Annotated in this window: 97 protein-coding genes, 1 tRNA gene and 1 other RNA gene (1 of these 99 running past the window's edge); 57 read left to right on the top strand and 42 right to left on the bottom strand. The window is 67.9% G+C overall.

What is annotated here, in order from left to right:
• From ubiG to ssrA, 3 genes are all read left to right on the top strand, one after another.
• Positions 1-516, top strand: partial view of a bifunctional 2-polyprenyl-6-hydroxyphenol methylase/3-demethylubiquinol 3-O-methyltransferase UbiG gene (ubiG, locus tag AB4Z27_RS12005; protein WP_092298389.1) — the 3' portion only. The gene continues 240 nt to the left of window position 1, outside the view; 516 of the gene's 756 nt are visible here — the last part of the coding sequence; the start codon falls outside the window, past its left edge; the stop codon is at positions 514-516.
• A gap of 3 nt (positions 517-519) precedes the next feature.
• Complete coding sequence (gene gph / locus AB4Z27_RS12000) at positions 520-1,179, top strand: phosphoglycolate phosphatase (protein ID WP_092298386.1); 660 nt, start codon at positions 520-522, stop codon at positions 1,177-1,179.
• Between the two features lie 54 nt (positions 1,180-1,233).
• Positions 1,234-1,594: a transfer-messenger RNA gene (ssrA, locus tag AB4Z27_RS11995) on the top strand.
• A gap of 121 nt (positions 1,595-1,715) precedes the next feature.
• Here the strand turns inward: ssrA and AB4Z27_RS11990 are convergent.
• Positions 1,716-2,084 (bottom strand): hypothetical protein, encoded by a 369-nt coding sequence (locus AB4Z27_RS11990; protein WP_092298383.1) that lies wholly within the window; start codon positions 2,082-2,084, stop codon positions 1,716-1,718.
• Between the two features lie 141 nt (positions 2,085-2,225).
• Between AB4Z27_RS11990 and AB4Z27_RS11985 the strand changes: the two genes are divergently transcribed.
• Entirely contained in the window at positions 2,226-2,630 is a 405-nt protein-coding gene (locus AB4Z27_RS11985) for a hypothetical protein (RefSeq protein WP_092298480.1), read from the top strand.
• A 71-nt stretch (positions 2,631-2,701) separates the two neighbouring features.
• Here the strand turns inward: AB4Z27_RS11985 and AB4Z27_RS11980 are convergent, their stop codons facing one another.
• Together AB4Z27_RS11980 and AB4Z27_RS11975 are read right to left on the bottom strand one after the other, a co-directional pair.
• Entirely contained in the window at positions 2,702-3,172 is a 471-nt protein-coding gene (locus AB4Z27_RS11980) for a cyanophycin metabolism-associated DUF1854 family protein (RefSeq protein ID WP_092298380.1), read from the bottom strand.
• Between the two features lie 34 nt (positions 3,173-3,206).
• A complete protein-coding gene (locus AB4Z27_RS11975) occupies positions 3,207-5,507 on the bottom strand; it encodes a cyanophycin metabolism-associated ABC transporter (RefSeq protein WP_092298377.1) in 2,301 nt (766 codons plus the stop codon).
• 254 nt (positions 5,508-5,761) lie between these two features.
• Between AB4Z27_RS11975 and cphA (AB4Z27_RS11970) the strand changes: the two genes are divergently transcribed.
• The 3 genes from cphA (AB4Z27_RS11970) to AB4Z27_RS11960 all read left to right on the top strand — a co-directional run bounded on the left by cphA (AB4Z27_RS11970) (position 5,762) and on the right by AB4Z27_RS11960 (position 11,646).
• The gene (cphA, locus tag AB4Z27_RS11970; RefSeq protein WP_092298374.1) at positions 5,762-8,407 is read left to right on the top strand and encodes a cyanophycin synthetase; all 2,646 of its coding nucleotides are present in this window, start codon (positions 5,762-5,764) and stop codon (positions 8,405-8,407) included.
• Positions 8,408-8,437: 30 nt separating this feature from the next.
• Positions 8,438-11,008 (top strand): cyanophycin synthetase, encoded by a 2,571-nt coding sequence (gene cphA, locus AB4Z27_RS11965; protein ID WP_092298371.1) that lies wholly within the window; start codon positions 8,438-8,440, stop codon positions 11,006-11,008.
• A gap of 158 nt (positions 11,009-11,166) precedes the next feature.
• The gene (locus tag AB4Z27_RS11960) at positions 11,167-11,646 is read left to right on the top strand and encodes an SRPBCC family protein (protein ID WP_092298368.1); all 480 of its coding nucleotides are present in this window, start codon (positions 11,167-11,169) and stop codon (positions 11,644-11,646) included.
• Between the two features lie 10 nt (positions 11,647-11,656).
• On the opposite strand, the gene AB4Z27_RS11955 is transcribed toward AB4Z27_RS11960, so the two are convergent.
• The 4 genes from AB4Z27_RS11955 to AB4Z27_RS11940 form a co-directional block, all read right to left on the bottom strand.
• Positions 11,657-12,316 (bottom strand): amino acid ABC transporter permease, encoded by a 660-nt coding sequence (locus AB4Z27_RS11955; protein WP_092298365.1) that lies wholly within the window; start codon positions 12,314-12,316, stop codon positions 11,657-11,659.
• Between the two features lie 140 nt (positions 12,317-12,456).
• Positions 12,457-13,269 carry a transporter substrate-binding domain-containing protein gene (locus tag AB4Z27_RS11950; RefSeq protein ID WP_092298362.1) on the bottom strand — a complete coding sequence of 271 codons (813 nt, stop codon included), beginning with the start codon at positions 13,267-13,269 and terminating at the stop codon, positions 12,457-12,459.
• A 203-nt stretch (positions 13,270-13,472) separates the two neighbouring features.
• Positions 13,473-14,393 carry a glutamate/aspartate ABC transporter substrate-binding protein gene (locus AB4Z27_RS11945; RefSeq protein ID WP_092298359.1) on the bottom strand — a complete coding sequence of 307 codons (921 nt, stop codon included), beginning with the start codon at positions 14,391-14,393 and terminating at the stop codon, positions 13,473-13,475.
• An 88-nt stretch (positions 14,394-14,481) separates the two neighbouring features.
• Positions 14,482-15,759: a D-amino acid dehydrogenase gene (locus AB4Z27_RS11940; protein WP_092298477.1), complete on the bottom strand. Its 1,278-nt coding sequence runs from the start codon at positions 15,757-15,759 to the stop codon at positions 14,482-14,484.
• 193 nt (positions 15,760-15,952) lie between these two features.
• Here AB4Z27_RS11940 and AB4Z27_RS11935 point away from each other — a divergent pair, with 193 nt between their 5' ends.
• Both AB4Z27_RS11935 and AB4Z27_RS11930 read left to right on the top strand, forming a co-directional pair.
• Positions 15,953-16,906, top strand: coding sequence for a LysR family transcriptional regulator (locus AB4Z27_RS11935; protein WP_441591883.1), 954 nt, complete (start codon positions 15,953-15,955; stop codon positions 16,904-16,906).
• Positions 16,907-16,993: 87 nt separating this feature from the next.
• The gene (locus AB4Z27_RS11930) at positions 16,994-18,316 is read left to right on the top strand and encodes a hemolysin family protein (protein WP_092298353.1); all 1,323 of its coding nucleotides are present in this window, start codon (positions 16,994-16,996) and stop codon (positions 18,314-18,316) included.
• Between the two features lie 12 nt (positions 18,317-18,328).
• On the opposite strand, the gene AB4Z27_RS11925 is transcribed toward AB4Z27_RS11930, so the two are convergent.
• Positions 18,329-19,093, bottom strand: coding sequence for an SDR family oxidoreductase (locus tag AB4Z27_RS11925; protein ID WP_441644529.1), 765 nt, complete (start codon positions 19,091-19,093; stop codon positions 18,329-18,331).
• Positions 19,094-19,248: 155 nt separating this feature from the next.
• Between AB4Z27_RS11925 and AB4Z27_RS11920 the strand changes: the two genes are divergently transcribed.
• Entirely contained in the window at positions 19,249-20,148 is a 900-nt protein-coding gene (locus AB4Z27_RS11920) for a LysR family transcriptional regulator (RefSeq protein ID WP_441644528.1), read from the top strand.
• Positions 20,149-20,264: 116 nt separating this feature from the next.
• Here AB4Z27_RS11920 and AB4Z27_RS11915 read toward each other — a convergent pair.
• The 3 genes from AB4Z27_RS11915 to AB4Z27_RS11905 form a co-directional block, all read right to left on the bottom strand.
• Positions 20,265-20,354: transfer RNA gene (locus AB4Z27_RS11915), tRNA-Ser, on the bottom strand.
• A gap of 81 nt (positions 20,355-20,435) precedes the next feature.
• Positions 20,436-21,743, bottom strand: coding sequence for a serine--tRNA ligase (gene serS / locus AB4Z27_RS11910; protein ID WP_441644537.1), 1,308 nt, complete (start codon positions 21,741-21,743; stop codon positions 20,436-20,438).
• A 130-nt stretch (positions 21,744-21,873) separates the two neighbouring features.
• Entirely contained in the window at positions 21,874-23,217 is a 1,344-nt protein-coding gene (locus AB4Z27_RS11905; RefSeq protein WP_092298343.1) for a replication-associated recombination protein A, read from the bottom strand.
• Positions 23,218-23,395: 178 nt separating this feature from the next.
• Between AB4Z27_RS11905 and AB4Z27_RS11900 the strand changes: the two genes are divergently transcribed.
• Both AB4Z27_RS11900 and AB4Z27_RS11895 read left to right on the top strand, forming a co-directional pair.
• Positions 23,396-24,079 (top strand): hypothetical protein, encoded by a 684-nt coding sequence (locus AB4Z27_RS11900; RefSeq protein WP_092298340.1) that lies wholly within the window; start codon positions 23,396-23,398, stop codon positions 24,077-24,079.
• A gap of 104 nt (positions 24,080-24,183) precedes the next feature.
• A complete protein-coding gene (locus tag AB4Z27_RS11895; RefSeq protein ID WP_176860900.1) occupies positions 24,184-24,351 on the top strand; it encodes a hypothetical protein in 168 nt (55 codons plus the stop codon).
• Positions 24,352-24,369: 18 nt separating this feature from the next.
• Here AB4Z27_RS11895 and AB4Z27_RS11890 read toward each other — a convergent pair whose 3' ends face one another.
• The 3 genes from AB4Z27_RS11890 to AB4Z27_RS11880 all read right to left on the bottom strand — a co-directional run bounded on the left by AB4Z27_RS11890 (position 24,370) and on the right by AB4Z27_RS11880 (position 27,902).
• Positions 24,370-24,777, bottom strand: a complete 408-nt coding sequence (locus AB4Z27_RS11890) for a hypothetical protein (protein ID WP_441644527.1) — start codon at positions 24,775-24,777, stop codon at positions 24,370-24,372.
• Between the two features lie 8 nt (positions 24,778-24,785).
• Positions 24,786-25,424, bottom strand: a complete 639-nt coding sequence (lolA, locus tag AB4Z27_RS11885; RefSeq protein WP_092298337.1) for an outer membrane lipoprotein chaperone LolA — start codon at positions 25,422-25,424, stop codon at positions 24,786-24,788.
• A 141-nt stretch (positions 25,425-25,565) separates the two neighbouring features.
• Entirely contained in the window at positions 25,566-27,902 is a 2,337-nt protein-coding gene (locus AB4Z27_RS11880) for a DNA translocase FtsK (RefSeq protein WP_092298468.1), read from the bottom strand.
• 187 nt (positions 27,903-28,089) lie between these two features.
• Here AB4Z27_RS11880 and trxB point away from each other — a divergent pair, with 187 nt between their 5' ends.
• From trxB to AB4Z27_RS11865, 3 genes are all read left to right on the top strand, one after another.
• On the top strand, positions 28,090-29,043 hold the full coding sequence (gene trxB / locus AB4Z27_RS11875; protein WP_441644526.1) for a thioredoxin-disulfide reductase: 954 nt from the start codon (positions 28,090-28,092) through the stop codon (positions 29,041-29,043).
• A 98-nt stretch (positions 29,044-29,141) separates the two neighbouring features.
• Positions 29,142-29,807, top strand: coding sequence for a Smr/MutS family protein (locus AB4Z27_RS11870; RefSeq protein WP_092298331.1), 666 nt, complete (start codon positions 29,142-29,144; stop codon positions 29,805-29,807).
• A gap of 5 nt (positions 29,808-29,812) precedes the next feature.
• Positions 29,813-30,454 (top strand): trimeric intracellular cation channel family protein, encoded by a 642-nt coding sequence (locus AB4Z27_RS11865; protein WP_177219978.1) that lies wholly within the window; start codon positions 29,813-29,815, stop codon positions 30,452-30,454.
• A 69-nt stretch (positions 30,455-30,523) separates the two neighbouring features.
• On the opposite strand, the gene glnK is transcribed toward AB4Z27_RS11865, so the two are convergent.
• On the bottom strand, positions 30,524-30,862 hold the full coding sequence (gene glnK / locus AB4Z27_RS11860) for a P-II family nitrogen regulator (protein WP_061957551.1): 339 nt from the start codon (positions 30,860-30,862) through the stop codon (positions 30,524-30,526).
• A gap of 103 nt (positions 30,863-30,965) precedes the next feature.
• Complete coding sequence (locus AB4Z27_RS11855; RefSeq protein WP_441644525.1) at positions 30,966-33,032, bottom strand: NAD(+) synthase; 2,067 nt, start codon at positions 33,030-33,032, stop codon at positions 30,966-30,968.
• A 208-nt stretch (positions 33,033-33,240) separates the two neighbouring features.
• On the opposite strand from AB4Z27_RS11855, the gene AB4Z27_RS11850 reads away from it, so the two are divergent.
• A complete protein-coding gene (locus AB4Z27_RS11850; protein WP_441591872.1) occupies positions 33,241-34,476 on the top strand; it encodes a GNAT family N-acetyltransferase in 1,236 nt (411 codons plus the stop codon).
• A gap of 55 nt (positions 34,477-34,531) precedes the next feature.
• On the opposite strand, the gene ppa is transcribed toward AB4Z27_RS11850, so the two are convergent.
• The gene (gene ppa, locus AB4Z27_RS11845; RefSeq protein WP_092298318.1) at positions 34,532-35,059 is read right to left on the bottom strand and encodes an inorganic diphosphatase; all 528 of its coding nucleotides are present in this window, start codon (positions 35,057-35,059) and stop codon (positions 34,532-34,534) included.
• A 188-nt stretch (positions 35,060-35,247) separates the two neighbouring features.
• Between ppa and AB4Z27_RS11840 the strand changes: the two genes are divergently transcribed.
• The 4 genes from AB4Z27_RS11840 (at position 35,248) to AB4Z27_RS11825 (ending at position 39,131) form a co-directional block, all read left to right on the top strand.
• Entirely contained in the window at positions 35,248-36,684 is a 1,437-nt protein-coding gene (locus AB4Z27_RS11840; RefSeq protein ID WP_092298315.1) for an aldehyde dehydrogenase family protein, read from the top strand.
• On the top strand, positions 36,677-36,919 hold the full coding sequence (locus AB4Z27_RS11835) for a hypothetical protein (RefSeq protein WP_092298312.1): 243 nt from the start codon (positions 36,677-36,679) through the stop codon (positions 36,917-36,919). The genes AB4Z27_RS11840 and AB4Z27_RS11835 overlap by 8 nt, the downstream gene beginning before the upstream one ends.
• Before the next feature lie 68 nt (positions 36,920-36,987).
• Positions 36,988-37,761, top strand: a complete 774-nt coding sequence (locus AB4Z27_RS11830) for an SDR family oxidoreductase (RefSeq protein ID WP_441644524.1) — start codon at positions 36,988-36,990, stop codon at positions 37,759-37,761.
• Between the two features lie 59 nt (positions 37,762-37,820).
• Positions 37,821-39,131 (top strand): MFS transporter, encoded by a 1,311-nt coding sequence (locus AB4Z27_RS11825; RefSeq protein ID WP_092298306.1) that lies wholly within the window; start codon positions 37,821-37,823, stop codon positions 39,129-39,131.
• A 152-nt stretch (positions 39,132-39,283) separates the two neighbouring features.
• On the opposite strand, the gene AB4Z27_RS11820 is transcribed toward AB4Z27_RS11825, so the two are convergent.
• The 6 genes from AB4Z27_RS11820 to AB4Z27_RS11795 form a co-directional block, all read right to left on the bottom strand.
• A complete protein-coding gene (locus tag AB4Z27_RS11820) occupies positions 39,284-45,295 on the bottom strand; it encodes an Hpt domain-containing protein (RefSeq protein ID WP_441644523.1) in 6,012 nt (2,003 codons plus the stop codon).
• Between the two features lie 51 nt (positions 45,296-45,346).
• On the bottom strand, positions 45,347-47,548 hold the full coding sequence (locus AB4Z27_RS11815; protein WP_092298300.1) for a methyl-accepting chemotaxis protein: 2,202 nt from the start codon (positions 47,546-47,548) through the stop codon (positions 45,347-45,349).
• A gap of 92 nt (positions 47,549-47,640) precedes the next feature.
• A complete protein-coding gene (locus AB4Z27_RS11810) occupies positions 47,641-48,204 on the bottom strand; it encodes a chemotaxis protein CheW (protein ID WP_092298465.1) in 564 nt (187 codons plus the stop codon).
• A 130-nt stretch (positions 48,205-48,334) separates the two neighbouring features.
• Positions 48,335-48,703: a response regulator gene (locus AB4Z27_RS11805; RefSeq protein ID WP_092298297.1), complete on the bottom strand. Its 369-nt coding sequence runs from the start codon at positions 48,701-48,703 to the stop codon at positions 48,335-48,337.
• A gap of 41 nt (positions 48,704-48,744) precedes the next feature.
• Entirely contained in the window at positions 48,745-49,230 is a 486-nt protein-coding gene (locus AB4Z27_RS11800) for a response regulator (RefSeq protein ID WP_092298294.1), read from the bottom strand.
• Positions 49,231-49,553: 323 nt separating this feature from the next.
• Positions 49,554-49,724 (bottom strand): rubredoxin, encoded by a 171-nt coding sequence (locus AB4Z27_RS11795; protein ID WP_092298462.1) that lies wholly within the window; start codon positions 49,722-49,724, stop codon positions 49,554-49,556.
• A gap of 249 nt (positions 49,725-49,973) precedes the next feature.
• Here AB4Z27_RS11795 and hemL point away from each other — a divergent pair, with 249 nt between their 5' ends.
• The 4 genes from hemL to AB4Z27_RS11775 all read left to right on the top strand — a co-directional run bounded on the left by hemL (position 49,974) and on the right by AB4Z27_RS11775 (position 53,433).
• Positions 49,974-51,266 (top strand): glutamate-1-semialdehyde 2,1-aminomutase, encoded by a 1,293-nt coding sequence (hemL, locus tag AB4Z27_RS11790; RefSeq protein WP_092298291.1) that lies wholly within the window; start codon positions 49,974-49,976, stop codon positions 51,264-51,266.
• Between the two features lie 137 nt (positions 51,267-51,403).
• Positions 51,404-52,030, top strand: a complete 627-nt coding sequence (locus AB4Z27_RS11785; protein ID WP_092298288.1) for a LemA family protein — start codon at positions 51,404-51,406, stop codon at positions 52,028-52,030.
• 17 nt (positions 52,031-52,047) lie between these two features.
• The gene (locus AB4Z27_RS11780; protein ID WP_092298285.1) at positions 52,048-52,899 is read left to right on the top strand and encodes a TPM domain-containing protein; all 852 of its coding nucleotides are present in this window, start codon (positions 52,048-52,050) and stop codon (positions 52,897-52,899) included.
• A gap of 15 nt (positions 52,900-52,914) precedes the next feature.
• Positions 52,915-53,433 carry a TPM domain-containing protein gene (locus AB4Z27_RS11775; RefSeq protein WP_441591864.1) on the top strand — a complete coding sequence of 173 codons (519 nt, stop codon included), beginning with the start codon at positions 52,915-52,917 and terminating at the stop codon, positions 53,431-53,433.
• A 44-nt stretch (positions 53,434-53,477) separates the two neighbouring features.
• Here the strand turns inward: AB4Z27_RS11775 and AB4Z27_RS11770 are convergent, their stop codons facing one another.
• Positions 53,478-54,746, bottom strand: a complete 1,269-nt coding sequence (locus AB4Z27_RS11770; RefSeq protein ID WP_092298460.1) for an MFS transporter — start codon at positions 54,744-54,746, stop codon at positions 53,478-53,480.
• 1,175 nt (positions 54,747-55,921) lie between these two features.
• On the opposite strand from AB4Z27_RS11770, the gene AB4Z27_RS11765 reads away from it, so the two are divergent.
• From AB4Z27_RS11765 to AB4Z27_RS11710, 12 genes are all read left to right on the top strand, one after another.
• A complete protein-coding gene (locus tag AB4Z27_RS11765) occupies positions 55,922-56,101 on the top strand; it encodes a Flp family type IVb pilin (RefSeq protein ID WP_369823509.1) in 180 nt (59 codons plus the stop codon).
• A 64-nt stretch (positions 56,102-56,165) separates the two neighbouring features.
• Positions 56,166-56,672, top strand: coding sequence for an A24 family peptidase (locus AB4Z27_RS11760; RefSeq protein WP_441591861.1), 507 nt, complete (start codon positions 56,166-56,168; stop codon positions 56,670-56,672).
• A gap of 332 nt (positions 56,673-57,004) precedes the next feature.
• Entirely contained in the window at positions 57,005-57,850 is an 846-nt protein-coding gene (gene cpaB, locus AB4Z27_RS11755) for a Flp pilus assembly protein CpaB (RefSeq protein ID WP_441591859.1), read from the top strand.
• Positions 57,851-57,931: 81 nt separating this feature from the next.
• Positions 57,932-59,665, top strand: coding sequence for a type II and III secretion system protein family protein (locus tag AB4Z27_RS11750; protein ID WP_092298276.1), 1,734 nt, complete (start codon positions 57,932-57,934; stop codon positions 59,663-59,665).
• Positions 59,666-59,691: 26 nt separating this feature from the next.
• Positions 59,692-60,003 carry a hypothetical protein gene (locus AB4Z27_RS11745; RefSeq protein WP_092298273.1) on the top strand — a complete coding sequence of 104 codons (312 nt, stop codon included), beginning with the start codon at positions 59,692-59,694 and terminating at the stop codon, positions 60,001-60,003.
• Positions 60,004-60,042: 39 nt separating this feature from the next.
• Positions 60,043-61,236: an AAA family ATPase gene (locus AB4Z27_RS11740; RefSeq protein WP_441591857.1), complete on the top strand. Its 1,194-nt coding sequence runs from the start codon at positions 60,043-60,045 to the stop codon at positions 61,234-61,236.
• Between the two features lie 33 nt (positions 61,237-61,269).
• Positions 61,270-62,685, top strand: a complete 1,416-nt coding sequence (locus tag AB4Z27_RS11735) for a CpaF family protein (RefSeq protein WP_441591855.1) — start codon at positions 61,270-61,272, stop codon at positions 62,683-62,685.
• 9 nt (positions 62,686-62,694) lie between these two features.
• On the top strand, positions 62,695-63,672 hold the full coding sequence (locus AB4Z27_RS11730) for a type II secretion system F family protein (RefSeq protein WP_441644522.1): 978 nt from the start codon (positions 62,695-62,697) through the stop codon (positions 63,670-63,672).
• 52 nt (positions 63,673-63,724) lie between these two features.
• The gene (locus AB4Z27_RS11725; protein ID WP_441644521.1) at positions 63,725-64,669 is read left to right on the top strand and encodes a type II secretion system F family protein; all 945 of its coding nucleotides are present in this window, start codon (positions 63,725-63,727) and stop codon (positions 64,667-64,669) included.
• Positions 64,670-64,686: 17 nt separating this feature from the next.
• The gene (locus AB4Z27_RS11720; RefSeq protein ID WP_092298258.1) at positions 64,687-65,154 is read left to right on the top strand and encodes a TadE/TadG family type IV pilus assembly protein; all 468 of its coding nucleotides are present in this window, start codon (positions 64,687-64,689) and stop codon (positions 65,152-65,154) included.
• A gap of 27 nt (positions 65,155-65,181) precedes the next feature.
• Positions 65,182-66,231 carry a TadG family pilus assembly protein gene (locus tag AB4Z27_RS11715; protein WP_441644520.1) on the top strand — a complete coding sequence of 350 codons (1,050 nt, stop codon included), beginning with the start codon at positions 65,182-65,184 and terminating at the stop codon, positions 66,229-66,231.
• A gap of 175 nt (positions 66,232-66,406) precedes the next feature.
• Positions 66,407-67,195, top strand: coding sequence for a metallophosphoesterase (locus AB4Z27_RS11710; RefSeq protein WP_441644519.1), 789 nt, complete (start codon positions 66,407-66,409; stop codon positions 67,193-67,195).
• A 107-nt stretch (positions 67,196-67,302) separates the two neighbouring features.
• On the opposite strand, the gene groL is transcribed toward AB4Z27_RS11710, so the two are convergent.
• Together groL and groES are read right to left on the bottom strand one after the other, a co-directional pair.
• On the bottom strand, positions 67,303-68,946 hold the full coding sequence (gene groL / locus AB4Z27_RS11705; protein WP_092298252.1) for a chaperonin GroEL: 1,644 nt from the start codon (positions 68,944-68,946) through the stop codon (positions 67,303-67,305).
• 37 nt (positions 68,947-68,983) lie between these two features.
• Complete coding sequence (groES, locus tag AB4Z27_RS11700) at positions 68,984-69,274, bottom strand: co-chaperone GroES (RefSeq protein WP_008644494.1); 291 nt, start codon at positions 69,272-69,274, stop codon at positions 68,984-68,986.
• A gap of 257 nt (positions 69,275-69,531) precedes the next feature.
• On the opposite strand from groES, the gene AB4Z27_RS11695 reads away from it, so the two are divergent.
• Positions 69,532-70,365 carry a DUF1653 domain-containing protein gene (locus tag AB4Z27_RS11695; protein WP_441644536.1) on the top strand — a complete coding sequence of 278 codons (834 nt, stop codon included), beginning with the start codon at positions 69,532-69,534 and terminating at the stop codon, positions 70,363-70,365.
• On the opposite strand, the gene AB4Z27_RS11690 is transcribed toward AB4Z27_RS11695, so the two are convergent.
• The 5 genes from AB4Z27_RS11690 to AB4Z27_RS11670 all read right to left on the bottom strand — a co-directional run bounded on the left by AB4Z27_RS11690 (position 70,362) and on the right by AB4Z27_RS11670 (position 78,225).
• Entirely contained in the window at positions 70,362-70,646 is a 285-nt protein-coding gene (locus AB4Z27_RS11690) for a winged helix-turn-helix domain-containing protein (protein ID WP_092298249.1), read from the bottom strand. The two genes, AB4Z27_RS11695 and AB4Z27_RS11690, sit on opposite strands and share 4 nt — an antisense overlap.
• 110 nt (positions 70,647-70,756) lie before the next feature.
• Positions 70,757-73,693, bottom strand: coding sequence for an autotransporter family protein (locus AB4Z27_RS11685; protein WP_441591846.1), 2,937 nt, complete (start codon positions 73,691-73,693; stop codon positions 70,757-70,759).
• A gap of 699 nt (positions 73,694-74,392) precedes the next feature.
• Positions 74,393-76,651, bottom strand: coding sequence for a molybdopterin cofactor-binding domain-containing protein (locus tag AB4Z27_RS11680; RefSeq protein WP_441644518.1), 2,259 nt, complete (start codon positions 76,649-76,651; stop codon positions 74,393-74,395).
• Between the two features lie 13 nt (positions 76,652-76,664).
• Entirely contained in the window at positions 76,665-77,123 is a 459-nt protein-coding gene (locus AB4Z27_RS11675) for a (2Fe-2S)-binding protein (protein WP_092298240.1), read from the bottom strand.
• Between the two features lie 220 nt (positions 77,124-77,343).
• Positions 77,344-78,225 (bottom strand): c-type cytochrome, encoded by an 882-nt coding sequence (locus AB4Z27_RS11670; RefSeq protein WP_092298237.1) that lies wholly within the window; start codon positions 78,223-78,225, stop codon positions 77,344-77,346.
• 324 nt (positions 78,226-78,549) lie between these two features.
• Between AB4Z27_RS11670 and AB4Z27_RS11665 the strand changes: the two genes are divergently transcribed.
• The 5 genes from AB4Z27_RS11665 to AB4Z27_RS11645 all read left to right on the top strand — a co-directional run bounded on the left by AB4Z27_RS11665 (position 78,550) and on the right by AB4Z27_RS11645 (position 87,575).
• Complete coding sequence (locus AB4Z27_RS11665) at positions 78,550-81,294, top strand: diguanylate cyclase (RefSeq protein ID WP_255370923.1); 2,745 nt, start codon at positions 78,550-78,552, stop codon at positions 81,292-81,294.
• Between the two features lie 423 nt (positions 81,295-81,717).
• Positions 81,718-83,028: a dicarboxylate/amino acid:cation symporter gene (locus AB4Z27_RS11660; RefSeq protein ID WP_441591841.1), complete on the top strand. Its 1,311-nt coding sequence runs from the start codon at positions 81,718-81,720 to the stop codon at positions 83,026-83,028.
• A 207-nt stretch (positions 83,029-83,235) separates the two neighbouring features.
• Positions 83,236-85,158 (top strand): sensor histidine kinase, encoded by a 1,923-nt coding sequence (locus tag AB4Z27_RS11655; RefSeq protein WP_441644517.1) that lies wholly within the window; start codon positions 83,236-83,238, stop codon positions 85,156-85,158.
• Positions 85,159-85,189: 31 nt separating this feature from the next.
• Positions 85,190-86,509: a sigma-54-dependent transcriptional regulator gene (locus AB4Z27_RS11650; RefSeq protein ID WP_441644535.1), complete on the top strand. Its 1,320-nt coding sequence runs from the start codon at positions 85,190-85,192 to the stop codon at positions 86,507-86,509.
• 466 nt (positions 86,510-86,975) lie between these two features.
• Positions 86,976-87,575 carry a helix-turn-helix domain-containing protein gene (locus AB4Z27_RS11645; RefSeq protein WP_092298228.1) on the top strand — a complete coding sequence of 200 codons (600 nt, stop codon included), beginning with the start codon at positions 86,976-86,978 and terminating at the stop codon, positions 87,573-87,575.
• Between the two features lie 96 nt (positions 87,576-87,671).
• Here the strand turns inward: AB4Z27_RS11645 and AB4Z27_RS11640 are convergent, their stop codons facing one another.
• Together AB4Z27_RS11640 and AB4Z27_RS11635 are read right to left on the bottom strand one after the other, a co-directional pair.
• Entirely contained in the window at positions 87,672-88,721 is a 1,050-nt protein-coding gene (locus tag AB4Z27_RS11640; protein WP_441644516.1) for an ornithine cyclodeaminase, read from the bottom strand.
• Positions 88,722-88,734: 13 nt separating this feature from the next.
• Entirely contained in the window at positions 88,735-89,613 is an 879-nt protein-coding gene (locus AB4Z27_RS11635; RefSeq protein WP_092298225.1) for a dimethylarginine dimethylaminohydrolase family protein, read from the bottom strand.
• A 143-nt stretch (positions 89,614-89,756) separates the two neighbouring features.
• Between AB4Z27_RS11635 and AB4Z27_RS11630 the strand changes: the two genes are divergently transcribed.
• Positions 89,757-90,185 carry an Lrp/AsnC family transcriptional regulator gene (locus tag AB4Z27_RS11630; protein ID WP_441644515.1) on the top strand — a complete coding sequence of 143 codons (429 nt, stop codon included), beginning with the start codon at positions 89,757-89,759 and terminating at the stop codon, positions 90,183-90,185.
• On the opposite strand, the gene AB4Z27_RS11625 is transcribed toward AB4Z27_RS11630, so the two are convergent.
• The gene (locus AB4Z27_RS11625; RefSeq protein ID WP_441644514.1) at positions 90,173-91,978 is read right to left on the bottom strand and encodes a chloride channel protein; all 1,806 of its coding nucleotides are present in this window, start codon (positions 91,976-91,978) and stop codon (positions 90,173-90,175) included. The two genes, AB4Z27_RS11630 and AB4Z27_RS11625, sit on opposite strands and share 13 nt — an antisense overlap.
• A gap of 108 nt (positions 91,979-92,086) precedes the next feature.
• On the opposite strand from AB4Z27_RS11625, the gene AB4Z27_RS11620 reads away from it, so the two are divergent.
• The 6 genes from AB4Z27_RS11620 (at position 92,087) to AB4Z27_RS11595 (ending at position 98,199) form a co-directional block, all read left to right on the top strand.
• Positions 92,087-93,217 carry an HPP family protein gene (locus AB4Z27_RS11620; protein ID WP_092298217.1) on the top strand — a complete coding sequence of 377 codons (1,131 nt, stop codon included), beginning with the start codon at positions 92,087-92,089 and terminating at the stop codon, positions 93,215-93,217.
• 271 nt (positions 93,218-93,488) lie between these two features.
• Positions 93,489-94,592, top strand: coding sequence for an AI-2E family transporter (locus AB4Z27_RS11615; RefSeq protein WP_441591833.1), 1,104 nt, complete (start codon positions 93,489-93,491; stop codon positions 94,590-94,592).
• The gene (locus AB4Z27_RS11610) at positions 94,589-95,281 is read left to right on the top strand and encodes a paraquat-inducible protein A (protein ID WP_092298211.1); all 693 of its coding nucleotides are present in this window, start codon (positions 94,589-94,591) and stop codon (positions 95,279-95,281) included. The genes AB4Z27_RS11615 and AB4Z27_RS11610 overlap by 4 nt, the downstream gene beginning before the upstream one ends.
• Entirely contained in the window at positions 95,278-95,958 is a 681-nt protein-coding gene (locus tag AB4Z27_RS11605; protein WP_441644513.1) for a paraquat-inducible protein A, read from the top strand. Before AB4Z27_RS11610 ends, AB4Z27_RS11605 begins: the two co-directional genes overlap by 4 nt.
• Positions 95,945-97,597, top strand: a complete 1,653-nt coding sequence (locus AB4Z27_RS11600) for a PqiB family protein (RefSeq protein ID WP_092298205.1) — start codon at positions 95,945-95,947, stop codon at positions 97,595-97,597. The genes AB4Z27_RS11605 and AB4Z27_RS11600 overlap by 14 nt, the downstream gene beginning before the upstream one ends.
• Positions 97,594-98,199 (top strand): PqiC family protein, encoded by a 606-nt coding sequence (locus AB4Z27_RS11595; protein ID WP_092298202.1) that lies wholly within the window; start codon positions 97,594-97,596, stop codon positions 98,197-98,199. Before AB4Z27_RS11600 ends, AB4Z27_RS11595 begins: the two co-directional genes overlap by 4 nt.
• 14 nt (positions 98,200-98,213) lie before the next feature.
• On the opposite strand, the gene AB4Z27_RS11590 is transcribed toward AB4Z27_RS11595, so the two are convergent.
• The 3 genes from AB4Z27_RS11590 to AB4Z27_RS11580 are packed head-to-tail and all read right to left on the bottom strand — an operon-like array spanning position 98,214 to position 101,728.
• Positions 98,214-98,765, bottom strand: a complete 552-nt coding sequence (locus AB4Z27_RS11590) for a nucleoside 2-deoxyribosyltransferase (protein WP_092298200.1) — start codon at positions 98,763-98,765, stop codon at positions 98,214-98,216.
• A 57-nt stretch (positions 98,766-98,822) separates the two neighbouring features.
• The gene (locus AB4Z27_RS11585; protein ID WP_441591830.1) at positions 98,823-99,650 is read right to left on the bottom strand and encodes a tetratricopeptide repeat protein; all 828 of its coding nucleotides are present in this window, start codon (positions 99,648-99,650) and stop codon (positions 98,823-98,825) included.
• Complete coding sequence (locus AB4Z27_RS11580) at positions 99,650-101,728, bottom strand: bifunctional 2',3'-cyclic-nucleotide 2'-phosphodiesterase/3'-nucleotidase (RefSeq protein ID WP_441644512.1); 2,079 nt, start codon at positions 101,726-101,728, stop codon at positions 99,650-99,652. The genes AB4Z27_RS11585 and AB4Z27_RS11580 overlap by 1 nt, the downstream gene beginning before the upstream one ends.
• A 251-nt stretch (positions 101,729-101,979) precedes the next feature.
• On the opposite strand from AB4Z27_RS11580, the gene modA reads away from it, so the two are divergent.
• Genes modA through AB4Z27_RS11565 form a run of 3 tightly spaced genes read left to right on the top strand, consistent with a single transcriptional unit; the run spans position 101,980 to position 104,221 of the window.
• Complete coding sequence (modA, locus tag AB4Z27_RS11575) at positions 101,980-102,738, top strand: molybdate ABC transporter substrate-binding protein (protein ID WP_441644511.1); 759 nt, start codon at positions 101,980-101,982, stop codon at positions 102,736-102,738.
• A 27-nt stretch (positions 102,739-102,765) separates the two neighbouring features.
• Entirely contained in the window at positions 102,766-103,482 is a 717-nt protein-coding gene (modB, locus tag AB4Z27_RS11570; protein WP_441591826.1) for a molybdate ABC transporter permease subunit, read from the top strand.
• A gap of 13 nt (positions 103,483-103,495) precedes the next feature.
• The gene (locus tag AB4Z27_RS11565; protein ID WP_441644510.1) at positions 103,496-104,221 is read left to right on the top strand and encodes an ATP-binding cassette domain-containing protein; all 726 of its coding nucleotides are present in this window, start codon (positions 103,496-103,498) and stop codon (positions 104,219-104,221) included.
• Here AB4Z27_RS11565 and AB4Z27_RS11560 read toward each other — a convergent pair whose 3' ends face one another.
• From AB4Z27_RS11560 to AB4Z27_RS11545, 4 genes are all read right to left on the bottom strand, one after another.
• A complete protein-coding gene (locus AB4Z27_RS11560) occupies positions 104,222-105,028 on the bottom strand; it encodes a TOBE domain-containing protein (RefSeq protein WP_441644509.1) in 807 nt (268 codons plus the stop codon).
• A gap of 85 nt (positions 105,029-105,113) precedes the next feature.
• Positions 105,114-105,356 carry an RNA-binding protein gene (locus tag AB4Z27_RS11555; protein WP_092298180.1) on the bottom strand — a complete coding sequence of 81 codons (243 nt, stop codon included), beginning with the start codon at positions 105,354-105,356 and terminating at the stop codon, positions 105,114-105,116.
• A 39-nt stretch (positions 105,357-105,395) separates the two neighbouring features.
• On the bottom strand, positions 105,396-106,175 hold the full coding sequence (fabI, locus tag AB4Z27_RS11550; RefSeq protein ID WP_441644508.1) for an enoyl-ACP reductase FabI: 780 nt from the start codon (positions 106,173-106,175) through the stop codon (positions 105,396-105,398).
• 13 nt (positions 106,176-106,188) lie between these two features.
• The gene (locus AB4Z27_RS11545; protein WP_441644507.1) at positions 106,189-108,477 is read right to left on the bottom strand and encodes a DUF3141 domain-containing protein; all 2,289 of its coding nucleotides are present in this window, start codon (positions 108,475-108,477) and stop codon (positions 106,189-106,191) included.
• Positions 108,478-108,752: 275 nt separating this feature from the next.
• Here AB4Z27_RS11545 and AB4Z27_RS11540 point away from each other — a divergent pair, with 275 nt between their 5' ends.
• Together AB4Z27_RS11540 and AB4Z27_RS11535 are read left to right on the top strand one after the other, a co-directional pair.
• Positions 108,753-109,721 (top strand): phosphate acetyltransferase, encoded by a 969-nt coding sequence (locus AB4Z27_RS11540; RefSeq protein WP_092298171.1) that lies wholly within the window; start codon positions 108,753-108,755, stop codon positions 109,719-109,721.
• A 40-nt stretch (positions 109,722-109,761) separates the two neighbouring features.
• On the top strand, positions 109,762-110,985 hold the full coding sequence (locus AB4Z27_RS11535; protein WP_441644506.1) for an acetate/propionate family kinase: 1,224 nt from the start codon (positions 109,762-109,764) through the stop codon (positions 110,983-110,985).
• An 18-nt stretch (positions 110,986-111,003) separates the two neighbouring features.
• Here the strand turns inward: AB4Z27_RS11535 and AB4Z27_RS11530 are convergent, their stop codons facing one another.
• Positions 111,004-111,765, bottom strand: coding sequence for a tyrosine-protein phosphatase (locus AB4Z27_RS11530; protein WP_441644505.1), 762 nt, complete (start codon positions 111,763-111,765; stop codon positions 111,004-111,006).
• Positions 111,766-112,055: 290 nt separating this feature from the next.
• On the opposite strand from AB4Z27_RS11530, the gene AB4Z27_RS11525 reads away from it, so the two are divergent.
• The 3 genes from AB4Z27_RS11525 (at position 112,056) to AB4Z27_RS11515 (ending at position 114,944) form a co-directional block, all read left to right on the top strand.
• Positions 112,056-113,567 (top strand): DASS family sodium-coupled anion symporter, encoded by a 1,512-nt coding sequence (locus AB4Z27_RS11525; protein ID WP_441644504.1) that lies wholly within the window; start codon positions 112,056-112,058, stop codon positions 113,565-113,567.
• A gap of 108 nt (positions 113,568-113,675) precedes the next feature.
• Positions 113,676-114,371, top strand: a complete 696-nt coding sequence (locus AB4Z27_RS11520) for a transglycosylase domain-containing protein (RefSeq protein ID WP_441591815.1) — start codon at positions 113,676-113,678, stop codon at positions 114,369-114,371.
• Between the two features lie 102 nt (positions 114,372-114,473).
• Positions 114,474-114,944 (top strand): MgtC/SapB family protein, encoded by a 471-nt coding sequence (locus tag AB4Z27_RS11515; protein ID WP_092298156.1) that lies wholly within the window; start codon positions 114,474-114,476, stop codon positions 114,942-114,944.
• The last annotated feature ends 399 nt before the right edge of the window (positions 114,945-115,343 follow it).

Below are 115,343 nucleotides of genomic sequence, written 5' to 3'. Positions count from 1 at the left end.
CGCCTTGGCGCCACCGTGCGCGGCATCGATCTGTCTACCAAGGCACTCAAGGTAGCGGACCTGCATAGCCTGGAGTCCGGCGTGCCGGTCACCTACGAGGAAATCGCCGTCGAGGACCTCGCCGCGCGCATCCCCGGCAGCGTGGACGTGGTCACTTGCATGGAAATGCTCGAGCACGTGCCCGACCCCGCCTCCATCGTGCGCGCCTGCACGACACTGGTCCGCCCGGGCGGCTACGTCTTCTTCTCGACGATCAACCGCAACCTCAAGGCCTACCTGCTGGCCATCGTCGGCGCCGAATACGTGCTGAACATGCTGCCGCGCGGCACCCACGACTACGAGAAGTTCATCACGCCATCGGAAATGGCCCGCTTCGCGCGCCAGGCCGGGCTGGACCTGATCGAGATGCGCGGCATGACCTACAACCCGTTGTCGCAGACGTACTCGCTCGGCCATGACACGGGCGTCAACTACATGATGGCCTTCCGCAAGACGGCGCCGAAGGCGGCGGACTGAATCATGCGCACCTTCGACGCGGTATTTTTCGATCTCGACGGCACGCTCGCCGACACAGCCCCTGACCTCGCCGCAGCCGCCAACCGGCTCGTGGTGGAGCGCGGCCTGCCGCCCGTGGCCTATGAGAAGTTGCGCCCGGTGGCTTCGCACGGCGCGCGCGGCCTGATCGGCGCGGCGTTCGGCAAGTCGCCCGAGGACCCCGACTTCCCCGCCCTGCGCGATACCTTCCTCGACTACTACGAGGCCGACATCGCGGTGCACACCCGCCTGTTCGACGGCATGGACGAGGTGCTGGCCCGGCTGGAAGCCGCCGGCATCCGCTGGGGCATCGTGACCAACAAGATCGCCCGCTTCACGGTGCCGCTGGTGGCCGCGATCGGCCTTGCGCCGCGCGCCTCGGCTGTGGTCAGCGGCGACACCACCGCGCATGCCAAACCCCACCCCGCCCCGCTGCTGCATGCAGCCGAGGTCAGCGGCGTGGCACCGGCACGCTGCCTGTATGTAGGTGACGACCTGCGCGACATCCAGGCCGGCAAAGCGGCCGGCATGGCCACGGTGACCGCCGCGTACGGCTACTGTGGCGACGGCGAGCCGCCCGAAGCCTGGGGCGCGGACTACCTGATCCGTCACCCGGCCGAGCTGCTGGCGCTGTTCGGGAACTGAAGCCCCCGGCAGGCAGCCAAAGCGAGTACAATCCGTCTCCTACATCTTCACACTGGGGCCGACCTGGTTTCGACGTGGGTTGCGAAGCAGTGGAGGGCATACCGAGGACCCGTCACCTCGTTAATCAATGGGAATGTAATAACTGCTAACGACGAACGTTACGCACTGGCTGCCTAAGGGCTAGCCGTCCTCGCACTGGCTCGCTGACGGGCTAGGGTTCGCAAGAACTGGCGAGGTCATTTACGTCAGATAAGCTTCGGGAGTGTCACGGGCCCGAGGACGAAAACCTAGTGACTCGCCGTCGTAGAGCGTGTTCGTCCGCGATGCGGCGGTTAAAACAAATGACAGAACTAAGTATGTAGAACTCTCTGTGGAGGGCTTGCGGACGCGGGTTCGATTCCCGCCGGCTCCACCAGTATTACCGCCCGACATTCCTTTTGCTTCAGGAAACGCCGGACAAGCAAAAACCCCGTCAATCGATGACGGGGTTTTTTCTTTTCTACCGGGCCAAAATCCATTGGCCGCTCGATGCACGCTCAGTGCACCGATTCCGCCGGCTGGCTCGCTGCCAGGCGCGCGGCATAGAAGCGGTCCAGCGCTACGTGCACGCCAAGCAGGCCGAACAGTTGGGAGGCCTCGTTCACTGATACCAACACGCCCGGCATCCACAGCCGCTGCAGGCGGCCCGGGGCCTGCCCGCTGAGGTCGGCAAACGCTTCCATGCCGTACTCCTGGATGGCCTTGAACAGCACCAGGCCTACCAGGTACATATCGCCGGAATCCAGCGCGATGGCCGCCTGCGCAGCCCAGCGCACTTGCCGGTCTTCGTGCTTCTCCGCCTCGGCAAAGCGCTCCGTCGCCGTCTGGGCGACCGCCTCACCGGGCGCTTGGAATGTGAGGCTCATTGCCAATCTCCAATGCCAGATCCCATGGATATCGGCAGATTTGCCATTTTCCTGAAGCCTTCCTCCAGGACACGAGATAACGCATGGGTCCCTTGGCCGCACGGGGCTACAATGGACGCCCGCCTCTTCCTGCCCAACTCCATGACCGACCACCCCCGCTTCACCCTCAACCGCTCCATGGTCATGCTGCTGCCCGAGCAGCCGTTCCTGGACTGGATCAAGGCCGTCGACCCGGAGCCCGTGCCGGGCCTGTCGCTCGAGGACGTCCGCGACGACGCCAGCGTCTTTCTGTTGCCGTCGGAAGTGGCGGATTCCCCGGAGACTGCTATGCGCTGGGTGGAAAAGCGCTGGCAGGCGTTCTTCGAATTCATGTTGGGCGAATGGTTTGATGATTCCATGTGGCCCGAGAATATGTCCCTGGCCATGTTCCGCGAATGGTTCACGCCGCGTTTCCATTCCATGGTGTGGGATATGGCGCCGGAGTCTCCCATCATGCATGAAGACTGGGATGACGAAGACGACGATATGCCGTCCATGCTGCACTAAATCCAACCTCGGAAATTGAAACGGCACGCCCGAGGGCGTGCCGTTTTTGCTTGCGCGAACAAGACTATAAATCAAAGAAAGCGATCGAGTATTTTGCGGCTGGGTTTGTCGAGCGCGGACAGGTCGCGAATCAGGTAATGAATGCCGTGGTTGTCGGAGATCAGCAGCGTGCTGCCGGTCAGTCGACGAATGTCCTCTTCGCCGCGCAGCACGAGGTCGGTCTGGCCACGATCCGTCCGCACCGTCCAGACGCTCGGCGTGGCATAGGTGGACACACCCACAATGCTACGAATTTCCGGCATGAACTCGCGCGCGGCCAGTTCGGACTCGATCAGGGCACGCATCGGCGCCGGCAGGGTATCGAGGCGCGGAATCCACGCCAATTCGCGGCCATCGGTACTGATCAAGCCGACACCGTCGTCGGGCGCGGCAATCGGGAAGGCGCGCACAGGCACCACGCCCTCGTGCGCCGTGCCGTCGGCCGTCGTCAGAACGAGCTTGCCGAACGGGTTGCGGGACAACGTGTAATCGGGCGTCTGCATAGCGGTTTGCCGAGAAATCGAATCACCTGAAGAATCACTGCGCATTGACGGCCTCCGTATCGAGGCGTTCGCCCGCGCTGGGCAGGTCTGCATCGGCATCGACATTGCGCGCCTGCGCCTGGTAGAGCTTGTAGTAGGCGCCTTCGCGCGCGAGCAGTTCGTCGTGATTGCCGACTTCGACAATCTGTCCGCGATCCATCACCACGAGGCGATCGGCCTTCCGCAGCGTGGACAACCGGTGCGCGATCGCAATGGTCGTACGTCCCTGCACGAGGTTATCCAGCGCCTTCTGGATCTCCTTCTCCGTGGTGGTGTCCACCGACGACGTGGCCTCGTCCATGATCAGGATGCGCGGATTGATCAGCAGCGCGCGTGCGATGGAGATGCGCTGGCGCTCCCCGCCGGACAGCGCTTGCCCGCGCTCCCCTACCAGCGAGTCATAGCCGTGCGGCAGGCGCAGGATGAACTCGTGCGCATGCGCGGCCCGCGCTGCGGCGACGATTTCTTCGCGCGTGGCGTCGGGCTTGCCGTAGGCGATGTTGTCGGCAATCGTGCCGAAGAACAGGAACGGCTCTTGTAGTACCAGTCCGATATGGCGGCGGAACTCCGACACCGGCAGCGAGCGGATGTCGATGCCATCCACGCGGATCGCGCCTTCGGACACATCGTAGAAGCGGCAGATCAGATTRACMAGCGTGCTCTTGCCCGAGCCGCTGTGGCCGACCAGCCCGATCATCTCGCCCGGCCGGATCGACAGGTTCAGGCCGCGGATCACCGCGCGGTTGCCGTAGCGGAAGCCGAGGTCGCGCAGTTCGATGGCGCCCTCCACCTTATCGAGATGCACCGGGCGCTGCGGCTCGGGCACGCTCGACACATGGTCCAGGATGTCGAAGATCCGCTTGGCGCCGGCGGCAGCCTTCTGCGTGACCGACACGATCCGGCTCATCGAATCCAGCCGCGTGTAGAAACGGCTGATATAGGTCAGGAAGGCGACCAGCACGCCGACCGTGATGGCGTCGTGGCTGACCTGCCAGATGCCGAAGATCCAGACCACCAGCAGGCCCACTTCGGTCAGCAGCGTCACCGTAGGCGTGAACAGCGACCAGACGGCATTGACGCGATCGTTGACGGCCAGATTGTGCTTGTTCGCCTCGCGAAAGCGGTCGACCTCGCGCTTTTCCTGGGCGAAGGCCTTGACCACGCGGATGCCGGGAATCGTRTCGGCCAGCACATTGGTGATCTCGGACCAGATGCGGTCGATCTTCTCRAAGCCGTGACGCAGSCGGTCCCGCACGAGGTGGATCATCCAGGCGATGAACGGCAGCGGCACCAGCGTCACCAGCGCCAGCCAGGGATTGATCGAGATGAGGATGATGGCCGTCATGACGATCATCAGCACATCGGTCGCGAAATCGAGCAGGTGGAGCGACAGGAAGACGCAGATGCGGTCGCTTTCGGAGCCGATACGGGCCATCAGGTCGCCCGTGCGCTTGCCACCGAAGTATTCGAGGGACAGTTTTAGCAGGTGTTCGTACGTTGTTGTGCGCAGATCGGCGCCGATGCGCTCGGATACACGCGCCAGCAGATACGTCCGCGCCCAGCCCAGGCTCCACGCCACCAGCGCGGCGCCGAGCAGCCCGGCCAGGTACATCTTGACGCGCTCATAGTCGATCGGCACGCCGTTTTGGTACGGAATCAGCACCTTGTCCATCAGCGGCATGGTCAGGTACGGCGGCACCAGCGTGGCGGCGGTGCCGAGCAGGGTCAGCAGGAAGCCGGCCAGCAGCTCCCACTGGTAGGGCCGTGCGAAGCGCCACAGGCGCAGCAGCGCCCAGGTGGATGGCGGGGTCTCGAGGTCGCGGCTGCACTGGGGGCAGACGTCCTCGCCGGGGGGCAGCGGGGCCTTGCAGGTGGGGCAGACATCGTCGTCGGCCGGCACGGCGGCCTGGCCGGTGGCGAGCAGCGCGCGGCGGGCTTCGAACTGATCGGCCAGCCGCAGGGCGTCGGGATTGTAACCAAGCGTGTAGCGCCAGCTCCCCAGCCGGGCGCGGCCGTCGGCCAGTTCCAGCGAGCCAACCCCGGCGTGGTCGCCATGGGTCAGCGTCAAGGCAGGCGTAATTTCCCAGTCGACGATGTTTTTTTCACCGCCCCCCCGGGCAATCAGCCGGCGGTCGGTCACAACCAGCCACCCTTGGGTAAAATGCAGCCTTGCGTCCAGGTCCAGGTCAAGGCCAGCCAGCACGGTTTCACCGGGCTGCAGGCTCGTGCCGATCTCGGCGCCCCAACGACCTTGCGGGCCGGAGGGGATTGGGACGGACGGGGAGGATTGGGTCATTATTGGCGCGAAATGCGTCCGCGGTGAGTCCACAACAGGGTAGACACGGACATAACTTGAAACAATTTAGGCGGGAAGCCGGCTGGCGGCCCGCGATTTTGCCCGCAAGTATACATAACGCAAACAAACGGGGCGCCTGGTGCGCTGCACAACGTCTTCCGGACTTCAGGGGTCAACCCTGATGCCGTTGAAACGTTACTGAAAGGTTAGGCTCCCATTTCTCGGGCATTCGCCCACTGCCTCAAGCTAAATCAATGAAAAAGAAGGACATTGAGATTTTCGATGTCATGTCGCTGCGCGGCCCGAATATGTGGACATATCGGCCAGTGCTGGAGGCATGGGTTGATATCGGCGAACTGGAGGATTTCCCCTCCAACAAGATCCCGGGGTTCTACGAGCGCCTGTCGGCCTGGCTCCCGTCGCTGATCGAGCATCGCTGCAGCATTGGCGAGCGCGGCGGCTTCCTGCAGCGGCTCAAGGAAGGGACGTGGCCCGGCCACATCCTCGAGCACGTGACGCTTGAACTGCAGAACCTGGCCGGCATGCCGGGCGGCTTCGGCAAGGCCCGCGAGACCCCCGTGCGGGGCGTCTACAAGGTGATCGTCCGGGCCTGGCACGAGGAGGTGACGCGCGCCGCGCTGTTCACCGCCCGTGATCTGGTCATGGCCGCCATCGAGGACCGCCCGTTCGACGTACCCGACGCCGTGGACAACCTGCGCCGCCTGGTCGACGAACATTGCCTCGGCCCGAGCACCGCCTGCATCGTCGATGCCGCCGATGACCGCGACATCCCCTCCATCCGACTCTCCGACGGCAATCTGGTTCAACTTGGCTACGGGGCGCGCCAGCGCCGCATCTGGACCGCCGAGACCGACCGGACCAGCGCCATCGGCGAATCGATCTCGCGCGACAAGGACCTGACCAAGACGCTGCTGGAATCCTGCGGCGTGCCGGTACCGGAAGGCCGCATGGTCGAGAGCCCCGAGGACGCCTGGGACGCCGCCGAGCGCATCGGCGTGCCGGTGGTGGTCAAGCCGTACGACGGCAACCATGGCCGCGGCGTGTTCACCAACCTGATGACGCGCGAGGAAGTGGAAACCGCCTACTCGGTGGCCATCGACGAAGGCAACGGCGTGATCGTCGAGCGCTTCGTGCCGGGCAACGAACACCGCCTGCTGGTGGTGGGCGGCCGGCTCGTGGCGGCGGCGATGGGCGAGACGGCCAGCGTCGTGGGCGACGGCACCTCRACCATMGACGAACTGATCGATTCGCAGATCAACTCCGATCCGCGCCGGGGCAGCACCGAGGACCATCCGCTGAACCGCGTGCGGCTCGATTCCGCCGCACGGCTGGAACTGAAGCGCCAGGGCCTGGTAGATGGCGATTCCGTGGCACCCGCCGGCAAGACCATCCTGATCCAGCGCAACGGCAACGTCGCCTTCGACGTGACCGACCGCGTGCACCCGAGCGTGGCCGCGCATGCCGCGCTGGCCGCGCGCGTGGTGGGGCTGGACATCGCCGGGGTGGACCTCGTGGCCGAGGACATCTCGCGTCCGCTGGCCGACCAGCGCGGCGCCATCGTCGAGGTGAACGCCGGCCCGGGCCTGCTGATGCACATCAAGCCGGCCGACGGCACGCCGCGCCCCGTGGGCCCCGCCATCATCGACCATCTGTTCCCCGCCGCGAAGGATGGCAGCGCCGATGACGGCCGCATCCCCGTGGTCGGCATCACCGGTAACAACGGCAAGACCGTGGTGGCCAAGCTCGTGGCGCGCCTGCTGCAACTTTCGGGCAAGCACACCGGGCTGGCCTGCAGCGACGGCCTGTTCCTGGACCGCCGCCAGGTGGAGACCGGCGACCGCGCCAACTGGGAAGCCGGCCATCGCATCCTGATGAACCGCGCCGTGGAAGCGGCCGTGTTCGAGAACGACAGCGGCATGATCCTGTCGCAGGGCCTGCCGTACGACCGTTGCCAGGTTGGCGTGGTGACCAACTTCGCCCAGCCGGACCACCTCGGCGACTACTACGTCGAGGACGAGGACCGCATGTACAACGTGTTGCGCACCCAGGTGGACGTGGTGCTCAACAACGGCGTGGCGGTGCTCAACGCCGGCGATGCGCGGCTGGTGGAGATGGCCGAGCTGTGCGATGGCGATGTGATCTTCTTCGGCCTCACCGCCGACCTGCCGGCGATTGCCGCGCACCGGGCGGCGGGCAAGCGAGCGGTGTTCGTACGCGAAGGCAAGGTCGTGATGGCCACCGGCCAGAGCGAGATGCCGCTGACCGATGTGTCGGCCATTCCGCTGACCTACGCGGGCCGCGTGGCGTTCCAGATCGAGAACGTGCTGGCGGCCGTGGCCACGGGCTGGGCGCTGGGCATTTCCAACGACCTGATCCGCGCCGGCGTGGTGACGTTCGACGTTGGCCAGGTGGACGTGCCGGGCCGCTTCACGCTGTTCGAACGCCAGGGCGCCACGGTGATCGTCGATGACGCGCACAACGCGCCCGCGCTGACGGCGCTGGCCGCCGCGCTCGACCGCTTCCCCGCCGAGCGCCGCATGCTGGTGTTCGGCGCCGGCGTGCAGCGCCGGGACGAGGACCTCGTCAGCCACGGCAAGATCATCGGTGCCGCGTTCGACCGCGTGTTCCTCTGCGAGGACCAGAGCGTGAAGCGCGACCTGCCCGATGCCGAGGCCCGCGCGCTGGTCAAGAAGGGGCTGTACGAAGGCCGCCGCGTGACCAAGATCATCGACGAAGGCGCYCGCCGCGCCGCCATCGAGACCGCGCTCTCGCAACTGGTGGCCGGCGACCTGCTGGTCATCCAGTGCGACGAGGGCTCGCCCGAGGGCACTGTCGAGCAGGTACACCAGTGGGTCGGCCGTAGCGGCCGCCGCGCCTGATGGCTCGGCCAGAAAAATAACGGAAATACTATGGAAGTCTCCCGTATCCGGGCCCTGCGCGGCCCGAATCTCTGGTGCCGCCACACTGGCATCGAGGCCATCGTGGCCTGCTCGGACACCTCGCACCTGCTGGCCGACCTGCCCGGCTTCGAAGACCGCCTGCGCGCGCGCTTCCCKGCCATCGGCCCGCTCCGTCCTGACGACGAGGCCGGTACGCCGTCGATGGCCCACGCGCTGGAAGCCGCCGCACTCGGCCTGCAGGCCTCCGCCGGCTGCCCGGTCACCTTCAGCAACACCGCGCCCACCGTGGAGCCCGGCACGTATCAGGTAGTGGTGCAGTACAGCGAGGAGGAAGTCGGCCGGCTCGCCTTCGAACTCGCTGAACAGCTATGCCTGGCGGCCCGCGACGACAAGCCCTTCGACCTCGACGACGCGCTGCACCGCCTGCGCGAATTGGACGAGGACGTGCGGCTGGGGCCGAGCACCGGCTCCATCGTCTACGCCGCCGTGGCGCGTGGCATTCCGTATCGCCGCCTCACGCAGGGSTCGATGGTCCAGTTCGGCTGGGGCAGCAAGCAGCGCCGCATCCAGGCCGCCGAGACCGACATGACCAGCGCCGTGGCGGAGTCCATCGCGCAGGACAAGGACCTGACCAAGAGTCTGCTGCACGCCGCCGGCGTGCCGGTGCCGCTGGGCCGCTCGGTGCGCAGCGCCGAGGAAGCCTGGGCCGCCGCGCAGGCCATCAACGGGCCGGTGGTGGTCAAGCCGCGCGACGGCAACCAGGGCAAGGGCGTGGCGGTGCGCATCCGCACGCGCGAAGAAGTGATGACGGCCTACGAAGTGGCGGCCGACATCTCCTCGGACGTGCTCGTGGAACGCTACATCCCCGGTCACGATTTCCGCCTGCTGGTGGTGGGCAAGCACCTGGTGGCCGCCGCGCGCCGCGATCCGCCGCAGGTGATTGGCGATGGCGTGCACACCGTGCGCCAGCTCGTGGAGGAAGTGAACCGCGACCCGCGCCGGGGCGAGGGCCATGCCACGTCACTGACCAAGATCCGCTTCGACGATATCGCGCTGGCAACGCTGGCCAAGCAGCACCTGACCGCCGACTCGGTGCCCGCCAACGGCACGCGCGTGGTGCTGCGCAATAACGCCAATCTGTCGACGGGCGGCAGCGCCACCGACGTGACCGACGACGTCCACCCGGACATCGCCGCGCGCGCCGTGGCCGCAGCCCAGATGGTGGGCCTCGACATCTGCGGCGTGGACGCCGTGTGCGAGACCATGCTCAAGCCGTTCGAGGAACAGGCCGGCGGCATCGTCGAAGTCAACGCCGCGCCGGGCCTGCGCATGCACCTGCAGCCGTCGTTCGGCAAGGGCCGCGCCGTGGGCGAGGCCATCGTCTCAACCATGTTCGCCGATGGMGACGATGGCCGTATTCCCGTGGTGGCGGTGTCCGGCACCAACGGCAAGACCACCACCGTGCGCCTGATCACCCACCTGCTGGCCACGAGCGGCCTGCGCATGGGCATGACCGGCACCGATGGCGTGTATATCCGGGGCGAGCGCATCGACACCGGCGACTGCAGCGGTCCGCGCAGCGCGCGCAACGTGCTGCTGCATCCGGACGTCGACGCCGCCGTGTTCGAGACCGCGCGCGGCGGCCTGCTGCGCGAGGGCCTGGCCTTCGACCGCTGCGACGTGGCCGTGGTGACCAATGTGGGCGAAGGCGACCACCTGGGGCTGTCCTATATCAGCACCGTGGAAGACCTGGCCGTGCTCAAGAGCGTGATCGTCCAGAACGTGGCGCCGCATGGCATGGCTGTGCTGAACGCCGCGGATCCGATGGTGACGCGCATGGCCGACGCCTGCCCCGGCACGGTGACGTTCTTCGCGCAGGATGCCGGGCTGCCGACGATGGCGCTGCATCGCGCACAGGGCAAGCGCGTGGTGTTCGTCGAGGGCGACGAGATCGTGGCGTGCGAGGGCGAGACCCAGGTGCGCATCGCGCTGGCGGACATCCCGCTGACGCGCAACGGCAGCATCGGCTTCCAGGTGGAAAACGCGATGTCATCGATCGCCGCCGCCTGGGCGCTGGGCGTGGACTGGGCCGTGATCCGTCGCGGGCTGGCTACCTTCGTCAACGACGCCGCCACGGCGCCGGGCCGCTTCAACGTGTTCGACTACCGGGGCGCCACCCTGATCGCCGACTACGGCCACAATCCGGATGCCATCCAGGCATTGTGCAATGCGGTGGAATCCATGAAGGGCGACCGCCGCGTGGTGGTGATCAGCGGCGCGGGCGATCGTCGCGACGTGGACATCCGCCGGCAAACCCAGATCCTGGGCGGCGTGTTCGACGAGGTGGTGCTGTATCAGGACCAGTGCCAGCGCGGCCGCGAGGACGGCGAGGTACTGGCGCTGCTGCGCGAAGGGCTGGAAGGCGCACAGCGCACSCAGCACGTGGAGGAGATCCGGGGCGAGTTCCTGGCGATCGACACCGCGCTGGGGCACCTGAAGCCGGGCGACCTGTGCCTGATCCTGGTGGATCAGGTGGAAGAGGCACTCGGGCACATCGCCCAGCGCATCGCGGAACAGTAACGCGCACCTTTGTGCGTCCGTGCGAAGGCCGGCTCCCAGGAGCCGGCCTTTTTTCTTGTGCGTCCACTTGCATCGAAACGGTTGCAGGTGCCACATTACTGTCACCATCGCTCCGATGACCGCCCTGCCCCGCCGGTCTCATCCAGAGGAGGCTTGCCATGCAATCGCCGCAGACCGTAGTGGTCACCTACATCGCCGCCACACCCGAGCAGGTCTGGTCCGCGCTGACGGAGCCCGCGCAGAGCGAACAGTATTTCTTCGGGCGGCGCGTGGAGTCTGACTGGCAGGTGGGCAGCCCGTTCGTGCTGCGCATGGACGACGGGCGGGTGGACTCGCAGGGCGTGGTGCTGCTGGCCGAGCCGCCCTACCGGCTCTCGGTGACGTGGCGCGTGGAGTGGCTCGAGGCCTTCCGCGAGTTACCCGAGGTGGTGGTCACTTGGCAGGTGGATGCGCTGGGGCAGGCGGTGCGGCTGACCGTGAGCGAGACCCATCGCGAGCCGGTGGACGAGCAGATCCTGCAAGGTGGCCGCAACGGCTGGCCGATGATCCTCGCCGGACTCAAGACGCTGCTGGAGACGGGGCAGCCCCTCCAGGTCGAGGTCCCCAAGCCGCCACCGGCGCCCTCCTCCGCCGCCTAGCCCCTCGCCTTCAGTGCCGACCCGGCAGCGAGAGCCGGCGCTCCAGCACGCGCTGCAACACCGATAGCCCGGTACTCAGGATCCAGTAGATGACCGCCACCGCCAGGTAGAGCGGCAGCGGCTGGTAGGTGGCGGCGATGATTTCCTGCGCGGTGCGCAGCAACTCGGTCACGGTGATCACCGACACCAGCGAGGTGTCCTTGATCAGGCTGATCAGGCTGTTGGACAGGCTCGGCACGGCCAGTCGCAGCGCCTGCGGCCCGACGATGTAGCGCAGCGTCTGGATGGGCGTCAGGCCCAGGCTGTAGGCCGCCATCCACTGCCCGCGCGCAATCCCGAGGATGGCGCCGCGCATGCTTTCCGACAGATAGGCGCCCACGTTGAGGCTCAGGGTCAGCACGCCGGCCGGGGTCGGCTCGAGCGCAATGCCCACGCTCGGCAGCCCGTAATAGACCACGAAGATCTGCACCAGCAGCGGCGTGCCGCGCATGATGCTGACGTACACGCGCGCCACCATTTTGAGAATCGGCGCATGGCTAATGCCCATCAGCGCGACCACAATGCCAATCACCAGGCCGAACGCCATCGACAGCACGGCGAACTTCAGCGTGAGCAGGGCGCCCTGCAACAGCACGGGCAGCGAATCCATCACGAGGGCGAGGGCGGACATGGCGGGAGCAGGTCAGGAATCCGGAATGCCGGGATCATACGTGATCCGGCCGCGGAAAAAAAAGGCCGACTCTCGGGAGCCGGCCTTGCTGGTACGGGCTGGGAGCGAGTTGGCCCGGCGGGGGGCGCAACCCTGTCCGCTTACTTCGGCGCCTTGGTCACATCCGAGCCGAACCACTTGGTCGACAGCTTCACCAGCGTGCCGTCCTTGCGCAGGTCTTCCAGCGCCTTGTCGATGGCCTGGGCGAACTTCGGATTGTCCTTGCGGAACGGGATGGCGACCTCGGTATTGGCGCCGGGCACCACGGCGCCCGGGCGCAGCGGCAGGTTGGCGTTCTTGATCAGGTAGTTGACCATCAGCCKGTCATTGAGCGCCGCGTCGATCCGCTGCGAGGCCAGGTCGCGCAGGTACTCAGGCGCGCCGGGATAGGTCTTCACGTCGATGCCGGCCACCGATTTGGCCAGTTCGTTGTAGTTGCTGCCCAGGCTGACGCCCAGCTTGTGGCTCTTCAGGTCGTCCAGCGACTTGAACTCGCGCTTGTCGTCCTTGCGCTGGATCAACTGGGCTGCCGAATAGACGTAGGGCGTGGAGAAATCGAGGGTCTGCTTGCGCTGCGGCGTGACCGCGACCTGGTTGACGATGATGTCGAACTTACCCGCCTGCAGGCCGGCGATGATCGCGCTCCATTCGGTGGTCACGAACTCCGGCTTCACGCCGAGCTTGCCGGCGATGGCGCGCGCCACGTCCACGTCGAAGCCCTCGAGTTCGTTCTTCGCGCCGCGATAACCGAACGGCGGGTACGTGCCTTCCACGCCAATCTTGAGCACGCCGGCTTGCTTGACCGTGTCGAGCAGATCGGCGGCGCTGGCGGCCGTGGCCGTGAAACCGGCAACGCCAGCCAGCAGCGCGGAAGCCAACAGGGATTTGAGCAAGCCAGTACGAATCGAGCGCATAAATTCTCCAGTGTGAGAGGCGGATCAGGCCGGCTGCCCCTTTTGGGGGCGAACCGGAGGCTCCTAAGAGCCTATAACGGGCTCCACACTACCGCAAATACTATCAAGCGCGAAATAACGATTCATTATGGCTATATAACCGATCCGCCACCCCACCCAGGGGCCGGGCGGGGCGGACCGCGGCGCCGCCAGTCCCTCCCTGCTTACTGGAACGCCTTGTCGTTCGGCGCCGCGAACAGCGCCTTCATGTCCGGCGACAGCGGGTAGTTCATATTGATGTTGCGCGGCGGAATCGGCGACTGGAACCACTTCGTGTACAGCTTGTCGGCRCGGCCGCTCAGCATCAGGTCCGACACCACGCCATCGGCCAGCTTCTTGAACGAGGCGTCGTCCTTGCGGAACATGCACGCGTAGTTCTCGGTCTGGAGCGGCTCGCCGGCCACGACCCATTCGCTCGCGTTCTTGGCCTTGGTGCGCTCGCCGTACAGCAGCGGCTCGTCCATCACGAAGGCTACCGCACGGCCCGTCTCCAGGATCAGGAACGCCTGGCCATGGTCCTTGGCGCTGGTCAGGTTCATGTTCATGCCCTGCTCGCCGTTCATCTTGACCAGCAGGCGCTCGCCCGTGGTGCCGGCCGTGGTGACCACGTTGCGGCCCTTGAGCTGGGCGAAGTCGGTCACGCCCGAGTCCTTCTTGGTCAGCATCTTGATACCGTAGACGAACAGGCTGTTCGAGAAGGCCACCTGCTTCTGGCGCTCGAGATTGTTGGTCGTGCTGCCGCATTCGATGTCGATCGTACCGTTCTGCATCAGTGGGATGCGGTTCTGCGAGGTGATCGGCGTCAGCTTGACCTGCAGGTTCGGCATGTTCAGCGTCGTCTTGATCTTGTCGACGATCTGCAACAGGATCTCGTGCGAGTAGCCCATGACCTCCTTGCCGTCCGTGTACGAGAACGGAATCGACGACTCGCGGTAGCCGAGCGAGATCACGCCGGTGTCCTTGATCTTCTTGAGCGTATCGCCATCGGCGGCGTGCGCGCCGGCGGCAGCGCAGGCCAGCACGGCGGCGGCCAGCAGGCGGGTGGACAGGCAGGTAGGGGTCAGACGGACACGCAGTGACTTCATGGTTTTCGCTCCTTGATGGGGCTTGGTTTAATCAGCTCGAGGCAATCCCACTTCCGTACTACAAACTTCAACACCCGTTGTGCGCCGGTCAGGCCCGCGCCGCACTGAAATCTTCTGCGCCGATGGCCGGCGCGCGGCCGGCCAACTGGTCCGCCAGCATCCCCGCGCTGCCCATCGCCAGCGTGAACCCGAGCGCGCCATGGCCCAGGTTCAGCCACAGGCCCGGCAGGCGCGACGGGCCGACCAGCGGCAGGCCGTCCGGCGTGGCCGGGCGCAGGCCCGCCCAGGGCTGCAGGGCATCGAGGCCGGCGCCATTGGCCACGCCGCCAAACACGGCGCGGGTCTGGGCGACCAGTGTCTGCGCGCGCTCGCGGTCGATGGTCGGCCCGCCGCGCACCAGATCCGCCATGCCGGCCACGCGCAGCGTATTGCCGATGCGCGCGTAGACGATCTTGTTGGCGAAGTCCGTCACGCTGATATGCGGCGCCCGGGCGCCATCGGCGATCGGCACCGTGATGCTGTAGCCCTTGAGCGGCCACAGCATCGGCCGTACGCCGAGCGGACGCAGCAGCGGCACGCTGCCGATGCCGCCCGCGACGATCACCGCGTCCGCGCGCACCTCGTCATCGGTCGTCCTCACGCCCACCACCTGGACGCCCGATGTCATCAATCCAGTGACACGTGTGCCAAACCGCATCGACACATTGCCCTTCCCTTGCAACAGATGGGCCAGCGAGAGGCAAAAGCGATGACAATCGCCCACTTCTTCACTCGGCGTGTAGATGGCGCCGGCGATGTCGCCCCGGATGCCGGCCAGCGCGGGCTCCAGCGCCACCGTGGCGTCGCGGTCCAGCGCCTGCTGCTCGCAGCCCAGGCTGGCCTGGTAGTCCAGCAGCCGGCAGGCCGATGCATAGGCGGCTTCGTTGCGATGCACCACCAGCTTGCCGCGCCGCGCGAAATCGAAGCCGCCGCCCTCGCCGCGTGCCTCCGGGCCGTCCACGAAGGCCTGCATCAGGTCCCGCGAATAAAAGGCCAGCCGCAGCAGCTTGCGCGTGGTCGCCTCGCTGGTGGCGGCGTTGCACGCCTGCACGAAGGCCAGCAGCCAGCGCCACTGGGCGGGATCGGCGGTCGGACGGAAGCGCATCGGCGAATCGCGGTCCAGCAGCCAGCCCGGCACCTTCGACAGCACGCCCGGCCCGGCCAGCGGCGCCACATAGCTRTAGCTCAGCTGCCCGCCGTTGGCGAAGCTCGTCTCCTCGCCCGGCCCCTCGTGGCGCTCCAGTACGGTGACCTCGTGGCCGTCCTGGGCCAGCCGCCATGCGGTGGTCATGCCGACCACCCCTGCTCCCACAATCGCTATGCGCATCGAACCTGCCTTGCCATCCATATCGAAACGATGGGCCAGAGCGTAGTCCACCGCGCGCGGCTTGCCCAATGCCAATACGTGCCAGAATATGTCCCCAGGCTATGGATGCCGGCCACCCGGGCTTACCCGTAGTGCACGGCCGTCCTGGCCGGTTTCCGCCGCACCTTTCCGGACAATATCCAGCACCACAACGATGCGCCTGCGCCAGATCGAAGTCTTCCGCGCCGTCATGCTGACCGGCACCGTCAGCGAGGCCGCGCGCCTGCTCCACGTCTCCCAGCCCGTGGTGACGCGGGTATTGCAGCACGCCGAGGCCTCGCTGGGCTTTCGTTTGTTCGAGCGCGTGCGCGGCCGGCTGCAGCCCACGCCCGAGGCGACCGCGCTCTATGGGGATGTCGAAAGGCTATATGGGGAGATCGAGCGCGTGCGGCGCGTGTCCGAGAGCCTGCGCCACAAGGGCGCCGGCCGGCTGCGCGTGGCCGCCACGCCGAGCCTGGCCAACCCGCTGCTGGTGCCGGCCGTGCGGCGCTTCTGCGCGCGGCATCCGGAAACGCAGGTCCAGGTGCTGACGCACCATACCAACGAGATCGTGGACGCGCTGCTGGCCAACCAGATCGACGTGGGTTTCGCCTTTTCGCCGCCCCGGCACGAGGCCATCTCCTCGGAGCCGGTGGCCGCCGGCCGGATGCTGCTTGCCGTGCCGCGCACGCTGCCGCTGCCGGCCGGGGGGCGGCGCGGGGCGGTGTCGATGCACAAGCTGATGGACCGCCCCTTCGTCGGCTACGACGACGACACCTCGCTGGGCCTGCTGGTGCGGCAGACGCTGGCGCGCCACGCGCTGGAGCCGCATTCCACGCTGGAGGTGCAGACCTACTCGCTGGCGCTGGCACTCGTCGATGCGGGGCTCGGCCTGACCGTGCTCGACCAGTACACGGCCCTGAGCGCCAATCCGGCCAATGTGGCACTGCACGATATCGAGCCGATGCTGCCTTTCGAGATCCAGCTGCTGCGCGCGAGCCACCGGGGTGCCTCCAGCCTCGTGGACGACATGCGCACCCAGTTCACGGCCGCCGCCGCCGAGCTGGCGGCCACCCTGCCCCACCGGCTCGAAGCCCCGCGCGTGCAGTTCGACGCGCCCGAGAAATGAGCCGCGCCGCCCTCAGAAACGCCGCATTGACAGACCTGCGCGGCGTACACCATCATCAACCCGCCCCGACAGGCGCGTGAAACCCCCATGTTCGTCCTGACCCTGATTCTCCTCGTCCTGATAAGCGCGTTCTTCTCGATTTCGGAGATCGCGCTGACGGCCGCCCGGCGCACCAAGCTCCAGGTCCTGGCCGAGCGCGGCGACCGCCGCGCCACCAAGGTGCTGCGGCTCAAGGAAGAGCCCGGCAACTTCTTCACCATCGTGCAGATCGGCGTGAACAGCGTGGCCATCCTCGCCGGTATCCTGGGCGAGAAACACGTCTCCGACCTCGTCTTCGCCGCGCTGACCCCCTATATGAGCGCCACCCACGCGCTGCGCGTGGCCAATATCGGCTCCTTCCTGGTGGTGACGCTGCTGTTCATCCAGTTCGCGGACCTGATTCCGAAGCGCATCGCCATGACCTTCCCCGAGCGCTGCGCGGTGGTGGTCATTGAGCCGATTCTCACGCTGCTGCGCGTGCTGAAGCCGGTGGTGTGGATCTTCAACGCGGCGGCGGACGCGATGCTGAAGCTGCTCGGCATCCCGACCAAGCCGGTGGACCAGATCACCACCGAGGACATCGCCGCGATGGTCGATGCCGGCGCCGAGGCCGGCGTGCTCCACAAGCACGAGCTGCACCTGATCGAAAACGTGTTCGAACTCGACTCGAAGGGCATCACGGCGATCATGACCCCGCGTGACGACGTGATCTTCCTGACGCTGGACGAGACCGCCGACAGCGTGCGCCGCAAGCTGGTCAGCCAGCCGCACGCGCAATACCCGGTCTGCGGTCACGACCTGGACGACGTGCTGGGCTACATCGACTCGAAGGACATCCTGCAACGGCTGCTGGCCGACGAGAGCGCCACGGTGCTCGGCAACATCGGCCGGCATCACGACAAGAACGTGCTGGTGATTCCGGACACGCTGACGCTGTCCGAGTCCCTGACGCGGTTCCGCGAGATGCACGAGAGCTTTGCGGTGGTGATGAACGAGTACGGGCTCGTGGTGGGCATCGTCACGCTCGACGACATCGTCGGCGCGCTAATGGGGGACATCCTGTATTCGGCCGAGGACGAGCAGATCGTGCGGCGCGACGAGACGTCATGGCTGGTGGACGGCGTGACGCCGCTGGTGGACCTCAAGAAGGCGCTCGAGCTTGATTCGCTGCCCGGCGAGGACTACGTCGATACGGCGGCCGGCCTGGTGATCTACTCGCTGAAGCGGATTCCGAAGAAGTCCGAGTCGATCACCGTGGCGGGCTACCGCTTCGAAGTGCTGGATATCGATCAYCACAAGATCGACCAGCTGCTGGTGTCGCGGCTGCCGGGCGCGGTGGCGCCGAGCGCCGCTTCAGCCGGGGACCACTGACTCAGGTCTGAGTTACGTGCGCGTGATGGAGGCGCCGCCGTCCACCAGGGACGCCGTGCCGGTCACGAACGCCGCGTCGTCAGACGCCAGGTACAGCACCGACCGCGCCAGTTCTTCCGGCTTGGCCACGCGCTTGAGAGCGTGGAGTCCGGTGATGAACGCCTGCGATTCGGTCGTATTGTTCATGTCACGATACATTTCGGTGTCCACCGCGCCCGGCAGGATRGCGTTGACCCGCACGCCTTGCGGCCCGTACTCGGACGCCAGCGCCTGCGTCAGGCCGATCAGGCCGGCCTTGCTCGCGGCATAGGCGGCCACGCCCGGGAACGCGAACGAGTAGCCGACGAACGTCGACGTGAAGATCACCGATCCCCCGCCCTGCTTCGCCATCTGCGCGATCTGGTGCTTGGCGCCGAGGAACGCGCCGGTSAGGTTGATCGCCAGCGTGTCGTTCCAGCCSGCTTCCGACACCYCGGTGCTCGGGCCGCCYTCGCCCARCGTGCCCGCRTTGTTGAARGCGATGTCSARCTTGCCGTACTGCTCGACCGCCAGATCCACCAGGGCGCGGGCATAGTTTTCGTCCCGGACGTCGCCCGCCAGTGCAACCGCCTCGCCACCGGCGGCGCGGATGCGGGCCACGAGGGCGTCCAGTTCCGCCTGCCGCCGCGCGCCAACCACGAGCTTCGCGCCCTCCTTCGCAAACAACTCCGCCGTGGCCAGGCCAATGCCGCTGCTTGCACCCGTGATGATCGCCACCTTGCCGTTCAGTCGTTCCATGATGTGCTCCGGTTTCCGTTGAGTTGATTCGTTGATTTGATCTATCGATTTCGGTTCGGACACCCAGGTGCGCCGCGTCTGAACCCAGTATGGGCGCTGGGATTAGATAGCGGTATATTGCTAATCACGATTCTGCTTTTCGGAAAAACCGAACAATGTTCAAACTGGAAGGGGTGGCGAGTTTCGTGGCGGTGGCCGAGTCTGGGTCGATCACAGAGGCGGCGCGCCGGCTGCACCTGTCGAAATCGGTAGTCAGCGAGCGGCTGGCGGAGATGGAGCAGGTGCTGGGCGCGCGCCTGCTTCACCGCACCACGCGGCGGGTGAGCCTGACCGAAGACGGCGCCGCGTTCCTGGAACGCGCCACCCGGATCCTGCGGGAAGTGGAGGACGCCGCAGCGGAGATGACCGAGCGGCGCGGCACGCTGTCCGGCCCGCTGCGGATCGCCGCGCCAGTCACGTTCGGACGCCTGCACCTGGGGCCGGCGCTCTACCCCTTCCTGGCCCGGCATCCCGACATCGATCTCTCACTAGATCTGGACGACCGTCGCGTGGATGCGTCATCGGAAGGCTACGACGCGGTGATCCGCCACGGCGCCGTCGGCGATTCGCGGCTGGTGGCGTGGCCCCTGGCGCCGAGCCGCCGGCTGCTCGTGGCATCGCCGGCCTACCTCGACCAATGCGGCGCGCCAGACTCGCCCGAGGCMTTGCAGCGCCATCACGGCATCTTCTATACGAATCGGGGCATCGCGGACTGGTCGTTCCTGCAGGACGGCGAAATGACTTCGCTACGCGCCCGCGCCCGCCTGCGGGTCAACAACGGCGACATGATGCTGGACGCGGCGCTGGCCGGCCTCGGCATCGCGCTATTGCCGACCTTCCTGGCCGGCGCTGCATTGAAATCGGGCGCGTTGCGGAGCGTGGACATCGGCGTGCAGACGGCAGCCGAATCGATCTACGTCGCCCACGCGGRAGGCCGACGCGCGTCCGCCAAGCTGCGTGCGCTGGTGGAGCACCTGCGCGAAGCGATCGGCAGTCCGCCGTATTGGGATGTGTAGAGGGAACGCGGGAGGGGACGTGTAGAAAAACAAAACCGACGCCTGCTTGCACAGTGCGTCGGTCTGAGTGTTACTGCTATTTGTTGCTTACCCAGCGAACCGGGCAGCTTCTTATTTGGCGGAGAGGGTGGGATTCGAACCCACGGTACCGTCGCCGGTACGCCTGATTTCGAGTCAGGTACATTCGACCACTCTGCCACCTCTCCGGTAACTTGGTCGACCTTGCGGCGAAACCAAGATTATAGCGATGTTGCGCCCGCCTTTGCAAGCGGCTTGCGCAATAATTTTTACGCCTCCGGTTGCAGCGTTGTGATGCCGCCCATATACGGCTGCAGCGCCTTCGGCACGGTCAGCGAACCRTCGGCATTCTGGTAGTTCTCGAGAAYCGCCACCAGCGTGCGGCCCACGGCCAGGCCCGAGCCGTTCAGCGTGTGCACGAGTTCCGGCTTGCCCTGCCCCGCGCGGAAGCGGGCCTGCATGCGGCGCGCCTGGAAGTCGCCCATGCTCGAGCACGAGCTGATCTCGCGGTAGGTGTTCTGCGCCGGAATCCACACCTCGATGTCATAGGTCTTGGTGCTGCCGAAGCCCATGTCGCCCGTGCAGAGCACCACGGTGCGGAACGGCAGTTCCAGCTTCTTGAGGATGGCCTCGGCATGGCCGGTCATCTGCTCGAGCGCGTCCATCGACTGCTCGGGCGGCACCACCTGCACCATCTCCACCTTGTCGAACTGATGCTGGCGGATCATGCCGCGCGTGTCCTTGCCGTACGAGCCTGCTTCCGAGCGGAAGCACGGCGTGTGGGCGACGTAGCGCAGCGGCAGCTTGTCGCCGGCCACGATGGCGTCGCGGACCATATTGGTCAGCGGCACTTCGGCGGTCGGGATCAGGTAGAAGTTCTCGATGGTGTCCTGGCCATCCTCGCCGCCGACCTTGCGCGGCACCTTGAACAGGTCGTCCTCGAACTTGGGCAGTTGGCCCGTGCCACGCATCGACGCGGCATTGACGATGTACGGCACGTACATCTCGGTGTAGCCGTGCTCGAGCGTGTGGGTGTCCACCATCAGCTGCACCAGCGCGCGGTGCATGCGCGCCAGGCCGCCACGCAGGAAGGAGAAGCGCGAGCCGGTCACGCGCGTGGCGGTCTCGAAGTCGAGGCCGAGCTTCGCGCCCACGTCCACGTGGTCCTTGACCTCGAAGTCGAACGTGCGCGGCGTGCCGACGCGGCGTACCTCGACATTGCCGGTCTCGTCGCTGCCCACCGGCACGCTCGCGTCCGGCAGGTTCGGGACCGACATGATCGCGTCGTGGATCTGTTCCTGGATCTCGGCCAGGCGCWGGCCCGACGCCTTCAGCGTGTCGCCAATGCCGGCGACCTCGGCCATCGGGCCGGAGGCGTCTTCGCCCTTGCCCTTGAGCATGCCGATCTGCTTCGACAAGCTGTTGCGRCGCGCCTGCAGGTCTTCGGTCTGGGTTTGCAGTTGCTTGCGTTCGGCCTCGAGGGCCTGGAACGTCGCCACGTCGAGTTGAAAACCGCGCGTGGCCAGCCGTTGGGCCACGGCGTCGATGTCTTTGCGGAGCAGTTGGATGTCGAGCATGTTGCGGGAGCAATGGATGTGCAGTGCCGGCGACATGCCGGCGATGGGCGCCATTTTACTGCACCGGCACCCCCTGCCGCGACGGAGTCAGCGCCCTTTTCCAGCCTTGTTCGGCATTTTCAGAGTCGTCTCACTCTTTCTCACCGCCCTTGTCCGGCCGATGTTCGCGATGCCAGGCCGCRTCGAGGTCGCGCAGATGGCGCAGTTTGTCGCTGATCTTGCCTTCCAGGCCACGTGGTGTGGGCTGGTACCAGTCCTGGCGGCGGAGGTCGTCGGGCAGGTAGTGCTCGCCGGCGGCGTAGGCCTCGGGCTCGTCGTGCGCGTAGCGGTAGGCGTGGCCGTAACCGAGTTCCTTCATCAGCTTGGTCGGCGCGTTGCGCAGGTGCACCGGCACCTGGCGCGACTTGTCCTTGGCCACGAAGGCCCGCGCGGCGTTGTAGGCGTTGTAGCCGGCATTCGATTTCGGGGCGACGGCGAGGTACAGCAGCGCCTGGGCCAGCGCCAGTTCGCCCTCGGGCGAGCCGAGCCGCTCGTAGGTCTCAGCCGCATCTAATGTGATGCGCGCAGCACGTGGATCGGCCAGCCCGATGTCCTCCCAGGCCATCCGCACGATGCGCCGCGCGAGGTAGCGCGGATCGGCGCCGCCATCGAGCATGCGGCAGAACCAGTACAGCGTGCCGTCCGGATCGGACCCGCGCACGGACTTGTGGAGCGCGCTGATCTGGTCGTAGAACGCATCACCGCCCTTGTCGAAGCGGCGCAGGTTCTCGGCCAGCGCGCTGCCCAGCAGCGGCGTGTCGATGCGGTCCTGCCCCGCGTTGCGGGCCGCGCGCGCGACGATCTCGATATTGTTCAGCAGCTTGCGCCCGTCGCCGTCGGCCGAGCCGACGATCAGCTGGAGCGCCTCGTCCTCCCAGGTCAGCCCGCCCAGTTCCTCGCTGGCGCGCAGCACGAGCTGCTTCAGTTCGGCGTCGTCCAGACTCTTGAGCACGTAGACGGCCGCCCGGGACAGCAGCGCGCCGTTGACCTCGAACGATGGGTTTTCCGTGGTGGCGCCGATGAACGTGAACAGGCCGCTTTCCACGTGCGGCAGAAAGGCATCCTGCTGGCTCTTGTTGAAGCGGTGCACTTCGTCGACAAACACCAGCGTGCGGCGGCCGTGGGCGCGGTACTGCTCGGCGCGCTCCACCGCCTCGCGGATGTCCTTGACGCCCGACAGCACGGCCGACAGCGCGATGAACTCGGCATCGAACGCGCTGGCCATCAGCCGCGCCAGCGTGGTCTTGCCCACGCCGGGCGGACCCCACAGAATCATCGAATGCGGCTCGCCGGACGCGAACGCCACGCGCAGCGGCTTGCCAGCCCCCAGCAGATGCTGCTGGCCGATGACTTCGTCGATGGTGCGCGGGCGCAGGCGTTCCGCCAGCGGCTGCCGGGAACGTTCAGGGGGGTCGGAAAACAGCGAATCCGCCACGATGGTTCTACCTCTTGGATCTGGGCGCGCGCGGGCTGGCCGCGGCGCGGAACGTGACAGTGTAGACCATCGCCCGATGGCCTAAAGAATCCCTTCAACCTTGCCGATAACATCCAATGGCCCGCGTATCACCCGACCGGGCGTGGCAGATTCATCGGTTACAAGTTCGAGGATCCCTATGCTGCGTTACCGCATGCTGTTGTTCAAGATGTCCCGCCTCGCGAGCAAGAACAAGCTCAGCGGCGTGGAAGAAATCTCGTTGGCAGGGCAGTTTTCCGAAATGATCGGATCGCAGGAGGAGGCCGACCGCCTGATCGAGGATCTGGTCGACCATGAGAACCCGCAGGTACGCCGCATCGGACTGTCCGCGATCCGGCGCTCGCGCCGCTTCGGCGGTCGGATGCTGATGCCCGCGCTGCTGCGCCGGCTGGCCGATGTGGAAGGCTGGCTGCGCCATGACGCGGTGTGGATCGTCCAGGAAGGCCAGTTCGATGGCGCCGAACTGCGCGCGGCGCTGCGCCGCGTGGCCGGCAACGTGCGGCTGCCGCAGGACGCGGTGCGGGCCAAGGCCAATCCGGCCGATGGTCCGCTGCACGCGGCCGTGCGCGCGCGCCAGGCGCTGGACGTGCTGATCAAGAAATCGGCGGAAGCGCACAATGCAGCACTTGCTGCCGGCGGCGGCCTGCCCGGCGCCACCGATGGCCAGCCCTATGCCCAGGGCTCGGTCGGCCATATCCGCGCCGTGCACCGGCAGTTGCAGCGCAAGATGGCAGGGCGCAAGCTCAACAGCAGCACCAAGCTGCGGTTCAAGAAGGTGGAAAGCCAGTATCCGCCCAACGACAACCGCCGCTTCCTCCTCTGATACCATGGGGCTCGCCTTGACGCTTACCTAGGTCTACCCAGGCTTGCCCAGCTTTTCCAACCCCGCCGGCCCGACGGCCGGCTCGCCAGGAGGAAGCCACTGCCATGGCCATCACGACCCGCATCCGCAAGAAGAAGCAATATCGGAAAGCCGTGTTGAAGTTGCGCGCCGCGATCAAGCGCGGCGACGAGGAAGCGATCAGGATCCGGCGCGAGAAACTGCAGAAGCTGCCGGTGCCGCGCCAGCGCTACGCGCGCGARGCGCAGGCGTAGCGCCGCGGGCGTCAGCCCTCAGCCCTTGGCCCGGTCGGCCAGCGTCTTCATGGCRTCCGCAGGCAGCGGGCCATGGCAGGTCCGCTCGCCACCGGCCACTCCCACCACCAGCCATACCTTGTCCGGCGCATCGGCCGGATGGAGCAGCCATGCCGGCCCACGCGCCGCATTGCTGGCCGGCAGGTCTTCCAGCACCCCGCTGTGCGCCGATTGGAGCAGCGTGGCGCACTGCGAGTGCGGCACGCGCGTGGCCTTGAGGAAGTCCGGATTGCCGAGCACTTCGGGCATGGCCGTATCCGATGCACGCAGGAAGGCATCCACGTCGAACCGATTGGCCGGCGCCTGGGCGCAGGCGGCCAGCAGCAGGACGGCGGCCCCGGCCAGCAGGCGGGGCTTCAGAACGGACGGCGAAAAATCGGCGGGCATGGTGGGCCTCATTGCTTCATCACGTCGGCGCCCTTCGGCACCGTGAAGCGGAACGTGTCCGCCGGCAGCGACGGATTCTTCTGCATCGCCGAGAAGGTCAGCAGCGTGGTATTGCCGAAGGCATCGCGCAACTCCATCGCCTCCAGGTTGCCGGCCTTGAAGCCGATCTGGATCTTCTCGAACTGGGTGTCTTTCGACTTTGGCGTCAGCTCCAGCCATTCCACGCCGTCGCGCGTGGCGCCGTTCTTCACATCGAAATTCTTGCTCAGATCGTTGCTCCCGAACAGGATGGCGGCCGGGCTCGAGCCCAGCGCGTTGTCCAGCTTGCGCTCGGTCACCTGGTTCAAGTCTTTATCGTAGATGAACAGCGTCTGGCCATCGGCCTGGAGCAGTTGCTCGTAGGGCTTGGTGTAGCGCCACGTGAACTTGCCGGGGCGCGAGAACGCGAAAGTGCCGCTGGACGTGCCGCCGGCCTTGCCTTCGCCGCCCTGCCCCTTGAGCTGTTTCTGGGTGAATTCGCCACGCGCGGTCTTCACGCTGGTCACAAAACTCTGCAGCTGGTCTGTCGCGGCGGCCTGGGCGGCCGATGCGGCAGCCGTCAGCAGCACAAGCGCGGCGCAGGTGGACGCAAGAATGCGATGTCGCATGGAGTCAGCCTTTCCTGAGTAGTGGATGCCCGGTTAGAGCCGGGCGCGGGGCGCCGGATTCCTGTGACCGGGGTAACGGTATGTTACGCGTCACATTTGACGCCGGCCACCCCTCGCCGCCCTTTGCCGCCCCGGACGCGTTCAGTCGTCGTCGCGCGCACCGGCCCCGGCGCCGGCCGGCACCAGGATGTCGCGGTTGCCGTTGCCCGACATGGCCGAGACCAGTCCGGCCTTCTCCATATCCTCGAGCAGCCGCGCGGCGCGGTTGTAGCCGATGCGCAAGTGGCGCTGCACCAGCGAGATCGACGCCCGGCGATTCTTGACCACCACCTCGACGGCCTGATCGTACAGCGGATCGGCCTCGCCGCCCCCGCCGCCAATGCCAGCGCCGCCGCCCAGGCTGTCGCCCGCGCCGTCGCCATCGACCAGCCCGCCTTCGAGAATGCCCTCGATATAGTTGGCCTCGCCGGACGCCTTGAGCTGCTCCACCACGCGGTGCACTTCCTCATCGGAGACGAAGGCGCCRTGAACGCGCACCGGAAACCCGGTGCCCGGCGCGAGGTAGAGCATGTCGCCCATGCCCAGCAGCGCCTCGGCGCCCTGCTGGTCGAGGATGGTGCGCGAGTCGATCTTGCTGCTGACCTGGAACGCGATCCGCGTCGGCACATTGGCCTTGATCAGGCCGGTAATCACATCCACGGACGGCCGCTGGGTGGCCAGCACCAAATGCAGGCCGGCCGCGCGGGCCTTCTGGGCGATACGGGCGATCAGTTCCTCGACCTTCTTGCCCACCACCATCATCAGGTCGGCCAGTTCGTCGATGACGATGACGATGGTCGGCAGCTTCTCGAGCGGCTCGGGGGCGTCCGGCGTCAGGCTGAACGGATTCGGCACCTTTTCCTCGCGCGCCGCCGCCTCATCGATCTTCTTGTTGTATCCGGCCAGGTTGCGCACGCCCAGCTTGCTCATGAGCTTGTAGCGCCGCTCCATCTCGCCCACGGCCCAGTTCAGCGCGTTGCCGGCCTGGCGCATGTCCGTGACCACCGGGCAGAGCAGGTGCGGAATGCCCTCGTAGACGCTCATTTCCAGCATCTTCGGGTCGATCAGGATCAGGCGCACGGCCTCGGGCTTGGCCTTGTAGAGCAGCGACAGGATCATCGCGTTGATGCCCACCGACTTGCCCGAGCCAGTCGTGCCGGCCACCATGCAGTGCGGCATCTTGGCGAGGTCGGCCACCATCGGCTTGCCGGCGATGTCCTTGCCCAGCGCCATGGTCAGGCTGGACGCGCTTTCGTTGTAGACGTGGGAACCGAGAATTTCAGTCAGGCGAACGGTCTGGCGCTTGGGGTTCGGCAGCTCCAGCCCCATGTAGTTCTTGCCCGGGATGGTTTCCACCACGCGGATCGACACCAGCGACAGCGAACGCGCCAGGTCGCGCGCCAGATTGACGATCTGGCTGCCCTTGACGCCGGTAGCCGGCTCGATCTCATAGCGGGTGATGACCGGCCCCGGGTAGGCGGCCACGACCTTGACTTCGACGCCGAAGTCCTTGAGCTTCTTCTCGATCAGCCGCGACGTGAATTCGAGCGTTTCGGCGCTCACCGTCTCCTGATGGGCCGGCACGGCGTCGAGCAGCGACAGCGGCGGCAGGTCGGAGTCCTGGATATCGGCGAACAGCGGCTGCTGCTTCTCGCGCTCCACCCGTTCGTGCTTGGGCACGGCCTGCGGGCGCACGATCTGCACCGGGGTGGCTTCCTCCTGGCGCACGCGCTGCACTTCCACGGTCTCGGTCCGTTCCACCTTGGCCGCGGCACCGATGATGCGGTCCTGCTTCTTCTCGCGGCGGGCCTTGAAGCCGAGGAACAGCGTTTCGACGAAGCCGCCGACGTGTTCGGCCACGGAGAGCCAGGAGAAATGGAAGAACAGCGACAGCCCGATGGCGAACATCAGCAGCAACAGCAGCGTGGCGCCGGAAAAGCCCAGCGCCAGTTGCAGCCAGCCGCCGAGCAGGTCGCCCAGCACGCCACCCGGGGCGCGCGGCAGCGCGGCGCGCAGCGGGTACATGCGGATGGCCTCGAGGCCCATGCTCGATACCAGCGTCAGGCCAAAGCCGATCCAGCTGATCGCCACGCTGTGCTGCGGATCCGGCACGCGCTCGGGGAGTTCGGCGGTCAGGGTGCGCCAGCCGCGCCAGCAGCGGCGCATCAGCAGCACGCTCCACCAGTAGGCGGAGAAGCCGAAGATGAAGAACAGCACGTCCGCCACCCAGGCGCCCACGCGGCCGCCCAGATTGTGGATATCGGCCACCTGGCTGGCGTGAGACCAGCCGGGGTCCGCCTTGCTGTAGCTGGCCAGCACGCACACGAAGCCGAGCGTAACGGCCAGCAGCAGGAACCAGCGCACCTCGCCCAGCAGCTTGGCGATTCGCGAGGGGAGTGCCGACGGGTCGGTCCGGGTAGTGGTGGTAGCGCGGGCCATGCCTTGGGTTCGGATGATCGCTTCAGATCGCTCGGGGTGGACGATGGCGGCCATTTTAACCTTGCGCGCGCTATCGGCCCCATTGGAATTTGCAACAGTCGGCAAACGCCAGCCCACTTATAATGGCGGTTTCGAGTTACACCGGCGCGAACGCAACACGCGCGTACGCCGGCCACAGGAACGCAACATGTCCGCAAAACACGCAAAAGTGCTGATTCTCGGGTCGGGTCCGGCCGGCTACACCGCCGCCGTCTACGCCGCCCGCGCCAACCTCCAGCCCGTRCTGATTACCGGCCTGGCCCAGGGCGGCCAGCTGATGACCACCACCGACGTGGAAAACTGGCCCGCCGACGCCAATGGCGTGCAGGGCCCGGACCTGATGCAGCGTTTCCTGGCCCATGCCGAGCGCTTCAACACCGAAATCATCTTCGATCACATCCACACGGCCAAGCTGACCGAGAAGCCGATCCGCCTGATCGGGGACTCGGGCGAGTACACCTGCGACGCGCTGATCATCGCCACGGGCGCCTCGGCGCAGTACCTGGGCCTGCCGTCGGAAGAGTCGTTCATGGGCCGCGGCGTGTCCGCCTGCGCCACCTGCGACGGTTTCTTCTAYAAGAACCAGGAAGTCGCCGTGGTCGGCGGCGGCAACACGGCCGTGGAAGAGGCGCTGTACCTGTCGCATATCGCCAGCAAGGTCACCCTGATCCACCGCCGCGACAAGTTCAAGGCCGAACCGATCCTGGTGGACCGCCTGCTCCAGCGCGTCAAGGAAGGCCGCGTGGAACTGCGCTACGACCATACGCTCGATGAAGTGCTGGGCGATGAGTCGGGCGTGACCGGCCTGCGCATCCGCAGCACCAAGGACACCGYCAAGACCGAGGACCTGAAGCTGGCCGGCGTGTTCGTGGCGATTGGCCACAAGCCGAACACCGACCTCTTCGTGGGCCAGCTGGACATGAAGAACGGCTACATCGTGACCAAGAGCGGCCTGTCCGGCGATGCCACGGCCACCAACATCCCGGGCGTGTTCGCCGCCGGCGACGTGCAGGACCACATCTACCGCCAGGCCATCACCAGCGCCGGCACGGGCTGCATGGCCGCGCTGGACGCCCAGCGCTTCGTAGAGGCACTGCAGTAAGCGCCACGGCCTCCACCCCCTCCGCCATGGACGGCGCGGAGGCCGCTCCCCCTCGCAATCCCCTTATAATCGACGCCGAGCCCCCGGAGAATCTTTCCATGTCGCACGGCGCAAAATCCCCTTCCAAGCGCTTCGGCCTGCACGATCTGGCCGCGGTGCGTGACAATCTCAAGGCTGACGCCGAACGCCGCGAGGCCGAGCGCGTGGCCGCCGAAGCCGCCGCCCGCCGCGCCGACGAGGAAGCCAACGTCTTCCGCAGCAATGTCGGCCAGGTCAGCGCCCTGCGTGACCGTAACCACGTGGCGCATCCGCCCAAGCGTCCCCCGCCCGTCGCCATCCAGACCCAGCTTAACGACAAAGCCGTGCTGGAAGCCTCGTTGTCCGACGAATTCGATGTCGAGAATCTGCTCGATATCGACGAAACCATGTCGTTCCGGCGCCCCGGTATCGGCATCGACGTGGTCCGCAAGCTCCGCCGTGGCGAGTGGGTACCGCAAGACAAAGTGGACCTGCACGGCCTGCGCAGCGACGAGGCGCGCGAGGCACTGGCCGAATTCCTGCGCCGCTCGGTGCGCAACGGCGTGCGTTGCGTGCGCGTGATCCACGGCAAGGGCATCGGCTCGCCGGACAAGCTGCCCGTCCTCAAGGGCAAGGTGCGCAGCTGGCTGGTGCAGAAGGAGGAAGTCATCGCCTTCGTCCAGGCCCGCGAGTCGCTGGGCGGGGCCGGCGCCCTAATGGTCTTGCTGCGTCAGCCCCGCGCCTGATGTCGATGCACCTGCCGTTCGATCTGTTGATGGGGCGGCTGCCGCTGATCCTCCATGCGATGGAGGTGGTCGGCGTGCTCGCGTTTGCGATTTCGGGCGTGGTGGATGCGCGCAAGCAGCGGCTCGATGCCGTCGGCACGTTCATCGTCGCGTTCGCCACCGCGTTCGGCGGCGGCACCGTGCGCGACGTCCTGCTGGACCGGCGCCCGTTCTACTGGGTCGAGCACGAGTACTACGTGCTACTGATCTTCGCGATGTCGATCGGCGCGGCGATCGTATTTCGCGTGGTGAGCACGGTGGCCTCGAACCGGGCGATGCTGGTCGCCGATGCCATCGGCCTGGGGCTGTTCTCCGTCACGGGCACCTCGCTGGCGCTGGTGGCGCAGATGACGCCGACCGTGGCGGTGATGATGGGCATCATCTCGGCAGTGTTCGGCGGCGTGGTCCGCGACGTGCTCTGCAATGAAGTGCCGATGATCCTGCGCGACCGCTCGCCCTACGCCACCTGCTCGTTTGTGGGCTGCTGGGTCTATGTCGGCCTGACTTGGCTACGCGCCGACCAGGAGGCGGCGCTGCTGACCGGGGCGCTTGTCACGATCGCCATGCGCCTGCTGTCCGTACAGCTTGGCTGGAAACTGCCAAGCTAGCAGAACCCTCAGAAACGAAAAAAAGCCGGCGCTGGGCCGGCTTTTTTGCGTCTGGACGATGAGTCCCAATCAGACTGCGGCTTCGTCCTGCTCACCGGTGCGGATACGGATCACGCGCTCGATCTCGGTCACAAAGATCTTGCCGTCACCGATCTTGCCCGTGTGGGCAGCCTTCACGATCGAATCGAGCACGGTGTCGAGCTGGTTCTCGGCCACGACCACTTCGATCTTGATCTTCGGCAGGAAATCGACCACGTACTCGGCGCCACGATACAGCTCGGTGTGGCCCTTCTGGCGGCCGAAGCCCTTTACCTCAGTCACGGTGAGGCCGGTCACGCCCACATCCGCCAGCGCCTCGCGCACTTCGTCGAGCTTGAACGGTTTGATGATGGCGGTAATCTGCTTCATGGCTGGCCTCTATTTGTGTTTGTCGGAAGATGACAGATTCTAGCCCGAAACCCGCCTCGGGATTGCGGGTATGGGCACACTTGGCCCCTTCGCCCCGGTTCGATCAGTCCGGAATCCGGGCCAGATCACGCACCCAGACCGCCGACTCCCCGTCGCTCGGGGCGCGCCAGTCGCCACGCGGCGAAAGCGACCCGCCCGAGCCCACTTTCGGGGCATTCGGCACGCAGGACCGCTTGAACTGGCTGGTGCGGAAGAATCGGTCGACGAAAATCCCCAGAACGCGCTTGATCTCGGCAAGTTCGTAGGCGTTACGCGCAACATGCGGCCCGTTCGGCCATTCGCCGCGCGCCACGTCGCCCCAGGCGCTGAGCGCCAGGAAGGCCACCTTGCTGGGCGAAAACCCGAAGCGCAGCGTGTAGTAGAGGTTGAAATCCTGCAATTCATACGGCCCGATGACCTGCTCGGTCTTCTGGCCCGGCGCCTTGTCCTGGCCGTCCGCAGCTGTGCCGCCGGGCACCAGTTCGGGGCTGATATCGGTGTCGAGCACGGCCGTCAGCACCGCTTCCCCGCCCTCCGCCACCTGGCCCGTTTCGGCCACCCAGCGCACCAGATGGCTGATCAGCGTCTTCGGCACGCTGGCGTTGACGTTGTAGTGGGACATATGGTCACCCACCCCATAGGTACACCAGCCSAGCGCCAGYTCGCTGAGGTCGCCGGTGCCAATCACGATGGCGTGATTGTGGTTGGCCAGCCGGAACAGGTGGTTGGTGCGCTCGCCGGCCTGCACGTTCTCGAAGGTCACGTCGTAAACCGGCTCGCCTTTCGCGTACGGATGGTCGAGATCTTTCAGCATCGCCATGCAACTGGGACGAATATCGATCTCGCGCGCCGTGCAGCCAATCCAGGYCATCAGTTGCCGCGCCTGATCGAGCGTGCGGTCGCTGGTGGCGAAGCCCGGCATGGTGTAGCCGAGGATATTGGCGCGCGGCAGGCCCAGGCGGTCCATCGCGGCGGCGCAGACCAGCAGGGCATGGGTGGAATCCAGCCCACCCGAGACGCCGATAACCACCTTCGAAATCTTGCTCGACGACAGCCGCTGCACCAGCGCCTGCACCTGGATGTTGTAGACCTCCATGCAGCGCTCGTCGCGGCGGCGCGGATCGGCCGGCACATAGGGGAAGCGCTCTACCTTGCGCGCGAGCGGCAGGTTCTGCGTCGTGGGCACGTCCACGCGGAAGGAGACGATCTCGAATTTCTCGACTTCCTCGCGATGACGGCGCACCGAATGGCCGAAGGTGGTCTGGTGCATGCGCTCGCGCGAGAGCCGCTCCAGGTCCACATCGGCCGTCAACAGGTGGGAACGGTCCGAAAACCGCTCCGATTCGCCCAGAAGTTCCCCGTTCTCGTAGATCAGCGCCTGGCCGTCCCAGGCCAGGTCGGTGGAGGACTCCCCCTTGCCCGCCGAGGTGTACAGGTAGGCCGCCAGGCAGCGTGCCGACTGCTGCGACACCAGCTGGTGYCGGTAGCCGGACTTGCCGATGACGATATTCGACGCCGACAGGTTCACCAGCACSGTGGCCCCGGCCAGCGCGGCGAACGACGACGGCGGCACCGGCACCCAGACRTCCTCGCAGATTTCCACRTGGAAACGGAAGAACGGGATGTTCTCGATCTCGAACAGCAGCCCMGCGCCGAACGGCACCGTGGCACCGAGCAGCGAGATACGGCCCTCGGTGGGGGCGCAGTCCGCCGCGCTGAACTGGCGCGCCTCGTAGAATTCCCAATAGTTCGGCAGGTAACTCTTTGGCACCACGCCCTGGATGGCGCCGTTGGCCACCACCACGGCGCAGTTGAATAGCTGATGTTCCACCACCAGCGGCATCCCGACCACCAGCGCGGCCGGCAGCGACACCGAGGCTTCCACGATGCGCTGGAGCGCCAGTTCGCACTCGCGCAGCAGCGCGCGCTGATGGAACAGGTCGTCGCAGGTGTAGGCCGACAGGCCCAGTTCCGGGAACGCGACCAGCGCCGCGCCGCCTTGCACGGCCTGGCGGGCCAGCTCCAGGGTCTGGTCGGCGTTATAGGCCGGATCCGCCACGCGGCACTCGGGCACGCCCACGGCCACGCGCGCAAAGCCGTGGGAATACAGGTTGAAGAACGGATGAGTCATGTCTGGCCTTCGGATTCGGGACGCCCGCATGCCGGCGCGGCAATCGGCGTGATGCCTGTCATTCTACGATGCGCACCGCGCAACCGTCGTGCACGCCACCTGGCGGCCCATGGCTGCGCCGCCGCACGTCTTCCGGTAGACTCGTCCGGCACCTGACGGACGTCAGACGGATCAAATAATCTTCAATTCTTGAGTGGGATCGGGCGGAATGCAGTCGGAATCGTGTCAGCCGGTGAGTGCACAGCCGGACACCCCGGTGGCYAACTACCGGACGGAGATCGTCCTGGACCTGGCCGAGGTGCCAGCCGCCGACTGGGACGCCCTCGTGGCCGCCCAGCCCGACGCCACGCCCTTCCTGCGCCACGCCTTCCTGCACGCGATGCACACCAGCGGCAGCGCCACCGACGACACCGGCTGGTCGCCGCGCTTCCTGACGCTCTGGGTACAAGACGGGGTGCAAGCCGGCCACGGCACGGGCCGCGACCGGCTGGCCGCTGCGATGCCGCTCTACGCGAAATCGCATTCCTACGGCGAGTATGTGTTCGACTGGGCCTGGGCCGACGCCTATCGCCAGCACGACGTGCCCTACTACCCCAAATGGCTGTCCGCCATTCCGTTCACGCCGGTGCGCGGCGCCCGGCTGCTGGCCGAGGACGACATCGCCCGCCGCCTGCTGCTGCGCTTTGCGCTGGCGTTGGCCGAGGAATCGGGCATGTCCTCGCTGCACGTGCTGTTTCCGTCCGACCATGAGGCCGATTTGATGGACGAAGCCGGCATGATGATGCGGCATGGCGTGCAGTTCCACTGGACCAACCCCGGCTACGCCGACTTTGACGCCTTTTTGGCCACGCTTTCGCAGAAGAAGCGCAAGAATATCCGCGCGGAGCGCCGGCGCGTGGCGGAGGCAGGCATCACCTTCCGGCAGCTGCGCGGGGCGGAGATCGACGATGAGGCGTGGAAGTTCTTCAACCGCTGCTATCGCCAGACCTACCGCGAGCACCATTCGTCGCCCTACCTGAATCTGGACTTTTTCCGGCGCATCGGCGAGACCATGCCCGAGAACCTTCTGCTGGTGATAGCCACCCGGGAAGGCCGCGACATCGCCAGTTCGCTGGTCGTGTTCGATGCCGATCCACGCGTCAGCACGCTCTATGGCCGCTACTGGGGCGCGCTGGAGCACCACCCGTGCCTCCACTTCGAGACTGCGTACTACCAGCCGCTCGAATTCTGCATCGCCGAGGGCCTGCGCACCTTCGAAGGCGGCGCGCAGGGCGAGCACAAGATGGCGCGCGGCTTCCTGCCGGTGGCCACGCGGTCCGCGCACTGGCTGGCGCACCCGTCCTTCGCCGATGCAGTGGAGCGCTTCCTGGCCCGCGAGCGCCAGGGCATCGACGCCTATCTCGACGAGTTGAACGATCACAGCCCCTTTGCCCGGGGCGAATAAAAAAACCCGCCAACTGGCGGGTTTTTTATCGATCATCGATCTGGTGCGAACCAGCTTACTTCTTGAAGTTCGCCACGCCGTCGGTGATTTCCTTGTGGGCTTCTTCGATGCCGGCCCAGCCGTCCACCTTGACCCACTTGCCGGCCTCAAGTGCCTTGTAGTGCTCAAAGAAGTGCTTGATCTGGTCGAGCGTGTTTTGCGGCACGTCGGACAGGCCCTTCATGAAGGCGGTAGCCGGGCTCAGCTTGTCCACGGGCACGGCCACCAGCTTGGCGTCCACGCCGGACTCGTCGGTCATCTTCAGCATGCCGAGCGCACGGCAGCGCACCACCGCGCCGGCCAGGATCGGGAACGGCGTCAGCACCAGCACGTCCACCGGGTCGCCGTCACCGGACAGCGTTTTCGGAATGAAGCCGTAGTTGGCCGGGTAGCGCATGCCCGTGCCGATGAAACGGTCGACGAACAGCAGGCCGGTTTCCTTGTCGGCCTCGTACTTCACCGGATCGCTCTGAGCCGAAATCTCGATGATGACGTTGAAATCGTTGGGAAGGTCCTTGCCCGGGGAGACGAGGTTGAAGCTCATGCGAGTTCTCCGAATGCCAGTGTTGTGGGATGGCGGGCATTATAGCGGTTCGCTCCTGACCCCACGCTGACAAGCACTGCAGCCGYGCCGCGCCCGAAGTACCAAGTGCCTTGCGCGGCGCGCACGGTGCGCGATAATGCGGCATTCCCGATTCAGCAGTCGCTCCATACCCGAGCACGGAGATAAGCATGCACGCCCAGCACTTCGTCGCCAACCGCCTGATCGCCCCCGATTCCGGCCTGCGCATCAAGGTTTTCGATCCCTCCAACGGCGAGCCGTTCGCCGAGATTGCCCGTGGCAACAGCACGGACATCAGCGTGGCCGTGCTGGCCGCCCGCCAGGCCGCCGAGGGCGCCTGGGGTGCCATGGCACCTGCAGAGCGTGTCCGCCTGTTGAACCGCGTGGCCGTCAAGCTGATGGACCACGAGGACGAACTGGCCGCGCTGGAGGCCCGCGACACCGGCAAGCCGCTGCGCCAGGCCCGCGCGGACGCCCGGGCCGTGGCCCGCTATTTCGAGTTCTACGCCGGCGCGGCGGACAAGCTGCACGGCCAGACCATCCCCTACCAGCCCGGCTACACGGTGCTGACCGTGCGCGAGCCGCACGGCGTGACGGGCCACATCATCCCCTGGAACTACCCGCTCCAGATCTTCGGCCGCAGCGTCGGCGCGGCCCTGGCCACCGGCAACGCCTGCGTGGTCAAGCCTGCGGAGGATGCCTGCCTGTCCCTGCTGCGCGTGGCCGAACTGGCTGCCGAGGCCGGCCTGCCGGAAGGCGCGCTCAATATCGTCACTGGCTATGGCCACGAGGCCGGCGCCGCGCTGGCCCGCCATCCGGGCATCAACCATATCTCCTTCACGGGCTCGCCCGAGACCGGCAAGATCGTCGCCCAGCTGGCGGCCGAAAACCATGTGCCGGTGACGCTGGAACTGGGCGGCAAGTCCCCGCAGATCGTGTTTGCCGATGCCGACCTGGACGTGCTGCTGCCCGTCATCGTCAACGGCATCGTCCAGAACGCCGGCCAGACCTGCTCGGCCGGCAGCCGGCTGCTGGTGGAGCGCTCTGTCTACGAGACCCTGCTGGACCGGCTCTCGGGCGTGTTCGAGTCGCTGCGCGTGGGGCCGTCCCAACTCGACCTCGAATGCGGCCCGCTGATCAGCCGCAAGCAGCAGCAACGCGTCTGGGACTTCGTTTCCGATGCCCAGCACGCCGGTATTGCGGTGATGGCGCAGGGCCAGATCGTCGGCGAGGCCCCGGAGTCTGGCTACTACCAGGTGCCGATGCTGTTCCGCGACGTGCCGCCCACGCACCGGCTGGCCCAGGAGGAAGTCTTCGGCCCGCTGCTGGCGGCGATGCCCTTCGATAGCGAGGAAGAAGCGCTGCGCCTCGCCAACGGCACCGCCTACGGGCTGGTGGCCGGCCTGTGGACGCGCGACGGCGCCCGCCAGCTGCGGCTGGCCCGCAAGCTGCGCGCCGGCCAGGTCTTCATCAACAACTACGGCGCCGGCGGCGGCGTGGAGCTGCCGTTCGGCGGCACCGGCCAGTCGGGCTACGGCCGCGAGAAGGGCTTCGAGGCCCTGTACGGATTCACCACTCTGAAAACCATCGCCATTCAACATGGGTAACATCAATTTTCTGTCGATCGCGTTCGCCATCTTCTTTTTCTGGATGGCCTGGCATGTCCGGAACAAGCGTGCCACCAACCCGTCCGGCATGCCCCGCCTGCAGGTGTTCAAGCGCAAATGGGGCGACACCGTGGGCGACCGCGTCCACTGGTGCCTCTACGTGGCCCTGCCCTTCCTGCTGGCCGTGATGATGGTGGCCAACGCCCTGCGCGGACGRGGGCCGTTCTCGCACTAGTTAACTAGCAGCATGYCCGCCAGCGGCGCCAAGACCGCGACGGGCCTATCGATATAGGAGACAGCAACATGGCAAGACTGGCTGGCAAGGTGGCCGTGGTCACGGGCGGTGGCTCGGGYTTCGGCGAAGGCATCGCCCATACGTTCGCGCGCGAAGGCGCCGCCGTGATGGTGGCTGACCTCAACCTGGAGGCGGCCGAGCGCGTCGCCGCCGCGATCCGCGAACAGCATGGCGCGACAGGTGGCAACGCCCGCGCAGTCCGCGCCGACGTRGCCCAGGGCGACGACGTGGCCGCCATGCGCGACGCCACGCTGGCCGCCTTCGGCGACGTGAACATCGTGGTCAACAACGCCGGCACCACCCATCGCAACAAGCCGATCCTGGAAATCACCGAAGACGAGTTCGACCGCGTCTACGCGGTCAACGTCAAGAGCATCTACTGGTCGGCCCGGCACTTCATCCCCCACTTCCGCCAGCGCGGCGGCGGCAACTTCGTCAACGTGGCTTCCACCGCCGGCATCCGGCCCCGCCCAGGGCTGGTCTGGTACAACGGCAGCAAGGGCGCCGTCATCACGGCCAGCAAGGCCATGGCGGCCGAACTCGGCCCGGACAACATCCGCGTGAACTGCGTCAACCCGGTGATCGGAGCCACCGGCCTGCTCGAACAGTTCATGGGCCTGCCGGACACCCCCGAGAACCGCGCCAAATTCCTCGCCACGATCCCCATGGGGCGCATGTCCACCCCGCAGGACGTGGCCAATGCCTGCCTCTACCTCGCCTCGGACGAGGCGGCGTTCATCACCGGCACCTGTATCGAAGTGGACGGCGGGCGCTGCGTGTAGCGCCCGCCCCCTTCACAACCCGCGGCAACGTCTTATAAGAACCCAATGAGGAGACATTCATGACAACGACCGCAGTGAACCCCGGCGTGCGCGACGCCGGTTTCGAAGACGCCACCTACCGCAAGGTGAGCTGGCGCCTCGTGCCCTTCCTGTTGCTGTGCTACGTGGTGGCCTACCTGGACCGCGTGAACGTGGGCTTCGCCAAGCTCCAGATGCTCAACGACCTCAAGTTCAGCGAGACCATCTACGGGCTGGGTGCCGGCATCTTCTTCATCGGCTACTTCCTGTTCGAGGTCCCCAGCAACGTGATCCTGCATCGCGTGGGCGCGCGCATCTGGATCGCCCGGATCATGATCACCTGGGGCTTGATCTCGGCGTCGATGATGTTCGTGACCACGCCGACGATGTTCTACGTGCTGCGTTTCCTGCTTGGCGTGGCCGAAGCGGGATTCTTCCCCGGCATCATCCTGTACCTGACCTACTGGTACCCGGCGGAGCGGCGCGGGCGCACCACCACGTTCTTCATGACGGCTATCGCGCTCTCGGGCGTGATCGGCGGGCCGCTGTCCGGCTGGGTCATGCAGGCGTTCGATGGCCACAACGGCTGGTCCGGCTGGCAGTGGATGTTCCTGCTCGAAGGCATTCCGTCGATCCTGGTCGGCCTGTGGGTGCTCGCCTACCTCGATGACCGCATCCGCCACGCCAAGTGGCTGACCGAGGACGAGAAGGCGCTGCTCGAGCGCAATATCGCCAACGAGGAGCAGCACAAGGAAGACCCGCCGATCCGCAAGGTGCTGTCCAGCCCGCGCGTCTGGCTGATGAGCGCGATCTACTTCTGCTTCGTGATGGGCCTCTACGGCGTGAGTTTCTGGCTGCCGACGATCATCAAGCAGACCGGCGTGAAGGGCGCGCTGGACATCGGCCTGCTGACGGCGATTCCCTACGGCTGCGCGGTGATCGGCATGATCCTGGTGGCGTATAGCGCCGACAAGCGGGGCGAGCGGCGCTGGCATATCGCGCTGCCGGCGCTGGCCGGGGCGGTGGGGCTGGTGCTGTCGGTGCAGTGGCATGGCGACACCACGCTGGCCATGGTGGCGCTGACGCTGGCCACCATCGGCATCCTGACCACGCTGCCGCTGTTCTGGAGCCTGCCCACGGCCTTCCTGGCCGGCACGGGCGCGGCGGCTGGTATCGCCCTGATCAACTCGCTTGGCAACCTGGCCGGCTTTATCAGCCCCTACGCGGTGGGCTGGCTCAAGGACCTGACCCAGAGCACCGACTCGGGCATGTATCTGCTGGCGATCTGCCTGGTGGCGGGCGCGGCGCTGACGCTGTCGGTGCCGGCGACGATGGTGAATCGCAAGGCTTGACGCTATTGGCTTCGGCCAACGCCGTCCCTCTCCCCCGCCCCTCTCCCGGAGGGAGAGGGGAGAACACCGGGAGCATCTGAAACGCCAACTGTTGTCTCCCCTCTCCCGCTTGCGGGAGAGGGGTCGGGGGAGCGGGCCGGCGCGTCAAGCCCTCAGGCGTCGCCCAGCATCTGAGCCACCGAGCCGGCAGCGTTGCCGGCCTTCTCGCCGATCAGCTGGCGCAGCGTACGCAGCAGTTCATCCTCATTGAACGGCTTGCCCAGATAGACGTTCACGCCGATCTCGGCCGCGTAGCGGCGGTGCTTCTCGGCCGTACGTGACGTAATCATCACCACCGGCATGTGCGTGGTGCGGCTATCGGCGCGGACGTTGCGCGTGAGGTCGAAGCCGTCCATGTTCGGCATCTCGATATCCACGAGCATCGCGTCCGGCATCACCTCCTGCAACTGCCGCAGCGCATCCACGCCATCGCGCGCCAGCACCACCTGGTAGCCCGCGCGCGTCAGCAGCCGCTGGCTGGCCTTGCGCACCGTGAGCGAATCGTCGACCACCATCACGGTAGGCAGCGTCATCAGGCCCGAGACCGGCCGGGCATCCCCTGCCCCGACGAACTCGGCCACCGCGCCGGTGTTGTCGGTCGATGCCAGAAGCGCCGTYGGCGTCACCTCGCCGCGCTCGCGCACGAACCGCTGCGCCAGCACCACCGGGTTGTAGATCAGCACGATCTCGCCGTCGCCGAGCGTGGTGGCGCCGGCAATGCCTTCCAGACGCGCGAGGTGGGGGCCGATGTGCTTCACCACCACTTCGCGGTTGCCGATCACCTCGTCCACCTGCACCGCCACGCGGTCCGCGCCCGAGCGCACCACCACCACGGGCGARTACTTCCGGCCCGAGGCRATCGCCGCGCTCTCTTCGAGCAGCGTGCCGAAATAGTAGAACGGCGCTTCCACACCGGCGCCCGGACCCGTCGTCGCGCCGAAGCGGCCGGCGTTGTAGGCCTCCAGCAGCGGCTTTTCGCGCARCTGGTGGACCTGGTCGATCATGCCGCTCGGCATCGCATACAGGCGGCCGCCCAGCGAGACCAGCAGCACCTGCGTGATGGCCGTGGTCAGCGGCAGGTGCACCGTGAAGCTGGTGCCCCGACCCGCCTCGGTGGAGAGCGTGATCCGGCCGCCCAGCGCCACGGTTTCGGCCCGGACTACGTCCATGCCCACGCCGCGCCCGGCCAGCTCGGACACCTCGTCCGCCGTCGAGAAGCCCGGCGTGAAAATCATCTCGGTCAGGCGCGCGTCGCTGGCGTCTTCCTCGTGCGTCAGCAACTGGCGGCTGATGGCCCGCTCGCGGATACGCCCGAGGTCCAGCCCGCCACCGTCGTCGAAGAAGGTCAGCACCACCTCGTTGCCTTCCTGCTGCACTTCCAGCGTCAGCGCGCCCGTGGTGGACTTGCCCACTGCGCGGCGTGCGTCCGCCGGCTCGATGCCGTGCACCACGGCATTGCGGATCAAGTGCTCGATCGGGCCAGCCATGCGGTCCAGCACCGAGCGGTCGATCTCCACCGTGCCGCCCTTGATCAGCAGGCGCACTTCCTTGCCGGTTTCGGTGGCCGACTGGCGCGCCACGCGGTACAGGCGCTCGGCCAGTGCATCGAACTGCACCATGCGGGCCTGCATCAGCCCGCGTTGCAGGCCGCGCGTGAGCCGGGCCTGTGCGGCGAGGTCACCCGAGGCGCGGTCGAAGCCGCGCTGCAGGTTCTGCTCCACCGTGGCCACGTCGTTCACGGACTCGGCCATCATCCGCGTCAGTTCCTGGAACCGCGTGAAGCGGTCGAACTCGAGCGGATCGAAGTCCGGGCTCTGCTGCGTATCGGCAATCCGCGACGCCATCTGCGTCTCGGCCTGGATTTCGATCTCGCGCAACTGGGTGCGCAGACGCCCCACGTTGTCGTTCAGTTCGCCGAGGTAGGCGCGCAGCGCTTCCAGCTCGCTGTCCAGCCGGGCGCGCGTGGCGCCGACTTCGCCGGCGTCGTTGATCAGCGTGTCCAGCGCCCGGGCCTGCACGCGCACCAGCGCGCGCTGGCGGTCGGCCTCCGGGGCCTTGGTAGCAGTGGCCGGCAGTTGCGGAGCGGCCGTGGCCAGTGCGGTGCCCGGGGTGTCGATCGATGCCGTGATGGCAGCCGGCGCATTGGCCGAGGCAGCGGGCACTGCGTCCGGCTCGACCAGCCCGTTCACCACATCGGCATCGTCCACCGGCAGCAGGCGGCCGTTCTGGAGCRCGTCCACGTGCGCGAGGATCCGGTCGTACCAGGCGTAGAGCTTGCCGAACAGGTCCGGCGTCACGCGCTGGCCGCGCACGGAGGCTTCCAGCAGCGTTTCCATTTCATGCGCCGCCTGCCCCAGCGCCATCGCGCCGGCCATGCGGGCGCTGCCCTTGAGCGTGTGCAGCGCGCGCAGCACCAGCCCGCCCTGCTGCGTCTCCTCGGGCGTGGCTTCCCAGGTGCGCACCAGCTTGCCGAGTTCGGGCAGGCTGCCGTGCGCCTCCTCCAGGAAGATGTCGACCAGATCGGCGTCCAGCGACGAGGCGTCGAGCGATTCGTCCGACTGCGGCACCTCCGGCGACTGCGCGGAGACATGGGCGACAGCCACCTGCTCATGACGCGGCGCCGTCGGCATGGCGATGACCACGGCGTCGTGCRCCGGAGTGACCGGGCTGATGGRCGTTAGCGTCGGCGGGGCCACCGGCGGSAGCGAGGTGATCGGCGTCAGCTTGGCCGGCGCATCGGTCACGGCCGGCAGTGCCGGGGTCGGCGCGGCCGGTTCGGTAACGGGCGGCAGCGGCGACAGCGGCGTGGCCTGCAGGATCTGGGTATTGCCGAATAGCTGCGCGACCGAGCCTTCCTGGTCCGCCTGCGCCTGCTCGCCCGTCACSGTGGCGCGCGGGCGCATCAGCGCGCGTTCGCCGAAATCGTTCAGGTCACGGCACAGCGCCGGGTCGGCATCGGGCCAGACCCCGGCGGCGAACTGGTGCAGCATCGCGCGCAGCCGCTCCACGGCCTGCTCGAGCAGGCGGAAGTCGCCCGGATGCATCACCACGGGGTGGCGGCCCAGCAGCAACAGCAGTTGTTCGAGGGCCTCGGCGATGTCGCGCACCGGCTCCAGCCCCACCGTGGAGGCGCTGCCCTGCAGCGTATGCGCCACGCGCAGCGCCAGCTCGCTCGGGCACGGATGGTTCTCGTGCTTCCACTCGGACAGGTCGGTGGCGAACTGGCGCACCAGATCGTCGGCCTCCTGCAGGTAGACGTTGTAGAGCGCCAGCCCGATGCGCACCGGGCCAATCACCTTGTAGTGGTCGTCGTCGCTGGCCAGCCCGCCCGAGAGGCGGAACGGCAGCACATTGCTGTCCTCGGCCTCGGCCGCCGGCTGCTCAGGGGCGACCGGCTGCGCCGGGGCGGCCTGCCCGGGCGCGTTGGCCTGGGCGTGGGCCAGCAGGGCATCGAGCGAATCGATGGCATCTTCCGGCGCGGCGGCGGGCGCATCGGCAGACAGATCGGCCTGACCGGGCTCGCGCACGGCCTGAGCTTCCGCCACAAGCGCGGCGATGTCGCGCTGGGTGCCGGCGTCGGCCTGCAGGGCGACGGCCCATTCGCGCAGCAGATCGTGCGCGTGGTGCAGCAGCGCCAGCAGCGCGGGCATCGGCTCGCGTGCCTCGGCAATCCACAGGTTCATCACCTGTTCGATAGCCCACGCGGCCTCGCCGTAGCGGTTCAGGCCGACCATGCGGCTGGAACCCTTGAGCGTGTGGAAGGCGCGGCGTGTGCGGCTCAGCACGTCGGCGTCGCGCAGCGCGTCGAGCCCGCCGGGCAAGTCGGCGGCGATGTTGCCGAGCACTTCCTCGGCTTCGGACAGGAAGATCTCGAGCAGTTCGGCGTCGACCCCGGCGGCGTCGCTGGGCATCGGGGCGGACGGCGCGGCGGACGAGGCCAGCCCGGCGGCGGGCATCGGGTCGGCCAGCGCCACGATCATGCGTTCGGCGGCGGAGTCGCTGCCGGCCAGCCACGCGTGCAGCTGCGTGGTGGCGTCGGTGACCTGGCGGCGCAGCGCGGCATCGTCGTCGATGGCGGCCTGGTCGCTCACAGCCTGCAAGGCGGCGCGCAGGCGCTGGATCTCGGGCGAATCGGCGCCGGCGGCTACGCGGATGGCGTCCATCGCAGCGTGGCGCGCGGCGGCCAGCGCGGTGGCGGGCACCTCGTCGTTCCGGCGCGGCGCGAGGGCGCCGTCGTCGGTGGCATCGGCCTGACGGCGGCCGAATTCGAGGATGTCGGCAAAGGCATGCACCGCGCCGAGTTCGGCGGCAATCTCGGACAACTGGGCCACGCGGGCCGGCTGGGTGTCGATGCCACGCAGCACGTCCAGCCGCGCCAGCACGGCGCGCGTGGCGGCCAGTGCGGCGGTGGCGGCTTCGTCGATGCCTTCCGGCATCGCGGCGCTACCGATCAAACGCTCCAGCGTGGCCAGCAGCCCGCCAAACGCCTGCGCGGCATCGCCGAGCGTGTTGACGGCATCGGGCTTGGCCGCGTTGCGGTCGAAGGTATCGAGCCAGGACTCGCCGCTGTCGAGCTGGGCGCGCAGCCGGGTCACGGCCTCGGCGCGCAGCGCCTGGGCGTTGGCGGTCTCGACCATCGTGGCGAGCCAGTCAGGCGCGGTGGCGGCGGGGTCGGCCAGGCAGGCGGCGAGCTGGTCGCAGCGGGCGGCGAATTCGGCGGCGGACGCATGGCCGGACTGCCCATGCACGCGCCACGGCATGGCCAGCGCGCGCGCGAGGAACAGCGCCACGCCGGTTGGCCCCAGGGCGGCGCCAGTCTCGCCGGGCACGTTGCGCTGCCCGGCATGGGCAGCGRAATGGGCAACAGCGGCGCTCAGGCAGTGCTGGAGCGCGGGCTGGGCCAGCGGCTGCGCGGCCTCGGCCAGCGAAGCCAGCGCGAGTTCCCATCCGGCCTGATCGTCGGCAGCCGCGCGCTCGATCGCGGCGGCGGCGTTCTGGAGGTTGCGCGTGTCGATCGGATCGAGCCAGCCGTAGTAGCGCCGGCGATAGTCGGCACGCGCCACGGCGTGGGCCGGATCGACGCGGAAAGCCTGCAGGCCGCGCGCGATGTCGGCGCGCAGCACCTGCACGGCGGCCTGTACCGCCGGCGGCGTGGTGTCCTCAGGGCCATCGGGCGTCAGGCCGGTGCTGACCAGCAGGAACACGGCATCGTTGAGCAGCGCCTGCGGCACGCGCACCTGCCCTTGCAGGTACTGGCGCAGCAGCAGGTGGGCGCGCGCGGCGAAGCGCTTGGCGAGCAGGTCGGACGGCAGCAGCCCGTGCGCCAGCGCGCGGAACACCATCGACAGCGTCAGCCAGATGCCCCGGTCCGGGGTATCGGTGGTGCGGCGCGCGTTCTGTTCGTGGTTCCGAACATCGTCCAGCGCCGTTTGCAGCGGCAGGTAGGCTTCGCGCAGCAGCGCGCCGTCCGTGCAGGGCGTGGGCAGGCGCAGCGCCTTGAGCAGCGCGGCCTCGAAGCGCTGGCGCGCGCGCGTGACCGRCGACGTGGAGCGCGTGGGCAGCACGATGCCGGGCAGCATCTGCAATTCCTCCAGCCACAGGTCGGCCGGATGGACGCGCTCCTCCTTCATCAGGACAAGGGCGTCGGCGTAGGGCTGGAACAGGCGCAGCGGATCCTCGGGATCGCCGGCCATCAGGTCATCGACATACTCGGCCAGGGCCTGCACGCCGCGCCGGAACACGCCGAGCGTCTCCGGGCTGGCGGCGACGGTACCGGCGTCGATGGCTTCCAGCAGGCGGCGCATGGCCTGGCAGTGCGCATCCACGCCACGCAGGCCGACGATGTGTACCGCCCCGGCAGCCTGGTGCAGCTGCTGGCCGGCCAGGCGCAGCGACGTGGTGTCGCGCGCGCCCAGCGCCTCGGGGGCCTGCTGGATCTCGTCCACATAGTGGCCAAGCTCGGCGGCGGCATCGTCCAGCGCGGTACGCAGGCTCGGCGCGAGCCAGGCCAGCACCGACAGGTCGCGCTGCGGCACGGCGGCCGGCGTGGCSGCCTCGCCCTGCACCGGCGGTTGCGGCGCGGCCGGGTCAGCCACGTCGCTCGATACGGAGAAATTCAATGACATGACACAATCCGTTGCGCCCGCGCGCGGGCCTCGATGCAGGTTTTATGCAAGTCAGGCGATCTTGAACCGCGACACCGAGTTACGCAGTTCTTCGGTCAGTGCCGTCAGCTGGCGCACCGAGGTGGCGGTCTGGCGCGTACCGGACGTGGTCTGGGCGGTCACCTGGAGAATGCCGTCGATGTGGCGCGCCACGTTGGTGGCCAGCCCGGCCTCGTGCGAGGTGGTCTGCGAGATCTGCTCGATCAGCTCGGCCAGCTGGCGCGACACGCGGCCAATCTCGACCAGTGCGGCACCGGCGTTATCGGACAGCCGCGCCCCTTCCACCACGCCCTGCGTGCTGCGCTCCATGGCGTGCACGGCGTCCTGGGTATCGGTCTGAATCGTGCGGATCAGCGCGCCGATCTGCTTGGTGGCCTCGCCGGAACGTTCGGCCAGACGCTGCACTTCTTCCGCCACCACCGAGAAGCCGCGGCCTGCCTCGCCGGCCGAAGCCGCCTGGATGGCGGCGTTCAGTGCCAGCACGTTGGTCTGCTCGGTAATGTCCGAGATCAGCTCGACGATTTCGCCAATCTCCTGCGACGACTCGCCCAGMCGCTTGATCCGCTTTGACGTTTCCTGAATCTGGTCGCGGATGCCGTTCATGCCGGTAATCGCGTTTTCCACAGCCTGCTGGCCCTGCTCCGCAGCGGCCAGCGAGGCGCGGGCCACGTTGGCGGACTCCGCCGCGCCGCGCGACACCTGCGTGATGCGGTCTGCCATCTCCACCACCGACTCGCCGGTCTGGCGGATCTGGCGCGATTGCTCTTCGGTCGTGGCAGCCAGCTGCACCGAGGTTTCCTGCACCTGGCTCGAGGCCTGCTGCACGTCCACGGCGGTCTGCTGCACCCGGCCGACCAGTTCCTTCAGTTCTTCCACGGTGTAGTTCACCGAGTCGGCGATGGCGCCGGTGATGTCCTCGGTCACGGTGGCCTGACGCGTCAAGTCACCGTCAGCGATGTCCTGCAGCTCGTTCATCAGCTGCAGAATGGCCTTCTGGGTGGCGTCGTTGTTACGCTTTTCGTCGAGGCGGCGGGCTTCGGCCTCGCGTTCGCGCGCCTCGGCTTCCAGCGCCCGGACGCGCGAGTCGCGCAGGTAGAGCGCGGCCAGCCCGGCCAGGAAGATCAGCGTGGACAGCGCGGASACGATGGTTGCGCCGAGGGTCCAGGGGCGGTAGCGGGCGCCGTCCGAGTAGGCGGTCTGGAGCGTGGACAGCTCGCCGCGCAGGGCCTCGTTGTCGTTGAAGATCTGCTGCTGGGCGCGCTTGGCGGCAATCAGGCCCGGCAGGTTCTGGAGAATCGTCTGCGTGGTCTTCTGCACGGCCTCGAAGCGCTGCGAGAGCTGCTGGAGGTAGCTGCGCGTCTCGGCGTCGGTGGCGGCGGTCAGGCGCAGGGCGTCCGAGCCGTTCATCAGGCCGTCCAGCGTTTCGCGGAAGGTGTTGGTGTCCTTGCCGAGCAGGAACGCGGTCTCGGGGTTGACGCCTTCGCCGGAGAGGAACTCGTTCAGGTTCTTACCCAGGCGCTGGGTCAGCATCACGAGCTGCGCGGAGGCGGCCACCTCGCGGGCGTTGGAGCCGGCCTGGAGCTTGATCGCGGCCACCTGTTCGGCGGCCTCGAGCAGTTCGGGGTTCGAGGCGTTGAAGATCTGGAGCGTCTGGCCGATGGTGGTCAGAATCGGCTGCTGGGCCAGCACGTCGCCGGCGCTCTTCTCGGAGCGCTTCCACGAGTTCATGGCGGTCTCGAGCAGCGGAATCGCCGTGCCCGTGGTGGCGCTGACGTGCTTCTCGTCGCTGCCGTTCTGGAGCGCCAGCAGGTCGGCCGTGAGCTGTTCCTTGGACTGGCGCAGCTGCGTGAAGGCCTGTGCGTTGCCCAGCAGTGCCACCGGCACCGCCTTRCCCAGACGCTGCGAGTGCATCAGCATGTTACCGGCGATTTCGATCTGCGCCGCGCCGTTGGTGGCCTGGCGGTTATCGAGATACACCGAGGCCAGCAGTGCCACCAGCGACACCACCACGCCCACCGTCAGCGTACGCTGCTGCGACGCGAACGGCATGCGCGACAGCCAGCCGGACAGTTGCTCCACCGGGGTACGGCCCAGGCCGCCCTTGTCAGCGCCAGCGCTGCCCTTGGCGAACACCGACCGGCGCGGCGCCACGGCTTCGGCGGCGGCTCCCGCGGCAGCCGTCCGGCGTCCCAGGCTCATCTTCTTGATACCCATAGCAACCCTCTGTCCGTTTGTTTTTTGATTCGTTGGTACTGCGTCTTGATGTTCCGCTATCGACTGTCAGCTATCGGCTTTCGACCATCGGCTCAGGCCACCACGCGGCCCACCTGGAGGAACGCCGGGGCGTCCAGCAACTGGCGGATGTCCAGCACCTGCCAGTCGCGCCCGTCGCGGTCCGCGAAGCGCGGGCCGTGCCATTCGGCGGCGAGATCCGCGTGCCCCGCCGGGGCGTCGCCGTGCGGCAGCGAGAGGTCGCCGGCATGGCGCAGCCCCACCACCCGCGTGGCGATGATCCCGCACGCGCGCTCCACGTGGCGCGACAGCACCACGATCTTGCTGCCCGGCTGCACGGGCGTGTGCCCCTCGCCGCAGAACAGGCCGAAATCGATCACCCCGAGCAGGTTGCCCCGCGCGTTGACCAGTCCGCGGTACCACGGCTGGGTCAGCGGCACGCCGGCCGGCTGGCGCATCTCCAGCACCTCGCCGGTATCGGGCAGCGGCAGCAGCCAGTGGCGCTGGCCCACCAGCACGCCGAGGTAGCTGTCCACGGCGGGCAGGTTGCGCGCGTCGCGCAGGCGACGGGCCAGCATGGCCTGATAGTCCTGCAAGCGGGTCTGGCGGGCACGGATGTCTTGGCGCGGCGCGTTCATGGTCGGCATACCGGTGGATAAGAGACCGCCTGGCAGATGGCGGACACAGCGTCACCCCTGCCCGCATCGCGGCGGGCGGCGTGACGGCAAACCCCGGGCCCCMWCGGCCCGGCAGGCAGTTCGGTGCGGCTCAGTGCGCCAGCGCGGCGATCTTCGACAGCAGCTCGTCGCTGTCCACCGGCTTGACGATGTAGTCCGATGCGCCCTGGCGCATCCCCCAGATGCGGTCCGTGTCGAGGCCCTTGCTGGTGCACATGATCACGGGAATGTCCTTGAAGCGGTCGTCGCGCTTGATGGCGCGGGTGGTCTGGTAGCCGTTCTGGCCGGGCATGACCACATCCATCAGGATCAGGTCGAAGGCTTCCGCCTCGAGCCGGGCCATGGCCTGGTCGCTGTTGCCGGCCACCGAGACCTTGAAACCCTTCTTGCCGAGCAAGTCGGACATGAACAGCGCTTCGGTGGGGGAATCGTCGACGATAAGGATTTTGCTGATGGTCATTGGTGTGTTTCCTGGATGCTTTTGCGTGGCGGCGTTCAGGGTCAGGCCGCCACGACCGCACCCTCTTCCTGCGCACAGCCGCCAAGGCAGGTCTCTACGGCCTGCATCAGGGCTTCACGGGAAAAGGGCTTGGCGAGATGGTCGTGCGCGCCGACGAGCTTGCCGCGCGAACGGTCGAACACGCCGTCGCGGGACGACAGCATGATCACCGGGATCGCGTGGAACCTCGGGCTTTTCTTGATCAGGGAACAGGTTTGGTAGCCGTCCAGCCGGGGCATCAGGATGTCGCAGAAGATGACGTCCGGGTGCATGTCGCCGACCTTGGCGAGCGCCTCGAAGCCATCCTCGGCGAGCATGACCTGATAGCCTGCCTGCGACAGGAAGATCTCCGCCGTCCGGCGGATGGTGCTGGAATCGTCGATCACAAGGATCTTGCGGCGCAATGCCGCGGCTGCCTTGACGGCACCGGCGTCGCCGGTGTTGACCCCATCGACGGACGTGTTTTCTTCTGTTTGAGCGACCCGCATACTGTTCCCGCGACCAGCTGCCCGCACGAATGCAGGCGCCGGTATTCACTTGAGAACACCCGCACGGCARCGCTTGGCGCGCCGGCGGCCCCCGATTTCCAAATTCCCAATCAAAAAAAGCCCGGTCAATCCGACCGGCGCCGGCGGCGCGACCCGTGCGTCCGCCCGACGTATTGCTGTGTTATTGCTCTGATAGTGCTAGTTTTGCCGCAAAGTGTGACGACTCGCGGTGGGGCCGTCAATCCGGTTCGTCCGGCGCGGCCCGCCGATCTGTCGCTTTGGCGCGACGCGTCGGGGTTTTCGGGGTGGATGACGGCCAGGCGTCAGATCGCCACCATCTCGAAGTCTTCCTTGCGCGCGCCGCACTCCGGACAGGTCCAGTTGATCGGCACGTCTTCCCATTTGGTGCCCGGCGCGATGCCGTCTTCCGGCGAACCGGTGGCCTCGTCGTAGATCCAACCGCAGATCAGGCACATCCAAGTCTTGTATTCCATATGCAGGCTCTTGCCACTCTCCATTAAAATTCCAGCGCAGATGGTACATAAACCGCGCCGCCGGCGCCACCCATGGGGCGGCGCAATCCTGCCAATATCGTCGCGTTCGCGCATGTTAGCGTGCAGATGCCGTTCAAACGGCGCGTATTTCGCCCAGATTGCCTGCTTTTCCGGCATCTGACCGCTAGCCGCCCGGCTCCGGCCCCCGGCAAGCCCATTTTCATCCTGTATCGGATTACAACTCCTGCCATGTCCCGTAACCAGCAGCTTTTCGACCGCGCCCAGCAGACCATTCCCGGTGGCGTGAACTCGCCCGTGCGCGCTTTCCGCTCCGTGGGCGGCACGCCGCGCTTCATCACCCGCGCCGAGGGCGCCTATATGTGGGATGCGGACGGCCAGCGCTATATCGACTACATCGGCTCCTGGGGGCCGATGATCCTCGGCCATGCCCATCCGGCCGTGGTCAAGGCCGTGCAGGACACCGCCGCCGGCAGCTTCTCCTTYGGCGCGCCCACCGAGGGCGAGATCGAGATGGCCGAGGAAATCTGCAAGCTGGTGCCGTCGATCGAGCAGGTGCGGCTGGTGTCGTCCGGCACGGAGGCCACCATGAGCGCGCTGCGGCTGGCGCGCGGCTTCACCGGGCGCGACCTGATCATCAAGTTCGAGGGCTGCTACCACGGCCACGCGGACAGCCTGCTGGTCAAGGCCGGCTCGGGCCTGCTGACCTTCGCGGACACCACCCAGAACGCGCCGTCCTCGGCCGGCGTGCCCGCCGACGTGACGCGCCACACCATGGTGCTCGAGTACAACAACGTCACCCAGCTCGAGGAAGCCTTCGCGCGCCACAAGGGCGAGATCGCCGCCGTGATCGTGGAGCCGATAGCCGGCAACATGAACCTGGTGCGCGCCACGGCCGCTTTCCTCCAGTCCATGCGCAACCTGTGCAGCGAGCACGGCGCCGTGCTGATCTTCGACGAAGTGATGACCGGCTTCCGCGTGGCGCTGGGCGGCGCGCAGGCCCACTACGGCATCAAACCGGACATGACCTGCCTGGGCAAGGTGATTGGCGGCGGCATGCCGGCGGCRGCGTTCGGCGGCCGGCGCGACATCATGGCCAAGCTGGCGCCGCTGGGCGGTGTCTAYCAGGCCGGCACGCTGTCCGGCAACCCGCTGGCCGTGGCCGCCGGCCTGACCACGCTGAAGCTGATCCAGGCGCCGGGCTTCCACGACCAGCTGGCCGCGCAGACGCGCAAGCTGACTGATGGCCTGACCGCCGCTGCCCGTGCCGCCAACGTGCCGTTCGCCGCGGACGCCATCGGCGGCATGTTCGGCCTCTATTTCACCCAGACGGTGCCGACCAGCTTCGCCGAGGTAACCAAGGCCGACGTCGGGCGCTTCAACCGCTTCTTCCACGCCATGCTKAACGAGGGCGTGTACCTGGCGCCATCGGCGTTCGAAGCCGGCTTTGTCTCGGCCAAGCACGACGACGCGATCATCGCCACTACCGTGGAAGCGGCCGCCCGCGCCTTCCAGGCCGGCTAAGCGGCTGTCGAGTGACCCAAGAGGCGCGCCCGGCGCGCCTCGCTCTCCCCTTACTCTTCCTTCACACTCAGGGCGGCGCCCCAATGCCGTGCGCTACACTTGGATTTTGCCGATCCCGGCCATTCCAGGAGTCATCGATGCGCGCTGCCCTCCCATCCCTGTTCGTCCTGCCCTCGCCCGCCGCCCTTGGCCGCTGGCTCGCCATGGCCCTGCTGGCCAGCCTGCTCAGCGCCTGCGGCTACAACGATTTCCAGTCGAAGGACGAGGCCGTCAAGGCGGCMTGGGGCGAAGTCGTCAACCAGTACCAGCGCCGCGCGGACCTGATCCCGAACCTGGTCGCCACGGTCAAGGGCTACGCCAGCCATGAGCGCGAGACGCTCGAGGCCGTGACCAAGGCCCGCGCCCAGGCCACCAGCATTCAGGTGACGCCGGAGACACTCAACGATCCCGAGGCCTTCGCCCGCTTCCAGCAGGCACAGGGGCARCTGACCAGCGCGCTGTCGCGCCTGCTGGCGATCTCCGAGAACTATCCCCAACTGAAGGCCGACGCCGCGTTCCGCGACCTGCAATCGCAGCTCGAAGGCACCGAAAACCGCATCACCGTGGCGCGGCAGCGCTATATCGCGGCGGTGCAGTCGTACAACGTGCTGGCGCGCAGCTTCCCGACCAATCTCACGGCCAAGGTGTTCGGCTACCCGGTCAAGCCGTCGTTCACGGTGGAGAACGAGAAGGCCATCTCCACGCCGCCGGCCGTCAAGTTCTGACGCGGCGCATCGCCATCATGCGCGCCGCCCTGCTCCGCTTTTTCGGCATCTGGCTATGCCTTGCGGCGATGTTCGCCGCCCATCCCGCCCGGGCGGCAGACGGCTTTGTCGCGGTGCCGCCGCTCACCCAGCGCGTGACCGACCTGACCGGCACGCTGGCCCCGCAACAGCGCGCCGCGCTGGAAAACGTGCTGGCCGAGTACGAGCAACAGCGCGGCAGCCAGATCTTCGTGCTGATGGTGCCGACGACCGAGCCCGAGACCATCGACCAGTACAGCATCCGCGTGGCGGACGCGTGGAAGGCGGGGCGCCAGAGCATCGACGACGGGGTGATCCTGCTGATCGCCAARGACAACCCGCCCGGCTTGCGCAAGATGCGCATCGAGACCGGGCGCGGCGTGCAGGGGTCGCTSACCGACGCGGTGTCCTCRCGCATCCTGCGCGACGTGATGGCCCCGCAYTTCCGCCAGAACGATTTCTACGGCGGCCTCGCGGCGGGCATCTCGGCCATCCAGTCCGCCATCGACAAGGAGGCGYTGCCTGGGCCCGAGCGGAAAGCCGGCAATGCAGCGACCTCTGCCCTCAACGACTGGCTGCCCGTGCTGTTCCCGCTCGCCATCGTCGTATTTTTCTTTCTTTCAGCGATCCTGCGGCGCGGACGCGGCCCGCAGATCGTGACCGGCCGGCGCGGCTGGCCGACCACCACGGCTGGTGGATTGGGCGGGCTGGGCGGGTATGAGGTCGGGCGCCGCTGGGGTGGAGGTGGTGGCGGCTTCGGCGGCGGCGGCGGTGGTGGCGGTGGTGGCGGTGGATTCAGCGGCGGAGGCGGCGGCGGCTTCGACGGCGGCGGCGCCTCGGGTAACTGGTAATCGGGAGGCTGGCTGATGAAAGCAATCAGGGAGAAGTCTCTCAAGCGGGCGCTACGGCACCTCGGCTCGACATCATCGGCGGCGCGCAAGGCGTTCCCCGCCGAGGCCCAGCACCAGTTGCAGGTGGCCGTGCACGCCGGCGAACAGCATCATCGCGGGGAAGTCCGCGTGGTCATCGAGGCCAGCATGCCGTGGGAACTGGCCTGGCGCGGCACCACGCCACGCGAACGCGCCCGKGCGCTGTTCGGCGCACTGGAGGTGTGGAACACCGAGGACCACACGGGCGTGCTGCTCTATATCAACCTCGCCGATCATGCGGTGGAAATCCTCGCGGACCGGGGGATTGACGCGTGCGTTAGCGCGCGGGTGTGGGAGAAGGTTTGCGCCGGGCTGACGGTGGGGCTACGGGAGTCGCTGTCGGTACGGCCAGTGCTGGATGCGGTGGGGGAGATCCATGCGCTGCTGATGGAGCATTTTCCTTCGGGGGATGGGTTTAATCGGAATGAGTTGGACGATCGGCCGATGGTGCTCTGAGGTTTGGGGTGTTGGCTTTTGGGCTCAAAACCCAACACCGCCCCTCAAACCTTCCCTCCCCGCTTCTCCATCAAATACCACCCCGCCGCCACAACCTGCAGCCCCACCAACCCACCCCAAACCACCCAATGCGCCACAACCGGATAACGCCCCCCGGATGACGGCCAGAAATCGAGCACAAACCCAATCCCCACCTGAAACACAAAGGTCGCGAGGAAAACAGTCAACGTCATGGCTGTCGTCGCCCGCCCGATCAGCGCGTCGGGAAAACGTCGCGCCAGCAGTGCGTAGGTCAGGATCCCGCTGGAGCCGAACACCCCGTAGGCCGCCCACAGCACGGCGAGCGGCACGAACGGCAGCCGCGCCATCAGCAGCAGCTGCACGACAATGAAGCCGATCATCCCGAAGCCGGCGAACGCGTAGAGGCTAACCCCGCGCCGCTCCAGGTGCCGGGCCGCCCAGCCCGCGCCGACGCAGCCGGCCATCATGGCGAAGCCGATCACCGACACCAGCCGCGCGCCCTCGGACGGCGCCAGCCCCTGCACATCGCGCATGAACGCGCTGACCCAGAGCGTCTGCACGGCCAGGAAGATGCCCTGGTTCAGCAGCGTCAGCGGCACCACCCGCCAGAACTTCTCGCTGACCAGGATCAGCCGCGTGCCGCGCAGTTGCTCGGCGAAGGTTTCCTTGCCCGGGCGCCGGGCGTCCGGCACGCCGAACCAGAGCAGCACGGCCATGGCGAACGACAGCGCCGCCAGCCCGACGCTAATGGTGCGCCAGTCAGTCCAGGCCAGCAGCCAGGACAGCGGGCTGCCGACCACCACCGCGCCCAGCCCGCCGATCGCCATCACCAGCCCGTTCAGCAACGGCATGCGTGACAGCGGGAACCACATCGACAGCGCCTGGATGGCCGCGCCGAGGCAGACCGACACCCCCACGCCGATCATCGCCCGCCCGGCGGCCAGGCCGGCCATGCCCGGGGCGAAGGCGAACACCAGCGACCCGGCGACGGCCAGCAGCAGCAAGGCGGCCTCGGTACGGCGCGGGCCGTAGCGGTCGAGCAGGATGCCGGCCGGCAGTTGCGCGCAGGCAAAGCCGAGGAAATAGAAACTGGTGAGCAGCCCCAGATCGGCCGCCGACAGGCCTAGCTCGCGCGTCAGGAACGGCGCGAAGCCGAGATTCACGCCCCGGAAGATATATGAGACCAGAAACCCAAGCGAAAACACCGCGAGCACGCGCCAGCGSGGGTTGGCRGCCTGGTTCGGTTGGGAAGCGAGGGAATCGGAGGGGGTTGTCGGGGAGGCGCCTGGCATGATCTTCACCATCGTGGTGCAAAACCTGCGAAAGATACCACGCCCCCAGCAAGCCAGCAGGCCGTGTAACGCTTGCAAATCATTGACGGTGTCTGTTTCCAAGCTGTAACAGTGCCAGGCCCACCGCAATACGATGTGTCCTCTGCATTACCCCAAGATCGAAACGAGAATCGTTGATTTGAGGGTCCAGTTTCAACTTTGAAACGTTTTGGCCCGCAGGCCATTTTTGGCGAATTTCGGTCCACCCTTAGGTCACGAGGATGAGGCCACGTGGCGGAGACAATTCTTCTGCAATTGGCCTCGCCCAAACGACCGATCCGCAGGCCCTTGCTATCGCCCGCTCCGGGGCGGTCCAAACGCATCACCGGCGGTTCCGGTGTACCGCGTTTCAGTTAGGTGTGTCCCCCACACCGCCAGTCCATACGGATGAGTCCCGTCGTCTATGCAGTAATCGGCGCTCCATGGATGTAACGTTTTTGGCCATTTTGGCCTCTACGTCTTTCCCCGGGGAAAAAACGCGTGGACGCCGGGTTGTCTGCACATTTGCCCGCTCATATAGGAATTGCACTGCCTATTTCCAGCGAAAACCCGCAACCGGGTGCATGAGCCGACTCGTAACCATCTAGAAACATTTGGTTACATCGTCTCGCAAACGACGCATGGTCCAACCCCCACCCCTATACAAATCAACGTCTTAGCGTCCGTGGCACGTTCGTCGCGAATGTACCGCAACCACGGAATGCCAGGCCAACCYGCAAAGACAGGCGCCAGGCGGATCCAGAGAACAAGTGGGAACGGGGAAGGCGGTGACGCGAGTCAGCGCCCAGGGAGGAAAAAGCGACCGGCCAGCTGCATGGTCGGTCCGGCCCAGCGGCACGCCGCGAAGCCTCGCAGTCTTGCAGCACTTTCAGGCGCGTTTCGGTCCCTGGAGAGGTTCGGACCGGTACGCGGCACCCGCCCAGGATGCATGCCGCAGGGAGTGGCCATGCATCGGGTGACAAGCGCTAGACCGGCCTTGCCGGGCGTGCGCGAGCCTGAGCCAGGTGGAATCGGAAAGATGTCACGACAGTGCGGCTCTTTCGGTTTGGCCTCGGTCGGAAGTTCGGCCGAAACCTTGTGCCCGATCTCCAGCGGGCGCTTTTTTCCCCACCAACCGTGAAGTGAAGGAGAAAGACATGTCCACCATGTTCGATGGCATCAAGCGTTTCGTTCGTGAAGAAGACGGCGCAGCCGGTGTGGAGTACGCCCTGCTGCTGGCCTTCGTGGCCCTCGTGATGGTGACCTATGGCACCACCGTGAAGACCGCCGTCGGCACCATCTGGAATTCGATCGCCACCGCGCTCGCCGCGGCCTGAACGACTTCCGGCACCCCCGGACCGGGCTCCGCGCCATGGGCCCCGGTCCGGCCAGATTCCTGACATGCCGATCGCATCGATCGCACCGATCCACGGGAAGGCCGCCATGTTCTCCGTTGCCGCAGCCGCCAATCTGAGCCTCGTCGCCATGGTGATCGTCGCTGCCGTGAGCGATGCCCGCTCGCGCCGCATCCCGAACTGGCTCGTGGCCGCCGGACTGACGCTGGCCCTGGTGGCGCAGGTTGCCACCCACGGCCCGGCGGACGGCGCCGTGGTCTGGGTCGGCGGGGCCGCCACCGGCGCGGTCATGCTGCTCGCGGTCTACCTGATGGGCGGCATGGGCGCCGGCGACGTGAAGCTGATGGGGGCCGTGGGGGCCTTTATGGGCGTGGCGGGCGCCGCGCATGTGGCCGTGGTCGGCTTCCTGGCCGGCGGTGCGCTGGCCATCGCCGCCCTGCTGCTGCGCCGCATCGCCGCGGCACGCCGGATCGCCGCACGCAAGCCCGTCCGGCTGCCGTACGGCGTGGCCATCGCCACGGCCACGCTGCTGGTGAAGTGGGAGCTGTTCTGAACAACACGGAGACGGCGCGCCTCCGGCTTGCGCGCCACTAACGAGAAGGTCCCGATGCTGTGACAACAGGGACCAGGAACGGGGGAATCGCCATGCACCACAGCAGCCGCATGCATGCGCCACACAGAGACGCCAGGCCCTGCGCCTCGGCACACCGCCACGGCTCCGGGTCGCGCCCAGACCACCACATGACAGCCGCCAGCGGCCAGGACCCGGCCCGCCGGACCGGACGCCAACGCGCCACCAGGCACGCCGGGCGCCCCGCCATTCCCGCCACGTGCCCGCGCACCCTGGCACATCGCACCATCTTCTTCTGAGCAAGGGAGCCGAAAATGAAGAACCTGCGCATCCTGTTCATGCTGCTGATCGCCACCATCGCGGGGCTCAGCGCCGTCATGCTCGCGTCCCGCTGGCTGCTGCAGCAAGGCAGCAACGGCATCACCAAGGTGGCCGTGGCCGCCGCCGACATCAGCCTGGGCCAGCAGATCACCCCCGAGGCCGTGAAGCTGGTGGACTGGCCCGCGGCCAGCCTGCCGCCCGGCGTGGTCCAGGACGCCACCTCGCTCGCCGGCCGCGTCACCAAGGCCAGCCTCTCGCGCGGCGAGCCGGTGCTGGAGTCCAAGCTGACGCCGATGGGCACCAAGGGCGGCCTCTCGGCGGTCATCGCCGACGGCAAGCGCGCCATCACCGTGCGTGTGAACGACGTGGTCGGCGTGGCCGGCTTCGCCCTGCCCGGCAGCTTCGTCGACATCATCGTCAACACCCAGAAAGACAAGCAGGACAGCAAGGCCAGCGCCGAACGCACCGACCAGTCGATCTCGAAGATCGTGCTCGAGAAGATCCTGGTGCTGGCCGTGGCCCAGGAGGTGAACCGTGACGAGACCAAGCCGAAGGTGGTCAACGCGGTCACGCTGGAAGTGTCGCCCGACGAGGCCGAGAAGCTCGACCTGGCACGCAGCGTGGGCTCGCTCTCGCTGGTGCTGCGCAACCAGATGGACCCGCGCCCGGCCGAGACCGCCGGCGCCACCAAGAATTCCCTCCTCAAGGAACCCGTGATCGCGGCGGCCGCCCCCGTGACCAGGACAGTACAGGTGGTGCGGCACGTGGCGGAGAAAGCCTTCTCCGGCACCTGCATCGGCGTCATCAGCGGCAACCAGCGCAATCAGGAATGCTTTTGAACCACGGCTCACGCGTCTGAGAAAGGCAGGCCCACGCGGTAACTGCCCSCAATGACTGCGCGAACCCACCGGGGGAACATCATGGATCGCATCACCACGCATCAAGGCGCAGCGCGCCGTATCGCACCGCAACTGCAGGCCACCGTGCTCGCGTTGACGGCTCTGGGCATGCTTTGGGGTACGCCTGCCCGGGGGCAGGCTGGCATGGAGGCGGCGATGGCCACGGCCAACGCCGCCGGCCCCACCCGGCCGGTTCGCCTCGCGGCGGTTGGCAATATGCAGGGCAACGTCCAGGGCGGGGTCGCCGCCGAGGCGGCCGCGCCCCGCGACGCCGCGCCGGCACGCGGACCGAACTGCGTCGGCGCCATGCGCGAACGGCGCGAGGTACAGGTGCCGGTCGGCAAATCGACGATGATCGAGATGCCGGAGGCGGTCAAGGCCCGCTCCCTCGGCAACCCCAACGTGGCGCAGGCCATGCTGGTCTCCCCGCAGACGCTCTACGTGCTGGGCCAGGAAGTGGGCACCACCAATATGATCGTGCAGGGCCGCAGCGGCTCGTGCAGCGTGATCGACCTGGTGGTCGGCGCCGATCCCGGCGGGCTGCAGGCCACGCTGCGCGACCTGATGCCCGACGCACGCCGCGTGCGAGTCTCGTCCGCCGCAGACAGCCTCGTGCTGAGCGGCACGGTGCTGGACTCGGTGCAGGCGCAGAAAGTGCTGGACATCGCCAACGCCTTCGTCATGCGCCAGACGCGCGGCCCGGCGCAGAATCCGCAGGGCGCGGCCCAGGGCCAGCAGCAGAACGGGACCATGTCCAACAATCCCGCCAACACCGGCATGCCGATGCGCAGCCCGCGCATCATCAACATGCTGGTGGTGGAAGCGCCCCAGCAGGTCATGCTCGAAGTGAAGGTGGCCGAGGTCTCCAAGAGCCTGATCGACCAGATGGGCTCCGCCGCGAACCTGAACGCCGCGTTCGGCAGCTGGAGCTTCGGGCTGCTGGCCAACTTCCTCTCCGGGGCCCCGGACCTGCTCTCCTTCAGCAAGGCCAACAACCTGCCGCTCAAGTTCGCGCTCGATGCGCAGAAGGGTGACGGGCTGGTCAAGATCCTGGCAGAGCCGAACCTGATGGCGATCAGCGGGCAGGAGGCGAGCTTCCTGGCCGGCGGCAAGGTGTTCATCCCGGTGCCGCAGAGCTTTGGCGGCACGGGCACCACCATCATCCTGCAGGAGGAAACCTTCGGTGTCGGGCTGAAGTTCACGCCGACGGTGATGGAGAACGGCCGCATCAACCTCAAGGTGGCGCCCGAAGTGTCCGAACTCTCGCCGACCGGGGTAGCGCTGACCGCGCCGAACGTGTCGGGCACGTCGATCCTGCCGCTGATCAACACGCGGCGGGCCTCCACCACGCTGCAGGTCTACGACGGTCAGAGCTTCGCCATCGGCGGACTGATCAAGAACAACATCACGGGCAGCCTCAAGGCGCTGCCGGGCGTGGGTGAACTGCCGGTGGTGGGCACGCTGATGCGCAGCACCAACTTCCAGCAGGACCGCACCGAGCTGGTGTTCGTGGTCACGCCGCGCCTGGTGAAGCCGCTGCCGGCCAACTACCCGCTGCCGACCGACACCTTCGGGCCGACCACCCCGGGCGAGGTCTACCTGAACGGCAACATGGAAGGCCACCCCGCCCGCCCGGCCCCGGCCGCGATGCCCGCCCCGGCTGCGGCCCCTGCTGCGGCCCCGATGACGGCCCCTTCCGCCGCGCCCACCACCAGCGTGCCCGCCCCCACCGCCGCAGGCGCCGCCGGCGAATAAGCGCAGACCCGAACCAGGAGCACATCATGACGACCAACTTCCTCCGCCCCGCCGCGCTCGCCGCCCTGCTCGGCACCGTCGCGGGTCTCTCGGGCTGCATGGCCACCACGCCGATGTATGACAAGCAATTCGGCGATTCGGTGCGCACGCTGCGGGCGATGCAGATCCTGAACCCCGATGCCTCGAACAACACCGACCCCGTGACGGGCATCGACGGCCGCGCCGCCACGGCGGCGATGGACCGCTACGGCACCCAGTTCCGCACGCCGCAGTCCGACGCCAACGCCTTCACGATCGGCGTGGGCGCCTCCGGCGGTCTCAACAATATGGGACGGTAGGCCACGCGGCCGCCGCACGCTGTCTCCAGGAGAGAAGCCATGGCAAAGATCGCCGTTGTATCCGCCGACGATGCGCACCTGCACTACGTGGCGGGCCTGATCGCCCAGAGCGCCAACCACGTGGTACAGCGTGTGCGGGCCACGCCGGCCGCCGCGCTGGCCGACCCCGCGCTCACGCTCGGCACCGACCTGCTGATCGTGGACGCGCCCGAGGTCGGCGCGGACGACATCGTCCAGCTGCGCCGCATCACCACCGAGCATCCGGAAACACTGTGCATGCTGTTGACGGCGCACCCGTCCGCCGACCTGTTGATGCGAGCCATGCGCGCAGGCGTGCAGGGCGTGCTGCCGTGGCCACCCGAGGCCCAGGAGTTCCGCGACGAGCTCCAGCGCTGCACCAGCCACGCGCTCAGCAACGGTCGGGCCGAAGGCCAGGTGCTGGCGTTCGCGGCCTGCAAGGGCGGCAGCGGCACCACCTTCGTGGCGGCCAACTTCGCCCACGTGGTGGCTACCCGGCACAAGAAGCGCGTGCTGCTGGTGGACCTGAGCCAGCAGTACGGCGACGCCGCCTTCCTGATGACCGACCAGACCCCGCCCGCCACGCTGTCCGACGTCTGCCGCCAGGTGGACCGGCTCGACGCCGCGCTGCTGGAAGCCTGCGTGACCCACGTCTGCCCCGGCTTCGACGTGGTGCCCGCCGCCGGCGACCCGATCAAGGCAGGCGAGATCAAGGCCGCGCACCTGGAACGCATCATGGCCGTGGCGCGCCAGCAGTACGACGCGGTGGTCTTCGACATCGGCCAGGACATCAACCCCGCCACCCTCGTGGTGCTGGACCACAGCAACCTGATCTACGCGGTGATGCGCCGCAGCCTGGCCCACCTGCGTGCGGGCCGCCGGTTGTTCGACCTCTGCCAGTCGCTGAGCTACCACACCGACCGCGTGCGCCTGGTGCTCAACGGCGACGACCGGCACGCCAGCATCGCCCAGCGCACGCTGGAAGACGCCTTCGGCGTGCGCGTGAGCCATGTGCTGCCGCACGATGCCAGCCCGGTCCGGGACGCGAGCGAGCAGGGCGTGCCGGTGACGCAACTGGCACCGAACAGCGCCATCGCCCGCGCGCTGGCCGACATGGCCCGGCAGCTCTACCCCGACACCCAGCCGCGCCGCGACAACCTGTTGCGCAAGCTGTTCGGCCAGAACAATCAGGTCCATGCCCCGGCGCGCGCCTGACCGGCACCGCCACGGCGACACCAGGAGTCCGAGATGTCACTGCGAGAACAACTCTTCCGCCAGGCCGGCGAAGCCCTGCCCGAGCGCGTGGCGCGCGCCAACGGCGCCGCCGTCCATGGTGTCAACGGCAGTAGCCACGCCCCCAGCGGCACGGCCGGCTCGGGCGCGGTGACGCCCGCCTACCAGCAACTGGCGCTGGAGATCCACCAGACATTGGTCGATCGTGTGGAACTCAGCCGCCTCCAGCACATGCCGCCCGAACAGGTCCGGCGCGAGCTGGCGCAGCTGGTGGAGCGGATCATCGAGGAAGGCAACCATCCGGTGAACGAGTCGGAGCGGCGCCGCCTGGTCTCGGACGTCCAGGACGAGATGCTCGGCTACGGGCCGCTTGAGCCGCTGCTGGCCGACCCCACCATCTCCGACATCCTCGTCAACACCGCGCGCCACGTCTACGTGGAGCGGCGCGGCAAGCTCGAGCTGACCGACGTGACCTTCCTCGACGACGCCCACCTGCTGCGCGTGATCGACAAGATGGTGTCGCGCATGGGTCGCCGCATCGACGAATCGAGCCCGATGGTCGACGCGCGCCTGCCGGACGGCTCGCGCATCAACGCCATCATCCCGCCCTCGGCCATCGACGGCCCGCTGCTCTCGATTCGCCGGTTCTCTGTGAACCCGTTGCAGATCAAGGACCTGATCGGCCTGAGCACGCTGACCGACGAGATGGCCCAGCTGCTCGACGCCATGGTGCGCGCCAAGCTCAACATCCTGATCTCGGGCGGCACCGGCAGCGGCAAGACCACGCTGCTGAACATCCTCTCGGGCTTCATTCCGGCCGACGAGCGCGTCGTGACGATCGAGGACGCGGCGGAACTGCAGCTGCGCCAGCAGCATGTGCTGCGCCTGGAGACGCGTCCGGCCAATATCGAGGGCCGGGGCGAGATCACCCAGCGTGCGCTGGTCAAGAACGCGCTGCGGATGCGGCCGGACCGGATCATCCTGGGCGAAGTGCGCGGCGCCGAGGCGCTGGACATGCTCCACGCGATGAACACCGGCCACGAGGGCTCGCTGGCCACCATCCACGCCAACACGCCGCGCGATGCACTGACGCGGCTCGAGAACATGATCAGCATGGCCGGCCTGGCGCTGCCCACGCGCACCATGCGCCAGCAGGTCACCTCGGCGCTGTCGGTGGTGGTGCAGGTCTCGCGCCTCACCGACGGGCGCCGCAAGCTCGTCAGCGTGCAGGAGATCACCGGCATGGAGGGCGAGGTCGTCAACATGCAGGAGATCTTCACCTTCCGCCGCCAGGGCGTGGAGCGCGACGGCCGCATCCGCGGGCACTTCTGCGCCACGGGCGTGCGGCCAAAGTTCTGCGAGCGGCTCCAGGCCTTCGGCATCCATCTGCCGGAGTCGCTGTTCGACCCCGCCGTGCAGCACGAAGTCTAGGAGCGCGCCATGAATCCGATGATGATCGCCTTCGCGCTGTCGGTGTTCCTGGCCATCGTGCTGGGCGGGGTCGGCGCCTACCTGTGGTGGAACACCTATCACAGCCAGCACGCGCGGCGCTTCAGCCATCGCGTGGAGGCGGCGCTGCTCAACAGCGCCGGCCACGGGCAGGACGCCGGCATCCTCAAGCAGCGCGTGATGAGCCAGTCGCCGGCCCTGGCCCGGCTGCTGCGGCGCCTGCCGCGCATGCAGGCGCTGGATCACCTCATGCTGCAATCGGGCATGAATATGTCCGTGGGACGCTTCCTGGCCCTCACGYTGGCCGCGCCCAGCCTCGCCGGCATGGTGCTGACGACGCTGAACGCGCCGTGGTATGCCGTGCTGCTGATGGCCGGCGCGGCCAGCACGCTGCCGCTGCTGTTCGTGCTGCACAAGCGGGGCAAGCGGCTCGCGACGCTGGAAGCGCAGTTGCCCGAGGCCGCCGACCTGATCAGCCGCGCGCTGCGCGCCGGCCACTCGCTGCCCAGCGCGCTGGACATGGCCGGCAACGAGCTGCCGGCGCCCATCGGCACGGAACTGGGCCTGGTGTTCGGCGAGATCAACTACGGCATTCCACTGCACGACGCGCTGGCCGGCCTGACCGACCGGGTGCCGATCGAGGACCTGCGCTACCTGGTCATCGCGGTGCTGATCCAGCGCGAGTCCGGCGGCAACCTGGCCGAGATCCTCGACAACGTGGCCAGCCTGATCCGCAAGCGGCTGCAACTGCTGGACAAGGTGCGCGTGCTGTCGGCCGAAGGCCGGCTCGGCGGCTGGATCCTGACGCTGCTGCCGGTGGTGGTCGGCGGCATCGTGTTCCAGATCAATCCCGAGATGATGGCCACGCTGTGGACCGACCCGACCGGCATCCAGATGCTCTGGTACGGCGTCGCCATGACCTGCGTGGGCATCTTGTGGATGCGCCAGATCGTGCGGATCCACGTGTAGGGCAGGCATTCAGGCACCCCAATTACCGAGGCGGGAAGATTCCCGGACAACCATGCCAACCACAACGATCCTGCTGTTGGGCGTCACCTTCGCCATCGTCTTCGGCGCGGCCTGGGTCGCGATGATCGTGATGCGCCCGAACCCCGTGGCCCGCCGGCTCGGCCAGATCGAGCGCGAGGCGCCCGGCGGCGCGCCGATCCCCGACGGCCGCCGCGAATGGATGCGCCGGRTGGAGCGGCTGGCCCGGCCGCTGGCGCAGCTCTCGCTGCCGAAGGAGGGCTGGGAGAACTCCGCGCTGCGCACGCGCTTCATCCATGCCGGATGGCGCTCGGCCGAGGCGATTCCGCTCTACTTCGGCATCAAGACCGTGCTCGCGTTCGGCCTGCCGATGGCGCTCTGGGTAGCGCTGGTCGGCGAGGTGGAAGCCGCGCGGCAGCAGGAATTCATGACGGGACTGTTCGCGATGGCGGTGGCGGGCTTCTACCTGCCCAACTTCGCGCTGCGCTGGAAGGTGGGCCGCCGCCAGCGCGACATCTTCGAGGCCTTCCCGGACAGCCTGGACCTGATCATGGTCTGCGTGGAAGCCGGCCTGAGCCTGGATGCCGCGATCCTGCGCGTGGTGGCGGAGATGCGCACCGCCCGCCCCGCCATGGCCGAGGAATACGAATTGCTGACGCTGGAGCTGCGCGCCGGCCTGCCGCGCGACAAGGCGCTGCGCAACCTGTCGGCACGTACCGGCGTGGAGGATGTGAGCATGCTGGTGGCGATGCTGATCCAGGCGGACCGCTTCGGCACCAGCGTGGCGGATTCGCTGCGCGTGCATTCGGACATGCTGCGCACCAAGCGCCACTCGCTGGCCGAGGAACGCGCGGCCAAGATCGGCACCAAGATCCTGTTCCCGCTGATCTTCTGCATCTTCCCGTCGCTGTTYGTGGTGCTGCTCGGGCCGGCCGCCATCCAGGTGGTCACCGCCCTGCGCAGCGTGACCAACAACTGACCCCGCCGGAGCCCGCCATGCGTCGACCCGCCCTTCGTCCCCCTCGCCCCCTTCCCCCCCGGCACCGCCAGCCGGGCGGCCCGCGCCACGCCGGCGCCGCCGCCGTGGAATTCGCGCTGATCTTTCCGCTGCTGCTGTTCATCGTGTTCGGCGTGATCGAGTTCGGCACCGCGCTTTATGACAAGTCCGTGGTCACCAACGCCAGCCGCGAGGCGGCCCGCGCCGGCGTGGTGCTGAAGTCCCCGGCGATGACCAACACCCAGATCAAGCAGGTGGCGCTCAACTACTGCACCAACAAGCTGGTCACCTATGGCGCCGCCGCCACCTGCACCTTCCCGCTGACCGTCTCGCCGTGCGCGTCGACCGGGACCGCGCTGACCGTGCAGGTGTCGTACACGTTCAACGGCCTGCTGCTCGGCCCGCTGATMCGGCCCTTCACCGGGCCGCTGACGATCAACGCGCTCACCACCATGCTATGCGAGTAGCCCAAATCTAGAGACAGGAGGTGTGCCATGCGCCAGGAAACCCTGCGGCAGGACCCGCCAGCCCGACTGACCCGTCGGCACCGCCAGCGCGGCGCCATCGGCATCATGATGCCGTTCATGCTGATCTCGGTGCTGTCAGTGGGCGCGCTGGCGGTGGATGTCGCCCATCTGGCCATCGTACGCAACGAGTTGCAGAACGCCGCCGATGCCGCCGCGCTGGCCGGGGCGGCCGGGCTGTTCCCGGCCAATCCCAAGCCCGCCTGGACCGCGGGCGTCACCAAGGGCACGAACGCCATCAGCCTGAACAAGGCCGCCGGCGTCACGCTGACCAGCGGCACGGTGCAGGCCGGCTACTGGAACCTGACCGGCACGCCGGCCGGGCTCCAGCCGCAGGACATCACGCCGACGTCCAATGACGTGCCCGCAGTGCAGGTGACCATCAGCCGGGGGGCGGGCAGCAACGGCGGGCCCGTGCCGACCCTGCTGGCGCAGGTCTTCGATGGCGCCGCGGCAAGCACCACCGCCACCGCGGTGGCGGTGATCGCAGCGCCGGGCATCATCGGCAACGGCGGGCTGTTCCCGGTGGCCCTGAGCCAGTGCCTGTACAACAACTTCTGGGACAGCGCCACCAACCAGCCCAAGMTCGATCCGGCGACCAAGAAGCCCTACCTGTTCCGCATCGGGTCCGCCTACCACTACGGGCCGTGCGAATCGGGCCAGTGGACTACGTTCAAGTCCACCGACAACAGCGCCACCGCCACGCGCGACCTGCTCCAGAGCGGCAACCCGTCGCCGGTGGCCATCGGCGACAAGATCTGGATGCAGGACGGTACCAAGACCTCGAACTACAACTATGTGGGGGTCAACCAGGACTACCTGCTGCCGGTCACCTCGTCGCTCAACCCGGGCTCGCTCGGCCCGATCACCGCATTCGCGGCGTTCCATATCACCGCCTCGGTGGGCGGCAGCGGCAAGTACATCGAGGGCTACTTCATCCCCAACTTCAAGGTCACGAACAGCGGCGGCGGCGTCGGGCCGTACTACGGCGGCTACGTCCCCCCGCGCCTGGCCCACTAGCCAGGAAAGGAGCCAGTGGCACGGCCGGGCCTCCGGGCACGGCCAGCCCCTCGCGCTGCCCCCCATGAGCAGCGCCGAGGCCCCCCTGGCTCCTCTTTTGCAGCCTGGTCTTGACCAGGCTGTCTTTTTTTTGAAGAATCGATCGCACACCAACATGGCGAGTCCGGGAGCCCCCATGAAGTTGCGCATCCTCAGCGACATCCACCTGGAGCACAACCAGACCGACGCGATTCCCGCGTGCGCGGCGGACCTCGTGATCCTGGCCGGCGACATCGCCAACGGCCGCGACGGCATCGACTGGGCCGCCCGCACCTTCGATGTGCCRGTGGTCTACGTGCCCGGCAACCATGAGTACTACGAGAACAACTTCGACACCGTGGACCGCCTGATGGCCGAAGCGGCGGAGGCGGCGCCCAACGTGGCGCTGCTCAACGGCGCCGTGGCCGAGTACGCCGATGGCGACGGCCGCCCGGTGCGCGTGATCGGCACCACCTGGTGGACCGACTACTGCCTCTACGGCACCGACCGCATCGACGACGCCATGCAGGCCTGCGCCCGCGTGGTGGTGGACTACCGGCTGATCGAAACCACCGACGAGGCCGGCCAGCATCGCCCCTACACCCCCGCCGACGCCCTGGCCCGCCACCGCGCCGCCACCGCCTGGCTGACGGACACCCTGGCCGAACCCTTCGACGGCAAGACCGTGGTCGTCACCCACCACGGCCCCGACCTCGGCAGCCTGGACCCCCGCTACGCCCACGACATCGTCTCCGCCGGCTTCCTCTCCCGCCGCCCCGACCTCGTGGCCCAAGCCGACCTCTGGATCCACGGCCACACCCACACCAGCTTCGACTACTGGATCGACCAGTCCCGCGTAGTCTGCAACCCGCGCGGGTATATATCGAGACGAACGGGCAACCCGGAGAACCCGGTGTTTGATTGGGGGCGGGTGGTGGAGATCTAGACCCCCGCCCCCTCCGCCCCCAAACAAAAACCCCCGCGAGCTTGCGCCCGCGGGGGTTTTTGTCAGACGTCGACGAGACCCGAAGGCCTCGTCTGGTCCGGCGTGATTTACATCATGCCGTCCATGCCGCCCATGCCGCCCATGCCGCCCGGCATGGCCGGAGCCGACTCTTCCTTCGGCGATTCAGCCACGGCGCAGTCCGTGGTCAGCATCAGCGAAGCAACCGAAGCGGCGTTTTGCAGCGCGGTGCGGGTCACCTTGGTCGGGTCCAGCACGCCCATTTGCACCAGGTCGCCGTACTCGCCCGAGGCAGCGTTGTAACCGTAGTTACCGTTGCCTTCGATCACCTTGGCCACCACGACCGAAGCCTCTTCACCAGCGTTCAGCACGATCTGGCGCAGCGGTTCTTCCATGGCGCGCAGCACGATCTTGATACCGGCGTTCTGGTCGGCGTTCTCGCCTTGCAGACCCGAGATCGCAGCGCGGGCGCGCAGCAGGGCCACACCACCGCCGGGGACGATGCCTTCTTCCACGGCAGCGCGGGTGGCGTGCAGCGCGTCTTCCACGCGTGCCTTCTTTTCCTTCATTTCGACTTCGGTGGCAGCGCCAACCTTGATCACGGCAACACCGCCGGCCAGCTTGGCCACGCGCTCTTGCAGCTTTTCACGGTCGTAGTCCGAAGTGGCTTCTTCGATCTGGGCGCGGATCTGCTTCACACGGCCTTCGATGGCCGAGCCGTCGCCGGCGCCGTCGATGATGATCGTGTTTTCCTTGCCGATCTCGATGCGCTTGGCTTGGCCCAGGTCGTTCAGGGTCGCCTTTTCCAGCGTCAGGCCGATTTCCTCGGCGATCACGGTACCGCCGGTCAGGATGGCGATGTCTTCCAGCATGGCCTTGCGGCGGTCGCCGAAGCCCGGGGCCTTCACGGCAGCGGTCTTCAGGATGCCACGGATGTTGTTCACCACCAGCGTTGCCAGGGCTTCGCCCTCGACGTCTTCGGCGATGATCAGCAGCGGACGGCCAGCCTTGGCCACTTGCTCCAGCACCGGCAGCAGGTCACGGATGTTCGACACCTTCTTGTCGAACAGCAGGACGAACGGGCTGTCCAGGGCAACAACCTGCTTTTCCGGGTTGTTGATGAAGTACGGCGACAGGTAGCCGCGGTCGAACTGCATGCCTTCCACGACTTCCAGCTCGTCGGCCAGCGACTTGCCGTCTTCCACGGTGATCACGCCTTCCTTGCCAACCTTGTCCATGGCTTCGGCAATGCGCTCGCCGATCGAGGCGTCGCTGTTGGCCGAGATCGCGCCAACCTGGGCGATTTCCTTGCTGGTGGTGGTGGGCTTGGACAGCTTCTTCAGCTCTTCCACGGCAGCGCCGACAGCCTTGTCGATGCCGCGCTTCAGGTCCATCGGGTTCATGCCGGCGGCAACGAACTTCATGCCTTCGCGGACGATCGACTGGGCCAGCACGGTAGCGGTGGTGGTACCGTCACCGGCGTTGTCGCTGGTCTTGGAAGCCACTTCCTTGACCATCTGCGCGCCCATGTTCTGGAGCTTGTCCTTCAGTTCGATTTCCTTGGCCACGGACACGCCGTCCTTGGTCACGGTCGGGCCGCCGAAGCTGCGCTCCAGCACCACGTTGCGACCCTTCGGGCCCAGGGTCACCTTCACTGCGTTGGCGAGAATGTTCACGCCTTCGACCATCTTGGCACGGGCGGCGTCGCCGAACACTACGTCTTTTGCTGCCATGTTCTGTTTCTCCTGATCTGTACGAGTGACGCGTGGATTACTTGTTGACCACGGCCATGATGTCTTCTTCGCGCATGACCAGCAGTTCCTGGCCATCCACCTTCACGCCTTGGCCGGCATACTTGCCGAACAGCACGCGGTCACCCACCTTGACGTCGAGGGCAATGTTGTTGCCCTTGTCATCCTTCTTGCCGGGGCCGATGGCGAGGACTTCGCCTTGATCGGGCTTCTCGGCAGCATTGTCGGGAATCACGATGCCGGATGCGGTCTTGGTTTCATTGTCCAGACGCTTCACGATCACACGGTCGTGCAGAGGACGCAGGTTCATACGGACTCCTAGGTACAAAAAGTGAGTTTTGATTCACAAATGGCCGTCTGAAGGCGACGGCCAACGGTTTTCGGGTACCGCAAGGGCTCTGTTAGCACTCACCCCCGGGGAGTGCTAATTATAGGGACGAGGGTTGTCGTTTTCAAGACAGGCGCTGAATACGGGGTTTCCCTACACAAGGGTTTACCCTATGACTTATGATCCGCCGCAACCGTGGAGTCTATATCTTGGCGAATCCCATTCCGAAGTCGATACCGATGCCGAACGACCCGGACCTCGTGCCGGGCATGCCTTACCGCCACTACAAGGGCGGCGCCTACCGTGTGACCGGCCTGGGCCGCTTCGAGGCCGACCTGGCGCCCGTGGTGGTCTACGAGTCCATGCGCGACCGCTCGATCCTGTGGGTGCGCACGGCGGAAGTCTTCACCGAGCCGGTGCGGACCGACGCGGGCGAGATGCCCCGCTTCGCGCCGGACTGGCCGGCCGCGCTGGCCCGCCTGGACTTCCTGCCGCGCCAGACCGTGCTCCAGGCGCTGGCGCTCTATGAGGCGCCCTATCGCCGCTACCACGGCCGCACCCATGTGCTCGAGATGTTCGAGGTGGCGCACGCCCGGGGCCTCGCGCTGAACCCGGCGCAGGCGCTGGCGGTGCTGTTTCATGACGCCGTGTACGTGCCCGGCTGCGAGCACAACGAGGCCGCCTCGGCGGCGTTGATCGAAACCATGGTGGATGAGGTGGACGACGACGTGCTGCGCCAGGCCATGCAGATCGTGCTGGACACCCGCGCGCACACGCCGACGGCGCCCGACGCGGCCACGGTGCTCGATCTGGACCTGTACCGGCTGGCGGCCCCCGCCGAGGCGTTCGACGCCTATACGCAAGCCGTGTTCGAGGAGAACCGCGCGCTGCTGGCCCGGCGCACCGGGCTGGCCGGCGCGGCGCTGCACGCGGCCTTCATGGCACGCCGCGTGGGCTTCCTCACTACGCTGGCGCAGCGCGAGCGGCTGTTCCTGACGCCCGCCTTTGCCGATGCCGAGCAAGCCGCGCGCAACAACATCGCCCGGATCGCGGCCGCCCGGCCCCCGGCTTAGTCGAGTCCGCTGCTGTCGAGGTAGCCCAGCGCCTCGCGCACCTCGCGGCGCGCCTTGAGCACATAGCCGACCCGGCGGTCGCGAATGACGAGGACGAGCACCTCGGCCTGCACCATCTCGCTGAAGTGATGGGCCGCGCGATGGAGGGTGAGCCCGGCAAGCTGGGCGAGCTGGTCGGCCGGCAGGCCGTCATCGCCGGCCTCGAGCAAGGCGCGGCAGATGGCCGCGCGCGCGGGCACGGCGAGCAGCGCAAACGTCAGCGCGCTTTCCTGAGTGGCCATGTCCAACCCCGTGTCGTGATGGTTGCGTTCGTTTGTACCGTGCTGACGCGGCAAACGCAAGTCTGCGGTCCGGGTGTTGCGCTGACCCCTCATCCGGCAGGCCGTGCCGGTCACCACGCGTATCGCACGCCCACACGCACCGCGTATTGGTAGTAATCCTGCTGGCCCCATGCGCCGGACACGCTGGTCCAGCCCGACCACGACTTGTTCAGCGCCAGGTTCATGCCCACCTTGGCTTCGAAGCGGTTGCGCGGGTACATCGAACCCAGTTGCACCTGGTTGAAGGCGATGTGGCTCTCGGTGTCCGAGTACCACCAGTTGAGCGTGACATAGGGTTGCAGCTTGCGACCGTCTTCGCGCACGAACGTGCGGTGCGTTCGCACGCCCAGCCGCGTCAGGATGCCGCTCGCACTGGCGCCACGCACGCGGGTGCCGTTCGGCTCGTCGATGTCGCTCTCGTTGTAGTCGACGTAGATCAACTGCGCCTGCGGTTCGACGACCCAGCCGCCGCGCAGCGGCATGGCATAGCCGACCTCGCCAGACACCGCCAGCCCGTTCGCGCTGTACTTCACCGTGGGCAACTGGTCGCCTTCCACGCGGTTGCTGAACCAGCCGTACTGGAACCATGCGTCGGCATAGGCGCCGTGCTTCTTCTCGTCGTCCTGGTACCAGGTGCCGTAGATCCCGAGGCTCCAGCCCTCGACCTTGCCTTTCGCGTGTGCACTGTTGGCTTGCGCCTCGGCATCGCTGCTGGCGTAGCCGTAGCTGCCCATCACGCCCGCATGCAGGCGGCTCGCCACGCCGCCCGCCTGCCACGTCGCCAACTCCGCGCCGCCTTGCAGCAGGAACGAATCGGTGCTGGTCTTGAACACGCCATCCTTGCTACGCCCGCCTTCCCACTTGCCCACCATGCGCAGCCAGCCCGCACCCGGCTTGCCTTGCCCCACGAGGCCCACCCCCTCCGCATACTGCGGCTCGCCGCGRCGATCATGCAGGCTATGCACGAACATCTGGCCCGACAGGCGTTGATTGGCAAGATACGCGCCCACCTCTGGCCGATACAGCGGACGTACCGGCCTGGGCACATCGGGCACAGGGTCCGGCGCCGGGCTCGGAGCGGGGCCCGGCGCGGGGTCGGGCGGCGGCGGAGGCGGGTCCTGCTCGGAGCGCAGGTACCAGGCTTGCGGCGCGGTGCCGTCGATGCTGCCCCGGAACAACCGGTATTCATAAGGGCCGGCCACCGCGCGGCCGTCGATCGAGAACGCACCGGCCTGCGTCGTGCCGCCGTTGATCGTATCGACGAGCTGGATGCCGCTCGCGCTCGTGACCAGCCCCGGCCCCCCCGCATTCGTCACCCGTAGCCTGGACGTGCCGGAGGCKGTCCCGCCGTCGATCACCAGCTTGTCCGATGGCGAGCCATCGCCACCCAGATAGGTGTTGAGCCCGATGACGCCGTCGCCGCTGTACTGGCCGACGGTCAGCGTCTTGAACACCCCGCCCACCGGTGCGGAGAACAGGATCTGGCTTGGGTCGTTGTTGAGCGTCGTGAGCCGCGAGTCGCCGGTGAGGTTCCACGTGCTGTCCCGCAGGACGAGATTCGACGTACTGCCTGCCTCGGTCAGCGCCGCACCGGTCAGCGTGGAGCCGGCGTCAGCATTCAGGTTCAGCGTGCCGCCACCCGTGACGTTGAACAACGCCCCGCTGCCATGCAATGATGACGTTGTCATCGACACGTTCATCGTCCCCCCGTTCATGGCAATGCCAGCGCCCTGCTGGGAGACGAGGGTCGAACCCGCAGCGGTCAGCGTGCCCGCGCCGCCGGCCGCTTCGTATTGCACCGCGTTGGCGCCGGCGCCACTGGCCGTGACCGTGCTGTCGACCAACGACAGCACACTGTCGCCACGCACACGAACGCCATGCGACCCCGTACCGCTTGTGTTGACGGTGACCCCGGTCGCCGCGAGTGAGGCGCCGCCCACGGACGCGCCTGGAATGATCGCCGCATCCGGATCATTCACGGCACCCACCTGGTCAGGTTCGCCCGAGCCCACCGTGCTGAGGCCCACGGCGTCATTGCCCGTCGTTGTCACGGAACCACCGTTCATGACAAGTCGCGCGGCGTTCCTCGCCGTAGCGCCTTCGCTGCCCACGCCACGCGTGGTCACGGCGACGTTGCCCGCGGTCAGCGTGGTCTGCGTGATGGCAACCAGCCCGATGGCGCCATCACCCGACGTCTCCACCGAACCGCCCGTCATCGTTACGGATGCCGGCGTGCCCGTTCCCGCGCCCGCAGCACGTGCTCCATAGGCGGTGGCGCCAGACGTGCTGATCCGCACGCCATCGGCCACGACCACGCCACCTGCCCCGCCCGCACTGTCGCCGTAGGCCACCAGACCGTCACCGTCAGCGCCCGTCGTCGTCACCGTGCCGCCGCTTACCTGGACACGCCCTGCGGTCAACGCCACGACACCCGCACTGCCAGGGCCCCGCGCTGTCACGCTCGTATTGGTCAATGTGGTCACGCCGCCGGCAATCGCGTTGGCGGCCCGCGCCTGGTTTCCATCGGCTTCAATCGACAGGTCGCGGGCGTTGATCGTCGATTGCACGTCTTGCGCGACAAGCCCCCGCGAAAACCCGCCGGCCGCCAGGACGAAGCCGCCCACCAAGTCGAGCTTCGCGCCAGTATCAGCCACCACCGCGGTGCGCAGCCCGCCCGTGGCAATGACCTCGATGGTCCCTCCCGTGTTGTCGAACGTTCCGGCTGCGCCGCCGCGCACCCATAACCCGGTACCTGCCACGCGTATCAACCCTGCGTTGGTGCCTGCCAGCGTATTGGCGCTGAAGACGACCCCATTCAGGCCAGAAACCTGGCCCGTGGCGCCCTGCGTGAACGTCCCGCCCTGCACGAAGATGACCGTGTCCTGCCCCCCTTGCAACAGTCCGTTGTTGGTCACCGTGCCGGGCGCGCCCATGTGGATGGCACGGTCTCCGCTGGAGATCGTGGCGCCGGCGTGATTGATCACCGTCGCCCCGCTATTCGCGTACAAGCCGCCGAATGGTCCGGCCCCCGTCGTTGCCGAGGTGCTCACCGTGCCGTAATTCTCGAAGCGTGAGCCACCCGGAGTGAGAGCGTCAAGGGAGATCCCGTCATTGGTTCCCGTGATCGTGCCGCGATTGACGAGATTCCAGTTCCGCGTGTTATTCGCATTCAGGCCATCATCCGTGGCTACCGCGATAACGGTACCGGCGGGCGCCTCAAAGTTCGTCGCCGCAGGATCGAGCGTCTGCAAACGGACCGTGGAGGTCGAGGATGGAACGGTGACGACTTGCGCATGAAGCAGTGAATATGGCGCCACCAGCGTTGCCGCAGCGAGCTTCGCTTTGAAGGTTTTCATATGCGCCCTCTCTAGAAACATCCTTGTCAGAGTCTGCGTGGACTGCGCCATCACGCGGCATCGACGTGAAAGTACAACCATCCTAGGCGCTGAAAGAGGTACGTCAAATGATGATGTTTTACATCGCCACAACACATCCTCGGGGGATGTGCGAGTGACTGCGCGCGACAATTCAGGCCCGTCAGATTCGGGKCGGGATACTACAGTCGGAGGAGGATGGGGCGCGGCGTCGCCGCTGGCACGTAACAGCGGTGTCGCTGTCGGTGATGGCCCCTCTCCCACTTGCAGGATGCATGGCAGGAGAGGGGCGGGAGGTGAGGAACGGTATCTGGCCGACGCGGCCAGCGTGCCTCAGACCACGAACGGCAACTGGCGCTGGCGCTTGCCAGTGAGGCGGAACAGCGCGTTGGCCACTGCCGGCGCGATGGCCGGCACGCCCGGTTCCCCGAGGCCGGTCGGGTTGTCCTGCGAGGGGACGAAGAACACGTCCACCTGCGGGGCGTCCGGCATGCGGGGCGGCGGGTAGTCGGGGAAGTTGCTGTTCTTCACCGCGCCGTTCTCGATCTCGATGGCAAACCCGGGCCGGGTCATCGACAGCCCGAACACGCAGCCGCCCTGGATCTGCGCCTCGGCCGAGAGCGGATTGACCACGCGGTTCGCGTGCACGCCGGCGGTCACACGGTGCACGCGCGGCTCACCCTTGACTACCGACACGTCCACCACATAGGCCACCACCGAGCCGAACGACTCATGCACGGCCACACCCCAGGCATGCCCCTTCGGCAGCTTCTTCTTGCCGTAGCCGGACTTGTCCACCGCCAGTTGCAGCGCGGCGCGGTGCCGGGCGTGCTTTTGCGGGTCCAGCCGGGCCAGGCGCCACGCCACCGGGTCCTGCCTGGCGGCGGTAGCCATCTCGTCGGCCAGCGTTTCCTTGACGAAGCCCGTGTGCGTGTTGCCCACCGAGCGCCACCAGAGCACCGGCACGTCCACCTTCGGATGATGCACGGCCAGTTGCAGCGGCACGTCGTAGTCGTTCTCGACGATGCCCTCGGTCATCGTCACGTCCACGCCGTTCTTGACCATCATCGACTCGAACGGCGTGCCGCTGACGATCGACTGGCCGACGATGGTGTGCTGCCAGCCCACCACGGCGCCCTTGGCGTCCACGCCGATGCGCGCGCGGTGCACGTGCAGCGGCCGGTAGTAGCCGCCCTTGATGTCGTCCTCGCGGCTCCACATCACCTTGAGCGGCTCGGTGTGGCCGTTGCCGACCCACGTGCGCAGCACGTTGGCGGCTTCCACCAGATAGTCCGAGGTCGGCACCGCGCGCCGGCCGAAACCRCCGCCGGCCATCATCGTGTTCAGCGTGACCTTCTCCGGCGCCAGCCCCAGCGTGCGGGCGATGGCGGCCTGGTCGACGGTCTGGAACTGCGAGCCCACCCACACCTTCACCGCCGTGGCCTTGTTGCCGGCAACCTCGGCCTGCATGGTGCAGTTGAGCGGCTCCATCGGCGCGTGGGCCAGGTAYGGCAGGCGGTATTCGGCGTCGATGACCTTCGCCGCGCCCTTGAGCGAGGCGTCGATGCCCTCCAGCGGCYTSGCCACCGTGCCCGGCTGCGTGGCCAGCTTGCTGTACTGGTCGAACAGCGCGGCGGTGCTCACCGTCGAGCCGGTGTCTTCCCAGACGATCTCCAGCGCCTCGCGCGCGGTCTTGGCGGGCCAGTAGCCATCGGCCACCACGGCCACGCCGGTGCCGCCACGGTCCACGGGCACCAGCATCACATCGACCACGCCCTTGATCTTGCGCGCGCGGTCGGCGTTGAACGTCTTGACCTTGCCGCCAAAGCGCGGCGGGCGGGCCACCACGGCCACGACCATGTCCTTGAGCCGGGTGTCGATGCCGAACACGGCGTCGCCGTGCAGCTTGGCCGCCGAATCCAGGCGCGGCGTGGGCTTGCCGACGATGCGGAACTGCGCCGGGTCCTTGAGCGTGACCTGCGCCGGCACGGGCAGGCCCATGGCGGCGTTGGCCAGCTCGCCATACGTCGCGCGATGGCTGCCGGAGGTGACCACGCCCAGCGACGTGCTGCAGCTCGCCGGGTCCACCTTCCACTGCTGGGCCGCCGCCGAGATCAGCATCGCCCGGGCGCGCGCGCCCAGCTCACGATACTGCTGGAACGAGTGGTTCAGGGCCGTGGAGCCCCCGGTGATCTGGATGCCGAAGGCSGGGTCCTTGTACGCGTCGCCGGCCGGGGCCAGCACCGCGCGCACGTTCTTCCAGTCCACATCCAGTTCCTCGGCCAGCGCCATCGGCAGGGCCGTGTGCACGCCCTGGCCGAACTCGAGCCGGTTCACGGCCACCGTCACGGTGTTGTCCGGGCCGATGATCAGGAACGCCTGCGGCGCGGACGGCGCCTTGGGGGCGCCTTCCTGGGCCTGCGCAACCGCGCTGAGCCCGCCGATGCCGATCGCCAGCCCGCCGCCAGCCAGCCCGCCCAGCTTCAGGAAGCTGCGCCGCGAGAGCGGGGCGATGCCTTCTGCCGGCGCGGACGCCTCGTTCACCGGCGCGCCGCTGCCGCCGGCCAGTGCTTCAATGCCACGAATTCGCATGATGATTCCCCGCTCAGGCGATGGCCCGGGCGGCATCCTTGATGGCCGCGCGAATCCGTTGATAGGTGCCACAGCGGCAGATGTTGCCAGCCATGGCCTGGTCGATGTCGGCGTCGGTGGGGCGCGGCTTGCTGCGCAGCAGGCCCACGGCGCTCATCACCTGCCCGTTCTGGCAGTAGCCGCACTGGGCCACGTCGTGGCGCAGCCAGGCGTCGAGCACGGCGCGGCCGATCTTGTCGTCCGGCATCGATTCGATGGTGCCGACCTTGCTGCCGGCCACGGCCGAGATCGGCATCACGCAGCTACGCGTGGCCTGGCCGTTGATGTGGACCGTGCAGGCGCCGCAGGCGGCCATGCCGCAGCCGAACTTGGTGCCGGTCATGCCGAGGTTGTCGCGCAGGGCCCAGAGCAGTGGCGTGGACGGATCGGCGTCCACGTCCACGGTCTTGCCGTTGAGGGTGAGGGTAGTCATTGCGGGGAACTCCTTGGGTGCGTTGCCCTTAGTCTTCTTGCATCGCACCGCCGGGCTCGTTGGCAAGCAACGTGGCACGGGATCCCTGGCCACCCGGCGGCGCCCACGGAGGATAGAACAAATTCGAGAAACGTGCGCCGCCCTACGCACACGGGTGGGCGTGCACCGGGATGGGGCGAAACGAAAGTTTCTGGGCCCTGCTAATTAAGTAGCGCCCCTTCTATTTAGTCGCGGACAAATAGAGATGCAGCGCGTTGAGGTCGGTGTCGTTCATCTTGGCGAACGAGGAGAACGGCATGACCCGGCTGACGTCGGTGCCGTCCGGCCGCTTGCCGGTGCGCATCATGGCGACGAACTGGTCCGGCTGGGGGTAGCGCTTCATCACGCCGTTCGGGCGCAGGTCGGCGGCCGGCGGCCAGTCGGGCGGCGCGCCGGGGATATGGCCGCCGCGCAGGTCGCCGCCATGGCAGCCCATGCAGGCATTGGCCATGTACTGGCCATAGGCCGGCGTCACCGCGGCGGCAATCGCCGGCGCGGGCGGCAGGTCATGGTTGATCTTCTCGGCGGCGTCCCGGATCACGCCCGCGCCGTACAGCCCCTGCGCGAACCACGGGAAGCGCACTTCGGCCGGCTGCCCGTTGGCCGGCGGCAGGCTGCGCACGTAGGCCACCAGCGCGCCGAAGTCCTCGTTTGAAAGCCGGTTGTAATCCTCGCTCGGCATGATCAGCAGCGGCCGGCCCGTTGGCGCCACGCCGTGGCGGATGGCGCGGTCCCAGTCCTCCGGGCGRTATTTGGCGACGTCGGGGTTGGCCTGGGTGATGTCCGGCGCCCGCACGCGCAGGCCGTTGGGCTCGTCGAAGACCTGCTTGCCGGCGCCCTTGGCGCCGTGGCAGTCCATGCAGCCGCGCGATTCGTAGAGATATTTGCCATGGGCGATGGCGGCGGTGTCGGTGGGAATCGTCACCGGGGTCACGTTGACCTTCACAGTCCGCGCGAGCTTGCGTCCGCCCCACCAATAGGTACTGCCCACGGCCACCACCACCACGACAACGAAGGTAATCGACGCCGAACTGGCGATGCGGAAGAATCGCGCAATATCCATGGGTTCCCCTCTCCGTGGCGGAGGCACGGCCGCCGCGCGGCCCGCCCCGGCCTGATTGCAGCCGGATCGGGGCGCGGATTCTGTGCGCGATGATACAGACGCCGACCGCCCGCGGCATCGGGTCTTCCCCACCCCCTACCAAAAAATGCGCCCGAGCGCCAGCCCCAACAACGCCCCGCCATGCCCCGTATCTCGGGGCTCGTCCGCCCCGCAGAACGACTACATTGCGCCATACGCTGGGCAGGGGTGCGACCGTTGCACCGGCACCCGCCGTACCCCCGACCGCCTCCTGATGCACAGGGGCAGCCATCGACAACACAAGACATGACGCCAGAGACGGCCGCGAACCCCCTCCAACCCCCGCCCCCGGCGGCTGCCCCCTGGCGGCGGCGGCTGCAGGGCGCGCTGCTGGCACTGTGCACGCTCGCCGGGGTGGCGGCCATCTGGGCCGGCCACGAACTGCTGGTCTCGGCCGCGCTGGTGGCGATCTTCCCGGCCTGCATCGCCTTCATGAGCGCGCAGAATCGCAAGAGCCGCGCCAACCTGCGCAGCAGCGAGCAGCGCTTCCGGCAGGCGCTGGAGCATTCGGCCATCGGCATGGCGCTGGTCGGGCTGGACGGGCGCTGGCAACTGGTGAACCGCGCCATGTGCGAGCTGCTCGGGTACACGCCCGAGGAGTTCCGGGAGATTCCGTTCCAGCGGATGACCCACCCGGAYGACCTGGACGCCGACCTGCGCCAGCTGGAACGCCTGACCGCCGGCGAGATCGACGCCTATCGCATGGAAAAGCGCTACCGCCACAAGGACGGCCGCTACCGCTGGGCGCTGCTGGCCGTGTCGATGGTGCGCAACCAGCAGACCGGCCAGCCGGACCATTACATCGCCCAGATCGAGGATATCCACAGCCGCAAGCTGGACCACGAGCGCATGGAACAACTGGCACGCCGCATGGAACTGGCCGTGGAAGCCGGCGGCGTGGGCATCTGGGARTGGGATTTCACCAACGCCACCATCACSTGGGACGCCCGCATGCACGCGCTGCACGGCACCTCGGTGGAGCTGGGCGCGCCCACGCTGGCGCAGTGGATCGCCATGCTGCACCCCGAGGACGTGAGCCGGGTCAGCACCGAGATGCGCCAGGCGATTCGCGGCGTGCATCGCTTCGACACCGAATACCGCGTGGTCTGCCCCACCGGCGAGGTGCGCCACGTGCGCGCCATGGCCATGGTCTCGCACCACGACGATGAGGACGACGACGATGGCGGCGGCGGCGCCAGCGCAGGCACCCCCACGCGCCGCGGCATGACGCGCGCCCTGGTCGGCACGAACTGGGACATCACCGAGCAGCGCCGTCTGAACCGCGCGCTGTTCGAGGAAAAGGAGCGGCTGCACATCACCTTGCGCTCGATCGGCGACGCGGTGATCTGCACGGACCGCGTGATGCGCGTGACCTTCATGAACCCGATCGCCGAGCAGCTCACCGGCTGGAGCATGGACGCCGCGATGGGCCAGCCGCTCGAGCAGGTCTTCCGCATCGTCGATGAAATCACCGGGGTGACCATCCCCAGCCCGGTGGAGCAGTGCCTGCAAACCCTGCGCCCGGCCTACCTCCAGGAAGGCGCGGTGCTGCAAAGCCTGACCGGCGAGCGCCACGACGTGCAGGACTCCGCCGCGCCGGTGCTGACCAATGACGGCGGCGTGCTCGGCGCCGTGCTGGTGTTCCAGGACATCACGACCTCCCGGGCGCTGCAGCGCGAACTGGCCCACTCGGCCACCCACGACGCCCTGACCGGCCTGCCCAACCGCGCCTGGTTCGAAAAGCGCCTGCGCGAGTCCTGCGAGGCCGCCCGGCTGCACGGCCACCGCGCCGCGCTGTGCTTTATCGATCTGGACCGCTTCAAGATCGTCAACGACACCGCCGGCCACGGCGCCGGCGACGTGCTGCTGCGCGAACTGGGCTACGTGATCCGCCACCACGTGCGCCCGGACGACCTGCTCGCCCGGCTGGGCGGCGACGAATTCGCGCTGCTGCTCAAGGACTGCTCGGTGGACCAAGCCGAGCACGTGTGCCAGAAGGTCATCGACGCCGTGCGCGAGCGCCGCTTCCCGTGGGAAGGCCGCGTCTACGACGTGGGCGCGAGCATCGGCATCGCCGCCATCGACGCGGACACCCCGCCGGTAGGCGAGCTGATGAGCCGCGCCGACGTGGCCTGCTACGCCGCCAAGGCYGCCGGYCGCAACCGGGTCTCGGTCTACCGGCGCGATGAAAGCGACGCGCGGCGCCATCACCGCGAGCTGGARGTRGCCGCCGGCATCCATTCGGCCCTCGACGCCAACCGCTTCCGCCTCTACGCCCAGGAGATCCGCTCGCTGCGCGAGGGCGAGCAGGGCCGGCACGTCGAGATCCTGGTCCGCATGGTCGATGAGCAAGGCGCGCTGATCATGCCCGGCGCGTTCATCCCGGCCGCCGAACGCTACGACCTGATGGGTCACATCGACCGCTGGGTGATCCGCAACGTGCTGCACCAGTACGGGCGGCGGCTGGCGGCGGTGCCGGGGCTGTCGGTGTCGATCAACCTGTCGGCCAACTCGCTGGGCGAGCCCTTCCTGCTGCCCTTCCTGCACGACGCCCTGCGCGACTCCGTGCTCCCCGCCAACCGCATCCGGCTGGAGATCACCGAGACCGCGCTGATCAACAACATGACCGCCGCCAGCCGGCTGGTGGCCGAGATGCGCAGCACCGGCTGCACCGTGGCGCTGGACGACTTCGGCGCCGGCCTTTCGTCGTTTTCCTATCTGAAGCAGTTCCCGGTGGACTACCTCAAGATCGACGGCAGCTTTATCCGCAACCTCACCGGCAGCGTGGTGGACCGCGAGATCGTCAGTTCGATCAACGACATCGGCCACCGGCTGGGCGTGCAGACCGTGGCCGAGTCCGTGGAGGACGAGGAAACGCTGGGCACGCTGCGCGCGATCGGCGTGGACTACGCCCAGGGCTATGTGATCGGCCGGCCGGTGCCGGTGGAGCAGTTGCTCGAGGCGTGGGAGCACGAGGCGGACGCGGCCTGACCTGTTAACGGCGACACCGCAAACCACGCCCAGGCGCACATCGACACCACCGTTTCTCCCTCTCCCCTCAGCGGGAGAGGGCCGGGGAGAGGGGTGGTCTAGCAAGCGACCACACACAGCGGGGCCCTCGGTGTGCTCCAGCGCGCAGGCTTCGGCCAGCGCCGGCCCTCTCCCCCAACCCCTCTCCCGCAAGCGGGCGAGGGGAGCAAAACATCACATGGCCGTTCGGATTCCCGAACGGCCTTCCCACCCATCCGTCCGGATTCCCGAACGCCGCGCCGCCAGCGCGCGTAAATTTCCTTTCTATTCATCGACTTACCCCCTCCCCCAGGCGCCGCCGCGCTGGCACGCCTCGTGCACACCTAGGCGCCGCTGTCAGGGCGCGACGCCTACGTGCCCGACCCCAAGGAGGATGTACTGACGATGACAATGAAGCGACTGCCCACACTGATCTTCATCGCGATGCTGCTCGGCGTTCTGGCCGGCACCGCTGCCCACCACCTGGCGCCCGACGCCGCCACCGCGAAATCGATCGCGGACCACTTCGCCATCCTCACCGACATCTTCATGCGGATGATCAAGATGATCATCGGCCCGCTGGTGTTCGCCACGCTGGTCGCCGGCATCGCCGGCATGGGCGACGGCAAGGCCGTCGGCCGCATCGGCCTGAAGGCGATGGCCTGGTTCCTGGGCGCCTCGATCACCTCGCTGCTGCTGGGTCTGGTGATGGCCAACCTGCTGGCGCCGGGCCACGGCATGAACCTGCCGCTGCCAGCCGCGGACGCCGCCTCGAACCTGAAGACCGGGGCGCTGAACCTGCGCGAGTTCATCGCGCACATGTTCCCCAAGAGCTTCGTGGAGGCCATGGCCACCAACGAGATCCTGCAGATCGTGGTGTTCTCGCTGTTCTTCGGCTTCGCGCTCGGCACGCTCAAGGACGGCATCGGCAAGCCGGTGCTGCAGGGCGTGGACGGCCTCGGCCACGTCATGCTGAAGGTCACCAACTACGTGATGGCGTTCGCGCCGGCTGGCGTGTTCGGCGCCGTGGCCGCCGTGATCACGGCGCAGGGCCTGGGCGTGTTGACCGTCTACGCCAAGCTGCTGGGCAGCCTGTACCTGTCGCTGGCCCTGCTCTGGGTGGCGCTGATCGCCGGCGGCTACTACTTCCTGGGAAGTGACATCTTCCGCCTGATCCGCCAGCTCCGTGCGCCGCTGATGATCGGCTTCGCCACGGCCAGCAGCGAATCGGCCTACCCGAAGGTGATCGAGCAGCTCACGCGCTTCGGCGTGAAGCCGCGCATCACCGGCTTCGTACTGCCGCTCGGCTACTCGTTCAACCTGGACGGCTCCATCATGTACACCTCGTTCGCCGCGCTGTTCGTGGCGCAGGTGTACGGCATCCAGCTCTCGCTCACGCAGCAGATCACCATGCTGCTGGTGCTGCTGGTGACCAGCAAGGGCATCGCGGGCGTGCCGCGCGCCTCGCTGGTGGTGGTGGCCGCCGTGCTGCCGATGTTCGGCCTGCCTGAGGCCGGCATCCTGCTCGTGTTGGGGATCGATCACATCCTGGACATGGGCCGTACCGTCACCAATGTGCTGGGCAATGCCATTGCCACGACCGTCGTCGCCAAAAGCGAAGGCGCGATCGGCGCGCCGGATCTCTCCGACGAGGACGACACCTCGGCGGACAGCAACACCGGCCTGACACCCGCTCAGGCGCTGGCCAGCAAGTAAGCCGGCCAGGCGTGCCAGGGCCCGGTTGCCGATCAGGCGGCCGGGCCTTTTTGCGTTTACCGGGACGTCTGACCTGTCCGATTTGGCCGGCACTTGCATGGGGTGTGGTAAAACGTGGGCCTCGCCGCGGATCCGGCCCGCACCGCGCCAGCAGCATGCGGCGTCGGCGTCACCCGACGGCTGTGCATCCGCCTCACAGAATTCCTCATGACCGGCCCCCTGTCCTCCGCCGAAACCGGCCTCGCTCCTGGCGGGGGCGGCGGCACCTCGCSCTGGCGCCGCGCCGCGCCGATCGTCGCCCTGCTGGCCCTGGCCGCGCTGGTGACGGCCGCGGGCTGGCTCGGCTATCGCTTTACCTATGACACCGCGCTGAACCGCCAGGCCGAACGTGGCCAGGTGCAGATGCGCCTGTACGCCCAGGCGCTGGAGAGCGAACTGGCCCGTTTCGACTACGTGCCGAGCCTGCTCTCGCTCGATGCCCGCATCGAGGGGCTGCTGCGCCAGCCGGGCAACYCCGAGCGCGTGGCCGCCGCCAACGCCTACCTCGCCGCGCTGAACGGCCGGGCCGGCACCCGCGTGGTCTATATCCTCGACGCGCGCGGCAARGTCCTCGCGACCAGCAATTTCCAGCGTCCCGACAGCTATCTCGGCGAAGACCTGAGCTTCCGCCCCTACTTCCGCAGCGCCATCGAAGGCCAGCTCGGCCGCTTCTACGGCGTGGGCACCACGCGCAGCGAGTCTGGCTACTACCTCTCCGCCCCGCTGGGCGACCGTGACAAGCCGGTGGGCGTGGCGGTGGTCAAGATCGGCCTGGAGCCGCTCGAGAACCGCTGGCAGGGCAACGACAGCCAGATGCTGCTGAGCGACGAGAACGGCGTGGTGATCCTCGCTTCGGACCCGTCCTGGAAGCTGGCCGCCACGCGGCCGCTGGCGCCGGCCCAGCGCGAGAAGCTGGACCGCTCGCTCCAGTACAACCGCGCCCCGCTGCCCCCGCTGGCGCTGACCACGGTGCGCGAACTCGGCCCCGGCCCCAGCGAGGGCGGCGACGCCCTGGTACGGCTGCGCCAGGGCCCGCCGATGCTGGCCCAGCACCTGGCCCTGCCCGGCACCGACTGGAACCTGACCCTGCTGACCAATACCTCGCAGGCCCGCGTGGCCGCGCTCAACAGCGCGGCGCTGGCCGGCGTGCTGGCGGCGTTCGTGCTGCTGCTCGGGGCGGCCTGGAACGTGCGGCGGCGCATCGTCAGCGAGCGGCTGGCGGCGCGCACGGCGCTGGAGGCGGCCAACAGCGAACTCGAACGCAAGGTGGCCGAACGCACCGCCGACCTCTTCGCCGCGAACCAGCAACTGCATGCCGAAGTGGCCGAACGCACCCGCACCGAGACCTTCCTGCGCCAGGCGCAGGACGGGTTGATGCAGGCCGGCAAGCTCGCGGCGGTGGGCCAGATGTCGGCCGGCATCGCCCATGAACTGAACCAGCCGCTCGCGGCGCTGCGCACGCTCTCGGGCAACACCGGCAAGTTCCTCGAACGCGGCGACCACGCCACGGCGCAGGAAAACCTCGGCAAGATCATCGGGCTGGTGGACCGCATGGGGCGCATCACGGGCGCGCTGAAGTCCTTCGCGCGCAACCCGTCGGTGGGCCAGCGCGGCACGGCCCGCCTGGCCGAGGCAGTGGACAACGCGCTGTTCCTGCTGGAGACGCGCATCGCGGCGGTGGCGCCGGCCATCGAGCGCGACATCGACCCCCATCTGATGGTGGCCTGCGACCCGAACCGGCTCGAGCAGGTGCTCGTCAACCTCGTCGGCAATGCACTCGATGCAATGACCGCGATGGGCGGCCGCGCCGCGCCCCGGCTCTCGCTGCACGCCTACCAGAGCGGCGGGCTGGTGCACCTGACCGTGCGCGACAGCGGCCCGGGGCTGTCCGAGGCGGCCTTCGCGCGGCTGTTCGAGCCGTTCTTCACGACCAAGCCGGCTGGCGAGGGGCTGGGCCTCGGCCTGACGCTGTCCGCCGGCATCCTGAACGAGAACGGCGGCACGCTGACCGCGATCAACCATCCCGAAGGCGGCGCCTGCTTTACGCTCGCCCTGCCCGAGGCCGGGCCGGAGGCGCGGCATGTCGGCTGAGGTGCAGCAGCCGGACGCCATGACGGCTGGCATGACGACGATGACGGTGATGATCGTCGAGGACGACCCGGACGTGCGGCTCGGCTGCGAGCAGGCGCTGCGGCTCGAAGGCATGGCCACGCGCGGCGTGCCCAGCGCCGAGGCCGCGCTGCGCGAGGTGCAGGCCGGCTACGCCGGCATCGTCGTCAGCGACATCCACCTGCCCGGCGCCGACGGCATGGCGCTGCTGCGCGAGCTGATGACGCGCGACGCCGCGCTGCCGRTCATCATGATCACCGGTCACGGCGACGTGTCGCTGGCCGTGCAGGCGATGAAACAAGGCGCGTACGACTTCCTCGAGAAGCCGTTCTCGCCCGAGCGGCTGGTGGCCACGTGCCGCCGCGCGCTCGACAAGCGCCGGCTGGCGCTGGAAGTGGCCGAGCTGCGCGCGCGGCTGGCCGGGCGCGAGACGCTGTCCGCCCGGCTGATCGGCGACTCCCCGGCCATCGGCCGGCTGCGCCAGATGATTGCCGACCTGGCCGACACCGCCGCCAACGTGCTGATCCACGGCGAGACCGGCACCGGCAAGGAGCTGGTGGCGCGCTGCCTGCACGAAGCCAGCGGCCGGCGGGCGCGCCATTTCGTGCCGATCAACTGCGGCGGCCTGCCCGAACAGCTGTTCGAATCGGAGATCTTCGGCCACGAGGCCGGCTCGTTCACGGGCGCCGCGCGGCGCCGCATCGGCAAGATCGAGCATGCCGACGGCGGCACGCTATTCCTCGACGAGATCGAGAGCATGCCGATGCCGATGCAGATCAAGCTGCTGCGCGTGCTGCAGGAGCGCGTGGTGGAGCGGCTGGGCTCCAACCTGCCGGTGCCGGTGAACGCACGCGTGGTGGCGGCGACCAAGGCGGACCTGCGCGCGCTGGCGGATGCCGGCCAGTTCCGCGCCGACCTGTACTACCGSCTGAACGTGGTGACGCTGGCCCTGCCGCCGCTGCGCGAGCGGCGCGAGGACGTGCCGCAGCTMTTCGAGCATTTCGTCGCCCAGGCCGCGCTGCGCTTCGAGCGCGAGGCCGTGCCGGCCACAGCGGCCGAGCTGGCCCGGCTGGTGGCCTACCCCTGGCCCGGCAATGTGCGCGAGCTGCGCAACCTGGCCGAACGCCACGTGCTCGGCCTGGGCTGCGACCCCGCCCAGGGTGGCGCCGCGCCGCACGCGCTGCCGCTCCCCCAGGCCGTGGAGCAGTTCGAGCGCGCGCTGATCGCCGATGCGCTGCGCCGYCACGAYGGCAACCTGAGCCGCGCCGGCGAGGCGCTGGGCGTGGCCAAGACCACGCTGTTCGACAAGGTGAGGAAGTACGGGCTGAACTGACCGTCACGCCGTCGACGGCAATGTATCGAATGTACGAGCGGGGGAACTGCCGCGCCTGGCACCTGTCCCTTGAGAGGTGCGCTGGGACTGGCACGCGGGCAAAAATGCCGGCGAGAATGCGAACCGGCAGCGTTGGTGCCGTCCACCGAAGCTGCCCGATGTACGTTAAACAACAAAAGTGTGACGCCAACCACGGGTTTCCCTGTGGCGGCACAGCGCGATGAAGCCATACTATTGGCATGGCGGAACCCTACCGACAGGCGGCACAGACTGCCAGGTTCCAACCGCGCGCGCGGGCACCTGAGCCCACGCACGCGTAAAAGCAACAAAGACCGGCCGGGGAGCGGGTCGCAAATGTCAGGGTCAGTAAATCCGGCAGCCCGGATCAAAACGGCGTGGCGCGTCCGAGGGTGCCACGCGGCGAGCAACTGGCGCCGTGCTGCCGATCGACACTACGGGTGATTGGATGAAACTGGATCCGGAACTGGCTGAAAAGCCCTACTACAGCACGCGGACCGCGGCAAAACTTCTCAACGTCTCGTTGGGCACCGTCCAGAAAATGGTCGAACGCGGCGAATTGGGCGCGTGGAAGACCAACGGCGGCCATCGGCGCATTCACAAGGAAACCGTCCATCGCCTGCTGGCGAGCCGCGCCACGCCTGACATGGCCGCCGAGCACGACCTCGACCTTGTGGTGTTTCACCCGAACCACCAGGAAGCGCAGCGCATCAGCGCCCAGCTGGGCAAGTGGTCGCTGCCGCTCAAGAGCCAGGTGCTCGAGGACGTGGTCGACACGGTCATCACCTCGGTCGACGCCCGGCCGCGCGTGGTGCTCTACTACGTGGAGGAGCTGAACGACGCCGAGTCGGCGACCATCGAGAAGCTCCAGAATTTCTTCGCGCGGCAACGCGTGATCTTCGCCGTGATCACCAACCGCCAGGCCTATGACGGCGTGGCCGATGCACTCCAGCAATGGGGCATCATGGTGTTCCTGAAGACGCCGTCGCTGGAAGAGATCAAGGGCTTCCTGCGCGCGCAGCTGATGATGGGGCGCGTGGGCGCCTGAGCGCAGGCTGGCTCCCCTCCTCCTTCCGGGAGAGGGGAGCAAGACCACGCGTCCGGTATTAAGTAAGAGCCCCGTACACTCCCGCTCCCCTTCCCCTCAGGCCGCCACGGCTTCCTGGCAGGACGCCATCATCCAGCCGTACAGGTCGCGCGGGTCCGGCGGCAGCGCCACGAGCGCGATCGGCCGTCCCACCCCATGCGCGCGCGCCGCAGCCTGGAGCCAGCGCAGCACGGCGTAGTCCTCCAGCGCGAATCCCACCGAATCGAAGATCGTCACATCGTCCGCCGACACCCGGCCCGGCSCGGCGCCTGACAGCACTTCCCACAACTCATGCACCGGCGCCTCGGGCCATTGCTGGATCTCGCCCTCGATGCGCGACTGCGGGGCGTAYTCCACCACGATGCGCGCGGCGTGCAGAATGTCCGCGTGCAGCTCGGTCTTGCCCGGGCAGTCGCCGCCCACGGCRTTCAGGTGCATGCCGGGGCGGATCATGTCCGGCGTGAGGATGGTGGCGTGGGTCTTGTCGGCCGTCACCGTGGTCACGATGTCGGCCCCCGCCAGCGCGGCCGAGATCGACCCCACCGGCACGATCGACAGGCCCGCCACGCCGGCAAGGTTGTGCACCAGCCGCGCGGTGGCCGCCGGGTCGATGTCGTAGGCGCGGATCTCGCGCACGCCGAGCATCGCGTGGAAGGCCAGCGACTGGAATTCGGCCTGCGCGCCGTTGCCGACCAGCGCCATCGTGCGGGCACCGGGCCGGGCCATGGCGCGCGCCGCCAGCGCCGAGGTGGCGGCCGTGCGCAGCGCCGTGGCCAGCGTCAGGTCGGCCAGCAGCAGCGGGAAGCCCGTGCGCACATCGGCCAGCATGCCGCAGGCCATCACCGTCGGCAGCGCCTGCTGCGCGTTGCCGGGATGCCCGTTGACRTACTTGAAGGCGAACTGGGCGCCGTCGCTGACCGGCATCAGCTCGATCACGCCCACCGGCGAATGGCTGGCCAGCCGCGCCGATTTCTCGAAGGCCGGCCAGCGCAGAAAGTCTTGGCGGACGTGCTCGGCGACCTCGCCGATGGCCCGGGCGACGCCGATGCGGCGCACCAGCGTGGCGGCGTCGGCGGCATCCAGGAAGGTTGTCATTTTGGCCGTCATGGCGGTCTCCTGGTCATGCGGCCACGGCGCGGCGCGCGGGCGTGCTGGTGCGATCCAGGCGCAGCGTCATGCAGTAAGCCCCGCCGCCGGAGAGCATGTACGGCGACAGGTCTACCTCGTGCAGCCGGTAGCCGCGCCGGCCCAGTTCGCCGCGCAGATGCGGCGTGGTGCGGGTCATCACCACGTGGTCGTCCAGATTGACGGCGTTGACGCTGAAGTGGCGCAGGTCGTCCTCGGTGGCCTCGATGCGCAGTGCCGCCGGCACGCGCGCGTGCAGGGTGCGCAGCGCCGCCGCCGAGAACGCGGGCGGGTAATAGAGCACCTCGCCGCCGGCCAGCGGACAGAAGCAGACGTCGAGGTGATAGCTCTGCTCGGTGGCCAGTTCCAGCGCCACCACCTCCTGTCCAAACTGCGCGCCGACGGCATCGGCGGCCTCGCGCGAGGAGCGCGGACCGAAGCCGGCCCAGAAATGGCCGCGCTGCGCGTCCCAGATGCAGTCGCCCGCCCCTTCCTGATAGCAGCCCTCGGGCAGCGTGATCACGCTGTCGAGCAGACCGCGCGCGCGCAGCGCGTCGAAGATTGCCGCGAACGGCGCTTCTTCGCCCCGGCGCTGCGGGTAGCGGAAGCGCGCCAGCACGGCCTTGCCGTCGAGCACGACCGCCGCGTTGGCCGGGAACACCATGTCGGGCTGGCCCGGCGCCCCTTCGGCCACCTCGACGGCAAACCCGGCGGCGGTCAGCGCGGCGTGGAGCGCGTCGAACGACGCCCGGGCCTGGCGATGCATGCCGCGCGGGTCGCGCGCCCAGGCCGCCGGGTCCATCCACGGGTTGATGCTGTAGGACACGTCATAGAACGTGGGGGCGATGAGGAGGATGGTCGGGCGGTCGGTCACGGGGGCTCCTTTGTCTGTTGTGGCTGCCGTGCGTGCATTGTGGTGCCCGCCCGCGCCAACAAATAGCCAGCAAGATGGACAAAATGCGCGCACGATTCGACAATTCGCCAGCATAAGGCGACAAATCGCCAGAGGAGCCCCCGATGGACGCCACYGACCRACAACTGTTGAGCCTGTTGCGCGACAACGCCCGCACGCCCGTGACGGCGCTGGCCAAGGCGCTGCGCGTCTCGCGCGCGACGGTGCAGAACCGGATCGACAAACTGGAGAAGGAAGGGCTGATCGTCGGCTACACGGTGCGACTCAAGGCCGAGGCCGAGGCCGAGCCACACCGCATCCGCGCCTGGATGACGGTGGCCGTCGAGGGCAATCGTGCCCGGCAGGTGCTGCAGGCCCTGCGCGGAGAGCCCAATGTGCAGACCCTGCATACGACCAACGGCCGCTGGGACATCATCGCCGAACTGCGCGCGGACACGCTGGAGCAGTTCGACCGCACGCTGGACCGGATCCGGCTGATCGAGGGGATCTCGGCCACCGAAACCAGCATCCTGCTGACCAGCTACAAGCTCTGACCGACCCCGCGCACCGCGCGCACTGCCCCGCGCAGCCGCTCGCGGCGGGTTTCCTCGTGCATCACATGGCCGCTCGGGGCCAGCAGGTCGCGTAGCGAGACGATGCCGACGATGCGCATCGTCRCCACGCTCTCCACCACCGGCAGGCGCGCCACGCTCAGTTCGGCCATGCGGCCGGCGGCGGCGCGGCCAGTCAGCGCGGGCAGCAGCGCGGCGGGCGCGGCATCGCCCTGCCCCGCCACCAGATCCCCGCAACGCAGCCCCGCATCGTCCCCGGCATGGGCCGCGACGATGGCCGTGCGATGGAGCATGCCGACCAGCCGGCCCGCGCGCACCACCGGGTAGGCGCGATGGGCGGCGTGGTCACCGAAGTAGCGCGGCAGGGCGTCGGCCACGGGTAGTTCGGCGTCGATGGTCACTACGTCGCGCGTCATCAGTTCGTCCACGTGGGCGCGTTCGAGCGGGTCCACGCCGTACTCCCGATAGATATGGAGCCCGCGCCGGGCGATCTTCTCGGTCATGATCGACCGCTTCATGGTCAGCACCGAGAAACCGTAGGCCACCGCCGTGGTCAGCAGCAGCGGCAGCAGCGCCTCGCTGTCGTGCGTGAGGCCGAAGGCGAAGACGATGGCGGTCAGCGGTGCGCCCAGCACGCTGCCGAGCACGCCGGCCATGCAGACCAGCGCCCAGAGCGCCGGGGAGCCGCCCGGCAACACCGGCGCCAGCACCACGCCCAGCCCGGCGCCGAGCATCAGCAGCGGCGCCAGCACGCCGCCCGAGGTACCCGAGCCCAGCGCGGCAATCCAGATCACGGCCTTGACGGCCAGCAGCGCCACGGCCACCTCCAGCGCGAGGCGGTTGTTGAGCAGGTCGCCGATCACGTCGTAGCCCACGCCCAGCGCGCGCGGCTCGAAATAGCCGCCAATGCCCACCACCAGCCCGCCGATGGCCGGCCACCACATCCAGTGCAGGCGCAGCTTGCCGAACGCGTCTTCGGTGCGATAGAGCGCCAGCGTCAGCCCCGCGCCGAGCACGCCACACAGCAGCCCGGCCAGCACGCACGAACCCAGCGCCAGTGTGCTGGCCGGCGCGGTCTGGAGCGGGAACAGCGGGCCGGCCTCGAACACGAACGGCCGCAGGAAGCCCGCCACGGCGCAGGCCAGCGCCACCGGCAGCAGGCTGCGCGGGCGCAGCTCGAACAGCAGCAGCTCGATGGCCAGCAGCACGGCGGCCACCGGCGTGCCGAAGATCGCCGTCATGCCGGCGCAGGCGCCCGCCACCAGCAGCGTCTTGCGCTCGGCGGCGGTCAGGTGCAGGTACTGGGCCAGCAGCGAGGCGATGGAGCCGCCGGTCATGATGATCGGCCCCTCGGCCCCGAACGGCCCGCCGCTGCCRATCACGATGCCGGACGACAGCGGCTTGAGCACGGCCACCTTCGGCGACATGCGGCTCTTGCCGAACAGCACCGCCTCGATGGCCTCGGGGATGCCGTGGCCGCGGATCTTGTCGCTGCCGTAGCGTGCCATCAGGCCGACGATCAGCCCGCCGATGGCCGGCACGACGATTACCCAGGGGCCCAGCGCGTGGCTGGCCGGCGAGCGCTCCGCGAAGGAGATCGTCTGGAAGAAGAACAGGTTGGTGAAGAAGCGGATCAGATTGACCAGCACGAAGGCGGCGCCGGTGCTGATCGCGCCGATGGCCAGCGCGATGCCGGCCAGCATGGGCAGGCGGCCGTTGGCGGCGTAGTCGCGTTTCTCGAACGGGACGGGGTCGGAATGTGATGAGGGAGGCATAAGGGGGGGCGGGGGCAGGGGGGCGCAGTCCGGAGGCCGGCGCAATATATCATGCGATGATATATTTGCGGACCCCCGCATTCTGAGCGCCCCTGCTCCCCGATATCGATGCCCGCCGCATTCGACACTTCCCAACCCGTTGCCAAGGCACGTGCCTGGCTGCGCACTTTCGTGCCGATGCCGATCGCCGCGAGCCTTGGCGAGCGCCTGAAAAGCTGCCTTGGCGCGCTGATCGGCCTGTTCCTGACCGAGTGGATCTGYCGCCGCTTCCTGCAGGGCTTCAACCCGTGGTTCATCGCGCCGATGGGCGCGTCGGCCGTGCTGCTGTTCGCCGTGCCGTCCAGCCCGCTGGCCCAGCCGTGGTCGATCATCGGCGGCAATCTGGTCGCCGCCACCGTGGGCGTGGCCTGCGCGCGCTGGATTCCGGACCCTGGGCTGGCGGCCGGCGTGGCCGTGGCGGGCGCCATCGCCCTGATGTTCCAGCTCCGCTGCGTGCACCCGCCCAGCGGTGCCGTCGCCGTCACAGCGGTGCTGGGCGGCCCGGCTGTGCAGGCGCTGGGCTTCGGCTTCGTGGTGATGCCGGTGGCCATCAATTCGATGCTGCTGCTGCTGGCCGCCCTCGCCTTCAACAACTTCGCCCGGCGGCGCTATCCGCATCGGCCGCCCGAGGCCGCCACGCAGCATCACACCCGCGACGTGCCGCCAAGCCAGCGCGTGGGCGTGACGCGCGCCGACCTGGACGCCGTGCTGGCCGCGCGCGGCGAGTTCCTGGACATCGAGGAAGACGATCTCGAGGCCATCATCGTGGAGGCCGAGCTGCGCGCCTATCGGCGCCGCTTTGGCGATGTGGCGTGCGGGGACATCATGTCGCGGGACGTGGTGGCCGTGCGCCCCGGCCAGGCCGCCGCGGACGCCGCCGCGCTGCTGGCGCGCCATCACATCAAGGCGCTGCCCGTGGTGGACGGCCGGCGCCGCCTGCTCGGCATCCTCACCCAGACCGACTTTTTCCGCGCCCAGCGCATGCACTCGCGCCGCGTGAACGGCACCGTGCGCGACCTGATGACCCGCGCCGTGGTCACCGCGCGCCCCGACCAGCCCATCGTAGACCTGGGCCGCGCCTTCTCCGACGGCGGGCTGCACCATGTGCCGGTGATCGACGACAACCGCTGCGTGGTCGGCATGGTCACCCAGACGGACCTCGTGGCGGCCCTGCTGCGCCGGGGCGTGACGGAGCCGTGATGGCGGCTTGAGGCGCCGGCCCTCTCCCCCGGCCCCTCTCCCAAAGGGAGAGGGGAGCCAACCACCGGCATCTCAAGCGCTATCTGGGGTCTCCCCTCGCCCGCTTGCGGGAGAGGGGCCGGGGGAGAGGGCCAGCCTCTCCACGAAGTCTCCGCCCCACATCCCGCCTCCCATTACACTCATCCAGGCCAGCGCCCCCGGCGGCGCTGTCATCGATTTCCGCTATGCTTACGGCGTTTCCGTCACACGGCCGCCCCTGGAGATCTGCCCGATGAGTTCCGGACAATTGATTGAAAAGCTCGCCGCCGTCTTCGCGCTGCTCGTGTTGATCGGCGGTTCGCTGCTGGTACTCGCCCCGTTCGCCACCGCGCTGCTGTGGGGCGCGATCCTCGCGTACGCCTCCTGGTACCCCTATACCGTACTCACGCGCTGGCTCGGCAACCGCCGCGGCATCGCCGCCCTGATCTGCGTGCTGATTTCCACGGTCATCGTGCTCGGCCCGTTCGTCTATGCCGGCGCCAGCCTCTCCGGCCATCTGGACGATCTCCAGGCGCTGGTCGAACGCTATACCCAGCACGGCATTCCCCAACTGCCCGAATGGCTCAGCAGCCTGCCCTTCGTCGGCAACCAGCTCGCCAACGCGTGGCAGGAGGTCATCACCGCCGACTCCGAGATGGTGGCCAACCTGCGCAAGCTGATCGCGCCGGTCGGCCATGTGCTGCTGGGCGCGGGCCTGTCGATTGGCGCCGGGCTGGGCCAGCTGGCGCTCTCCATCGTCCTGGCGTTCTTCTTCTATACCGGCGGCGAACTGGCCGTGCAGTGGCTGCGCGGCGGCATGCGCCGCGTGGCGGGCGAGCGCGCCGACCACCTGCTGGCGCTGGCCGGCAGCACGGTCAAGGGCGTGGTCTACGGCGTGCTCGGCACCGCCTTCATCCAGGCCGTGCTGGCCGCCATCGGCTTCTGGATTGCCGGCGTGCCCGGCGCCGCCATCCTCGGCTTCATCACCTTCTTCCTCTCCGTGGTGCCGATGGGCCCGCCGCTGATCTGGATTCCGGCCGCGCTGTGGCTCTACCACTCGGGCCACACCGGCTGGGCGATCTTCATGGTGATCTGGGGCGGCGCCGTGGTCGGCATGGCGGACAACGTGGTCAAGCCGTTGCTGATCAGCAAGGGCACCGGCCTGCCGCTGATCTGGATCATGATGGGCGTGCTGGGCGGAGCGCTGGCCTTCGGCTTCCTCGGCGTGTTCATCGGCCCGACCGTGCTGGCCGTGGCCTACGCGCTGCTGCGCGACTGGACCATCGGCACGCAGGAACGGCCGCCGATGACCGCCGTCACGGCCACGCCGCCCAAGACCCTCACTCCGGACGCATGACGCCGGCGCCGCACGCTCCTCCCGACACCCCGCAGGACCTGCCCCCGGATCTGCACCGGCTGGTGGCCTGCGAATACTGCGACGCGCTCTACGAACGCACCGCGCTGGCCCCCGGCGAGCGCGCCGCCTGCCTGCGCTGCGGCGGCCCGCTCTACCGCGAAAGCTCGCGCGCCTACCGCCGCCTGCTGCCGCTGGTGGTGACGGCGCTGATCCTGTTCCTGATCTCCAACGCCTTCCCCATCGTCGAGATGGACCTCAAGGGCGTGCGCACCCAGACCACGCTGATCGGCGCCGTGCAGGCGCTGTTCGCGGACCAGATGGCGCCGGTGGCGCTGCTGGTCTTCGCCACTACCATCCTGTTCCCGCTCTCCGAGATGCTGATGATGGGCTACCTGCTGGTGCCGATGTCGCGCCGGCAGATGCCGCCCGGGTTCGACCGCATCGTGCGCGGCATCCGCCAGACCCGGCCCTGGGGCATGATCGAGGTGTTCATGATCGGCGTGCTGGTCACGCTGGTGAAGCTGTCCACCATGGCGCAGGTGCTGCCCGGCGTGGCGCTGTGGTCGTTCGGCGCGCTGGTGATCGTGCTTGCGGCGATGCTGTCGTTCGATCCGCGCGACCTGTGGCACTACCTCGAGCCGCCCGGCGCGGACGAGGTGCCGCCCCGTGACCGGAGCCCAGCGCCATGAAGACGTTCAGGCTACCCGACAACGACGACGACGCACCGCTGCCCCAGGTGCCCACGGCCACCTCGCGCRGGCTGGTGTCCTGCCACGCCTGCGACCTGGTCAGCCCGCGTACGCTGGAAGGCCAGCCCTGCCCACGCTGCGGCGCCACGCTGCACCATCGCAAGCCGGCCAGCCTGGCGCGCACCTGGGCGTTCTTGCTGGCCGCCTATATTCTCTATATTCCCGCCAACCTGCTGCCGGTGATGGTCACGCAGTCGATCCTCGGCACCCAGCGCGACACGATCCTCTCGGGCGTGATCTACCTCTGGGTGTCCGGCTCGCACCTGCTGGCCGGCGTGGTGCTGATCGCCAGCATCGTCGTGCCGCTGCTGAAGATGATGATCCTGACGCTGCTGCTGGTCTCGGTGCACCTGCGCACGTCGTGGCGCATCCGCCAGCAGACCAGGCTGTACTGGCTGGTGGAAATCATCGGCCGCTGGTCGATGCTCGATATCTTCGTGGTGGCGCTGCTCGCCTCGCTGGTGCGCGCCGGCGCGCTCGCCACGATCATCCCGGGCGGCGGCGCGATGGCCTTCGGCGCCGTGGTCGTCCTGACCATGATGGCGTCGCTGAGCTTCGATCCGCGCCTGCTGTGGGACTCACTCGAATTGCCGGAATCCAACGATGCCCGACACTGACAACGCCGCTCCACCCCTTCCGCCCCCGCCGCCCCCCGGCGGCCTGCCCCAGCCCGCGCGGCGCAAGCCGGCGCGCTGGCTGCCCTCGCTGGTCTGGCTGATCCCGATCGTCGCCGCCGTGGTGGGCATCTCGCTGCTGATCAACACGCTGGCCTCGCGCGGGCCCGACATCACGGTGACCTTCCGCACCGCCGAGGGCCTGACGCCGGGCAAGACCGCCGTGCGCTACAAGGATGTCGATATCGGGCTGGTGAAGTCCGTGCGGCTGGCGCCGGACCGCTCGCACGTGGTGGCCATCATCGAGCTGACCAAGGATGCCGAGAACTTCGCCGTCAGCGACACGCGCTTCTGGGTGGTGCGACCGCGCTTCGCGGTCAGCGGGGTGTCCGGGCTGGAGACGCTGCTGTCCGGCGCCTATATCGGCGTGGATGCCGGCAAGTCGCAGTCCAGCACGCGCAGCTTCACCGGGCTGGAGGTGCCGCCGGTGGTCACCACCGATGCCTCSGGCCGGCAGTTCGTGCTSCGCGCGCAGGACCTGGGCTCGCTCGATATCGGCTCGCCGGTCTACTACCGCCGCGTGCAGGTGGGCCAGGTGGTGGCCTACCAGCTYGAGCCGAACGGGCGCGACATCACGCTGCGGGTGTTCGTGAACAAGCCGTACGACACGCTCGTCACCGCCGATACCCGCTTCTGGCACGCCAGCGGCGTGGACCTGAAGCTCGATGCGGGCGGGCTCAAGCTCTCCACGCAGTCGCTGGTGACGGTCCTGCTGGGCGGCGTGGCGTTCCAGTCGCCCGACAACTCCTCGGCCCGCACTGCCGCCGCCGAGAACACGCAATACCTGCTCGCCGGCGATCAGTCGGAGGCCATGAAGGAGCCTGATGAACTGGCGCCCGCGCTGGCCGTGCTCAACTTCGACCAGTCCGTGCGCGGGCTGACGCCGGGCGCGCCGGTGGACTTCCGTGGCGTGGTGGTGGGCACGGTGCGCTCCATCGGCATCGAGTACGTGCGCGACAAGAAGGCGTTCCGCATGCCGGTGGTGGTGGAGTTCTATCCGTCGCGCATGGGCTTCCGTGAACGCGACGTGGCCGACGAGGAGCGCAAGCGCGCCATCGTGCAGGGGCTGGTCAAGCGGGGCATGCGCGCGCAGCTACGTACCGGCAACCTGCTGACCGGCCAGCTCTACGTGGCGCTCGACTTCTTCCCGAAGGCGCCGCCGCCGACCGACATCGACCTCAATGCGGCGATGCCGGAACTGCCGACCACGCCGGGCACGTTCGACGCCCTGCAGGCCAAGCTGGGCGATATCGTCAACCGCATCGACAAGGTGCCGTTCGACCAGATCGGGCAGGACCTGCGCACGGCCATGGCCTCGATGAACGCGATGATGGCCTCCGCCGACAAGCTCGTGGCCCAGCTCAACGGCGACGTGGCCCCGCAGGTGCTGGCCGCGCTGCAGGACGCGCGCCGCACGCTGACGGCGGCCAACGGCACGCTGGCCTCTGACGCGCCGTTGCAGCAGGACACGCGCCGAATGCTGCAGGAACTGACGCGCACGGCTGTGTCCCTGCGCGCGCTGACCGACTACCTGGAACGCCACCCCGAGGCGCTGCTGCGCGGCAAGGCGGAGAAACCATGATGAAGCGATCTGCTGACAAGATGAGGATGGCGCCGGCCGTGCTGGCGGCKCTCGCCGCGCTGGCGGTGCTGGCAGGCTGCGCCTCGCCCGAGCCGCGCTACTACACGCTGGCGAACGGCGAAGCCACGGCGCCTGCGGCGGCCACGACTCCGATCTGGATCGAGGTGGCCCCGGTACGGGTGCCCGAGCGGCTGAACCGACCCCAACTGGTGGTGGCGGACGGCAGCGAAGGCGGGCTGAAGCTGCTCGACCTGTCGCGCTGGTCGTCGCCGCTGCCGGACGAACTGCGCGACGCGCTGTCCCAGCAGTTGCAGGCGCGGCTCGGCGCGGTGGATACCTACCAGCAGGGCTTGTCGGAAGTGACGCCGGTGTACCGCGTGACCACGGAAGTGGTGCGGCTCGATGGCGATCTGGGCCAGCGCGCTGCCGCCACCATCGCCTGGACCGTGCGCAAGCTGCCCGACGGCAAGGTGCTGAGCGGCCGCACGCAGACCGAGCTGCCCGCGCCGGGCCAGGTGGACGGCATGGTCACCGCCTACCGCCAGATCGTGGCGACCACCGCCGCCGACATCGCCGCCGGCGTGCAATCGCTGCGGCCCTGATCCTTATCTATTAGTCAGTCTTCCGGGCCGCCGGCTTCCAGCGCCTGCGCCCGGCGTGCGGCGCGGCGCCGGTCCGCCTCGCCCATCGCAGCCAGGCAGGCCTCGGCGTCGCCAGCCACCAGCCGCACGCTGCAGGCCAGCATCAGGTTCTTGGACAGGCCGAAGTCCTCCACCACGTAGCCGCGCGCATCGAGCGCCTCGCCATCGGCATCGGTGCCCACGCGCACGCGGTCCAGCAGCGTGCCGGCATCGGCCGAATAGGCCCACACCGGCTTCTGGAGCGCCACCGCGAAACCCACTTCGAACGCCGTGCCGCTGTCCGGCTCGCCCGGGCCGCGAAAGTCATCGAGATTGGCCATGACGAGGTCCGCGCGGCGGATCAGCGCGAGATTGGCCTCATAGATCCACTGCGCGGTGTCGGGGCCGGAGAGGCCGGCCGGCGCAGCCTTGTCGAGCGGATACAACCCTTCGTAGCCGTGCTGGGCGCACAGCGCCTTGAGGTGCGCGCCGTGGGCGAGCGCGTCCTTGCGGAAAACGTCGAATCCGGCGAGATAGATCGATTTCATGGGGCGTGAGGTGTGGGCATCCGTCGTGGGATGCCAGCTTACCGGATGCCAGCCACCTCAGGGGGTCAGCGCCGGGTGCCGCAGTGCGTGSGCCGCCTCGGCCATGTGCTGCCGGTACGCCTTGTCGTCGCGCGCGAGGCCGAGTTCGCCGTTGAGGTAGGCCATGGCCAGCGCCTGGAGCGCCGCCGGATGCTCGCGCTCGGCSGCGGCTTCGTACCAGTCCACGGCGCGGGCGTCGTCGCGCGGCACGCCCTCCCCGTCGCGGTAGGCGTTGGCCAGCAGGAACATGGCCTGCGCCACGCCGCCCTCGGCTGCCACGGTGAGCCAGCGCACGGCTGCCGGGGCGTCCGGCGCGCGGCCATAACCGCCCCGGCACAGCAGGCCCAGGTAGTACGCGGCGCCTGCATCGCCGGCGCGGGCGGCGGCTTCGAGGTGGGTCCAGGCGCGCGGGAGGTCCGGCTGGCGCACCGACAGTTGCCCCAGCATCGACGCCTTGCCGAGCACGAAGTGGGCGCGCACGCTGCCGCTGTCGGCGGCCAGGCGCAGCCAGCGCTCGCCATCGGCGCGCGAGAGCGCATCGGGGCGGGCCAGCAGCGTCTCGCCCAGCGCGGCGCGGGCGGCGGTCTCGCCCGCATCTGCCGCCCGAGCCAGCCGCGACAGCGCGTCGGCATCGGCGGCCATGCTGGCCATGCGCTGCCACTGCGCCAGTTCGGCCTGGCGCGCCTCGGCATGGTGGCGCCACGCGGCGGCACCGGCCACGCCGGCTGCGGCCACCGTCACCGCCACCAGCGCGGCGGCGAACAGCGGATGGGCCCGGCGGCGCCGGAAGGCGGGCGGGAAGGTGGCGGTAGCGGTGGCGGTGGCAGTGGCGGCAGCGGCGGTCATCACAGGCTCAGGTCGATCTTGTACTGCGACAGGTTCTTGTTCGCGCCATCGTCGGCCTTGTCGAGCGTGATGTTGGTCAGGCCCGCATCGACCGCCTGCTGGAGCATGCCCACGCCCGAGCTGAACACGACCTTGCCAGCCGTCGTCACTGGCGTGAAGCGCCAGCTACGCGCGCTGCCGTGCGCTGCACGCGTCACATTCGCCGCGTTCTTGATATAGGCGATCAGCACGTCGCGGTTGGCGTCCGGCGAGGCGTACACGGTCTTCGTGCCATCCAGCCCCGGGAAGTTGCCGCCACCGCTGGCGCGGTAGTTATTGGTGGCGACGATGAACGACATCGCTGCCGTGACCGGCGCGCCCTGGTAGGTCAGGTTCTTGATGCGGCTGCCCACCGGCTGGGTGACGTCGATCTCGTACTGCATGTCCGCCGAAGTGAACATGTCGAAGTTGTAGCCCGGGAAGCTGCTGATCAACTGCTGGTCCGTGGCCAGCACCGGGTTGATCTGGTTGAAGCGCTTGGCGGCCGTCTCCAGCCACGCCTTGACCTCGTCGCCATTCACCTTCACCGCGTAGGCCGTGTTCGGATACAGGTACAGGTCGGCCGCGTTGTTGATCGCCAGATTGCCGGCGGAGACGTCGGTGTAGTCGCTGCCGCCGCCGAAGCCGCTCTTGAACGGCGCGGAGACCGACAGCACCGGCAGGCTGGCCAGCGCGGGCTGGTTGGCGGTGAGGTAGTCCTTCACGTACTGGGCCTGGGCCATGTTGACGATCTGGATCGCGCCGGGGTCGCCCACATCGGCGAAATAGCTCGACATGCGGTAGTTCGTGGCGCCGATCGGCGTCTTCACGTACTGGATGGTGGCCTGGTGCTCGGTGTCGATGGCGGCTGCCACGGAGGCGTCTGCCGCCACATAGGTCTTGTCGGCGTTCTGGATCGAGCGCGCCTGGACCGTGGTGCCGGYGCGGTCCACCGACCACTTGCTGCCGTCATAGGCCAGCGCGAGGTTGATCACGCCCAGGTGCTTGCCCCAGTAGTTGGCCATCACGGTCGGCACGCCGTTGACCGTCCCCTTGACCTTGTCCACGCCGGGCAGGTTGAACTGCGGCACGGTGCTGGTGGCGTCCGGGAAGATCTGGTGCGAGTGGCCGATCAGCATGGCGTCCACGCCCGCCACCTTCGACAGGTGGTAGCTGCCGTTYTCCATRTCCGGCGAGTAGGTCGAGTTGTCCAGCCCGCCGTGGGAGATCACCACGATCAGGTCGGCGCCCCTGGCGCGCATCTCGGGGATGTACTTCTGGGCGGTTTCCACCGCGCCTTCCGTATAGACCTTGCCGTCGAGCCAGCGCTTGTCCCAGCTCAGGATGGCCGGCGGCGCGAAGGCGATGATGCCGACCTTGAGCGGCGCSGTGACCGGCTTGCCGTCCGGGCCCGTGGCGGTGACCGTCTTGGTCAGGATCGCGTAGGGCTGGAACAGCGGCGCGCGGGTCTTCACGCTGTAGACGTTCGCCAGCACCTGCGGGAACTTCGGCCCGGCGCAGACCGTCTGCGTGCCCGGCTCGGGCAGGCCATCGACATTGAAACGRCTGCCCGTGACCTGGCTCAGGTACGGCAGGCCGTAGTTGAACTCATGGTTGCCGATGCCGCCGCCGTCGTAGCCGGCGGCGTTCATCACCTTGTACATCGCCAGCGTCTCGCTGCAGGCCACCGGCTTCACCAGCGCCTGGTAGTCGGACAGCGCGGTGCCCTGGATGGTGTCGCCGTTGTCCAGCAGCAGGCTGTYCGGGAATTCCTGGCGGGCGGCCTTGATCAGCGTGGCCACGCGCTCGAAGCCGAGCGACGGGTCATCGGCCAGCTTGAAGTAGTCGTAGCTACGGACGTTGGTGTGCAGGTCGGTGGTTTCCAGCAGCGCCAGTGTGGCCTTGGTGCCGGCCGGCACCGTGGCCGCCGGGGTGCCGCCATTGCCGCCATTGTTGTTGGTGGGGCTGTCGTCGGAGCCGCACGCGGCCACGATGGCCACCGTGCCGGCCAGGAGCGCCGCGAGGGTGGCGGACTGCAGACGGGAGATGCGGTGTGACATGGTCTCGGATTCCCTTTTTGCGTGTTTTTTGTTGTGCTGCTGTGCGCTGGGGATTTTGGTGAGCCAAGGCGTCAACGCTGTGACAGTCGCGGGATGGGCCGYCTTGKGTCATTTTGTGTCGTTTACAACACATATCAGCCGACAGGACTATTCGATCCGGCTGAAGATGGCTATACGCCCGGCGGATTGACGCAGCGCTATATAGCAACTTATATTGCGCCTGTGACGTCCAGGCGACCTACCCCTCTCATATGACTCCCTTTCTCCGCCGCACCGTTTTCGCCGCCGCCCTGACCTTTGGCGCTGCGCCCTCCGCGTTTGCCGCCGACCTCGTGGTCTCGGCCGCCGCCAGCCTGACCAATGCGTTCAAGACGCTGGCCGAGCAGTATGAGAAGGTGCATCCCGACACCAAGGTCGTGCTGAACTTCGGCGCCTCGGACGTGTTGATGCAGCAGATCGTGCGCGGCGCGCCGGCGGACGTGTTCGCCTCCGCCGACCAGGACGCGATGAACAAGGCCGAGGCCGAGAAGGTGATCCAGCCGGACTCGCGCAAGGATTTCGCCGCCAACCAGGTGGTGCTGATCGTGCCGACCGACAGCAAGCTGGGCATTGGCGCACTGCGCGACCTGACCCGCGCGGACGTGAAGCGCGTGGCCTATGGCAACCCGTCGTCGGTGCCGGTGGGCCGCTATACCAAGGGCGCGCTGGAGGCCGAAAGCCTCTGGGAAGCCGTCTCCGCCAAGGGCGTGCCGGCGCAGAACGTGCGCCAGAGCCTGGACTACGTGGCGCGCGGCGAGGTCGACGCCGGCTTCGTGTTCGCCACCGACGCGGCCATCATGCCGGACAAGGTGAAGGTGGCCGTACGCGTGCCGAACCGCACGCCGGTGACCTACCCCATCGCCATCACCACGCAGACCAAGCAGCCGACGCAGGCTGCCAGCTTCGTGCAGTACGTGCTGKCGCCGGACGGYCAGGCCGTGCTGGCGAAGTACGGCTTCCAGAAGCCGTAAYCCCCTTTTCAGGATCYCCACATCGTCATGGATGGCATCTGGACCCCGCTCCTGCTCTCGCTCAAGGTGGCGGGATGGGCGACGCTGCTCAACGCCGTGCTGGGCGTGGCGGCGGCGTATGGCATCGCGCGCTGGCGCTCGTCGGCGCGGGATGTCGTCGATGCGATCCTGACCCTGCCGCTGGTGCTGCCGCCCACCGTGCTCGGCTACTACCTGCTGGTGCTGGTGGGCCGGCGCGGCGTGTTCGGCGCCTGGCTCGAATCGATCGGCATCACGCTGGTCTTCACGTGGCAGGGCGCGGTGCTGGCCTCCACGGTGGTGGCGTTCCCGCTGGTGCTGAAGTCCGCGCGGGCTGCCTTCGAGGGCGTGGATCACCAGCTTGAGAACGCCGCCCGGGTGCTGGGCGTGTCCGAGACCGGGATCTTCTTCCGGGTGACGCTGCCGCTGGCGCTGCGCGGCATCGTGGCCGGCGTGCTGCTGGCCTTCGCGCGCGCGCTGGGCGAGTTCGGCGCCACGCTGATGATCGCCGGCAACCTGCCGGGCCGCACCCAGACGCTGTCCGTGGCCATCTACGAGGCGGTGCAGGCTGGCGACGACAACACCGCCAACCTGCTGGTGTTGGTGACGTCGGTCACCTGCGTGGTGCTGCTGGTGATTGCCGGCCGGCTGGTGCCGCCGGCCGCGCGCGGCCTTGGCGATAGTTACGAGCGGCGCCGCTTCCGGCGCGGCCCGGCCACGCGCTGACGGTGAGATCGYCATGAGCATGCACGTCACCATCCGCAAGCGCATTGTCACGGCTGACCGCCAGTTCGCGCTCGACATCGACTTCGATTCCGACAGCCGGCGCATCGCCATGTTCGGCCCGTCCGGCGCCGGCAAGAGCCTGACGCTGCGCGCGATTGCCGGGCTGCTGGCGCCCGACAGCGGTCGCATCGTCCTGAACGGCCGCGTGYTGTTCGACAGCGAGACCGGCGTGGATGTGCGCCCGCAGGAGCGCCGCGTGGCCTACCTGTTCCAGGACTACGCGCTGTTCCCGCACCTGACCGTGGCGCAGAACATCGCCTTCGGGCTCCGCCAGGGCTGGCGCAACCCGGCGCGCCGCGCGCTGCCGCCCGAGGCTGCGCGCTGGGTGGATGCCTTCGGGCTGCGCGAGATCGTCAACCAGTATCCGATCCAGATTTCAGGGGGACAGAAGCAGCGCGTGGCGCTGGCACGCGCGCTGGTGGCGCAGCCGGAYATCGTCCTGCTGGACGAGCCGTTCTCGGCCCTGGACCCTGCGCTGCGCACGCGGATGCGCGCCGAGCTGCGCGCGCTGCAGGAGAGCCTGGACGTGCCGATGGTCGTCATCTCGCACGACCCGAAGGACGTGGAAATACTGGGCGACCATGTGCTGGAGATCCGCGACGGCCGCATCCACGGCGGCGGGCGCGGCAGGCAGCATCCGCCGGTCTACGCTCCGCAGCAGCCCGCGCACGCCATCTAGTCAGGCCATCGTCCCAAGGATCACGCTGGAGGCCTTGAAGATCGCCAGGGCGCGGACGCCCTCTTTCAGCCCCAGATCCGCCAGCGACCCATTGGTGATGATGGCCGCCACGGTGCCGCCGCCGTCGAGGTCCAGCACGATCTCGGCATTGACGGCGCCCGGCACCACGCGGGCCACCACGCCCGGCAACTGGTTGCGGGCGGACAGCCGCATGCCCGGATCGGGCAGCCCGATCAGCACCGACGACGCCTTGACCAGCGCGAACGCCTCGGCGCCGGGCGCCAGGCCCAGCGTCTCGACGCTCTCGTGGGTAATCGTCGACACTACCTGCTGGCCGCCCGAGAGCGTCAGCGTGACTTCGTCATTGACTGCGCCACTGCGCACGGCRGCCACGCGGCCGAACAGCTTGTTGCGGGCACTGGTCTGGATCATRAGGCGCCTCATCAGGTGGATGTCATCGGGATTGGCGTCGGAAATCGCCCCGCCCAGCTTGTCGAGATAGGCGACGAAGCGGGCGTGCTCGGTTTCCATCGCCCGGTAGGTGCGGATCAGCCGCTCGGCGCGTTCGGTCAGCCGCGTGCCGCCGCCGCCCTTGCCGCCCGCGGCGCGCGAGACCAGCGGCTCGCCGGCGCTGTTGTTCATGGCGTCGATGGCGTCCCACGCGGCCTTGTAGCTGATGCCCACCGCGCGCGCGGCGGCGGTGATCGAGCCACGCTCGCCAATGGCGGCCAGCAGCGCGATGCGGTCGCGTCCGCCCCAGTCCTGCGTGCCGGCGCGAAACCAGATGGCGCCTTGGAGTTCTAGCATGTGGAGGTGTACGGTTGCCGAGGTGCGGCTATGGTACTGCGAAGCGGTGCCCCCGGCGACCTCCCCGCCCTCCCCGCCATCCTCCTCAGCTCTGGTGCGCCGGGATGTACCAGCGCATCACGCTGCCGGCGAAGTATTGCTTGTCGAGCTGGCGCAGCAGGCGCCATGCGGTGAAGGGGTCCACCGCCAGGTCCACCCAGGCCCACGGGTGATTGGGATCGCCATCGCGCACCAGTTCCACCGAGTTCACGGGCGCGTAGCCCTTGAGCTTGTCCCGCAGCATGTCCTCGGTCACATCCCGATGCAGCCCACGGATCAGTACCTGCATTACAGCCTCTCCTGGTTACCAAAGTCTTGCGCCGCCGCGCTACGCCATGATGTGCACGCCACCGTCCACGTAGACCGTGTTGCCGGACAGCCGGCGCGCGTAGGGCGTCGCCAGGTAGGCCGTGGCGAAGCCCACGTCCATGATGTCGACCAGTTCGCCGAGCGGCGCGCGGCCGGCGGCCTCCGCGAGCAGCAGGTCGAAGTCCTTGAGCCCCGAAGCCGCGCGCGTCTTCAGCGGCCCYGGCGASATCGCRTGCACGCGGATGCCCTGCGGCCCCARCTCGTGCGCGAGGTAGCGGCAGCTGGCCTCGAGCGCGGCCTTCACCGGCCCCATCAGGTTGTAGTTCGGCACCACGCGGTTGGCGCCGTCGTAGCTCATCGCGAACAGCGTGCCGCCTTCGGTCATCAGCGGCACCGCGCGGCGCGCCATGCGGATGAACGAGTGGCACGAGACRTCCATGGCCCGGGCGAAGCCCTCGGCSGAMGAATTGAGCAGCCCGCCCTGGAGGTCCGCCTTCGGTGCGAAGGCCACCGAATGCACCACGGCGTCCAGCCGGCCCCAGTCCTCGGCGATGCGCGCGAACAGCGCAGTCATCTGCGTCTCGTCCTCCACGTTCAGCGGCATGAAGATTGGGGCGGCGACCTGCGCCGCCAGCGGCGCCACGTGCGGATGCGCCTTGTCGTTGAGGTAAGTCATGGCGATCTCGGCGCCCAGCTCGCGGAACGCGCGCGCGCAGCCCCAGGCGATCGAGTCTTCATTGGCCACGCCCACCACCAGCACACGGGCGCCGGCCAGCGGCGGATTGGGTACCTGCACCATGGCGCGGCCCTCCTCAGGTGGCRGAATCGGTGGCCGCACCGGCCTCGGCGTCGCGCGTGGCCGGGCTGCTGTGGTCCGCGCCGAGCACGGCGGCCACCTGGCGATAGCGCGCCAGCCAGTCGTCATCGAGCGGCCCGCCCACGGTCAGYACRCGATGCGCGAGCACCATCACGCGGCGGCGCTCCTTCATGTCCGGCACCAGCGCCGGCAGCGCCTGCAGCGCCGCRGCGGCATCGAGGCTCACCACATAGCTCTGGCGCCAGACCGCGTCCTTGAACTGCGCCAGCGTCACGCGCTTCTCCGGCGGGTTCTCGCGCGCGAGCTTGCGCAGCAGGTTGAACGGCCGCTCCTCGATGGCGGACTTSCCCTCCGTCACGTAGGCCAGGATGCGCGTGAAGGCGTCGAGCGCGGTGCCCTCGCCCACGTGCGCCAGCGCCTCGCGCTTGCGCAGTTCGGCCACCTCCGCGCGYAGCGCGTGGATGGCCGGCGACTCCGCGCGCCGCGCCGTGGTCTCCATGCCGAGCATCGCCGGCAGCCAAGGCGTGGCGTAGAGCGATTCGAACCACTGCTCCTGCCAGGCATCGCGCACGTCGCGGTACTGGTTCAGCATCGTGACGATCTGGTCGGACATCGCCGTCTGCATCGCCATGAACGGGTTGTCGGCCGAAACCGGCTGGCGATGCTCGCGCACCATCGGCGCCAGCGCGCCGACCCAGGCCATCAGCGGATTGGTGTCRCTGGCGAGCTTGCGCTCCATGCGCGAGGGATGGGTCTCGCGGATCGCCTCGGCCGTGACTTCGGTGGCGGCGGCGCGGACGAACGGCGACGCATAGGTGTCGTACAGATGCTGGTTGATCTCGGCCACGCGGCGCACCACCTCGAACGGGCGCTCGTCGTCTCGACCATCGTCGAGCGCGAGAATATCGTCGATGGTGCGGCGCTCGAAGCGGACCAGGTAGCGGCCCTCGATCAGGTCGCGGTGSGAGGTCCCCGGCGCCACGTCCTCGATCTTCGCTTCATAGAGACCGGGCGGCAGCACGTCGATCAGGTCGAGYGCGCAGAACAGCTCGGTGTGCTCGCGGTTGGCCACGCTGGCCGAGACGAAGATGCCGAGGTGGCCAATCGACGGATGCAGGCAGTAGACGATGGTCTGCTGGTTGGCCACGATCTCGTCCACGTTGGCGTAGAGATCGGGGATCCAGTTCAGCGCCTGCTGGGGCGGCGTGATGTTGTCGCCCCAGGACGCGAATACGATCACGGGCGAGCGCACGTTGCGCAGGTCGATCACGGTCTCGCCATCGGCGCTGTGGATCTCACCGGCGGTCAAGTGGTTGCCGACGAACAGGTTCTGGACGATCCAGTCGATCTCCTCGCGGTTCATCAGGAAGTGGCCGCCCCACCAGCGCTCGAACTCAAGGAAGCGCGGGCCTTCCGTATCGGCCTTGGCGTAGACGTTGTAGAGCTTTTCCCAGAGCGCGTTGGCCGGGTTGAGCTTCTCGAAGTTCTGCACCAGCCACGCGCCGTCGAAGCGGCCGTTACCCATGTCGGCGGCCAGCGAGGAGAGCCACGAGCCGCCGAGCAGGCCGCCGCTGTAGCGCATCGGATTCTTGCCGCGCACGCCGGCCCAGTACGCCACGGGCGCGCCGGCCAGCAGGATCGGGCCGGTCACGTCGGGCGCGGCGGCGGCCAGGATCAGCAGCGCCCAGCCGGCCTGGCAGTTGCCGACCACGAACGGCTTGCCCGGCGCGTTCGGATGGCGCTCGGCCACCGCTAGCAGGAAGGTGGCTTCGAGCCGCGCCACGTCCTCGATGGTCTGCCCCGGGCAGGGATCGCGGAAGAAGGTGATGAAGTAGCACGGATGGCCGCCACGGATGGCGTTGCCGATTTCACTGTCGGCCTTGAAGCCGCCGATGCCGGGGCCATGGCCCGCGCGCGGGTCCATCACCACGAAGGGGCGCTTGTCGGGATCGGTCGGATTGGCCTCCGGCGGGACGATGCGCAGCAGCGCGTAATTGACGGGCTTGGGCATCGTGCGCCCGTCCATCAGCAATTCATGTTCGAACACCAGCACGGGCGGCATGCCACCGCGCTCGTGCTCGGCCGTCTCGTTACCGCGCCGGCGCAGGATGTCGAGGAAGAGGATGCTGCGCTGCCAGGCGTCGACGCCATACTCCCAGGCGGCCTGGGCCAGGGGATGGGCAGCGTAAGCGGAGATTGCCGAGAGATCTGGGAACGGCGGAGGCGATGCGGATTCATCTTGCGCGGCAGCGGGACCGCTCCCGGCGGGTTGGCGTGCATTCATTCCGATTCTCCCCTCTGGGAAGGTGTGGAGGTGGTCAGACGGGTCGCAGCGGCGTACTAGGCGCCTGTTGCGATGCAGCAAGTAAAAATCTACCAGCCTCGGCGGACGAAGACAACCGATGGCGCAGATTCGTGCAATTTCCGCGCCGGATATGACGCTGGCGTGTCATCGTCGCCCGACCTATACTCGCAGATGCCGTTTGCGCAATGCAGCATCCTTGGCCCCCGGGGGATGCCTGCCCGACTCCAGAATATTGGTTCCAGGGAACGCTGCCCATGCTCACACCTACGTTGGACCCGTCCGCGTTGCCGCCGACCGGCGACAAGTACGCCATGCTGCTCGCGCGCTGCGCGGGCCTGCCGCCGATTCCCACCGCCGTGGCCCATCCGTGCGACTACAGTTCGCTCGATGGCGCGCTCGAGGCGGCTCGGCTCGGCCTGATCGTGCCGCTGCTGGTCGGCCCCGAAGTCCGCATCCGCCATGTCGCGGCGGAACACGGGCTGTCGCTGGAAGGCACCCGCATCCTCGACGTCCCGCACAGCCACGCCGCCGCCGCGCGTGCCGTGGAAGCGGTGCGTGCCGGTGAGGCCGAACTGCTGATGAAGGGCAGCCTGCACAGCGACGAGCTGATGCACGCGGTGGCCAGTTCGGCGAGCGGCCTGCGCACGGGCCGGCGYCTCTCGCACGTGTTTGCGATGGACGTGCCCACCTATCACAAGCCGCTGTTCATCACCGACGCGGCGGTCAACATYTTCCCCACGCTGAACGAGAAGGCCGACATCGTCCGCAACGCCATCGACCTGGTGCGCGTGCTCGGCATCGAGACGCCCAAGGTGGCGATCCTCTCCGCCGTGGAAACCGTCACCGACAAGATTCCGTCGACCATCGACGCGGCRGCGCTCTGCATGATGAGCCGGCGCGGCCAGATCGAAGGCGGCATCCTCGACGGCCCGCTGGCCTTCGACAACGCGATCAGCAAGGCCGCAGCGGACACCAAGGGCATCCACTCCGAGGTGGCCGGCGACCCCGACATCCTGCTCGTGCCCGACCTCGAGGCCGGCAACATGCTCGCCAAGCAGCTCACCTTCCTGGCCGGCGCCGAGGCCGCCGGCATCGTGCTGGGCGCACGGGTGCCGATCATCCTGACGAGCCGTGCCGACAGCGTGCGCGCGCGCATCGGCAGTTGCGCCATCGCCGTGTTGCTTGCGCATGCGCGCCGCACCGCCGCCGCCGTGCCCGCCTGAGCGCGATGCCAGCGCCAAGACAGTCGCCAGGAGAATCATCTTGAGTACCGTCCATCCCGTGATCCTCGTTGTCAACGCCGGGTCATCGAGCGTGAAGGTTTCCATCTACGTGGTGCCCGAGTCGGCGCATCACAATGTCGATATCCAGCCCGAACTGGCCGCGCACGGGCAGATCGAGGGCATCGGCGTGGCGCCGCGCCTGACCGCGCGCATGGCCGACGGCCGCGTCGTGGCCGATGAGCAGTTTCCCGTGGAGCAGGTGGCCGACCACGATGCCGCCTTCCGCCTGATTCGGCTGACGCTGAGCGTGGGCCTGCGCGATACGCCACCGGTGGCGGTCGGCCATCGCGTGGTGCATGGCGGCGCAGACTTCGCCGATGCGGTGGCGATCGACGACAACGTGATCGAGCGGCTGGAGGCCCTCGTCCCGCTCGCCCCGCTCCACCAGCCGCATAACCTGACCGCGATCCGTGCGGTGCGCGCCGCCGTGCCGGAGCTGCTGCAGGTGGCCTGCTTCGACACCGCCTTCCACGCCGGCCACGACCCGCTCGCGCAGTTGATGGCGCTGCCGTACGAGTACTACGAGCGCGGCATCCGCCGCTATGGCTTCCACGGGCTGTCTTATGCGTATATCGCGCGCCGGCTGCGGCAGGTGGCGCCGGACCTCGCCGAARGCCGTGTCATCGTGGCGCATCTTGGCAACGGCGCCAGCCTCTGCGCGATGCGSGAGGGCCGGAGTGTGGAATCGACAATGGGACTGACCGCGCTGGATGGCATGCCGATGGGCACGCGCTGCGGCAATATCGATCCGGGCGCGGTGCTGTGGCTCGCCGCGCAAGGCATGGAAGCCGATGCGATCCAGGCCATGCTGTACGGCCAGTCGGGGCTCAAGGGGATTTCCGGCATCAGCAGCGACATGCGCGTGCTGCTGGCCAGCAACGAGCCGCGCGCCGTACTGGCGGTGAACTTCTACGCCTATCGCGCCGCGCAGGAGATCGGCAAGCTGGCCGTCACGCTGGGCGGGCTCGATACGCTGGTGTTCACGGCAGGCATCGGTGCGAACTCCGCCGAGGTGCGTGCGCGCATCTGCGCCTACCTCGACGGGCTGTTCGGCATCCGCCTTGACGAGCAGGCCAATGYCGCCAACACCCAGCGCGTGAGCCGCGACGACAGCCGCGTGCCCGTGCTGGTGCTGCCGACCGACGAGGAAGGCATGATTGCGCTCTCCACCGCGCGCATCCTGCGCGARCGCGGCGGACTGTAGTAGCGGCGGCGGCCGGGCTCAGGCTTCGAGATAGTGGCCGCGCAGGCGGTCGATATCGACGCCAAGACCATCGGCCAGATAAGCCTCCAGGCCGCCGTGCGCCTGCTCGATGGCGGCGATCGACGCCTCCAGGTATTCCGGCCGCACCTCGAGCAACGGCATGATGACGTCGGGCGGCACGCCCAGCGCCTCGGTTCGCGCGAGGATCGCCTCGTTGAAGCGGCGGTTCCAGTGGTTGGACTCGAGGTAGTTGGCGACGATGTCGTCCCGCGCCACGCCAAGCGCGGACAGCAGCAGCAGCGACGCAAAGCCGGTGCGGTCCTTGCCGGCCGTGCAGTGGTAGTACAGCGTGCCGCCTGTCTCCGCATTGCGCAGGAAGCCGCCGAACGCGTCGCGATAGCGCACCGGGAAATCGCGGTAGACATCGACCATRAAGGCGTGGACCTGCGCCGGCGTGCTGTCACGCAGACGTGGCATCAGCACGTCCATCGCCATGCTGCCCTCCAGCACCGGCACGGGAATCCAGCGGAAGCGCTCACCGAAGGCGGCCTCCTGCGGGGACTTCTCGCCGGCCGAGCGAAAGTCGATGACCATGTCGAGGCCCAGCGCATGCAGGCGATCCAGGTCCGCCACGCTGGCCAGCGCCGGATTGCCGCTGCGAAAGAGCTTGCCGTGACGCACGCGGCGCCCATGCGCGCCGACGAGGCCACCGAGGTCACGTGCGTTGCTGATCGTCTCCAGCGGCAGGCACGGACGGATGTGTGTTGKGTGAGTCACCATGTCGGTGTCCGGTTAAGGGTGATCGAAGGGTTTTCAACATCGTCCCCAATTATTTCAGATCGAGGACACGCGGCGCCATCGGGAATCGCCCAATGTCCGCAATCCGTTGCGCCGCCGTGACGCACCGTGTGTCGCCCCCGATGCCTGATCTTGCAGAGGCTTGATCCTGGACAAATCGCGCTGACGCGGTGCCTTGGCATGGGCAGGCACGCTTCTCATAATGCGTGGGTCGACCGCGGCGACCCTGCGTGACGACCGCGTCGACAGGCTCATCCACTTAGGAAGTCAAGATGCCTGACTCGCATATCTCTGCTGCACCTGCCGCCGCCATGTCGGCGCCCGTCACCCCCAAGGTGACCCTCCACTGGGGCTTGTACCTCGCCCTCGCCGTGCTCGCCGCGGTACTCCTGATACCTACGCCCGAAGGGCTTCCCATCGCGGGGCAGCGCATGCTCGCCATCCTCGCCTTCGCCGTGGTCGTGTGGATCACCGAGGCGGTGACCTACGAGACCAGCGCGATCATGATCACCTCGCTGATGGCGGGCCTGATYGGCTTCGCGCCGACGGTGGCCGATTCCACGGTCAACTACGGCACCTCGCGCGCGCTGGGCATGGCGCTGGCCGGCTTCTCGAACACGGCGCTCGCGCTGGTGGCGGCCGCGCTGTTCATCTCGGCTGCGATGACCGTGACGGGACTCGACCGGCGCATCGCGCTGGTCACGCTCTCCGCCATCGGCACCAGCACGCGCCGCATCCTCATCGGCACCATCGCGGTCACGATCATCCTCAGCCTGGTCGTACCCAGCGCCACCGCGCGYAGCGCCTGCACGGTGCCGATCATGATGGGCGTGATTGCCGCGTTCGGCGTGGACAAGAAGTCCAATACCGCCGCCGGCATCATGATCATGGTGGCGATGGCCACCAGCGTGTGGAACGTCGGTATCCAGACCGCCGCCGCGCAGAACCTGCTGACCGCCGGCTTCATGGACAAGCTGCTCGGGGAGCGCGTGACCTGGCTGCAATGGCTGATCGCCGGCGCGCCGTGGGCGCTCRTCATGTCGGCGGTGCTCTATTTCCTCGTGCGCTGGCTGCTGCCGCCYGAAACCGATGCGATTGCCGGCGGCAAGGAAGCCGTGCAGCGCGAACTGGCCGCGCTCGGGYCGATGACCGGCCCGCAGAAACGTCTCGCCGCCGTCGCCATCGGCCTGCTGGTGTTCTGGGCGACCGAGGGCAAGCTGCACAGCTTCGACACCGCGACGATCACCTTCGTCGGCCTGGTGATCCTGATGCTGCCGCGCTTTGGCGTGATGGACTGGAAGACCATGCAGGCGCGCACGCCGTGGGGCACGCTGATCGTGTTCGGCGTCGGCATCAGCCTTGGCACCGCGCTGCTGACCACGCAGGCCGGCCAGTGGCTCGGCAAGTTCGTGGTCACGCATTCCGGCCTTGCCGACCATGGCGTGCTGATGGTCTTCGCGGTGCTGTCCGCGTTCCTGATCCTGATCCATCTGGGGTTCGCCAGCGCCACCGCGCTGACCGCCGCGCTGCTGCCCATCCTGATCTCTGTGCTCCAGACGCTGCCGGGCGACATCAACAAGGTCGGCATGACCATGCTGCTCGGCTTCACGGTCAGCTTCGGCTTCATCCTGCCGATCAACGCGCCGCAGAACATGGTCTGCCTCGGCACGGACACYTTCAACGGCCGACAGTTCGCCCGCGTGGGCATTCCGCTGACGATCATCGGCTATGGCCTGATGCTGCTGTTCGCGGCCACGTACTGGCGCTGGCTCGGCTGGGTCTGACCGCCGTCCCCGCCAACAAGACGCCCCCATCACGAAACCCGTGCTCGAATTAAGGCGGGCGATCGGCAATTTCCGAATCGTCATCGGACCCATGGCAAAATATGCGCCATGCAACGCCTCTGGTCCGCCTTCGTCAAACTCGTCCTGCTCGCCGTACTCGGCGGTGCGTTGCTCATCGCCTTCGCGGTACTGGTGGCCGACCGCCAGCTTCCGTCGCTCGACTCCCTGACCGCCTTCCGCAAGACGCCGGACTATGTCGAGCTACGCCAGTTCCCGCCGGCGCTGCGCGAGGCGGTGGTGGCCATCGAGGATGACCGMTTCTATCTCCATGACGGCGTGGACTACGTCGGCGTGATGCGGGCCGGCATCGCCAATCTCTCGGACGACCTCTCCCAAGGGGCGTCCACCATCACCATGCAGGTGGCGCGCAACTTCTTCCTGTCGCGCCAGAAGACCTACACGCGCAAGCTCTACGAAGTGCTGATGGCCTACCGAATCGAGCGCGCGCTGACCAAGGACGAGATCCTTGAGATCTATCTGAACAAGATCTACCTGGGCCAGGGCGCCTATGGCTTCGACGAGGCCGCCCAGACCTACTTCGCCAAGCCCGTSGCCCAGCTCACGCTGGCCGAATGCGCGATGCTGGCCGGCCTGCCCAAGGCGCCATCGGCCAACAATCCCGTGGTCAACCCGCGCCGGGCGCGCCAGCGSCAGACCTATATCCTGCTGCGGATGATGGAACTCGGCCGGATCTCGCGCGCCCAATACGACGCCGCGCTGCTCGAGCCGCTGCGCCTGCGCTGAATTTGGGCTGACCTCGGCACTTCCGCTGTCAGCCGGCGCCCGACTGCGCGCGCAGCGCCCTGCATGCTAGCCTCCCCGCAAGACGATCACGGAGAGCCTGCCATGGATGGGATCTGGGGAGAGGTCTACAGCACGCTGCGTTCGGAATTYGCCGATATCCCCGATGTCGCGGAACTGACCCGCATTCTCACGCGGCTCACGCTCGCGATCGTGCTGGGCGGGCTGATCGGGTTCGAGCGGGAAGCGGCCGGCAAGGCCGCCGGCTTGCGCACGCACATGCTCGTGGCGCTGGGATCGGCGCTGTTCGTGCTCGTGCCGCTGATGGCGGGCATGGAGGTCGCGGACATGAGCCGSGTGCTTCAGGGCGTGGCGTCCGGCATCGGCTTCCTGGGCGCGGGCGCCATCATCAAGCTCAACAGCGAGGAAAACATCCAGGGCCTGACTACGGCCGCCAGCATCTGGACCGTGGCCGCCATCGGCGTGGCTTGCGGCCTCGGCCGCGAAAGCACGGCCGTGGTCGGCACGCTGTTCGGGCTCGTGATCCTGCAGGTGCTCTATCGGCTCAAGAAGTAGCACGATGATCTTTCGCGCCCGCTAGCATGCACGGCGGGCTAGAGATATAGAAGAACCCTGAATCTGCATGGCGATTGAGCCTTGATCAAACGCCCCTGAGTTACCCCAGCCAAAGCATTTCCACCCCCTGAGAATCCGTTTATCGTGCGGCGCGCAAGGCACGCGTCGCACGACGCGTTGTCCTTGCAGCAGGCTTTATCAGGCTGACAACGGAGCGCAAAGGCATGGCGGATCTTGGGGAAGAACTGAAGGCTTACGGCGGCGCGCTGGACGAGGGGCTGACCGGGCGTCAGGCCTATTTCCTGGCGGTGCCCGGCGCGGCAAGCGCGGCGGGGCTGTCCGTGGTCTCCTTCAAGGCCGTGGAACGCCTGGGCGAGCCCTACGCCGTCACCATCCAGG

Origin of the sequence: Cupriavidus sp. KB_39 (assembly GCF_052114485.1) — a bacterium.
Classification (GTDB): Bacteria; Pseudomonadota; Gammaproteobacteria; order Burkholderiales; family Burkholderiaceae; genus Cupriavidus.
This window is presented reverse-complemented; position numbering and strand designations above follow the sequence as displayed.

Excerpts from the sequence above, each read along its gene's own strand:
- gph (WP_092298386.1), top strand. The coding sequence starts at position 520 with ATGCGCACCTTCGACGCGGTATTTTTCGATCTCGACGGCACGCTCGCC.
- AB4Z27_RS11990 (WP_092298383.1), bottom strand. The coding sequence starts at position 2,084 with ATGAGCCTCACATTCCAAGCGCCCGGTGAGGCGGTCGCCCAGACGGCG.
- AB4Z27_RS11985 (WP_092298480.1), top strand. The coding sequence starts at position 2,226 with ATGACCGACCACCCCCGCTTCACCCTCAACCGCTCCATGGTCATGCTG.
- AB4Z27_RS11980 (WP_092298380.1), bottom strand. The coding sequence starts at position 3,172 with ATGCAGACGCCCGATTACACGTTGTCCCGCAACCCGTTCGGCAAGCTC.
- AB4Z27_RS11960 (WP_092298368.1), top strand. The coding sequence starts at position 11,167 with ATGCAATCGCCGCAGACCGTAGTGGTCACCTACATCGCCGCCACACCC.
- AB4Z27_RS11955 (WP_092298365.1), bottom strand. The coding sequence starts at position 12,316 with ATGTCCGCCCTCGCCCTCGTGATGGATTCGCTGCCCGTGCTGTTGCAG.
- AB4Z27_RS11935 (WP_441591883.1), top strand. The coding sequence starts at position 15,953 with ATGCGCCTGCGCCAGATCGAAGTCTTCCGCGCCGTCATGCTGACCGGC.
- AB4Z27_RS11900 (WP_092298340.1), top strand. The coding sequence starts at position 23,396 with ATGCTGCGTTACCGCATGCTGTTGTTCAAGATGTCCCGCCTCGCGAGC.
- lolA (WP_092298337.1), bottom strand. The coding sequence starts at position 25,424 with ATGCGACATCGCATTCTTGCGTCCACCTGCGCCGCGCTTGTGCTGCTG.
- AB4Z27_RS11870 (WP_092298331.1), top strand. The coding sequence starts at position 29,142 with ATGTCGCACGGCGCAAAATCCCCTTCCAAGCGCTTCGGCCTGCACGAT.
- AB4Z27_RS11865 (WP_177219978.1), top strand. The coding sequence starts at position 29,813 with ATGCACCTGCCGTTCGATCTGTTGATGGGGCGGCTGCCGCTGATCCTC.
- glnK (WP_061957551.1), bottom strand. The coding sequence starts at position 30,862 with ATGAAGCAGATTACCGCCATCATCAAACCGTTCAAGCTCGACGAAGTG.
- ppa (WP_092298318.1), bottom strand. The coding sequence starts at position 35,059 with ATGAGCTTCAACCTCGTCTCCCCGGGCAAGGACCTTCCCAACGATTTC.
- AB4Z27_RS11840 (WP_092298315.1), top strand. The coding sequence starts at position 35,248 with ATGCACGCCCAGCACTTCGTCGCCAACCGCCTGATCGCCCCCGATTCC.
- AB4Z27_RS11825 (WP_092298306.1), top strand. The coding sequence starts at position 37,821 with ATGACAACGACCGCAGTGAACCCCGGCGTGCGCGACGCCGGTTTCGAA.
- AB4Z27_RS11810 (WP_092298465.1), bottom strand. The coding sequence starts at position 48,204 with ATGAACGCGCCGCGCCAAGACATCCGTGCCCGCCAGACCCGCTTGCAG.
- AB4Z27_RS11805 (WP_092298297.1), bottom strand. The coding sequence starts at position 48,703 with ATGACCATCAGCAAAATCCTTATCGTCGACGATTCCCCCACCGAAGCG.
- AB4Z27_RS11800 (WP_092298294.1), bottom strand. The coding sequence starts at position 49,230 with ATGCGGGTCGCTCAAACAGAAGAAAACACGTCCGTCGATGGGGTCAAC.
- AB4Z27_RS11795 (WP_092298462.1), bottom strand. The coding sequence starts at position 49,724 with ATGGAATACAAGACTTGGATGTGCCTGATCTGCGGTTGGATCTACGAC.
- AB4Z27_RS11765 (WP_369823509.1), top strand. The coding sequence starts at position 55,922 with ATGTCCACCATGTTCGATGGCATCAAGCGTTTCGTTCGTGAAGAAGAC.
- AB4Z27_RS11760 (WP_441591861.1), top strand. The coding sequence starts at position 56,166 with ATGCCGATCGCATCGATCGCACCGATCCACGGGAAGGCCGCCATGTTC.
- cpaB (WP_441591859.1), top strand. The coding sequence starts at position 57,005 with ATGAAGAACCTGCGCATCCTGTTCATGCTGCTGATCGCCACCATCGCG.
- AB4Z27_RS11750 (WP_092298276.1), top strand. The coding sequence starts at position 57,932 with ATGGATCGCATCACCACGCATCAAGGCGCAGCGCGCCGTATCGCACCG.
- AB4Z27_RS11745 (WP_092298273.1), top strand. The coding sequence starts at position 59,692 with ATGACGACCAACTTCCTCCGCCCCGCCGCGCTCGCCGCCCTGCTCGGC.
- AB4Z27_RS11740 (WP_441591857.1), top strand. The coding sequence starts at position 60,043 with ATGGCAAAGATCGCCGTTGTATCCGCCGACGATGCGCACCTGCACTAC.
- AB4Z27_RS11735 (WP_441591855.1), top strand. The coding sequence starts at position 61,270 with ATGTCACTGCGAGAACAACTCTTCCGCCAGGCCGGCGAAGCCCTGCCC.
- groL (WP_092298252.1), bottom strand. The coding sequence starts at position 68,946 with ATGGCAGCAAAAGACGTAGTGTTCGGCGACGCCGCCCGTGCCAAGATG.
- groES (WP_008644494.1), bottom strand. The coding sequence starts at position 69,274 with ATGAACCTGCGTCCTCTGCACGACCGTGTGATCGTGAAGCGTCTGGAC.
- AB4Z27_RS11695 (WP_441644536.1), top strand. The coding sequence starts at position 69,532 with ATGCCGAACGACCCGGACCTCGTGCCGGGCATGCCTTACCGCCACTAC.
- AB4Z27_RS11690 (WP_092298249.1), bottom strand. The coding sequence starts at position 70,646 with ATGGCCACTCAGGAAAGCGCGCTGACGTTTGCGCTGCTCGCCGTGCCC.
- AB4Z27_RS11675 (WP_092298240.1), bottom strand. The coding sequence starts at position 77,123 with ATGACTACCCTCACCCTCAACGGCAAGACCGTGGACGTGGACGCCGAT.
- AB4Z27_RS11660 (WP_441591841.1), top strand. The coding sequence starts at position 81,718 with ATGACAATGAAGCGACTGCCCACACTGATCTTCATCGCGATGCTGCTC.
- AB4Z27_RS11645 (WP_092298228.1), top strand. The coding sequence starts at position 86,976 with ATGAAACTGGATCCGGAACTGGCTGAAAAGCCCTACTACAGCACGCGG.
- AB4Z27_RS11615 (WP_441591833.1), top strand. The coding sequence starts at position 93,489 with ATGAGTTCCGGACAATTGATTGAAAAGCTCGCCGCCGTCTTCGCGCTG.
- AB4Z27_RS11610 (WP_092298211.1), top strand. The coding sequence starts at position 94,589 with ATGACGCCGGCGCCGCACGCTCCTCCCGACACCCCGCAGGACCTGCCC.
- AB4Z27_RS11590 (WP_092298200.1), bottom strand. The coding sequence starts at position 98,765 with ATGAAATCGATCTATCTCGCCGGATTCGACGTTTTCCGCAAGGACGCG.
- modB (WP_441591826.1), top strand. The coding sequence starts at position 102,766 with ATGGATGGCATCTGGACCCCGCTCCTGCTCTCGCTCAAGGTGGCGGGA.
- AB4Z27_RS11555 (WP_092298180.1), bottom strand. The coding sequence starts at position 105,356 with ATGCAGGTACTGATCCGTGGGCTGCATCGGGATGTGACCGAGGACATG.